We start from the raw sequence: 115,343 nt of genomic DNA, 5'->3' as shown, positions 1-115,343 counted from the left end.
TCGATCCGCGCGGCGTATTGCCGGCTCGCTCGACCAGGCGCGGCAGCATCGTAAACACCGACGGCGTGAAGCCGCCGCGGGCCGGCGGCTCGCCGGCGGAAAGGCCGATTTCCCGTTGCGCGCGCGCGAAACGGGTCAGCGAGTCGACCAGCAGAAGAACTTTTTTGCCGCGCGCGCGCAGTCCTTCGGCAATGGCGGTCGCGGTGAACGGGGCACGGGCCCGTTCCATCGATGTCCGGTCGGAGGTCGCGACCACGATGATGGTCCTGGACACGAGCGCCGCATCGAGCTCGTGCTGCAGGAACTCGTTCAGCTCCCGGCCCCGCTCGCCGACCAGGCCGAACACGATGGCGTCGACCTTGCACCCGCGTGCGACCGCTGCCATCAGGGTCGTCTTGCCGCACCCGGGGCCCGCGAAGAAGCCGATACGCTGCCCCTCGCCGATGGTCAGCAGGCCGTCTATCGCCCTTACCCCGGTCGGCATCGGACGCACGATGCGGGGGCGTTCGGTCGGATTCGGCGCGTCGCGTATCACCGGCACCATATCGCGCCAGGCCGAGCTTGCCTCCGGCGCCTCGGGCGCCCGGAACATCAGGCGGCCGAAGCCGTCGAGGACGCATCCGAACAAATGCTCGCCGACCTCCACGGAGTGCATCCGGTTCATCGGCTCGACCATGGTCCGGTTGGAGACGCCCTCCAGGGGACTGAGGGCCGACAGGAGCGTGGCCCGGTCGGTGAAACCGACCACTTCCGCCAGCATCGGCTGCGCTGCATCGCTGTCGTTGAAGAGCTGGCAGAGCTCGCCGATCTGCACAGGCGGCATATGCGCCTCGATCAGCGGGCCGATTACCTGGCTCACTCTGCCACGGCAGCGCAAGCCCGGCTTGGGCGGCAGCCTCGCCATCCACGCGGGTGCTTGCTGGCGCACGTCGTCCAGGGCGCGGTCGATCGCGGGCAGGAGGTCGGCAGCCGGCGTCACCATTTCACCTCGATTTTCCGCTTACCCGCAAAACTGATGCGCGTGCCCTTGATCGACACCAGCCGCACGCCCTGATACTCGTCGCCGACGTAGAGGCGGTTGCCATCCGAGGTCACGATGCTGGCGTTGGCGCCGGATATGACCTGGCTGATCCTGAACGGCAGCATGTGCTCCGCGCTGCCGACCTTCGCGCTGATCGGAAACGCGATCCGGTGCTGGGCAACGAACGCCGCCAGCGTGCGTTCGAACCGCGCCGCCTCCTCGTCGTCCAGCGCGGCCTGCATCTTCCATTCGTTGTCCTTCAGGTTGAGATCGAAGCGCTTGAGCAGGTCCACCTCTGCCAGGCGCTTGCGGAAGGCCGCGCGCAGCTCCGCCGGCGCGAGGACCTGTTCGCCCGCGGGCGGAACTGCGCCGGCTGCGCCCCCCGCCGCGCGCGCGACGGCCTGCCTGGCTTCGGGATTCAAGGGCGTGTCGGTGGATTGGCCGGCCAGGAAATAGGCGCTGCTGGCGGCGGCCACAATGACCGTGGCCAGCAATGCCAGCGGACGGGGCGACCCGGCCCGAGAGGTTGCGCCGTGCCGTTCCGCATTGGCCTCGTCCGGTGGACGGGCCTCGGTTTCCCGGCCCGCGGACGGCGCGGCTTCTTCCTCCCGGTTGAACGACGCCGCGTGCTGCCGGGGATCCACGTCGACTTCCTCAAGGTCGGTTTCGCCCTCGACCGCCGTGCCGGTATCATCGATCTCTTCCCGCAGTTCCGGAGGATCCTGCGGCGGATCCTGCCATGGCGAACGCGCATCGGCGATGGTGATCCAGACGCGCCCGATGCGCGCATGCGACCCTTCGAGGAGTTCGATCGACGGCGTCGGCGTGTTTGTTTCGCTCGTCCGGACCTCGCCATCGATCGCCTTCAGCAGCCATCCATCACCGGACGCTTCGATGAATGCGTGGCGCGGCTCTATGCCGTGGTCGAGCAGCACCACGTCGGCGCTCTCGTCACTGCCGATCTCGGTCGCCGCCATGCCGTCAAGCGGCAGCGTCGCGCCGCGGTGCAGGCCGCTCAATATTCTCAGTTCAGGCATGGTCTCCACTCATGGCTCGTGTCCGGGCAGCGCAAGGCAAGCGCCCGAAAGCGGTTGCATCCGCAGGTATGTGGAGAGGCGTGCGCAGCAGTTCCATTTGTGCACCGTCCGACGGAACGGCAACGTGCGGCGCACGCTACGGGGGTGCATGAAGGAGACGCAGGACGGCCCCGGCCCGGCCCGCGGCGCACGCGCGCCGCGGTACGACAGCGGCATCCTGCGCCAGGTTCGGCGACAACGGGCTTGGGCGGCAGCGCAGCCGCGAGTGACAAAACAGGAAGGGGGCGCGGTAGCGGCTGCGTGGGCAGGCGGCGGCGTGATGGGTATGCGTGAACGTGCGCCGCAGCATACGCGGCGCGTCACCTTCATCGGGGCCATCGGCCAGAGGAGCACTGTCCGGCCCGACGCCTGCGGCATATCCGCCGCAGGCGTCGGGCCGAAGCGTTTCGGCAGATGCAGGAGCGCTAGAAGATCAGGTCGCCGGCATCGTCGGGCAAGCCGCCGAACGGCGTGTCGGTGAAATCTCCGGCGCCATCACCCATGCCGCCCCCGACGTCGGGTGTGCCGCCCCCGGTGATCCCTTCCATTACGAGCGGGGCGAAAACCGATGCAACCGCAGCAAACACCGCTCCAACAATCGGAAATGCCATTTTTACCTCCTCGATCAAGTTTCACAGGATGGGACTATGTAGCTGAGTGCATGTTGGCGACCCGCGGGTTCCATTCAATCTCGCGCGCCGGTTGTCGCCCCTCGGTTCGGAATGCGGAACATTTGCACGTTGACGCACCACGTATACTTGGTAACATTTCCGTCGTGCATCAGCGCATCCGGGTTGGCCGTCCAGCCGGGATCGAAGCTTACGCCGGATGTCCGCGTAAAACGGATCGAGGCGACCTGGAGAATATCGATGAAGGCAGTACTGCTACGCCGAGTGGCGTCCCTGATTGTTCCGGCTGCCGCCCTGTTTGCCGCGGCGCTCGCCGCCCCCGCCGGAGCGGCGGACGCCGGCACGCTCGTCCAGGCCCGCGAGTACGACGCCGCGCTGGCATTGCTGGACAAGTCGCTCAAGGCCAGTCCGCGCGATCCGGAACTGCGGTTCCTGAAGGGCGTGGCCCTCAATGGCCTCAACCGCAAGGCCGAGGCAATCGCCGTATTTTCGGCGTTGACCGCCGACCATCCCACCCTTCCCGAGCCGTATAACAACCTCGCTGTCATCCACGCGTCGGAAGGCAGATTCGACCAGGCGCGCGCCGCCCTTGAACGCGCGGTCCAGCTCAATCCGGCGTACCAGATGGGCTACGAGAACCTGGCGGACGTGTACCTGAAGCTGGCGGGGCAGGCTTACGACAAGGCGCTTCTGCTCGACCCGGGCAACGCGGCGATCCGGCAGCGACTGGCCGCTTTGCGCAACATCGGTACCGGTGGCGCAAGTGCGCACCCCGTTACGCGCCCCGTGGCCGCTCCGGGCGCCGCGCCGCCGGGCGACGAGGAGGCGGCGCTCGCGGCCGTACGGGACTGGGCAAAGGCATGGAGCGCAAAGGATGTGTCGGCCTATCTCGCCCATTACGCGCCGAACTTCCGCACGCCCCAGGGCGAACCGCGCACCGCATGGGAAAGCAGGCGTCGGGCGCTGATCGAGGGCAAGGCAGGCATCAGCGTGGAGATCCTGACGCCCCGCGTCACGGTATCGAAGGGATACGCGGTCGTACGCTTCCGCCAGAAGTACGTGTCTGGAAGGCTGGACGCCACCGACCGCAAGACCCTGGTGCTGCAGAAGCTGGACGACGGCTGGAAGATCGTGGAGGAAAGGGTCGCGACCGGAGCGTCGAGCGGCTGACAGCCCGGGCGGCTGCCGCGGGTGCGCAGGCGCCGCCGGCTAGCGCTTCGTCGGGGTCCCCGCGTCCGTATTGAGCAGCCGGAGCACACCGCTGGCATCGGCCGTCCGGCTGGTCGCCGGGTCGAATGGATCCCAGTCCGGATTGTCGGCGTTGACGATTGCGCCGTACACCAGCTCGACGGCAAGTTCCTTGCGCTCCTGCGCCGCCCTTGCCCGCGTGCGCGCCTCTCCGGCAAGCACCGCGATGGCGGCGGCCCCCCGGGACGGCGCCGGACGGGGCTCGAGGGCCGACAGTGCGCGTACCGTTTCCTCGACCATCGCCCGTACGATTTCCTGTCCGTGCTTTCGCGCGCGCGCGAGGACGGCCGCCGCCCCCGGTTCCCGCTCGAGGCGAGCGACCAGGGCAAGAATCTCCGCGTCCTGCGACGCGTCCTGGCCCGACGTGTCCCGCTGCGATCCCTGCATCTGCCCTCCATTGCCCGCGAAGCGGGTAGAAATTTCGCCGCGCGGGCAGCTCACCTCGCCATCTGCTGCAGGAATTTCCCGAAGTCGTGCTGTATCTGGTACTTGATCTTCTGCCAGTCGTAGGCGGCCTGTCCGGCGCCAGTTCTTGCCGCAATGCCGTCGAACTCCTTGAGGGTATGGCCAAGCGCAGGCGCGACGTCGGCCGCGGCGCGCTTGAGGGTGTGGGCGAGATGCCGTATGCCCTGGCGCCGGCTGTTGCCGGTCGTCGCTTCCCGCCATGCGTCCTTCACCCCCGGCAGGACGCTCTGAACCGCGTTCTTGAGCGGCTTCGCGGCAGACCACATCTGGCGCAGGGTCGTTGCGCAATGCCGGTGTTCCTCCGGTCCGTTCGTCCGCATCCGCACCTCGGCGCGGTCCGCCCGGTCACTCCAGCGATGCGCGCTATCGGACAGCGCATCCGGCCTGTACTGCGCGGCGTCGTGGCGTTGCGCGCGCGCGTCCTCGCCGCTCAAGGGGCCCGGCCTGCTGCCGCCCGTGCTGCTTGTTCCGCTGCTCGAACTGCTGCTCGTCGACGCGGTGCCGGTCGCACCGCCATCGCCGCCGTCGTGCAGCGGATTGTACAAAGTTGTCGCGTTGCTGGTGACTGTAGATGATGTTGCGTCATGCATATGCTGTTCCCGATTGCGTCCAGGACGACCGTCCTGCCTGCTTGCCTCATTGGTGGCGCCGTCGCCAGCGCGGTTCCGTCATCCGTCCTTCCTACATCTCGATCATGCCCACCGGCTGCACCTTCAGGTGCTGCGTCAGCTCGGAAAACGCAAACACGGGCACCGAGAAGAACTCCTCCTCGATCAGCTTGCGCACCGCCCTGCGTATGTCGGCGGCAGTGACCAGCACCGGCGGCGAGATGGGTGTCGCAAAGTTGCTGGTCAGCTCGTTGAGGCGGTCGAGGATCGCCTGCTCGGTATCGGAATCGATGTCGAGGTAGCTGCCCTGGCTGGTCTGTCTCAACGATTCCCGCAACCGCTCCTCCAGCTCCGGCGACAGCAGAATGACTTCGATCAACCCGTCCCGCGCGGCCTCGTAGCAGAGCTGGCGCTTGAACGCCAGCCGGACGTAGTCGGCGATGATGTCCGCATCACGCTCCTTGGGCGCCCAATCGAGAACCGTCTCCAGCAGCAGCCGTGCGTTGCGCAGGGATATTCCTTCCCGGGTCAGCCTCTGGATCACCTCGGTCAGGCGGGGCAGCGTCACGGTCTTGTTCACCTCCTTCCCCAGCTCCGGGTAGCGCCGTTCCGCCCAGCGGGTGAACCGGATGACCTCGTTGACCCCGACGAACATCTGGCAGTTGCGCAGCATCTCGACTTCCACATCGGCGCAGAAGACCTTTTCCCACGGCTGGTAGTAGACGCCGGCATTCTTCAGCCGTGCTTCGTCGGCAAGACGCACCCAGACGCGTCGCCGCCTGGTGCCTGCGAGGTCGGCTTCGACGGCCTCGAACCCGAGCTCCTGCAACCGTTCGAGCGTCTCTATGGTGGCGCCCCAGCCGGTCCGGATCTCCTCGTCGACAAGCGGGACCTCCGACATCAGGAATTGCGCACGATTGGCAGGCACTGCCCTGCTGTACTCGATATCGATCGGCTTGAGGTCGGGGATGCCGCGATGCTCCAGCATGGAGTTGCGCATCAGGCGCAACGCATTGTAGATGGCCTGCGCACGCGCCGACCCCCGCATGTTTTCCGGCAGACGCAGGATGAACGGCTTGGTCGCGGCGAAGTTCGTCAGGTCGACGATGGCGGCGTTCTTCTTCTCGGCGTCCTCCGCTTTCTTCTTCAACGCGGCATCCGCCGCGGGCCTCAGGATGCCCACCATGCCTCCCGACGCGAGCAACAGCGCAAGCACGAAGAAGACGCCCCCCGGCATTCCCGGGATGACGGCGAACAGCAGCATGATCGCGGAAGAAGTCAGCAACGCCCTCGGTTCGCCGAACATCTGTTCCGCGATGTCCTGGCCGACGTTCCGGTCCGGCTCGCCGTCGCCCTTGATGTCGCCGGCAACCCGGGTGGTGATGATGCCGGCGGCCAGCGAGATCAGCAGGGCCGGGATCTGGGCGATCAATGCATCGCCGATGGACAGTATCGAGTACACGCGCACGGACTCGCCCAGTTCCATGCCGCGCTGCAGGACGCCGATCGACGCGCCGCCGATCAGGTTGATCACGACGATGCAGATGCCCGCGATGGCGTCGCCCTTGACGAACTTCATTGCGCCGTCCATCGCCCCGTGCAACTGGCTCTCCCGGGACAGTGCCGCGCGCTTTGCTTTGGCTTCTTCCGCCGTCAGGTTGCCGGCCCGGAGATCGCTGTCGATCGACATCTGCTTGCCCGGCATGGCGTCCAGCGAGAAGCGGGCCGCAACTTCCGAAACCCGCTCGGATCCCTTGGTGATCACGATGAACTGCACCACGGTCAGGATGAGAAACACGACCAGGCCGACGACCAGATTGCCGCCGACGACGAAGTTGCCGAACACCTCGACGATCTCTCCCGCATGGGCCTCGAGCAGGATGAGGCGCGTGCTGGCGACGGATATCGCCAGCCTGAAGAGCGTCGTGAGCAGCAGCACCGCGGGAAACGTCGAGAATGCGAGCGGCCCGGTCATGTACATCGAGACCACCACCACGAGACCGGATACGCCAAGGCTGAGTGCGATGAGGAAATCGAGCAGCAGCGCAGGCAGCGGCAGCACGAGCATGAACACGATGCCGATGACGAAGGACGCCGCGATCAGCTCGGCCCTTTTCGCCGCCTTGGCGGCGAAGGCATTGAGACGCAGTACGACGGTGTGTGTATTCATGACCATCCTGCGCTGGCATGTCCTGCGCGCGCACGCCCAGGGAGGATCTCGGTCGGCACGGCCTATCCCTCCGCCGTGCCCGGACCGGCGCAGCGGACCAGGACGAGCCGGGCCCACTCGCCAAGCCCCGCATCCGCCTGCGCGGCCCGGTCCAGTGCGCCCGCGTCCACCGGCTCGAGCACTTCCGCGGCCGCATAGGACTGCAGAAGCATCAGTGCCGGATCGTCCGGCCAGATGCCCCTGCACACGCCCGCAAGGACGTGGGCATCCTCGAAGCGCCTCGTGTTGACATGTCCCCACACCAGCCCGATGGCAGTGACCAGGTCCGGGTCGGCCTCATTGCGCTTTTGCTTCTTCCTCATGCGGTGTCTTCCTTGCAGGTGCTGCGGGCGTCGCTGCCTCCTCGGCACTGCGCTGCATCTGCAGCCAGCGCAAGCGGAGACGCACGGCTTCCTCAACCAGGACGATGGCCTTCATGCAGTCACTACGCGCCTGCCTGTCGAGCGCGAATTCCACCAGGCGTTTCTGGAGCGCGCGCAGGCGTGCCACCGCGCTCTCCCTCCAGACCGGATTGTCGAAGGTAAGCCGCGGGCCGAGCACCTGATCGAGTACCGAGGTCGTACGTGACGGCAGCACGAGCGGCAGCAGGGAGGCCGCTGCCTCTTCATCCTCGAGCGCGGTGCGCAGCTTGGTCCGGACGGGCGCGTCGGGCAGGCTCTGGATCTCGCCCAGCTCGACGAAGTCGGACGGGCTACCCCTGCCCCCGCCGGAAACGGGTCCCGCAGCTTTCATGACATCAATTCCTCGGCGGCGGACAGCAGGTGCATCTCCACCGGTCCCGTCTCCAGCTCCACGCGCGGAAAGCGGGCGACCAGGAAGAACTTGCCATCATTGAAAATGCAGGGAATCCAGCGGCCGTAACGCTGCAGGTCCTGCCGCCTTCTCTGCAGCAGGGCGCGGTAGGGCAATCGGCACGCGGCTTCCGCGTCCATGCCGACGCCCAGCACAATAAAACCATCATGCGGATAGGCGAGGACGTGCATGCCGTCTTCACGCAGCAGCACGCCGGCCTGGTTCTCCCTGACCGCAGCGGCGACCAGGCCGCCAAGTACGTCCGCCATCCCGCTCCTCCCCATGTTGCCTGTCCAAGTTCATGCCTGGCGTCCTTCGGCGCGGCGCCGTCCCTCGACCGCGGCCAGCCACTCGGCCTCGGCCTTCCTTGCCTCGCTTTGCTTTGGCATCATCGTCTCGTGCGCCTGCCGCGCCCGTGCGCGCAGTGCGTCGAGCAGGTCGGCCCTGTTGCCATGGCGTTCCGGCGCCCATTGCGACAGCGGCACCTGGGCAAGCGCCTCGCCGATGATCATGCACGCCTTGCCCGTCCGCTCGCTGTCGAGCTCCCTCAGGTCCACGATCTGGCTGACGATGCTTTCCGCCTTTGCCTTCCCCCAGCCGCTCTCCGCCGCCGTAAGAAAGAGCAAGGCGATGTCGGCGGCGGGCAGTCGCGCCACGATCCTGACCTGATCCGCCAGCCTGGTGCGCAACGCGACGGCGACCGCGAGCACCGACTGCACCATGGCAAATGCTGCCGCATCACTCGCCGCAAGCCAGTAGGCGGGAAAGTCGCGCCCCGGCAAACGACGCGGCTTCATGCCCGGCATATGCAGTCTTCCGTGCGCTGCGCCATGCTGCCGGCCTCCATCACAGGCCTACGGCTCGACCGTGGTGGACAGCGGCGTGCCGTCCAGCACTGCGCTGCGCAGGGCGGGCAGTGCACGCAGGCAGCCGGCCGAGCCGACCAGGCGCAACATTGCCTGCAGCAGGGAACGTGCGCGCAACGGGACATCGACGTTGTCCGAGCGCTTGCGTACACGTCCGCTGCGGGCGATCTCCGCTGCCAGCGCCTCCTGCGAGACGGCCGCCGCGCCGGCGACGGCGGCGATGGCGGCCTCCAGCTCCTCCTTGTCGTGCAGGAGCCTGCGCAGCTGCGCCTTGTCGATCACCTTCTTCATCAGCTGTCTCAGGCTGGCCTTCATCCGGCGCCGCTCCTGGCGCTCAAGCTCGGCAAGCTCCTGCGCCTGGGCCGCCGCAAGATAGATGTTGAATCGCTGCAGCGGGTCGTAGTCCTCCTCCTGCAGCTGCTGGTCGAGCGCTCGCAGATCGCCCTCGCTGTCGCCCTGCGCCAGCCAACCGAGCGCGAGCTGCACAGGGTTCCGGCGTAGCTTCTCCTCGTCCGCGGCGCCGCGGCCCGCCGCACTGCCGTCGTACGATGCCTCGCCCACGGATTCGCCGCTCGTCCGTTCGCTCCTCGATGCGTTCCGCCGCGTCGCCAAGCTGGTCGTCCGGGTCGGCGGTATAGCGATGACGTTGGCGGTGAAATTGAATTTCGGCAGTGGAGTAAGCGTCAGGTCCTGGGTGCGGAATACCTGTTCGCCTCCGGCGCCAGCGAGAAGCGCCTCGCGGGTATCGAGCGGCGCGATCGGTGGTATCGGTGAAATCGGTGGTACCCGGGTATCGCGGGTAATCGACGGCGCCGGTTGTACAGAGCGGATTTCCATGACGAGCGCATCTAGTGCTGATGTCCGATCAGTGGCCGGCGCGAACCGCCAGTTCCATTTTTATCCTGCCCCCGTGCCGGATGCGCGTTCGACCTGTTCCGCCTGTTCGGGTCTCTCGCATCTCGCCAGCCACCACGCTTTCTCAAAAATTCTCAAAGTCTCATCAATCTTCATGAATGCGTTTTAGTGCCCAACTCTCATTGCTATTGTGCAGACACGGTAGCCGACGTCATCAAGTGACAGACAGGTAGCCGGCGTTCCGACCGAATCGCAATCTATCGAGGGGTCCAACATGGATTTCATCAACGAGGTATCGACATCCGAGGATGTCCAGGAAGAGCAGGCTTGTGTCGGTGTTCCCCATCCCCTGATCGATGTCGAGCAGTTGTATCGTGACTTCCGCGTGCACCTCACGCGCTTCGTTCAGCGGTACATACGCACTCCCGAGGATGCGGAAGACATTGTGCAGAACACCTTCATCGAAGCCATCCGCTGTGCCCATCGCTTCTCCGGCCTTTCAAAGCCGTCGACCTGGCTGTTCGGCATTGCGCTCAATCTCGTGCACAACCATATCCGCCGCAACTGCAACAATATCTGCGACTCGCTCGACGAGGAACTCATCCCCGACGCCATCGACATGCGCGCCGATCCGGCCCTGCTCATCGAGCGCCGGCAGATGGCCCAGAAGGTGGACGAGCTGCTGAGCCGCCAGCATCCGAAGATCCGCACGACCTTCGAAGCCGTGCTCGACGGCGCCTCCACCTACGAAGAAGCCGCCGAGATGCTGAACGTCCCGATCGGTACCGTCAGGTCTCGCGTGTCGCGCGTGCGTTCGATTGTACGGGCCGAGTTCGGCTACGCCTGATGTCGCTTGCCGCACCCTTATTGGCGGCCATTCGTACGTGGCCTCCACCGTGACATTGGCCGAATTGGGCGAGCGCTGGCCGCTTCGCCATTTCCGTGCATGCCGGCGCGAGCCTGGGCCTCCTTGCCATCGCACGGCCGCCGCGTGCGGGCGCCGCGCCGCGTGCGGGCGCCGCAGTGATGGGTGGCTCGTGCGTTGGATGCCGAATGCCCGTTCACTATCAGGTATCCGGGTAAACGTACATCGCGCTTTGCCGGAAGAACACTGCCTGCGGGGTGAGCACCACATCCACGGCGTTGTCCTCTCCGGTTTCCATGTTCTGTTCTCCGACCGAGGTATGCAGGCGGACGCCTTGTATGTTGAATTGATCGGAAAGTGCGAGAAAGCGTTCCTCGATCGCCCAAGTGCCTGCTGTCGACTCCTGTGGCATGATCATGCCGCCAACAAGGTAGAAGCTTGTATTGGTGGCGCCCTCGTCACGCATCTGCTCATCCATGCCGGACATGGCTTCGACTTCCGTCTCGATCCCCGAGTAATGGTTGAGGCCCAGGATTATTTCCCCATCCCTGGTCGTCCCGCGTGCACAGATGGCAATACAAGGCCCCAGACCGGACGTGCCCAGCACAACCTGCTCCCGCGTTGCATTGACCAACTCCATCTCCTCCATCCCGACATGCCGGACAGGGCCGAAAGCTACAGGTGCATCTTCGGCCAGGGAGACGATCGCAGGGGAACGGAACAGTCGCCCGTATCGCTGCTCGAGTGCCCGGTAGGGCGCCATGTCGGTTTCGACAATGGCACGATGTCGACGCTGGTGAGGGGATGCCGGAATGATTGAAATAGCCCGACCGGGACTGGCGCCACCGCGTGCAAGCCAGCGCTCGGTGCCGAACGCGTTGACGGCACGATAGCCATGCAAATCGGCGTGCCGCACCGCCTCCGGGCGTGCAGCGGGCGGATCGCCGCGAGCTGGATCGAAGTCGTTGGCGGGCTGGGCAATCGCCATATTGGCGTGACTTCCGGTTGGGATCGTCGGCATGGCTCTCCTCGATGATATCGACGCGGCTACTTCGACGGCACGCCTCTCCGCGCCATTGGAGGCCTGCTGCGAGACGCATGCATCGTCTCGTTCCGATCAGAACACCACCAGCACATCCTTGCTGCAGCATGCGACCAGGCGGTCGTAGACTTCAGGCATGACGTTGATGCAACCCAGCGTCACGTTGCGCCGAGCCCCCGGCCGGCTTGAGCGGAGCCGGCCTACCCGGTCCTCGTTGGGATTGAGCGTGTACACCCGGTGTATCGCCCATAAGTGTATGGCGCTTTCCTGAAACACGAGGACGTCGCCACCGTAGCCAGGATCCGCAACGGACTGGCGGCTGACCGTAAACATTCCCGCCGGGGTATTGCTGCCTACGAGTGCGGGATAGCAGGCGCCGGCGAAGCAGATCGACGCCGCGGCGAGACTCACCGAAATCATGTCATCCCAGCGGCTTCTTGCGGGTGACCGGCGGCTCCGGCGGCGGCGCCGCCTCTACCGGTTTCGGCGGGGGCGCCTGTCTGACGTACGGCCGCACGAACAGGTACTCGCCGCGGCCGATCGTCGGATGTATCCGATAGCCCTCGCAGCTCAGGCTGCCCGGCCCGTCTCCGCCACCGCATGCGACCGGCACCTCGCGCGGCCATAGCGTGGCGGCCGTGGGATATCCCGGAAGGTGATTGGGCACATGATAGAGGCCGTCGCGCACGATACGCGCCGTCTCCGTGCCGCTGGTGTATCCCTCCGACGGCGTGCCGGATCCAAACGGAACGCGCTCGATCTCGAAGACGGGTTCGGCGTCGCTCAGCGCGTACTCCTTCTGCCGCCCCCAGTCGGCGGCACCGGCGGCCGAGTGCAGGCCGGCGAGACATACCACGAGATATCTGATGTTCATGTCATCCGCCCGCGCTCAGTATCGATAGATGTCGTCGTTGACGCCGCTGGCCTGGGTGACTGGCGCGCCGGCCGCCTCCTGCTGCCGAGGCGGGCACTGGATGCCGGTTGCTTCCAGCGCTTCCCGGTTCAAGCCGTCCATGCATAGCCGCGCCAGCGCAGCGCCCTTGAAGCCCATGTTCCACATCTCGCGTGAGTTCTTGAGCATGACGCAATTGGCGTCGGTCCAGGTGGTGCCGGCGCTGAAACCAAATGAGACGGCCGAGGCACCGATCGAGGTCGATCCCATGCAGGTGTCGTTACTGCTGACGATCATCGGCGCAACCGCGGTCGACACCGGGTTGCGCGGCTGCGCCTGGTAGACCGCATGGCTGTCCACGGTGAGCGACTGTCCCTGGCTGCCCACGCCCACACCACGCCCTCCCCTGCTGGTCGACGTCGCGCTTGAGGTGGAACCGGACGTGGCATGGGCGGACACCGGGACGTGCGCCGGACGGGAGAGCGATGTGCTGGAGCGCAGCGGCCCGTCAGTGGCATGCGCAGCGCAGGCGCACGCGAGCATTGCCAGGACAGGAATGGCTTTCTTTTGCATGGTTGACCTCACTGTTCTCTTTTTCGGATCAGGGCGCGTGTCCCGCATGGGCCGTGCCCTTCGATTGGGTACTGGAGAAGAACCGGACACTGCTGCCAAGCTCGGCAATCCCCGCTGCGTTCATGTGCGGCAGCGCGCCGCTTGCATTGGTCCCGGCGGCGTAGCCGCCGCTAGTGCCAGACAGGTGGATTCCCCCGGCATTCCTGTACAGCACGGCCGCGTCGAAGCCGGCCGCGGCTTTGCCGTCGACGTAGCTCCCCTGGTTTCTCCCTGCCTCAACCACATTGTCCGTATGGATCGATGCATGTCCGCCGTTGAAGCCGGTGCTCACGCCTTCGATGCCAATGACGCCTCTTCCCTTTGCCTCTGCCGCGCCGGCGGTCATCGCCGTACCGGCGGCGCTGCCGCTGCTCATGTTGAACGCATGCCCGCGGCTGCCCGTATGCAGGTCGGCGCGGACGCCGGCCCCCACCGCGCTGTAGTCGGGGGCATGCGAGCGATGCGCGTGCAGGACGGCGCTTGCGGCTTCGGTGTTACGGGCGCCGGACACGGCGCTGCCGTTCGCGCCGATGCCGACATTACCGCGAGCCTGCGTCGCGGCTGTCACCGTCGCCTTTGCGCCGGTATGCGGATCGGTGCCGAACGCAGCCGGCGAAGCCATTGCCGCCGCGAGTGCAGCCATGCCTAACATCGAACATCGAGTACGTTGTTCGTTCATGCAACACCTCCGGAAAGATCGCTTGCTTGTAGAGTTGGCCTACTTTGTATAGTAAGTGGCACCTTCAACTGGCTGGTTCCACTTGGACATAGGCGAACACCAACCGGCTGCTTGTTGCATCGCAGATGCCCCGCGTGCGCTCCGCTGCGGTTGAATCGGTGCGTGAAGGCGACCTTGCTCGGGTGGCGGAGGATTCTGCCGGCGGCACGCGCGCAGCGCGTCGCTGGTGGTACAGCAGCAATGGCGGCGGGCGCGACCCGGCGGAACCTTGCGATGAAATGAAAGCGGCCCGGTCGTCGTCGACCGGGCCGCATCTTCCTGGCTCAGGCACTGCTATTGAATGGCGCCCGTCGGCTCTTCCGCGGTGTTCTGCTCGCCGCCCTGCGACCCATTTCCGCCCTGCGACATCAGCGACTTGATCTGTTCGTCGGACATGCCCATCGCCTTCAGGAGCTCCTCCAGCTTCTTCTTCTCCTCCTCGGTCAGCGGCTCGCCGCTCAACAGCTTTGCCAGCAGATCGTCGAGTTCCGCCTGCGCGTCGCCGGCCTTCTCGCCCTTGCCGGCTTTCTCGCCCTTGCCGCCTTCCTCGCCGCCCTTCTCGCCCTGACCCTCTTCCGTTTCGGTCTTGCGGTTCTCGATCCGGGTCATCAGCTCATCCTTGACCATGTCCTTCTGCTCGGCGGACAGTTTCGGATCGGACAGCATCTCGACCAGTTGCTTGTCGGTCTTGTTACCGAGTTCCTGCTTGAACTTTGCCGGGTCGGTGGCGCCGGTCCCGTTATTGCCCGATGGTCCCGAGGGGCCCGACGGGCCCTGCGGAACGTTGCCTGTTCCAGTTGATGGTGTCACGCTTGCCATTGCAACCTCCAATGTACGGTTGAGGGGAATGCTGCTTCAGCTTCAGCATTTTTTGCAGCGTCTATGCGTGGTCGAGGCTCCCCAAAACGTTCCATTTGAATTGCAGTTTCCCGAGCTACTTACGGCGAGAGAGATGCGGGCGGTTCAGCGTCGGACATACGCGCCGCTCCGCTACGCGGCCATCAGCTGGCTATTGCACCGCTCCGCCTGCCCATCACCAGCAGCACGCCCCCGATGGTGAGGACGACCGCGACGAGCTCGCGCGCGCCAAACGGCTCGCCGAGGGAAACCGCACCGGCGTAGGCGCCGATGAGCGGCGTGAGCATGGTGCCGGCCGACGCGGTCGTCGCGGGCAGCCTGCGCAACGCCCCGAACCAGGCGAGATAGCAGACGCCCATCGGGAAAACCGCCATGTAGGCAAGCAGCGACCAGCCCAACGGCGAGATGGCGGCGAGCGAGGGCCGCGCGATCCAGAGGTCGATCAGCAGCATCGGCAGGCTGCCCGCCGCAAGCTGCCAGGCAAGGAGGGTAAAAGGCGGTATGTCGCGGGGCGGTTTCAGGATCACCGAGCTCAGGCCGAACAGGACGGCGGCGGCGAGGGCGGCGACAACCCCGACGAGCGGTGGGCCTCCCGTGTCGCCGCCGCCGAACAGCACCGCGAGCCCGAGAATACTCAGTCCCAGTCCCGCCAGTGCCTGCAGCGTCGGACGTGCGCCCCGCAGTGCCCATGCCCAGAGCGCGGTCCAGATCGGCATCGTGTAGACGATCAATGCGCCCTGCCCGGCCGTCAGCCAGCGCAGCGACAGCGTTGCGAAGCCCATCCAGGCGAAGACATTGAAGAAGGCACCGAGCATGACCGTCCGCGCCGGCGTGTCATGCGCGGTGCGCCGCTCGTGCGTCAGTCTGGCAAGCACATAGAAGCCGAGGGCGGCGGCCAGCCCCGCGGCGCCCCGGGCGAACAGCGGAGGACATTCCTGGATCAGGTATTTCATTGCGGGCCAGTTCAGTCCCCATCCGAGGGACGTGACGGCGACGCACAGCATGCCCGTGTAGTAAGGGCGGTTCGAGGCGGGCGGATTCATGCGTATTGGAGGACGTGGGGCCGAGGCGGGGGCCCGGCATCAGGCCAGTATGCCCGATCCCTACTTTGCCTGTACGGCGGCGAACGCGAGCAGGTCGCTGTCTGTCGGTTCGTGCCACTGCTCCGCGGCGAGCCACATGCTGAACGCCGTCCTCGCGGTATTGGTCGCCAGTCCCTTTGCCAGGCTGATGCCTTTGGCCGCGTCGCTGGCCTTGAACCTGCCCAGCCAGTCGCTCTGCTCCTCTTCCGTCATTTCGTTGAACAGGGCGTAGGCGTCCTTGGCGCGCTCGACGAAGTAGCGTTCCCGGATGGCGGAAATCGACGCCTGCACATCGGGTTTCTTTTCGAGGCGCGACAAGGTCTTCTTCGCGATCTCCGCCGGCGCCGCATAGCCGTCCCTCAGCGCCGTCTTGAAGTAGCCCGCCGGCGATTCGATCCTTGCCGCCTTGGGATTGCGCAGGCGAGTCTCGACCAGGTCGAGGGTGGCGCGCAGCTTCGCCTCTTCGTTGGTGGCGAGCAGGTCGCATGCATCTTCCTGCGTCAGGCCGAGCGTCATCATGCGTTGCACCATGTCGCCGTCGATCAGCGGCGGTGCCGGGAACATCAGCGCCGACTGCGGCGCCTGCGTGACGGCGAACTGCAGCTGGGCCACCCTCCTTCCGACCTTGTGCTCGATGAGCTCGATGTTGATATCGGTGACGAGGTTGATCTCGGCGATCGCGGTCTTGATGACGTCGCGCTTGAAGTACTTGTACTCGGGAAGCTCTTCGCGCACCGGGTTGCCGGTGATGGCGCCGTACCACCATTCCCAGTCGGCCCGGTTGGTGACCTTCGACGGATTGGTCGCGTAGCGCCGGCAGATTTCATACAGGGCCAGGCTGGCGCCGCTGCGCAGCAATGCCTGATAGTAGACGGAGAGCTTGGTATAGGAGCCGGGGCTCATCACCATGCTTTCGACCTCCGGGGGGAACGCGAAGCCGAACCAGAGCATGCCGCCCTTCTTGTTCAGTCCTTTTGGGTTGACCAGCTTGACCGAGGAAACCAGGCGCTCGCTGGTCCACTGGATCGCGTCCTCCGAAAAGATCCGGATGTTCTGCAATTCCTGCACGTGTTCCTTGAGGAGTTCGGTGTCCTTCGAGTCGTACGCGGCGTCGCGCGCCACATCCGCGAGCGGAATCCAGAAATACTTCTTGGCCGCTTCGGTGTCGATCGGTGCGTTCTCGCCCTTCACCCGCACCCGCTGCGCGTGATACACCATCACGTTGAAGATCTTGCGCGACAAAAGGGACAACCGCCCTTCGGAGACACGCAGACCAATTGCCTCGTTGGTCTTGCGGAATTCCTTCAGGTCGCCCTTTGCGGGAGGATCGGTGTTTCCCTTTGTTGTTCTGGTCGCCATGGCCGTAATGGTGAGCGCGAGCGCTCCGTTCGTACTCACCTTTGCAATGGTGCCCGAAAAGTGAGTCCGGGGCAATCACCGGTGAGCCGTCGCCGGCGTTCCCTGTCGAGGCTCACCTTTGTTCCTGTGCCCTTCCCTGTTTCCACTCACCCGGCTCCCCGTAGTGTTTCACCTGGTTTTCTGAAGTAACCCGTATCCACTCACCGATATCCCTGTTCAGGCTCACCTTTCTCCCCGTCCGTGCTCACCGTAAACCGATATCCGCCGCTCCAGGCCTGGGTTTGCGGGAATTCAAGGTTTACAAGGGTTTAAGGTGTTTACTTTTTAACCTCTCAAGCGGCGGCAGTCTGCAAGATACCTCGCCGACCACAACCGAAGCGCAATGGCCAGCGCCGAAACCCTGCCCAACAGGCCGCCAGATACTCAGCCACCGTCGACTGTCATCCAAAAATGCAGCGTCCCTGGCGCCGGAGGGTTTGCACCTCGCCGATGCTGATACAAGGTCCCTGTTTTTTCTCACCTTATAAAGGCTTCCGCGCGGCCGTTGATGCGTGACGAGGGGTGGAACGTCTTCCACCATGGGTTTTCAACGCTTGCGGCCCCATTCCTGGCCTTGCCAGCGCGCCTCTCGCTGCTGCTGGTCGACGCACTCCCTGAACTTCCTCACCTTTAAGCCACGGGCGAGCGACATCCAGACCCGCTCCCTGTCGGGTCTCACCTTTTGTCCGGGTTACGGCCTCGCCAGGACCGCTGGACAATGTCAGCAGCCGCAATGCCTCTTCCATGATCGGGTCGACGTGCTGTAGCGACATCCAGAGCGGCGTGTAGGGTGGATTCGAACGCGGGACGGTTTTCCGCTCCCCGTACATTCTCACCTTTCACGCAAGGCATGACGACTCCCTGCCCGTCCTCACCTTTTGGACGGGCAGCAGCCGGGTGACGCATTGGTCCTGGCGTCATCCTTCGGATGGACGCGTTGCCGACGCGCATCTCTATTTTTTCGATTTGCCTGCGTGGTTAACTTGCCATCCCCCGGATAAGTCTTTAACCTGTCGAAATTCGACACTTACCGTCTAGTTTAGCAAAAAGTGTAGGATTTGTCGGTAGGTGTAAAAACAGGGAACAACCAAGGTCAGGAAGATGACGGTGACTATCAAAACCAAGCAAGCGCAACCGCAACCGCTGGTCTCCATCGGGGCGGAACAATTCCACGAAGTCAATCGCATGCCGCTGGCGAGAATCAGTGAAATCGCCGAACGGGCGAGTGGCATGCTGGTGGACGTGCGAGAGAGCATGCTCGCACCGCACCCGCGCAAGAATGCGCCGGTCTATACCACGGCACAGGTGGCCGCATTGTGCCGCATCGATCGCCAAAAAGCGAACTACTACCTCTCTTCGAGGAATGACCTCGACCTGCCGGAAGGCACGCTGCGCGGCAAGGGAAGCAGCCGCGAATTCACGCTTGCCGAAGCACGGACCTGGATTGACCGGGTTGCGCCCTTCATGAAGCGCCCGGACGGCGTGAAGGGGAAAAAGATCGCGATCGGCAATTTCAAGGGCGGTGTCAGCAAGACGACGACGGCCATGACCCTGGCACAAGGGTTGTCCTTGTTTGGCCGCCGCGTGCTGATCATGGACCTCGACCCGCAGGCGTCGCTGACCGCGCTCACCGGCATTCTCGCCGACAGCGAAGTAGAGGACGAACACACCGCCCTGCCCCTGATCTACGGCGAACAGCAAAGCCTGGAATACGCGGTGCAGTCGACCTACTGGGACGGCATCGACCTGATTCCGGCAAGCGCCGCGCTTTTCGGCGCCGAGTTCTACCTGCCGTTCAAGCAGTCGAAGGACAGCAAGTTCCAGTTCTGGAACGTCCTGAACAAGGGTATCGAGCCGCTGCTCGATACCTATGACGTCGTCATTATCGACACGCCGCCTGCATTGTCCTACATGACAATCAATGCTTTCATGGCGGCCGACGGGCTGATCGTTCCCACCCCGCCGAGCGCGCTCGACTACGCTTCCTCGACGCAATTCTGGAATCTGTTTTCCGACCTGTCGAACAGCATGCAGGAGGCGGCTCCCGGCCTGGACAAGACCTTCGATTTCATCCACGTGCTGCTTGCCAAGGTTGATCAAAGCCAGGCAGCCACGCATGTGGTGCGCGAGTGGATCAAGAAGACCTACGAGAGCCTGGTTCTGCCGATCGAGGTACCTACCACCACCGTGACACAGAGCGCCGCTGCCGAGTTCGGCACGGTCTACGACATTTCCAAGTATGAGGGTAGCCTGAAGACCTACCAGCGGGCGCGGGAGGCCTACGATCGCCTGGCCGAAATCGTGGACCAGCAGCTGGTGGCCCTCTGGACCGCAAAGAAGGAGTAAGCAATGAGCATCAAGGATCGATTGGCCGCCAAGGCCGCCAGCATCGGCAACAACCCGCGCGCCCCAGGCGAAGCCACGGCCCCGCGCGCTCCCAAGACAGCTCCCGGTCAGTTGATGTCGTCCCTGCCTTTTCTCGCCGAGAAGGAACGCGAGATCGAGGAGTTGCAGGCGAAGCTGCGGGCGTCGGAAGGCGCCGGCATGCAAGAACTGCCGTTGAACGAACTGGTGGAGGTCGAAGGCCGGCGACGGACGCTCAACGGCCAGCAGTACGAAGAGCTCAAGGCCAACCTTCGCAGCAATGAGCTGGTCCACCCGATCGTGGTGCGGAAGAACGGCGAGGGCCGCTATGAAATCATCTCCGGCCATAACCGCGTCGCCATCTTCCGCGAACTCGGGCGCGACAGGATCAAGGCCACGGTGCTGGATGCAGACGAGTATCTGGCTGAGGCCAGCGCCGTCTACGCGAACCTGTTCCATTCCGAACTGCCCGACTTCGGAAAATACCTGGGCTTTACGCGTTTGCTGACACTGACTGGCAAGACACAGAAAGAAGTCGCCGCCGCGTCCGGTGCCGATGAAAAATCCGTCTCGCGCTGGCTGTCGTTCGGCGACTTGCCGCAAGCCGCGATTGCCCTTGTAGCGGCGGCGCCTGAAAAGCTGGGCGGGACATCCGCGATGGCGCTTGCGGCGCTGGCGCGGGAAGGCAAGGAGGCCGCGGTCGTCGAAGCGGTGCGCGGCATCGTCGAGGGGAAGTACACCCAGGAAGCGGGCGTGAGGTTCGCGCGCAGTGGCGGGCAGGCCCCTGCAAGACCGCGCCGTGGCGAGCCCATGACGATACGATCGGGTAAGACGGTCTTCTGCAAGCTGGTGGGCGCCGGTCAGACGCTGCGAGTGGACTTCAAGAGCGAGGAAGACCGGCTGGCTGCTGAAACCGCAATCCGGGATGTGCTTGAGCGTCTCGCCAGACAATCGTAATAATCTCAAGTTGAGATTCCTTAGTTTTCAATGACTTAGCGAGAAATGAAGTTTTCCGGGCAGGGTGCCGGATTTATGATGGGTGCGCGCCGCTGAATTCTTCAGCGGCGTTTTTTTTGCCCGCGCGCGACTCAGGGCGCCTGTGCACAATGCCAGTTGCCGGCGTGAGGATACTTTCGTCGCTACCGTCTGATCCGGCCGTCGTCCATCGAATCTCCGCGCGTTGCAATCAAACACGTGAAGCGTCCCATGCCTGGCGGCGGCGATCTCAAGTTGAGATTCCTTTGCGGGCAATAACTTAGGAACCGGGAATAAGGACTGGCAGGACTGGTGCAGCTAGCGACAGGAAATCCTGTCCTCGAATGCAGGAGAAAACGGGACAATGGTTTGTCTCCTCTGGGCGCCACGCTATACCCGCGCTCGCCAGCCATGGGTTCCGCGGCGGCCTCAGACTGGGCGCGACCCGGCTCGACCTCCGTTGAATCCGTCGCCTGGTCCATCCCGGACTGCGAGTGCGATCCGGATGCACGATGCGGCCCGGCGACGAAAGGTGAGTCAGAGCAGGGAGGCGTGAAGGTGAGCTTGCGCAGGTAGCAAGTCCTGCAATGGTAAGAGTCGCCCAAAGGTGAGGCTCTACGGGGAAGGATGGTCAAGCCGCCTTCCTGTGGTTAAAGGTGAGGATGTACAGGGATGCCTGGGGGAGGGGAGGAAGCCGTCTGAGCCTGGCATTCCGGGTGTCCAACGCACACCGAGTGTGTTACAGGCAAAGCGAGATGCATGGCCCCGACAAGTCATTGAATAAAAACACGATTTCTTCAATCTGAAGTAACATTAATTCCTGGAAAAGATAAACTCCACTTGATCTTTTTATGCCACACCCGGACAGTCGGCAACGACTTACACCTACCCAGTTCAAGGCGCTTGCCAAGTACAAGGGCTGGAAATTCAAGATGCTCGCCGAACGCTGGGGGGTGACGCCCGAATGGGTAAGTCAGGTGAGCCGCGACCCGATGCGCGACCTGCGTTATGACGACGCGCTGCTCGGCCTCCCGAACCTGCACCGGCTGGCACGCGACATGAAAGCAAGGGAGCGCCAGCTCGACGCTGCCGTGGCACGTACTGCCCCGTCCAGGGACAGGGAGGCCAGGCGGCGCCCGACGCCAGGCTACCGCTATCGCGGCTACCTGACGACCGGTGTCGTCGTCACCGCTAGCACCGAAGTCGGAAGCATGGCGGAAGAGGGAATGCGCGGTGTCGTTTTCCAGATTCTCGATGACCGCAAGCAGGAGACCTACGGCGTGATCTTCGAAACCGGAATGTGGGACTGGTTCCCGCCCGATTACGTCGACCTCTACCTCACCAGCACAGGCCTGGTCTGTCGCCGCACCGAACGATATCGCTATGTGGACGAGCGCACCTTGCAGGAAGATTTCCATGCGGGCCGATTTACGTTCTGGCCTGAGGCGGAGCAGGAGTCCGGCACCGGTTCCCGCCTTGCCTGAGCCGGCCCTCTACCACAAAGGTGAGAAGCTACGGGGAGCACGACCGGCATCGGACGCCAATCACCTTCTTGCGCTACCGTGCCTTGACGCGGTTTGCCGCCTTGCCTGACCCGTCGTTCGCGCCTTGCTGGCGCGCCGACCGATCCTCCGGCTCCGCGCGTTCCTTCACCTGACATGCCACCCGCCAAACTCGCGCACACCATGGAACGACGACACGCGCCAATTTTTGTGCATCAGGGAACCCCATGATCGCACCGCACCACTGATGGGATGCCTAGATGCCTGAGTGTGAATCGGCGTCGGCATCCATCGTTGCAGGACAACGCAAGGGAACGGCGGCCTGGAAGGCCTGTAATTGGTCCCGCGTCCGGCCCTTTGCTCCGCCACGTGCGATGCATATACGAGAGAGTAGCCAAAAGCAATGAGTGCGATCAGCCTAAACATCGAGCAGCCGCCCGGGGACGAGTACACGGCGGCCCGCGAAATCCTGTGCAGGGTTGGCGACAAGTGGAGCTTGTACGTTGTCCGCTGCCTGCGCAACAGCTCGATGCGTTTCAATGAACTGCGGCGGGAGATCGACGGCATTTCGCAGCGAATGCTGACCCTTACGTTGCGCAGCCTGGAGCGCGACGGGTTGATCACCCGGACGGTGTACGCGACCAAGCCGCCGCGGGTCGATTACGAACTCACCGAGATCGGGCACACGCTGGTCGAGCCGGCGCTGGGCCTGCTGGCCTGGGCGGAACGCAATCGCATGTACGTGCATTTTTCACGGCGGCGTTTTGACGAGCATAGTGCGGCCGGGCCGGTGTTCGAGGTCCGGCGGTAGCGCAACGCCGGCTTCAGACTACTGCAGCTTTACCGTCGCGGGAAGCACGGAATCATGAACTGCATGTGCGGCCGCAGATTGGAGAGATGATGTACATACAGCCCACCAACGATCCCATGTACCTACCGCCGTCTCCAGGTTTCGACGACCCACGGGGCGCCGCGCCGGGCGCCACCCTTGACCCGCAGCTCGATCTCGCCGATGGCATGCCGCAGTTCGGCAGTGCCGGCGACTTGCTCGATCCCGGCGCCGGCGGTGACGTGTTCGGCCTCGACGGCAACAACATGGTCTTGCAAAAAAACCCGTACTCCGGGGAGTTGGAGGACCTGGCTGCACTCTATGCGTACCTCATGGAGGCCATTGACAAGTACCTCGGACAGCTGCCTACTTCGGGAGCGCCCCCCGATCTCAATTTCAGCGCCGTCCCCGATACCGGCGGCGGGACACCGGATCCGAGCGGAGAGCCGCCCGTTCCGCAGCCTACCGGGCGGCCACCGGGCGACAATCGATCCGCCGACGAGATCATTGGCGGCAGCAAGGTGGCGCGGGATCTCGGCCACCAGAAGGACATCAACCGGGAGGGGCTCAAGAAATGGACGGGGGACTGGGAAGATCCGGATCCCGAGCGTGCCGCAGATGCCGCATACAACCTGGTCCAGGTACTCGAGTACATCGACACGATGAAGAGCGCGGACGGGCAGCACCGCGGCAAGGAGGCAGGCGACGGCAACATCGCGGGCCTCACCGCGGATGGGGATGCCAGGGCGGGGACCGAGGCCGCGGCCGTCAAAGATTTCTCCGAGCGGGGCTACGCATCGCTCGAGGAACAGGGTCACTACCTCCGTCCGACCAACGACACGCACGTGCGATGGGACGGCAGCAACAAGGACAACTTCCAGTGGTTCCTGGGCGAGGTCGGGGATAAGCTGAGCTTCGTTCCGGTGATAGGCGATACGCTGGTGTCCATGGGAGATGCGCGTGACGCCGGGGGCGTGTTCATGGCGGGACTCGAGGGAGTGATGGGCGTGGTCGGTGGCGGACCCCTCGGCCTGCTCAAGTCATTCACGGGCGGACAACTGGACCCGATCGCGATGCTCCAAGACATCTACAATGGAAGCTACTAGCGGGGCGTGTGAACGCCTGCTCGCGGCGTGACTGCGCGTCCCGCGAGCATCGCCACAGGCGCCGCTGCTGCGCCAGCGCACGATGGCCTGAGTATGCGCCCCGCCTCGATCTGCGCCGGCATGCGGGAAGCGCACCATGCCTATCCCACCTTTCGCACACTTTGAGGTGTCCGTGTTCGCTGCATCACGCAGCATCGACAGCCCGGGCAGGGCGGCGAAGCGCCGGCCACATCCTCGGCATTGCCCAGGCAGAGACGGTTCCGTCTTCAACGTCACTCGTCCGGCGCCACAGCTGCGGCCGGTCGATTGCGCTCAGCGGCAGGACGCAGACGATCCGGCCGGTCATCGCCAAACGCGGTGCCGAATTGGAACTTGCGTACAGGCGTACACCACGTACTCAATATCGTAGTCATCTGCTGCGGAGGGTACCTTGAGTGACAGGAAAGTAGAGAGCGTTGAATCCCTTGCCGCAGAGGCGCCTGTCGACGACGCAGGATCCGCCAGAGGCGGTGCCTTCGCCGGAGGTCCGCAAGCGGCGCAGTTCCGCGCCGCATACGACAGGTACCTCATCGACATTTCGCAGTTGCCGGGCAATGCGAGGCTGGATGACCGTTCCCTGGGAAAGGTCGTCGCCGACAGGGCGCACGGGCTCGCGGAGGAATTCCAGAAAGACCAGAAGTACGTTTCCAAGCTGCTGGAGCAGGCGACGAGGACCGGCGACTCGATGCACCTGATGCGCGCGATGCTCGCCCTGCATGACTACCAGGTAAGGGTGCAGGCCATGTCCAAGACCATCTCGAAAGCAGCGGGAGCAATCGACCAGCTGACGAAGATGCAGTAATACGCCCGACGCCGTTCAAGGCAAGGAATCGATCGTGCAGGATTTGCAGCAACAACGAGGCTCAGGCGTGCCAGGCGTGCCAGGCGGGTGGCTGACCAGGTTGGCAGCCTTGCTGCTTGCCGTCACCCTTGCCGGCGCCTGCTCCCGCGAGGTGCCGCTCCAGGTCAACCTCACCGACGCGGATGCCAACGAAATCGCGCTTGTGCTAAGCCGCAGCGGCATCGAGGTGGAGAAGCGACGCGACAAGGAGACGGTGACGTTGCTGGTGGCCGCGACCGACCTGGCCCGAGCGAGTGCCGCAATGCACGCCGCCGGGCTGCCGCGTCGCGCGCAAGCGACGCTGGGCGAGGTCTTCAAGAAGCAAGGCATGATTTCCTCCCCGCTTGAGGAACGGATCCGGTACATCCATGGGCTGTCCGAAGAACTCGGTTACACCTTGCAGAAATTCGACCACGTCATTTCCGCGCGCGTGCACGTCGTTCTTCCGGAGCGCGTCGCGCCCGGCGAGCCCATCCTGCCGTCGTCGGCCGCGGTCTTCGTCAAGTACCAGCCGCCGATGGACGAAGACGCGGCCGTGCCGCGCATACGCAATCTGGTGGCGTCGAGCATCCCCGGGCTCAGCGGTGAAGAGGGGAGGAACAAGGTGAGCGTCGTCATGTTGCCCGCCGAGATTCTGCCGCCGCAAATCGAATGGTCGAGAGTCGGCCCGTTCATGATTGCTGCCGAATCGGCCGGTTATCTTCGCTTCACACTCTTGCTGCTGTTGCTGTGCCTGCTGGCCGGCGCCGGTCTCGCCGCAGCGGCGGCGTCGAGGCGCAGCCCGAGGTTCGCCGCGCTTCTCGACAAGGCGCGCGCCAGGGTGACCAGCGTGATGCAGGTGGTACGCAAGGCGGGCAAGTAGAAGGCACGGGAGCAACCATGGACATGCATGCGGCCTTGCCCGATTCGTTCCTCGACTGGTGGTTCTCGCCGTGGTCGTACGGCAGCGTCAACTGGGAATACGCCCGTCTGATGCAGAGTATTCCAGGGCAGAGAGACGCGTACCGCTTGTGGTGTGCAGCGGCGGGATTGCCCGCCGCCATCCCTCGCCGCTACGATCCGGCCTGGCGGGTCGCCGCGACGACCGATGGCGCTCGTCTGATGCAGGTCGCAGCCTTGTTTGCCGGCCTGCTGGCCGCGCGCTCGCGCGACGACACCGTGCTCCGTGAACTCGATGTCGGTGCGCGCCGGTGGTGCATGAGCGTCGCTTCGATCCAGCCGTTACGGGCGGTGGCGCCGGATCTGCCCCGGGGTGAGCCCGCCGTCGTGCGCGGGCTGGTCGAGCTTGCCGGCCGGCTCGAACTTTCCTTCCCGGGCCTGTGGCCGCGCCTTGGGCTGCTCGTCCCGGCGGAGACCAGGGACAGGGTCGATTCCCTTGCACTGGCGACGAAGGCGCCGGCGGAACCTGCGGTCGCGGAAACGCGGCGGGCGGCCCGCTGCTGGGAGATTTGCGCCGGGCGTGTGGCGGCGGACGAGAACATGGAAGGGCGATGAACAGTTTCCTCGTTGACGAGATTGCGACCGATGCGCAGCTGCGCCTGGAGAACGGCATCCTGCGCTGCCGCGATCTGCAACTGACAACCGATGCGCGCGTTGTCGCGCAAAGGATACGGCAGCAGGCGCAGGAGGATGCCGAGGCAATACGGCGAACCGCGCAGGACGAGGCGCAACGTTGCGTGCGCGAGGCCGAGCAGGAAGTGATGCGGAAGGCCGCGGACCTGCTGCTGCAACTTGAGCAGACCCATGCCCGATTGATCGGCCGCGCCCAGGAGATTGTCGTGGACCTCGTCAAGCAGACGTTCGACCACGTTGTACTGAAATCGACTCCCCGCGCGCAGATCGAGGCGGCGCTGCGCCGCGTCCTGCGCGAAGCGCCGCCCCGTCTTGTCCATGCCGTGCTGCATGTGCATCCCGATGCGGTCGGATTGCTGCCCGAGCTGGAATGGGAAGTGAAGCCGGATGAATCCCTGCCCCGTGGCGCCTGCCGCCTCGAGGCCGCCAATGGAGAATGGCGGGCTGACTTCGCGGCGGCAGCCGAGGCGGTGAAAGCCGCGTTCGCGACCGAGGCGGAACGGCGCCGTGAAGCGAAGGGCAGGGAGGCGGATGCCGATGGCGGGAACGCAGGGGAGGACATGTCGGAAGAGGGAAGCTGAAGGGTCGTCGGGTTGCCCGTGGCCGACGTCAGTCACCGGGTGTTCATCCGCGCGCGCGGGGAAGCGCGATGTTGACTTCACAGACCTGCAGCACATCGTCCCACTTTCGGCTCTGAGGGGCGGGCACCGCGAGAAAATTGTACTGCGCGCCGGCGCGGATCCCGGTATCGGCCTGCATGTAGGCCGATACCGGCATTTCGATCGGCTTGCGTTCGTCGTGCACATGGAAGTAACGGTCGTCGCAAAGCCAGGTCTTGCCGTCCTCGATCTTCCAGCTCGAGAAAACGGGATAGCCTTCCCGCTGGAGATAGCCGAGCCGCATATGCGAGCAGGACAGGCCGCCGTCGAGTAGGGCGAGCAACGCGGTTCGCCTCTCCTCATCGGCGAGCACGGGGGAGATGTCGGTCCACATGACCTCTTGCCCGATTTCGTCGGCAAGTTGCCTGGCCGCGCACGCCCGGTCCGCGGCCAGGTCATCGTCGTCATGCAGCGACGACTGCCGCACCTCGCGGACGGCCTGCTGGAAGGCCGCCGCCCCTGCGCCGGGCTCGAGCGCCAGCAGGTCGTCCAGATAGTCCAGCATCAAGCCGACCTGTTCTTCGTGCGTGCGTTCGAGCAGGAAGTTCGCCTGCCGCACGGTCTCGCCTTGCGGGGAGCGCCGCAGGACAGAGACGCTTTGCCGGTAGAACGCGGAGAGCAGCGGATCGAGTGCCGGTGGCGCAAAGACTTCCCTGAGGCGCTTCTCCGACTGGCAAACCCGATAGAGGGACGGCGCCGACACTTCCTTGCCATCGACGACGATGCGCCGGACCGCCGCTTCGCCGCCCGCGGGGCCGGCGCCGCCGTGCCCCGCGCACAGCGTGTCCGCGAGGTGGGACGCAAGGGTAAGCCGGTGCCCGCCCGCGCCTTCTGTTGCCGCATCGTCGTCGCCGGATCCGGTTCCCATGCAGGCAACATTGTAGGCACTGAATACCGGGCAACCGGCCGGCGAAAACTGTGTCCGCGCATTGACCGCCGCAACCCGGGCCGCCACGCCCTTGTCGCGCAAGGCATCGGCGAGCTGCAAGGTGATCTCTTCGCCCCTTCCCTCGGAATCGACAACCACGATATCGACCGCTGGCGGTGCATCGGCCGCGCGATGTATCCGAAAGAAGGCAGCGACCTGGTGAAAGAAGCCGCCCATCCGGGCGATGGCAAGGCCGGCACACTCGACCCATTCCGGGTCATGCGCCTGCCTCGCCACCTCCGCGGCCAACTGGTCAAGACGAGGCATGCGGTAGAGCGGATAGGAGAGGCCGCCTTTGGCGCGCAGGGCGGCAATCTGGATATCGTAGACCCCGCGCCTGACCGGACTGATCTCCCATCCATACTGCCTCGGCAGGCCTTGCTCTGGGTGGTAGCGCTCTGTCACATCGGCGCGATAGACCAGGCAGTCAATGGCCTTGTTGGCGAGCGTGGACAGCCGGTCTCCATGGCGTGTCCGCAAGTGCATCGCTGCCTGGCGCTGTACCTCCGGCGTGTTCCTGATGAGATCCCGCAGCAGAGCGTGAACCTCGACGGCGAATGCCGCGGCATCGTCGGGCAGGGAGTCCGCGCGCGCCAGGAAAGGCGCGGCCGTTCCGTTGCTGCCATGTCCGTCCGGGGACGGTACGTCGATGTCGCCGCGGTGTCTCAACCCGTTGAGGAAATCGTTTGATGTCCTGTGATGACTTGGCGACGACGGTGCAAGCTGGGAGGGGGCGGCGGGAACCGCGTCCGTGCTGCTGCCGCTCTCCGGACTTCCGTGCGGGCGCGGCCGACAGCAGAGAAACTGGGCGACAGTGGCGATGACAGCTGAACCTGAAATATCGGGCATGGCGTGATTCCTTGAACTGATGGGGGATGCCCGGCAATGCAGGGCGAGCGGCGTATTACCTCGCCTGAGTGACCGCGGGCTATGGCGGGTTCCATCGCCCCTTGGAGAGGCGGGAGATCGCCAGGCGACGACACGCCGTGGCGGGAAGCAGCGAGGGTGCGCTTTTTCCTAGGCGCTTTCGATCGCCGCGTGTGTGCGGTCGACGGCGCGGGCGAGCCGGCGGATCAGCTCGTCGACCTGCGCATGCGTCACAATCAGTGGAGGCGCGACCGCCAGCCGCGCAAGCGAGCAGCGGAAAATCAAGCCTTCCTCCATTCCCATCTGCATGCAGAACTTTCCGATGACTGTCTCGTCGCCAAAGCCCAGCTTGCGCTTGCCCGGTGGCGCGAGCTGCAAGGCCGCCCCCAGGCCGACACCCTGGATCTCGCCGACCAGCGGATGGGCGCCGAAGGTCTCGCGCAGACGGCGCTGGAAGTAGGGGCCGATATCGCTGCCGGCGCGTTCAACCAGGCCGCCGTCCCCCAGCAGCCTAAGGTTGGCGCAGGCGACTGCCGCGGCCAGCGGATTACCCTGAAACGTCAGGCCGTGCGCGAACATGCCGGCGCCGGCAACGGCGTCGGCCATCTTGCGCGAGACGGCCAGCCCGCCCATGGGAACGTAGCCTGACGTCAGTCCCTTGGCAAACGTGATCGCGTCGGGCTCCAGTCCGAAATGCGCGCAGGAGAACCATTTGCCGAAGCGGCCAAAGCCTCCTGTCACTTCGTCCAGGCACAGCAGTACATCGTACTTGCGGCAGATGCGCTGGATCTCCGGCCAGTAGGTGGCGGGAGGAATGATGATGCCGGCCGCGCCCTGTATCGGTTCCGCGACGAAGGCGGCGACGCGCTCCGGCCCGTGGGTCAAGATCTTTTCCTCCAGCTCCCGGGCAAGCTGCAAGCCAAACGCGTCTTCGTCCAGCGTGCCGCGGTAGCCATACCAGTACGGCTGGTCGATATGACAGACGCCGGGAATCGGAAGATCGCCCATCGCATGCATCGTTGCCATGCCGCTGAGCGAAGCGCTGCCCACGGTCGAGCCGTGATAGCCATTGCTGCGCGCGACGAGGATCTTCTTGGACGACTTTCCCATGGCATCCCAGTACCGACGGACCACGCGGATCAGGACGTCGTTCGCCTCGGAGCCGGAGTTGGTGTAGGTGACCCGTCCAAAGCTGTCCGGAAGCAGCGCAAAAAGCTGCTCGGTCAGTTCGGCCAGGGCCGGGTGCACGGTATTGAAGAAGGGCGTGCAGTACGACAGCTGCGTCAGTTGGTGCGCCGCCGCCTCGACGAGCTCCGGTCTTCCATAACCGACGGCGGTACAGAACGCACCCGAGGAGGCATCCATGTACTGCATGCCGCTGCTGTCCCAGAGGTAGATGCCCTGGCCGCGCACCATGACCCTGGTCTCCGTCGGGTCGAGCGTCATGTGGTCCGCAAAGGGCTGCAGGTGCAGGTTGAAATGGATGTTGCGGCAGGTGGCCGCGTTGCGGTGGATTGTCGTATCCATTCTTGTTCTGCTCCTCTGCATGCGACCGGGGTCCCGATGGACGGCGCGCCCGGGTCAGGTTCCCGGTTGCAACCAGGGGTCATGCAGGTGAGTGTGAAACGCGGTCATCTGGTTCCGTCGCCGGGGCGGCGGTGGACGCGCAAGCCCACGCGATTCTTCCTGAAATGCTGACGCCTGAACAATTTTTAGAATTAGCATTCAAATGTTAGTTGACCTGTGGCAATATACCGCTTCACTCCAAAAGAGTGGTTCTTCAGGGTACGGAGCAAGCGCAACCTAACGTGGGGAGGCTGTCCAGATGTTGAAGGAATATGGTGAGTGGAAGCGTTGCAGCGTCGCGACGCTTTTACCAGCGGCGGCAGCGTTGCTGTTGTTCTGCACCTCAGCGGCAGGGAAAGAGCCCGGTGCGGGGCAGGATCAGGGCATTGCCGCGCCCCTTCGTCTGGCGCTCTCGCTTCAGACGCTACCGTCCCGCTCCTCGACGGCAGCCGCCGGCAGCACCGCAGCTGCCGAACCGGCAGGCAGGCCTGCGCCAGGAGAGCTTGCTGCAGCCGGCGTGCTTTCCCGGTCCGAACACAGCGTGGCAAACGCTCCGCATTCCGCCCCCTCCCCGCAAGCGATGCTAAACGGCGCGGCGTCGCCGCCCGCACGATGGGAAATCGCCCCGAGCGACGGGACCATTCATGCCACGCTGGCCCGCTGGGCCGCATCCGCCGGGTGGCAGCTCGTATGGGAACTGCAGGTTGACTATCCGATCGAGAGCCGCGCGACGCTGCAGGGCTCGTTCGAAGACGCCGTGGCGACCGTCGCACGCAGCCTGCAGGAGACGAGCGCGCCCGCACGCGCCATCTTCTATTCGGGCAACCAGGTCCTGCGCATCGTCGCAAAAGGGGAGAAATGATGACGCGCACAAGCATGGCAGTCGTTGCGCTCGGACTTCTTGCGGCGGGATGCACCGGCCTGTCCGGCAAGGTCGCCTCGAGCGTGGACCAGTCCGCGACGAAGGCGTCCGCGCTGGCGGGCGACGCAGGCAGGGTCGTGCCTGACGCGCGCGGACAGGCGGCCCCCGCGATAACGCATGAGGACGGCATCTGGATCGGACGCAGCGTGGTGCCGCTCGCCGCCAAACCCCTGCCACCCATCTTCCATGAACCCGCCACCTTCGATCGCACCGTCAGCTCGCTCGCCGAACTTGCCGAGCGCATCACGCTTCGCTCCGGCATACCGGTGAAGGTCGCTCCCGAAGTGCTCGGGTATGGACCGGCGACTGCGCGCGGAACGGAGAACGGGGCAATGCCATTGCCACAACCGGCACAGCCATCGCCGCGGATGACAATGCCGCGCCTCCCCCCGCCGTCCGGCGCGGCGGCGCCGTCTCCCTTCCCGGCGGCAAGCGGACAGGCGGCCGGCGCGCCGGTGCGCATCGCCTACTCGGGAGGCAGTTTCAAGGGCTTGCTGGATACCGCGGTCGCCCGCTTCGGGGTGTCGTGGAAGTACGAAGACGGCGTGATCCGCCTGTTCCACACCGAGCCGCGCACCTTCCAGATCGCGGCGATTCCCGGCGACTCCGCCTTCACCGCGAACGTGGTGAGCGGCGCGGTCTCCACCGGCGGCGTAAGCAGTTCGGCGACCGGCGGCGTCGGCGGCGGGGGCGGCGGCGGCGCGACCGGAGGCGTCAATGCCAACAACAGCCAGAATACGACCGTCGCCTCCCGGCTGTCAGTGTTCTCGAGCGTCGAAAGCACGGTCCGCACGATGCTCTCCCCCTACGGCAGGGTTTCCGCATCGCCCGCCACGGGCGCGATCACGGTTGTCGACACGCCAGAATCGCTCGACCAGATTGCCGCCTTCATCGACCACGAGAACAAGGTGCTTTCGCGCCAGGTCGTCATCAACGTGACCGTTCTCTCCGTCAGCCTCGCCGAGAACGATGAATACGGCATCAACTGGGATCTCGTCTATCGCACGCTGCATCGCGAGTACGACATCGTCAACCGCTTCGCGACCTCGCTGCCCGGAGCAACCTCCTTCACCGCCGGCGTGGTCGGATCCTCGCGCTTCTCCGGCTCGGCGCTCGTAATCGACGCATTGTCCAGGCAGGGCAAGGTGCGGCGGCAGACGACCGCCTCCGTGGTCACGCTGAACAACCAGCCGGTGCCCGTCCAGGTCGCCCGGCAGACCAGCTATCTCCAGTCGACGCAAACCAGCGTCGTGGCACAGGTCGGCACCGTGACCTCGCTCACGCCGGGAACGGTCACGTCCGGATTCAACATGAGCGTCCTGCCAAACGTGCTGTCCAACGGCACGGTCCTGCTGCAGTTCTCCGGGGACCTGTCCACGCTGCGGCAGATCAGGCCGGTGGGCGACACGAGCAACCGCATCGAGACCCCCGAGCTGGACACGCGCAGCTTCCTCCAGAGGGTGGCGATGCGATCGAATGAAACCCTCGTGATCAGCGGCTTCGAACAGATCGACGAGAACCTCGACCGGCAGGGCGTAGGCGAGCCGCGGAACATGCTGCTGGGAGGCGGATTCAAGGCGGGCGCCAACAAGGATGTGATCGTCATCCTGATCACGCCCACCACGGTGACCGGTACCTGACGGAGCGCGCCATGGCCCTCCACGTCACGCAGATCGACAAGCACAAGTTCGTCTGCGGCCTGTTCTGGCAGGCGCTTTCCCGCCCGCGCGAGCTGGCGAAGGAAGCAAAGGACCTTGCCCGCAAGATCGACTTCGACATGATGGTGCTGCGCATCGACCACACGGCCGCGCAGGCCGGCTTCGCGCACAGCCGCGACGGGGCGCGCAAGGGACTCTCGTCGCTTGCGGCGGTCGTGTCCAAGGCACTGGCGGTCGAGGGGGCGTACTACGACGGCGACAAGCAGCCGGTGCACAACTGGCTGGGCGCGTTCAAGCTGCCCGACGGGCACTGGGTGTACTTCGCGGTGCGTGACGCGAGCTTCCTGCCCAACGGCGACTTTGCGGGCACCAAGGAAGAAGTGCTGGACAGGCTGCACAGCGACTACGGCCTCGGCGGCTGGAACGCCGTCATCGGTGACGAAGAACTTGCGGACTACGGCTTCCATAATTTCAACGTGCGCAGCATCGAGACGCTGATACCGCGCAAGAAGGACGGCAGCGTCAAGTCGCACAAGTGGTGGGGCCTGCGCCAGGTGGACAACAAGCAGTCCTACCGCGCCGCGGCCGTCGCCGCCGCGGTCGCGCTGCTTGTCGGCGCCGGGGTGATGGGGTGGCAGCACTACCAGCGCCAGCGGGAGGAGAAGGAAAGGGAGGCGGCGATGGAGGAGATGCGGCGCACGCTCCTCGCAAAAGGCGCGCAGGCGGATTTTCTGCAGCCCTGGGCAGCCAAGCCGGCGCCGGCGGAACTGATCCGCGCATGCACGACCGGCCTGCGGCACCTGACCCCCGGCGGCTGGCAGCTCGAGGGCTACGAATGCACGGCGTCCCAGGCCATTCATGTATGGAGCAGGGCGGGATCCACCCCGGCCTTTCTCCTCGAGCAGGTGCCCGGCGCGCAGATCGAACTCGGCGGCGAGCGCGCATCGCTTGCACAGCCGGTCGCTACCACCCCTGGAAAGGCGGAGGCACTGCTGGAAGAAAGACGATTGATTCCCGCCGTACAGTCTGCGCTGCAGCTGATGCAGGTCGGTTTCAGGCTCGCGCCGCAAGCGGTGGTGACCGAGGCCCAGGGCGCCACCGCGTCGCGGCCGCCCTGGCGGACCATCGCCCTTTCTGTCAAGGCGCGCGGCGTCGCTCCCGGCACCGTCGCCGAGGTACTGAGCCGCCCGGGCGTGCGCATAGACAAGCTGTCCTACCGGGACGGCGAGTGGTCATACGAAGGAGTGATGTATGCGAAGTAATCGACGCTGGATCGGTATTGCGGCAATCGCCGCGCTCCCGGGCATGCCGCTGGCCGAAACCACCGCGGACGCGCTGACGCGTATCGAGGCCGAGACCCTGCTGCTGAAGGCGCGCGAAAGGCAGCTCGAGGTGCAGTCGAACATCCTGAGCAAGCAGAACGAGATTGCGCTGAAGCAGGGGACGGGCGCGACGGTCGCGCATTTCCCGCCCGGCAGCGACACCGTGGTGCGGGCGATCGAGGGACTGGGCGGTCGCATGTATGCAACCCTGCAGACACGCGATGGCAGCACGGTCGACGTCGAGCCCGGCACCGTCCTCAGTGATGGCACCCGCGTGGTGTCGATACGCTCGAACGAGGTTCTCGTCCGCGACCCCTCGGGCAAGACGGGAAGGCTGGCGATGGCGGACCGCGCCGCGCCCGGCAACGCGGCTGGCGGTTCCGGCACGGCCGGCTATCCGCCGATTCCGCCATTGCCGCCCGCGCCGCCGAGAGGACCAGCAAGATGAACACTGTTGAAACATCCGGATTGGGCGGCGCCGGCGGGCGGTTCTCCAAGAGCATGCTTGGTGATGCGACGGTGCAAAGCCATATCGGGGACCTCGAAGCGAGCGACGAGGAGAAGAAGCTGCTTTGCCTCCTGTCCGACGGCCGCCTGCTGGTCGCCGAGGGACATCGCCTGAATGCGCATGTGCTCTCCTATACCGGGAGACTGGAAAGGATGAAGCGGCCGTTCCGGCTGGAGTACGTGGACATCGACATCATCCGCCGCGCTTACGCCAGCCACGCGGGCGAGTCGGGCGAGCGCAGCCACTCGATGATGCAGGTGACGGCCAAGGAACTGCTGAACAAGGCCTGCAACGCGCGTGCCTCCGACGTCCACATCCGGGTCAGGAAAACGCGCACCGAGATCTTCTTCCGGATCCATAACGACCTGGTGCTCGCGGGGGAGCAGACGCGGGAGCACGGCGAAAGGCTGCTGGCCACGCTCTACGGGGCGATGACGTCGGTATCCGACAACGCCTACAAGCCGACGGAACGGCAGGACGCCAGCATCGCCGACCGCGACAAACTGCCGGCCAGGTTGTACGGCGTCCGCATCGCGACCGCCCCGACCAGCGAGGGCGTGCTGATGGTGCTGCGCCTGCTGTACAACGACGCGGGCGACAACATCGACCTGCGTCCGCTCGGCTTCTCCGACGCCCACGCGGCGATGCTGCAGCAGTTGAAGGAGCAGCCGCTTGGCATGAACATCCTGAGCGGGCCGACCGGCTCGGGAAAGTCCACCACGCTGCAGCGCGCGCTGGCCGGCCAGATCCTGCAGGCCGAGGGCAAGCTGCACGTGCTCACGGTCGAGGATCCCGTCGAATATCCGATCGACGGCGCGGTGCAGACGGCCGTCACCAATGCGCCGACGGAAGAGGAGCGCGCGCGCCTGTTTTCCGCGGCGATTTCCAACGCGATGCGGCTCGACCCGGACACCATCATGATCGGCGAGATCCGCGACCGCGCGTCCGCCCAGAGCGCCTTACGGGCGGCGATGACCGGGCACCAGGTGTGGACGACCGTGCATGCGAACAGCGCGATCGCAATTATCGACCGCCTGGTCGACCTCGGTCTTCCGCTGAGCCTGGTCGCCGACCATACCGTGGTCACCGGCCTGGTCAGCCAGCGTCTCGTGAAACTGCTGTGCCCGGATTGCAAGGAACCCATCGTCAACCAGATGGACCGTCTGTCGCCCGCGCTCCTGGGAAGGATACGCAACGCCGTCAACGGCGACATGAGCAGGATCTCGGTGGCCGGGAAGGGATGCGCCACCTGCGGTCATGCGGGGACGACAGGCAGGACGGTGCTCGCGGAAGTCATCATCCCGGACGACGAATTGTTCAGATGCGTGCGCATGGGGGAAAAAACCAAGGCGGTCGAACACTGGGTCAAGAATCTCAACGGGCGAACCATCCTCGATCACGCCATAGAGAAGGTTGCCGCCGGCCTGATCGACCCCCGCATGGCCGAGCAGGTGGTGGGCCACCTGGCGACCAGTGCCGCACCGACGGCGGTGCAGCTGAGCCTGGTGGAGAAGGCCAGTGGACTTTGACGCGAACCGGTTGTGGGCAAGGGCGCATTTCGGCGACGGCGTGCGTCTCCGCCTGTACCGCAAGATCGCCAAGATGCTTGCCAACGGACTGCCGTTGCTCAAGATACTGGATGAACTGGGAAAGCGTGCTTCCCGCAACGGCGAAAAACCCGGGGAGCCGCTGGCCATCATCCTCGACGATTGCCGGCGTTCGGTGCAGAACGGCCGCCTCCTGTCCGAGGGGCTGGAAGGGTGGGTGCCCAGGAGTGAGCAGATGATCATCATGGCCGGGGAACAGTCGGGCCGGCTGGAAGCGACGCTGCTGGCAGTCACCGAAGTTGTCGCGGCCAGCAAGAAGATACGCGCGGTGGTGGTCGCCGGCATCACCTATCCGACCCTGATCCTGGTCATGGTGTTCGTCTATGTCTATCTCTTCGGAACGCGTGTCATCCCGCAGTTCACGCGCATCGTCGACCCCGCACAGTGGCGAGGGGCGGCAAGGTCGCTGTACCTGATGTCCGAACTCGTGCAGGACTGGATGCTGATTCTCGTGGCGGCGCTGACGTTCATGGTGCTGGCGATCATCGCCTCCATGCCGCGCTGGCGCGGCGGCGCCCGGGTGGTCGCGGACCGCTACGCGCCGTATTCCATCTACCGGCTCATCTCCGGCACCAGTTTCCTCATGGCGTTCTCCGCGCTCCAGTCCGCCGGCATCACGGTGGAACGCTCGCTGGTGCGTCTTTCCATGCTGGCTTCTCCGTGGATGCGCGAAAGGCTCGACGGCGCGCTGCTCGGCGTCCGCTCCGGCCTGAACTGCGGCGAAGCGCTGCGCAATGCCGGTTACGGCTTTCCGTCACCGGAGGTGGTCGACGATTTGTGCGTGTACGCGGAGTACCGGGGGTTCGCCGAGGCGCTCAAGCTGCTCGCGGACGAATGGATGGAGGAGGGAATAGAGCAGGTTTCTGCGCAAATGAAGGTGCTGAATGCCTTCGCGATCATCCTGCTTGCGGTCGTGATCGGCTGGCTGGTGATCGGCTTTTTCGGGATCCAGCAGGAACTTGCGTCGGTTGCCCGGGGCGGGCGATAACTTTTGAAGGGGAGGATTGTCATGAACGTCATCAACGCAACAACCGGAGTGCCCTGCAGAGCGAAATTTTCGCGCCAGCGGGGCGCATCCTTACTGGAAGGGATCGCCTACCTCGGTATCGCGGCCATCGTGGTGCTGGGTGCCGTGTCCCTGCTCACCGGCGCGATGTCCAGTGCAAAGGCCAATCAGACCACCGAGGAACTGATCGCATTGCGCACCGCGGTCAAGAAGTTGTATGCGGGGCAGACCTATCCGGAAACCGGCGTGGCCGCCACGGTCATCGCCGCGAAGGCGGTACCGTCGACCCTGGTGGTCAACAGCACGGCATCGACGATTACGAATGCCTGGGGCGGCGCCGTGACCCTGGCGGGTCCGTCCGGCGGCGGGCCGACGTTCTCGGTGGTGTACAACAACATGCCACAGGACGTCTGCGTCAACGCACTGAGCGGTGCGAGCGGCTGGACCAGCATCGCCCAGGGTTCGGTGAGCAAGAACGTCTTTCCGCTGCCGCCCGCCGATGCGTCGGCGGTGTGCAACGCCGCGACCAACAGCGTGACGTTTACGTCCAACTGAACGCCGGCGGCGGCCTGCGACAACGTGAGCGACGCGAGTCCGATGAACGGCATCGCCCGGGCTTCCAGGTTGCGCGACCTGGAATTCTCGGATCTCTACCTCGGGCATCCACGCCTGGAAAGCTGGTTCTCGGGCGTGTCCGGCCTCGCCATCTCCGCGCTTCCGCTCGATCATGCATTGCATGACGAGCTGGCACTGCTGGCGGCGGCATGCGAGGACGCGGCGGCAAGAGGGGGAGCGCCGCACGCGGCGTTTCGCGTCCTGCACGACGAGGTGAGCTATCGCGGCATGCCCCTGCTGACGGCGGCGGGGAGAATCTTCCTGTTGCGGCGGCTGCCCGGGCAACCGGAAACACTGTCCTCGGCCGGCATTCCGCCGGCCTACGTGCGCCGCATCACCGCACGCTTTCTTTCCGGGCTGTTCATCGTCTGCGGCGGCCCGCGCTCCGGCAGGACGACAACTGCCGGCGCCCTGTTGAAGGAGCGCCTGCTGCTGCATGGGGGACTCGCGGTCACCGTGGAGGATCCCGTCGAGCTTTCCCTTGCCGGTCCCCATGGTGAAGGGCTTTGCCTGCAGACGAGCTTCCCGTCCACCGGCGAGGAACACTTCCCGGCTGCATTGCGCGGATTGCTGCGCAATGGCGCCGGCATGGTCCTCGTCGATGAAGTTAGCACGCCCGCGGTGGCGGCGGCAGTCCTGCAAGCCGCCATCGGCGGCCCGCTGGTGGTCGCCACCCTGCAGTCCGAGGACATCCTGCAATGCCTGGTCAAGCTGCATGCGCTGGCCAGTGAACGACTTGGCGCCGACAATGCGCGGGTGTTGCTCTCGGAGGGGCTGGCCGGCATCCTGCACCTGCAGATTGCGCGGCCGCCGCGGCACAAGGCAAAGCTGGAGTCGGAATTCCTGTTCCTTGACGATGCGCCGGCGCCCCGGGCACTGTTGCGGCGCGGCGAGTATGAACAGCTGGCCTCGGTGATGCGGCAGCAGATGGCGACGATGATCAGCGAAAGCGCGCTGGAGCGCTTCGGGAACGGGTGACGGGAGGCCACATGTGGAGTTTGTTGATCGTCAGCGTGATGGCGGCCCTCGCCGCCTTCTACATGCGAGGCGTGGAACAGCCGCTCGAGGGACTTGCCGACCGCAAGGCCGCGGACCTGGCCGAGAGCATGGCGGTGTATCGGGAGGCGGTCATCCGGTACTACACCCTCAACGACTTGACCAATGCGAGCGTCAGCCTGGACGACCTGAAAGCAGCGAACCTGCTGCCCGCATGGTCGGCACTGAAAACCCAGCCGGGCGTGATCTGGCGGAATTACCGCGACGCTGCCGGCACCATCTACGTCTACGCGAATACGCTCCCTCCCGTGAACATCCAGTCCGAACTCGCCGCGCTGTCGAAGAACTCCCATCTGGTGGGTGCCTACAAGCAGGCAGGCGGCAAGCTGCACTCGCCCGTCTATGGCGAGACCACGATTTCGCTCGCCGCGCTGAGCACGCGCGGCGTGCCGGACAATGCGCCGGTCTGGATCGGGGCGCGCCAATGAGGAGAGACGCGATGCGCCGGAAACAGGACGGGTTGACCCTGCTTGAAATGCTGGCCGCGATCGCGGTCGGTACCTTGTTGATCATCGGACTGGTCGAGATGATCGACACATCGCTGGAAGACGCCAGGGGACAGCAGGCGGCACAGCAGCAGAGCCAGCTCGCCGCGGCCGCCCGCAGGTATATTGCGGCGAACTATGCCGATCTTGTTACCGACTCCGCTTCCGCCGTCGTTCCCGTCACCGTCGCGCAGCTGAAGACGGCGAATTTCCTGTCCTCCGGCTTTGCCTTGACCAACAGCTACGGGCAGGACGCGTGCGTCCTGGTGCGCCAGCCGGCTGCCGGAAAGCTCGATGCTTTGGTGGTAACCCGCGGAGGACGGCCGATCCCCGAAAAGAACCTACGTGCGGTCGCGCTTTCCGCCGGTCAGGGCGGAGGGTATATCAGCGCGCTGGAAAGCGGTACCGCGCGCGGTGCGTCATGGGCACTGGACACGACGCCGTATCGCGCCGTCTCCTGCGGCGGCGGCGCGCATGTGCTGACCGGGGCTGCGGCGGACGGCGGTCGCCTTGCTTCCAGCCTGTTCTACGACGGACCCGGCCAGCTCGCGAGCGACTTCCTGTATCGCGACGTGGTGAACGGGCGGCCGGAACTGAATCAGATGCGTACGCCACTCGGCATGACTGCCGCCGCGCTCGTGGCGGCCGGCTCGCCTTGCGGCGCTTCCGCAGCCATCGCCGTGGACGCGGCAAGCAGGCGGCTCCTGGTCTGCGGCACCGCCGGGGTCTGGACCAGCTCCTCGTCCTGGAAGGATTCGGTTGCGACCTTTGCCGACCTGCCACCCGCACAGCACGGCGACGTCGTCCTGGTGCGGGACATCGGCCGGGCATTCGCCTACAGCGCGCCTCCCGTCAGCGTGCCGGCGCGCTGGCGCGCGCTCGCCGTGGACGAGAACGGCCGGCTGGATCTCGACGAGCTGAACGTGGCCGAGCGCGCCAACATCGAGGAGCTGCACGTCCTTGACAGCATGACCGCTTGGGGTGGACCGAACATATTCGCCAGCGCCCAGATTGGCGGGCCGCCGGTGGGATCGACCGGATCGCTTCACGTCCATGGCCCTGTCACTGCGGATGCCACGCTGACCGTCGGCGACGACATTACCGCCAAGAAGAATGTCGCCGTCGCCGGGGACGCCAACGTGGCGGGGGGCGTCACGAGCCTGTGGGAGGAGTCCGGCGAGTACCAGATCCGCACCAAATTCGCGCCGGGAACCGCCTGCAACTATGTTCGCTCGGGAGACGGCCGCACCTGGATCGAGTACCCCACCGGTACCGTCGTGAACGACCCCGCGGGCCGGATCATGAGCTGCTATGCCGACAATACCTTCAGATACCCCAATGGCACCTACATGCCTTAGCAGACCATACAGGGCCGGCCGGGCAAGGGCTGGAAGCATGGCGAGGCTGTCGTCGGTTCTGGCGCGGACGGCGCGCCACATGCTGGTACTGGGCGGCGGACTGCTGTGCGCCCCGGCCCTGGCATGCTGGGAAGAGGCAGGGGCGCGCTACGGCGTCAACCCCTCGCTGCTCTATGCAATCGCCAGGACAGAGTCGAATCTGAATCCGATGGCGAGGAACGTCAACAGGAACGGCACCTACGACATCGGCCTGATGCAGATCAACAGCAGCTGGCTCCCCGTGCTGCGCCGCTTCGGGATGCAGGAGGAGCAGCTTTGGGATCCATGCACCAGCATTCATGTGGGAGCATGGGTGCTGGCGCAGAACATGGACAGGTTCGGCAATACCTGGAAAGCCGTGGGCGCATACAATGCCCGCAATCCCGAACTGCAACTCCTGTACGCGCGGAAGGTGTACCGCAACCTTCCTCCCGCCCCCTGACCGCGATCGTTCAGCCGGCGAGGCCTTCGTCGTCCTGGGGCTTGTCCAGCACCTCGAGCCGATAGCCCTGGTTGTACGCAGTGCGCAGTACGACACCGCGGTCTGGACCCAGGCACAGCTTCTTGCGCAGCTTGTAGATATGCTGCTCGATCGTGCGCCCCGCCACCTCGCTGTCGGTGCTCCAGATCGTCACGCTGATGGTTTCCCGCGAAATGAAGACGCCGGGAGAGGAGAACAGCAGCCAGGCGATGCTGAACTCGCGCGGCGTCAGTTCGATCGGTTCCCCGCGATACTGGAACCGTGCCGCTTCACGATCGAGATGAAAACCGGCCAGTTCGATCCGTGTGCGCGCGCTGCGCCTGCGCACGCGGCGCAGCAGCGCGTGCGTGCGGGCAATGAACTCTATCGGCTCGAACGGACGATACAGGAAGTCGTCCGCCCCGCTGTTGAGGTAGAGCGCCGCGACAAAGGCATTCTTGAGGGGCGAGGTCACCAGTACGGGGGTATTGTCGACAGGACGGCAATTCAACCAGGAGAGGATTGCATCATCGTCGCTGGGCTCGACCGGAACGTCAATCAGGATGAGCTCGAACTCGCTGCGACGAAGGCCGCGCATGAACGCAATCTCGGTCGCAAAATGCTCGCACTTGAAGCCGGCGCGCAGCAATACCCGTCGAACGTGATCGAGAAACGACTCGTTGCGGATATACACTGCAATACTCATACGTGTCTTGAACGTGTGCGAGGCACGGAAGGCGTTTCAAGCGGGCTGCGGAGGCAGTCGGAGTGGGCGCGCATCCGATGCGCGCCGGCGGTTTATTTTCCGTGGATATAGTAATGGGAATTTCATCGTTTGAATACCGCCGGTAACCGATATATACGTTTGTTCAATCCGTGAGTTTGTTCGGATGGAACTAAATGTGACCCTGCCTCACTGAATCAATAAGGACGCAGTTCCGGCGATGATTCGTGAGTTAAAAGCAGGGAGGACAAATGGTTGACAATCATCTCGCGGTGCAGGATCGCGGGACTCCGGAATGCATTGTTCAGGCGCCGGTCGGCGCAGTGGCGGCAGCGCGGCCGGACCGATTGATCTACCTGCTCCGGCATGACCTGCTCTATGCCATGGACGCGGCAATGCAGCTGCAATCCATGGGATATGAGATCGGGATCGCCGACAGCCTGGATGAACTGCTGCTGATGATGGCAGAGCGTCTGCCGGTGTGCGTCATCGTCGATTCGCCCGACCGCGGCGTCACGCTCACGCCAGGGGACGCGGCCTGTGTACGCGCCGCCAGCGGCGGCACGGTTCCGTTGCTGCTGCTCTCCGCAAGCCACAATTTCGAGGCCCGGCTCGCGGCGGCCCGTGCAAGGGTAGACGGCTATCTCAACAAACCGCTGGACATGGGCAGGCTGGCCGAGCGCCTGGATGCGCTTGCGACGATGTCCCGTTCGGTGCAGAAATTCCGGGTGCTGGTGGTCTGCAGCAGTGCCGGGCAGGCAGCGTACTATGACGGCGTGGTTGCAGTCGCGGGCATGGACACGATACGGTCGCGGCGCCCGGGCGACATACTGCGGCTGCTTGATCAGTTCAGGCCGGACGCCGTGCTCATCGACGTCGACAACGGCGAATGCAGTGCCGGCGACCTGACCGCGCTGGTCAGGCAGGACAGCGCCTTCGTCGACATCCCCGTCATCATGCTGTCAAGTGAAGATAGCCCGGAGGCGCGCCAGAACGCGATCCGCAGCGGGGCCGACGAATATGTCACGAAACCGGTGCCGGCGGCCGAACTCATCGTGCTGCTTTCCAGCCGCATGGAACGTTACCGGACGTTGCGCGGGCTGATCATGCGCGACCGGCTGACCGGCCTGTATAACCACGTTGCATTCAAGGAGCAGCTGGAGCGTGAGATTGCGCGCGCGCGGCGGGAAGACCGCCCGCTTGCCTTCGCCATGGTCGACCTCGATCATTTCAAGAAGATCAACGATCTGTACGGCCACCCGGCCGGCGACCAGGTGATCCGCAGTATCGCGCGCCTGATGCGCAGCCGGCTGCGTCATGGGGATGTGGTCGGCCGCTACGGCGGCGAGGAATTTGCCGTGATTCTGCCGGCGACGACAGCTGGCGCCGCGGCGGAGGTGCTGAACGAGATACGCGCGGAATTCCAGGGGATAAGCCACCGTGCCGGAGATGCCTCATTCACTGCAAGCTTCTCGGGCGGCGTCGTCGAATCGGGGCCGGCATCTTCGGTATCGGACGTCATGTCGATGATTGCGGCGGCGGACAATGCGCTCTACCGCAGCAAGCGCATGGGACGGAACCGGATCGAAATTGCAGCGGGCTGAATGGGCGGTCGAGCCCGCTGCGTCCGTCAGCGCTTCGCGTTCAACATCTCATGCAGTTCCAGGCGGTTGTACGCGGCGCGCATCGCATCTTTCTGGTTGATTGCCTTCTTGACCACGAGCTGCGCCAGGACGTCGTTCAGGCTGCGCGACATGTTGTCGGTCTTCCTGCGGAGGAAATCCGAAATCATGTGCAGTTTCTCGGGGTCGGCGATGTAAGGGCTGACTTGCTGGGTGGTGTTGAAGATGAGTTCGCTGGCGAGCACGAAATCGTCGCCGTTCTCGTCGGGCAGCAAGCTCTGGAAGATGACGCCGACAAGCGCGTTGGCAAGGATGGCGGCGCGCTGCTGTCGCTGCTCCGGCGCGAAGAAGCCGAGCAGTTTCGTGATCGCGCCGATGGCGCTGTTGGTGTGCATGGTGGCGAGGACCAGGTGGCCCGATTCTCCCGCATGCAGCAAGGTATCGGCGGTGTCGAAGTCGCGGATCTCGCCGACCATCAGGACGTCGGGCTTCTGGCGCAACGCCTCCCGCAGGCCGGAGGAGAAGCTGGCCGTGTCGACCGGGACCTCCTTCTGGGAGATGATCGACTGCTTGCGGCGCAATTCATATTCGATCGGTTCTTCAATCGTGATGATGTGCGCGTTGCGCGTGGCGTTGATGTGCTCCAGCATGGACGCCATCGTCGTCGTCTTGCCGGAACCGGTGGGGCCGGTGACCAGGATGATGCCTTTCGTCGGCTCCAGCATGGTCTTCACGTATCCGGGAAGTCCTGTCTTCTCGAGCGGAATCGGGTGGAGCGGCAGGCGCCGTATCGAGATCGCCACCTTCGATCCCGAGGACGTCCGGTAGACATTGCAGCGCAGGCGAAACTGGGTGAGGACAAACGGCCGGTCTATCGCATGGTCGATGATCTTGTCTTCCCAGTCCTCGTCGATGCCCCTGAGCAGCGGGACCATATCCTCCAGCGCGACCGGCTCATCGCTCGCCTGACGCCATCCGCGCGGCGTCTTCAGCATAATGGGCATGTCCGGCTCTATATGAATATCCGAGAACGTCTGCCCTGAATTGACCAGGGCGATCAGGTCTTGCAGCAGATCGCGCGAGATGGAGAAATCGTCGGACATGGATCACCTGAACATGTTGGGAGAGCGGTTCCATTGGCGGAGGAGCCGGCGCACTGTACGGCGGCCTTGCCTCGCTATCGTATCGGATTATCCAGCTTTAATGCAAAGACTTTCTGGTGCGCAACGACGGCTTAAAAGTCCCGCGTCATTGAAAAAGGAACTGACAGCCGCGTCCGACCACAGATGTGCAAGGAGTGTCGAAGGCGGACGACCAACGGTCGTCGACCTGCAATCGATCGGTTCTGGCGGGCGCGGAAAATGTTTTCATTACTGAGCGTGCCCTCGCGCATGCCGCCGAGATTGACGCCACGACGGGTACTGCACTTTTTTTCGGAGGTCAGCATGGCTAACGCGATCGTCGGCGCGGCGGGCGGGAATGGTATCGCAACGGCAGGGGAATATATCCTCAAGGCCGGGGAAACATACATCGTCAGGAAGGCGCATGACGCATATGCCCTGCAACGGATTTTTTACGCGATCTCGCAGACCTTCAATTCCTTTCTTGAGCAGCAGGCCGGCAAGTAAGCATAGACGACTTCGTACGAGGCGCCCGTTCCCGGGTTCAGACGCAACCCGGGATACGTGCATATATGACCAGGAGCCATCATGAAACATATGCCCCACACCGACATCGAACGTACCGTAGCCAGGGACGGCGAGATGCCGGGACAGCCGTCGAGCGATACGCCGCACGGATTGCAGAGCCTCGAAAGCTGGGCCGCCGCGCAGGAGCGATACAAGAAACTCGTGACGGGACTGGACCCCGCCATGTCCGAAACAGCGAGGCGGGTCATCGAGGAATACCTGCAGCGGGCGGAAGAGACAAAGCGCGTCCGCGCGGCGCATGACGTCTTCTCCCTGGAGCAGATGATCACCAATATCCACGTGAACAACGACAGCTTCATCCGTGACAGCGTGACCGGCAAGTAGTAGCGGCAAGCCGTATCCTTGCCATCCTTGGAAAGAAAGGCAGGACCATGTCGATCGAGAAGAGCGACTTCCTGGACAACGACAGGCGCTACCAGCAGACGAGCCCCGCGGTGAAGGAGCTGCGTGAAGCGGGGGATGAGGCGATGGACTTTCAACTATGGTCGATCGCACAGGCGCACTCGCTCGCCAAGATCAAGACCTTCGCGACGATGGCAAAGACGATCAACGACCAGCAGTAGCAGCGCTGAACCAGGCCGCCCCTATTGGCCGCGAGGACAGGAGGACCAGATGCAAACACGTATGCCAGTGGATCAGCACAGGAAGGAAGTCCTTGTCGATACCTGGGAGGCGGCGCAGGAAGAAGTCCGGCAAGCGGCCGCGGTCAAGACCGACATCAGTTTTCTCAGCATCTTTTCCAACCTGATCAAGAAGATGGACGACGGCGCACAATCCGCGCAGTCGAACTGAGGCGCAATGTGGTCCAGGACGACCGGTCATGCAGCGCGGATCACATCCAAACGTGGGGCGTCACGATGGTGATGTGGTGAAGCAATGAGGGTTCCTCTCTATACAACCGTTCGAAACCTTGCATGGTCGCGGGTCCAGGCGGCGTGGGATGCGCACGAACAGGACCGGGACCAAGGAGTCGCCACGCGGACGCCGAATCCGGTCACGCTTCCTTCGGCACCGCCACCCTATAACCCTGCCCGCGATCGCGCGAACACGCTACGGTGGATTCAGGCACCCGACGCCTGGACTCGGGCACGGGTGACTGGGAACATGGACAAAGCGGCAGGCGGGTCGCGTGCAGCGGTGACCGCCAGTGCGCACGGCGGCGGCGTTCATGCGAACGGGGTCGGTGCGGCGCGCTCGATCGCAAGACGTGGCCGGGATAATTGGATGCGACGGCTGCGGGTGCCGCGTGGCACAAGGACGACGGAAGCGTCAGGGGCGAGGATGCCGGTCGGCCGCGCAGACGAATCTCGTCCACCCGCCGATATCGGTCCCACGCCATTGCCGGAATAAGCGGCGCCGCGCACCGGAGAGCTTCCGGCGATGAAGAAGCTGCGGCTGATTCGCCACCGCCATGTCAGGCATACGTCTTTCAGCGTTCTCCGCCTGGGAAAGTTGTACACCGGGTGAGAGAGCCGGCCTGAGGGCATTGATGCAGGATGATCGGATGACCGAAGCGGCGTTGCGGACGCAAGGTGGCGCGGCGCGCCATCTGCCGCGGAGCAGGTATCGAATTGCTGTATGCGGGCTGCAAGGTCCGTGGAAATAAAAGGTGAACGGCGGTCTGGACGGGAGTTCGATTCTCCCCACCTCCACCAGATGGCGATGGCAGCGTCGCCATCCCCTGGGGGTGACCTGGTTTCGACAGGCGGTACAAGTAACCGGATACACAGCACGTCAGGCGCCTGACGTAAATAGCGCAAAACCATAAACGTCAACCACGTTTATGCCGAAGCGACCGGCCTCGCCAGGCAGTACGGCGAGTCCGCGAACGACGGCGACCGCTATACGATGGCGGCTTAACAGCCGTTACCGATAGCCGAGTATCCGGCCCCTCCTTAGGGAGGCTTGGGAACAGAAAGGCCGGCCCCTTACAATCTCCTCGTGTCGGCACAGCCGGCAGCGGCCGTCTCTGCTCTCTCCCTGTGAGCGTCCCCTGCAATAACGAGGATTCTCGTTCCCTGGCACGTCGACAGCAAAACGGACAACGGTGGCCAGTGCGCTGGCGCTCTTTCACTTCCTTTCGCATCGTATGCGTGAAGTAGACGGAACCCTTGCACCGGCGGGACCACTCAAGTGCATGAACGGATGATGGAATCATCTACCGTGCCGAAGCGCGCCGTGCGATTTCGGAACAACGATAGCAGGCATTTCATTCATGCCGCGGTGCTATCTACCCTCATGCCAGCTACAGGAGATCGCAGATCATGGAAGTCAACGCTACTGTCATGCAGATCAACTCGACATGGTTGGATCTCTACAAGAACTCGACGGATCCCGCCGTCAGGAAGCTGGCGCTGGACAATCTGAAGGCGCTGGACATTTGGGACGACGGGAAACTGAACGAATCGCTCGGTGAGATCGATGGAGACTATCCGAACCTGGGAGGAGACGTGGATGCCAACCCTCCGCCACCGATTACCCCGGACGAGCCGTCGCCTCCGTCACTGGATACGCCTGACGACCCGCCACCTGCGCCTCCGCCGGCGAACGACGCACCCCCTGAGACACCGCCACCCGGAAACACGCCAAGAAAGTCGCTGGGGGATATCCGGCTGGCCGACATGAGCGACGAGGAGCTGGTTGCCGCGTTCAAGGACGGGCACTGGGACGCGAACGCATTGAACTACTTCGATGACGAGTTCAAGAAGCGTGCGGCCAGGGATGGCAAGCTGACGGACGACGAGAAGAAGACCATCGAGGACGCCATTGCCAGCGCCCGGAGCGGCCCGGTGCCCGCCGGGAAAGCGGACGCGGTGGCGGGCACCTTAGGCAAGACGGACACCGAGGCGCCGGATGATGTGTCGGGCGATGAGCCGGACGACGACGGCGATGCCCCGGAGAGGAAGGATCTCAACGGAAAGAACTTGTCTGAACTTTCCAATGATGAATTGATCAAGCTGCTCAAGAGCGAATACTGGAACGCCGAGTCCCTGAACTACTTCCACGACGAATTCACCAAGCGCGCCGGACGCGACGGCTTGACGGACGATGAGCGCAATAAGATTGACAGGACGATCGACGAGGGGCGCGCGGGCAAGATCTCGGACGAGAAAGCAGGTGCCCTGTCGTCGGTGCTTGATACCCCCGAGGAGAAGGGTGAGGGGGGAGGGGGCCGACGCCCGATTGACGGCGTCAACCTGCGCAGCATGACGAACAATGAACTTACCGAACTGCTTCGGGACAACCACTGGGATGACAACGCGCTGGAATATTTCCGGGACGAGTTGCTGAAGCGGATGAAGGAAGGCGACGGTATCCTCGACGCGGAAGAACGGGATGCAGTGGACGAGAAGATCGATAAGGCCAGGAGCGGAAAACTGACCCAGTCGGAGAGCGACGATCTCGAGAATCGCTTGAATACAGCAATGATAGGGGACGACGACGACTATAACGTCGGGTCGATGGCATTGCACGAGGCGAATCGGCTTGAAATGGTCAATCGTGCCTTCGTGAAGGATGATGGTTCTGTCGATCATGATGCGCGTAACCGATACATTACCGACCTGATCGGCGACGATGGATTGTCAGAGGAAGATTGGCGATATATCGATGAACGCTTTTATCACGAGTACAGGCACATTCCTGTCGTGAAGAACGCCGACGACTTCCGTAACCGGCTTGGAGACGGTTATCACCGGTACGAGGCTGTGGAGGCGTTCCTTGAGAAATTCGGGGATCGGTCCGATGTGCTGGATACCATGTACGTACGCTTCGCCGGGTCAGACGGCAAGATGAGCGAGGAAGAGCTGAAGGCGATGGACAAGTACATCGATGAAAAGGCCACCAATTCGAGCGCCGCAAGCTGGGATACCCGCATGAACAGATTCGATGAAGACGAAGATGGACTTCCTTCAAAAGACGATGTGAGCCCCTATCTATAGGATTGGCGTTGAACTTGCAGACGCAGCGGAGTGCAATGGACGACAGACATTCAGTAGCTGTGGTCCTGGCGCTTCGCTGCCATTGGCGCACCTGGCGGCGCGCCATTGTCGAACCGTGCCGGTCGTACGCGACGATCGCCTAATGCGGCAGTGGCGCATGCACGTCGGGCTGGGGGATGCAGAAGGAGTGTCTTGGGTATCGGATGGACCGGTAGAAATTCTGCAAGCGCGATCCTGGGGAGATGTTGTGGTCCGTCACATGCAAGACTAGCAACGCGGCTTTGAGCCACGCCGCACTGCCTATGTCATGTGCCTGTTCGCCGGCCAGCCGTTGCCGGCCAGCCGAGACAGCACTCCGTCAAATAAAATCGTCCATGCGCACCACCAGATGCGTGTCATGCGTACCGGCTGTACTCAAATCGTCGGTAGGATAGGTGTAACCCATCCCGTCCGGAATGCGTTCGTTGAGAAACCCGACCACTGCCGGATCCTGTATGTCGTTGACCGTGCTCTTCCGTATGCCGTATGGGATGCCCGCCGCGTTGTAGGCCAGTACGTCCTCGGGCGCGCCCTCGAGCAGATTGTCCAGCGTGCCTGTCAGGCGCCCGCCGCCGGCAGGCACGATCGTGAGGCCCGCATTGCTCCCCTCGATCCGGCTGTCGTCGTAGAACGTCATCCCTTGCCAGCCCTGGAAGGCGACCTCGCCCAGGGTGAAGGCATCCCCGCCCCCGGCCAGGCTGCGCCAGTTGCCGGACCATCCCTGCGGGAAATGGACTGTCCGGCTTTCCCCCGGCGGCACCACCAGGTCCGGTATGCTTTCCAGTCCCGCATTCTGGGTAAACCGCAGGTGCAGCGGCTTGTCGCCGTCATTGTGGAAGGTGATCGCATTGCCGCCGGCCGGTGGCCCGCCGATGCCGGTCTCGGTGGCAGCCGGCGCGTCCCGGATGTCGCCGTCCTGGACGCCGGGTTGCCGGTACTGCTCGGGCGTGTGGTCGAAGCCGCCGCCGGTACGATCCACACCTGGGGAAACGGGCGGCGTGCTGCCGCACCGCGGGGTTTCGTTGACGCTCGCCATGTGATTCTCCCTCTCTGAGGTATGCGATCTTCGCGCTGCAATATGGTGGTATCCCTGCTCGCCATGGGTGACGGGCGCACGACGCCGGGTTCCAATCTTTAACGCTACAGCGTCCCCTTGCCGCGAGCGGAACCCGCCCGCCCGTCGTACGACACATGCATCAAGTCCGAACATGTCAGCGATTTGACGTCGGTTAGTCCGGCATGCGAATTGCCCCTCCTGAAAATCACCTCTCTACACAGGCGAATGCCATGCCACTCAATCAACTTCCTGCCTACTCGCCTGCAAACGTGAACAACTCGGATCCGGAGCGCGAGAGCGGGTCTCGTATTGCATCTGCATCACCGCGCCAGCCGGATCGTTCACAGTCTCCACCGACTTCAAGTGGACAGCATGATGCTCACCGCGCGCGCCTTGCCCGACGGCTCGGTGCAACCGGCCGTCACTTGCAGTCCATCGATGCATGGGTATTAGCGGCGCCGCCGGCGTCAGCGCACGCATACAGGGCGGTGGCGGCGAAGATCAGGAGCGCCTGGGCGGACACCGAGGCCACCTTGAGGATTACATGCAGTGTCATTACAAGCCTTCCGCCGATGCCGCCGCATCTGGCGCATCTGACGCTGTCCGGGTGTAGCGGTCTTGATCGCCTGCCGGAATTGTCCGGGCTCGCGCATCTCACGGAGCTGCATGTCATGCAGTGCGCCGGCCTGACCAAGGGTCCCGACCTGACAGACTGCGCTCGACTGGAGCGGTTCTCGATGCAGGATTGCCGAAATGTCGTGACGCCTCCGGTGCTGGCCGGCTGCGCGCGGCTCAGGACGCTCGTGATGGACGGCTGTGAATCCCTCGCCCACCCGCCCATCCTGGTGGACTGCGTCAAGCTCATGTACCTGACGTTCGAACGTTGCCGAAGCCTCGCGACGCCGCCGGATGTGTCGCAATGCGTGGATCTCGAGGTGCTGGAACTCAGTCAATGCGAGGCTTTGACTGAACCGCCGGAGGTAACCAGCTCCGTACATCTGCGCGTGCTGAACATGCGTGAGTGCGGCGCCCTGCGACAGGCGCCATGCGTGCGGAACTGCACTGCATTGGAAGAGCTCTGCATGGCCGACTGTACGCTGCTGCGTTCGCCGCCGACGCTATTCCATCATCCTGGACTGACGAGCCTGGACATGAGCGGGGTGCTGTTGACGAGCCTGCCCGAGAACCTGATGGAACTGCCAGCTGGCGCCAGCGTCGAGCTCACCCTGAGCGGGCTGTCCCATCGCGTGCGCAATCTGTTCATCGCCGTTGTGGAGTCGTACGCCGGAAACGGTCCGACCATCCATTATGACTACGCCGCCCCCGCTGCCGCCGAACCGGTTCCCCTGGCGGAGGCGGTTGCCGTCTGGAAGGGCCGTGCCATAGACGGTGCGCCTGCCTGCGCCGCTCTGTGGAAGCGGATCGAGGCGGAAGAGAATGCCGCCGTGTTCTCGCAGTTCCTTGGTCGTCTGGTGGAAACCGGCGACTACAACAACCCGCGGCTGCAGGGAGATTTCACGCAGCGGGTTCAGGGACTGATCGGACAGCTGGAGCAGGACCCGAAGCTGCGAGGCACCTGCTTCACGATTGCACGCGGCGCTGTCGATACCTGCGGCGACCGGGTCGCGCTGGCATTGCTGCACATGGAAATCGCCTGCATGAACCGGCACGCCGAACAGGATGTCGACAGCGGCCGCCACGATGACGACAGCGCCGGCTTGATCAAGCTTGCGAAAGGCATGTTCCGGCTTGCCACACTTGAATCGCTGGCACGACAGAAAGTGAATTCGCTGCAATTTGTGGACGAGATCGAGGTGTATCTCGGGTATATCGTCAGGCTGAGCAAGGAATTCGCGCTACCCGTGCAGATGGAGACGATGCTGTACCCGAACTGCGCGTCGATCAGCGACGGCGACCTGGAACACGCCAGGCTGGCGCTCGCCGGCAGAGGCGAAGGCGGCGAGGAGGGGTGGCGGCGATTCCTCGAGAACTGGCATCCGATGACCGTGCTTCTCCAGCGAAAGGACCCGGAGGCGAATGGGATCGAACAGCAGAGGAACGCCGAGCTCGCCAGGCAGAAGCTGGTGTTGCAGACCGCGGTCGCCGAGCTCGATCCGGCGGTTGCGGATCGGGCTGCATTCGATGCTTTGCAGCGGAGATTCGCGGAGCTGGAAGCGGGTATCCGAAGCGTGGCACAGCGGGACAAGTGGGCGCGCATCGAAATGCTCGTCGGGGAACATGCCATCTCCTTGCGCGATTGAGCCGACTTCCGGCCCGCCGGGAAGCAGATGCATGTCCCAGGCAGACATTCCCGGCAGGGTGCAATGCGATCGTTCCGCCGGAGGTATTCCCAACACGACTAGGCCAATGCCAAGCTGTCATGGAACGTTGCTATGCGCGTCGACACAGAATCCGCATGGCCATATAAGAAAAATGCAATAAGCGTCGCAGCCATGGATTCCGGAAGACGCTTCCTCGGCCGGCCGTACAGCGTGACGGCCCAAGGGGAAACGTGCAGTGCCGAAGACGCGCACCCTTCAACTGCTTCATCTGCAATGAAAAGGAATCAGGCATCATGGTAACGAACGTACTTCCGCCTTCGTCCGTGCAAGGCGCGTCCGCAGCATCGACCGACCATGCAATCGACGCCGGCACGCAAAATTCCCCTGAGCCTGAAGCGCCGTCAGCCCCCGCTGTGCAAGGTCCGGCACGTACCGAAGGCCCGGGACGGGCGCTGCCCGGCTGGGTCGGCAATGCGAAGGCTCTTTTAAGAAAAATGGCTGCATGCGGAACGCGGGCGGCGCATCAGGGCAAACATGCTGCCACGTCGATCCTTGTTTGTGGAAGCAGGCACGCGGGCAATGATGCCGCGTCCGAGGTCATTGCGGCCCGCCGCGCCGTCCCTTCGTCTGCACCAGCGTTGGACTTCGGATCCGCATCGACGGGCGCCGGGATTCCGCGCACGCATATGGCAGGCGCTGCGACCGCGGAGCACGCGGCGGACGCGGAGCACGCGACCGCCGCACCGCAAGCGCCAGTACGTTCATCAACGCCCGTTGTCCTGAATATGGAAGTCGAGCGACGGGAATCCGCGCCGCCGCTGTCGCTTGCCGCAAGCGCTGCGGCTGCTGGGGTCGAAGACACGCTCCCGCGAGCGACGCCGGAACAGATTGATTTCTTGAAGTCGTTCCATCTGCCAATTGATCCCGCGGACATGGTAAAGGCCCTCCATCCCCTATCCCTTGAACTCCTTCGCATGCCGCTGATAAGCATCGATGATCTCGCGCCAGGAGATATCCTGTTCGCCTATGAGGTATATCCGAAAACCGCCGCGCACGCGAAGACGCAGTCATTCCAGTATCCGGAATCGGAACCCGATCTTGGTCGGCCGGGGCTGGATGACAAAGACAAGCGGCCGCGCCTGAACGGCCGCGTAAACGACAAGACGATGATCGGCGACTATCGTAACGTGCACGCGCTGATAGCGGTCCCGGGGATGGGTGCCGACGGGACCGTGCAGGTCGTCGATGCGCGCGGGGGTATCGGCACCAAAACACCCATCTTCCGGGTGCAGGCGACTGCCATACAGTCCGGTACGTACAAGGTTTTCCGCCATGCCGACCGTGAGGTGGCGAGCATCGCGGCATGGATCGCGTTGTTGTGGGCGTCGGAGCATAACGTGGCTTACAGCGTGCGGCAGCTCAGCGAGATGGGGAAGCCACGGCCGTTTTACGAGTTCTGCGAAGATGACTTGCCGCAGGAGGTACGGGACATGCCGGACGGCGAACGCAAGAGGTCCAGGATCGAGGAGGCCCGGCAGCGATGGGAGGCAGGCAGGAAGGAGGAGGCCGTCCGCGCTGCGATGAATGCCTTCGATCCCGATCCTGAAATGTACAGGAACCCGGTGGAGCCGGTGTTGAAGCCAAACCAGACCTTGGACGACGCCTGGAGAGATCTCAACGGCGTGATGTGCACAAACCTCGTTGCCGTGGCCTTCCAGGCAGCGGCCGTCCAGGAACCCGTTCAGCGGAAGATGCTGGAATCCCTCGAGACGGCGGCTCGCATTTCAGAGCCGGAGAAGAGAGCGCTTTTCCTCCAGGAGGTGGAAGGGTTCGAAGGCCTGCTGCAACTCAGGGCGCGTGGACTCTCGCCCAAGTTCCTCGAGGGATACATGCTGACCGCTGCATTCACAGACAGCGATGGCAACCCGAAGAAACAGTTCGAGCCGGTCGGAAGGCTGGCCGTCGGTACCCCGGCGAAACTGGAAGAAACGCCGCCCCACGCACCCAATCTCGCGCTTGCCGCCGTTACCGGCAAACCGCTCCGGAAGGATCTGGCTGAGGCGCTGGAGAAGAAAAAAGGGTCGGCAGCCGCGGCGGAGGTTGCACCGCTGGAAGGCGAGCGCGTTGACGCACGCAAGATTGAAGACAACATCGGCATCAGTCCTCCGGCAAGTCCGCAAGCCGGCCCTCCCCGCTGACCCTACCCGTCGCCCGGCTTCGCGTCGGGCGCGTCCATCGGCCCGCAAAGTCGTCAGGGTGCGGCAAGCCTGCGCGGAGATTCCCCGCCTGCCGGCCGTATGAACAAACAGGTGCTTCCGCGCGACCCATACTTTCGACCAACCGAAGAATCGTATGCCTCTCTCACCTTTCATCCCCACTCTCTCCCGTCCGGCCAATGGAACCTGGGATGTCGAAAAAGGCACGCCGTACCTGCCGTATCACCTTCCGGCGAGCGCCGGCAAGCCCGAGGGCACGGAAGAAGCGGCCCGGCCGGCCGCGACCGGTCCGCTCCGCCAGTCCAGGACGGATGCGGCCAGAAGGACGGCACTCGGCAGGCTCGCGGACCGACAGCGCGCTGAACATCCGTCGCCCGAGGACCTGGTGCGCAGCCCGGAGTACAACGAGGCGAGAATGGCGTGGCAGCGTGGCGACATGGCCGGCGCACTGAGCCACTACCTGCTCGCGTTCGGACACAGCCTGGAGGACCTCGACCAGGGTTCCCGCACGTACGGCGGGCGTTACGCCCTGCGCGTGGTGCTGCCGACCCTATGCTATCTGGCGCCGTCCGCGACGTTCGCCGCCACGCACTCGCACGTCGCACAGGTGACAATGGCCTGGACCATGCCGTTCGTGGCGGCTTTGGTCGGCGCGATCAGCCTCCAGGCCGTCGTTCCCTGGGCCGACATGGGTTACCGTCCCAAGCCGAACGTTGCCGGGAAGCTGTCGACGCCGACGCTGGACGTCCTCGATCGCATGCTGCACAAGAAAGTGGCGGAAATAGACGATCTGCTGACAACGGTCGCCCATACGAGCGACGCCGGCCGGTACACGGCAATCCTGAAGGAGATCGACACTAAGCAGGGCGAGGCAGAGGCCGCAATCAAGGCATACACGACCCGCCTTTCCCTTAATCTCGCCTATCAACAAGGCCTGGCCTTCCAGGGTATCGTGAGGCTCGGTACTTTCATCCTGTCGATTGCGTCGACTGTCGCCGCGCTGTTTCACAAGAACCCGAGCTACGCGGCGGCTTCGTATGCATTTGCCTTCCTGTGCTACCTTGTCGGCGTCCGGGCGGTCACCCCGCACGACGAGGTGAACAAGACCCGCCTGCTGCTTGCGTTGGCCCTGGAGGGGGAGGACTGGACGGGCAAGCAGCGCAATGTCCTGTCACCCACGGACGTGCGGCAGGCGCAGGCCGTCCAGACCCTCACTGCCGAGCGCGATGCCACGCTGCAGGCTTGGGCGCTCTCCGTCGGTCTTGCGGCAAAGGACGGGCTCAGGTATATGGCGGCGCAAAAGCGCCACGAGGCACGTCTTGCCGATGTGGAGAGCGCACCGGCGACAGACGATATGGAGCTGATCAGCCTTGACGCGAGGATACACGAGGCGAGCAGCAAGGCAGGCCCCAAGGCGTTGAAGCGCAGCGCCGAACTGAAGGAGAAATGGCAGCGGCTCGACAAGGATATCGGGCATGTCGGTCGCATGGAATACCGGGACGTATCCGCGGCGTCGCTGGACCTGGTGTTTCGCACGATGACGGCTGGCGGCATCGGTAACGCCGCCGGTACGGCCGGCGCAGCCGAGGCAAACGCCGCCGGTGAAGCCGACGAGGAGGTGGACGAAGAGGTGGACATCCGGGGGACGGCGGCGCCGGTGCCAAGGTTCGGCGAACTGTATGCCGGCCTGTATCGCGGCGGGAAAGCGAGAATCAGCATCACGGCCGAATTCCTGTCCGCGGCTGCGCAGATGACGTGGGCGCAGTATCACCTCATCTTTGGCGGCCCGCTTGGACCGCAGATGGCAAGTTCCACCGCCAATCTCTTCTTAAGCTCGCCCGACACCTCGGCATCGACGGCGCTATACGTGAAGACCGGGTGTGTCGCACTTCCCCTGTTGGTCATCCTGTACGGCGCGTGGTGCGGGCACCCCATTCCACGGACGGAATTCGGCCATCGCCGCGGAAAGCAGATGCCACGGTGGCCCCTGCATGTCAACACAGTCGCGGGTTCGTTGGGCTCATTCGCGGTCGCGTCGATGATCGGCAGGCGGTTGCTCCTGCGCGACGACCACCGTGCGAAGGCGAAGGAGGGAGGTGTCGCCCAGCTGACCGGAACGAAAGCACTCGGTTGGGCCTATCTGGGCGAGCTCCTGAAGGGCGGATTCGACCTGTCCTCCCTGTTCGCCATACGCAGCGAAGGTATCGGCGCCGCCGGCGCCGAGCAGGCGTACCGGACACTCGTGCTGAGGCAAGGCGAGCTGCGGGTCATGCACGATACGCTTGCAGGGGAGCTGAAGCGGCTGGAAGCCGGCCCGGATAGCGCCGAGGTTGTACGCCGTGATGAGCCGGACGGGGATCCCGGGTTCACGTCGGACAGTTCGGACGATGTCGACGACGAGCAACCTGGTACGCCGCCGGCCGCCATCGGCGCCGAAGCAGAGCGAGCGTACATCGAAGCCGCGCATGGCATCTTCTCGGCCTCCTCTTCCGACCTCGACCTCCAGCACTTCTACACGAACACTGGAGCCACTATGCGTCTCATGCAAGACCTTTACAAGGAGATCAATAAGCGCGAAATTCCACACCCTGAGACAGAGGTCGACCAGAGTGCCGGGAGGGTTTTCCGGGAGAGCAGGATAGACGAGGACAACGAGGCGACCGCTGCCGAAAGGAATGGGTACGCCCTGCAGCCGCCGGCCCGCAGTGCAGGGCCGGAGAGGCGTACGCCTGCCTTGCGCAGGTCCACATTGTCGGTTGCAGGGACCCCGCGCAACGCCTTTTCCAGGGGACCATACATGTCGGGCGGCGCGGCTGGCGCGGACCGGCGTTCCCTGGAGAGGAGGACCCAGACGCCGTCAACCAGTGCCGCTGCCGTCAGTTCCACGTCGACCAGCTTTGGCGACGCGGAAGCCGGTGTGCTCGGAACGGCTGCAGTGCGTGCATCCAGCGTCCGGTCCAGCGATACCCGGAACCCGCACTTTGTCGACACTTCCCGGGCATCGTCGGTTTCCGATCATGCGATCGGTCACGCACGGACGATGAGCCCCGCATCGAACGGCAGCGGTCGCGTTGATGTGTCACACCCCTCGCCACCGCGCGCGGGTGCCGACCGCAATACGACAAGTCCCCCGCCGATCCCTCCACGTTCGCCCGCTCGTCCGTCAGGCCGGAGTTCGACGTCGACCAGCTTTGGCGACGCGGAAGACGGTGTGCTCGGAACGGCTGCAGTGCGTGCATCCGGCGTCCGGTCCAGCGATACGCGGAACCCGCACTATGTCGACACTTCCCGGGCATCGTCGGTTTCCGATCATGCGAGCGGTCACGCACGGACGATGAGCCCCGCATCGAACGGCAGCGGTCGCGTCGATGTGTCACACCCCTCGCCACCGCGCGCGGGTGCCCACCGCAATACGACAAGTCCTCCGTCGATCCCTTCACGTTCGCCCGCTCGTCCGTCGGGTCGGAGCGCGATGCCTGTGTCGACGGATAGTGCGGGAACTGTCCAGCCGGCGACGACGGCGCCAACGGGCTTCCGGTCGCTGCGGCGGCATGACATGCTGGATCTGGCCAGACGAATGCTGCACCTGAAGCCCAAGGCACGTTCGGAATTGCCCGGATCGGCAACGCCGGCCGTCGTGCAGGAAGCGCCGGCACCGAGGTCGCCGAACAAGCTTAAGAAACGTCGCAAGGATCCTGTCCCGAACTCTGCGCCGGCCGTGACAGATGCGTCGACCGCCCGTTCCGCGCCAACGCGGGCAGGGGCGGCGGCAGGATCGACGAGAGGTTTCCTGGCGAGGATCGGATTCTCCCGGCGTGGCCCGGCAGTCCGATAGCAGTGTCGGCTCGCATCTGTTCGGCCAGTCGGGTCATGCGGGCAGACGAGGTGCACGGGTATATCCGTGTCGACCGTATCGGATGAACACGCGTCGCGCGGCATCCGGCAAAGGAGATTCAAGAGATGAAAGAGCAATACATATCGTTGGTGCGGGATCTTTGCCGCCTGTGCGAACTGAAGAATCCCGAGGTGGTGATCGATAGCGGTGCCATGATGGTGAATGACGTGGTGATCTCACTGGCGCACAATGCGACGGTGGATCCCGGGGTGCTTTTCATCTACTGCGACTTCGGCAAGGTGCCGGAGGGCCGGGAAGTGGAAGCGTACAGCGCAATGCTGAAAACCAACCTGCTTCTCTACAACGGCAGAGGGCCCGCGTTCGCCATGTCATTCGAGACCGGACGCGTGGTATTCGCCGACCATTGCAGGATGGCGGACATCGATCCGAAGGCGTTGCGCGACAAGCTGGCTGGTCTCGCCGAAAAAGCGCACGAATGGCGTGCCCTGTATGCGCTGGAAACGGGCGAGTCGGGGGAGCGGGTTGAGGGCGAAGCTTAGGTGGCGGGCAGGCGCAGCGGACCGGGCGGTCGGGCAGCGCCATGGTCCGACGTCGCGGACGTCGCCGGCCGGGCAATGCACATGGTGGAACCGCGCAGCCGGTAGTGCGGAATTGCTGCCTCACTCCGCAATCTCATTGCCTGGCCGTCCTCCCTCTCCGCCGTGACGCTGCACGCGTATGCGTCGGTTCGCGTGAAGCGAAACAGAAGCGCTCCTTCACGATTCCCCGGAAAGGTGAGGATCTACAGGTAACAAGCGCCATGCAAGCACTGCAAAAATCCTCGAAGGGAAGGCAAGGCAAGTTGGATGCAGTGAGACGCAACTGCACCCGCCCAGGGCGGCTTCCGGCGCGCCAGCTTCAAGGGACGCATCGTGCGTTGCAGCGAGGCGGTCATCCGAGCCCGCGGCGCGGCATCGCCCGGGTGGTGGCAAGCGTCGTCAGAACTGCAGCGCATCCCCCGGCTTCATCATGAGCACGCCGATGGTGGAATTGCCGATCGACCGCAGGAATTCCTCGGGCGTGCCCTTGAGCTGCGGAATGGTGCCGTAGTGGATGGGAATCGCATAGCGCGGCCGGATCAGGTCGCGTGTCGCAATCGCGGCATCCTTCGGGTCCATCACAAAGTGACCGCCGATCGGGATCAGTACCAGGTCGGGCTTGTAGTAGTCGCCGATCAGCTTCATGTCGCCGAACAGGCCGGTGTCGCCCATGTGGTAGATCTTGAAGCCGTTTTCCAGCTCGATAATGAACCCTACCGGCTCGCCGCCGACATGGGTCTCGTCCTTGCCCGTTGCGGGATTGCGCCAGGTGAGTTCGGAGCTGTGTTCCGCATGCACGGCGGTGATCTTGATGCCGGCGCCCAGCGGCGTGATCGTGCCGCCCTTGTTGAAGCGGGGCGAGAGTTCGGCCGGCAGCACGCCGAGGTGGACCATCGACTGGTTGAGCCCGGCCGGGCCGTACACCGGCGCCTTGTACAGCTTCGCCAGTTCGGGCGCGTCTCCATAGTGGTCGGCGTGGGCGTGGGTGACGAGGATGAGGTCGACCTTGCCGAGCGAGTGCACATTCCTGTAGCCCTCCGGCGTCTTCGGATTGCTGGTCAGCCATGGGTCGATCACGATCACCTTGCCGCCGGGGGTGATGATCCTGGTCGCACTCTGGCCGAGCCACTGCACCAGCGTCTTGCCGGTGGTTGCGCCGGGCGTGGCCACGAACATCCCCGGCGTCGCAGGGGCGATGGTGGCGGGGGTCGGTGCCGCGGCAGCCGGTGCGGGAGCCCGGGTTGTGGCCGGTGGCTGCGGCGTGCCGCAGGCCGCCAGCGCCAGTACGGCGGCGCCAGCCGTGAAGATTGATGCAGTCCGTTTGCCGTTCACCATTTTTCTTCTCCTTGTTCATTGTTTCCGGCGTGCCGTCCGGCGCCATCGGGTTCGGAGGCAGTTTAGCCAGCGGATGACGGCCGCGCACCGCCAGCGGACCCGTCTTTTAACTGCGTCAATCCTGCCGGCAGGCATGCAGCGGGGCAGGGGATGCGGCGGCGGCGGCGGCCAGCCAGGCGAAACGGCACGTGGTGGACGGTGCTGCGAGACTGCGGGCTGACACCCGTACCGGTTCTTCCCGCCTGGCCCGACTAGGCGGGCAAGCGCTGCGCTCCCGCCTTTTCTCTGTATTGAGAAAATTCCTTTGGGAAACATTGGCTTACTTCTGTTTCCACGCATCATCTTCTCCTTTCCAAACCCAGGCGAGTCATGCAAAATGGAAACTCCGTTTAACCGCCTGTTAATCCATGATCGCGCCCGGCAAATGTCCTTCCGCCGTGTCCATTTGCTTCGACAACGTCGCAAAACGTTACGGGCAGAAGGTCGTCCTGCATGAGATCGACCTGCAGGTGGCAAAGGGCGAGTTTTTCGGGCTGGTGGGCGTCAACGGCGCCGGCAAGACGACGCTCATCAAGAGCCTGCTGGACTTCGTGCAGATCGACGGCGGGCGCATTGCCATCGATGGCTGCGACCACCGCAAGCCGCAATCCCGCGGTGCGCTGGCTTTCCTTCCCGAGCGCTTCATTCCCCCGTACTACCTGACCGGTAGCGACTTTCTCCGCTACGCGCTGTCGCTCCACGGCGTGCCTTATCGCCGGCAGGATGCCGAGGCGATGCTGAAGGCGCTCGACCTCGATGCATCGGTGCTGGCCAGGCCGGTGCGGCTCGTTTCCAAGGGCATGACGCAGAAGCTCGGCCTGGCCGCCTGCCTGCTTGCGCAACGCGACCTGTACATCCTCGACGAACCGATGAGCGGACTCGACCCGCGCGGGCGGGCGCTGCTGAAGGCGCAGCTACGGGCATTGCGCGGGCGCGGCGCGACCGTGTTCTTCAGCTCGCATGCGCTGGCCGACGTCGAGGAAATGTGCGACCGCATGGCGATCCTGCATGGCGGCCGCATCCGCTTCAGGGGTACGCCGGCGGAATGCCGCGCGACCTACGGCGGCACGCTGGAGCAGGCCTTCCTCACTTGCATCGGGCAGGGCGAAGCGGAGGTTGCCGGGGCGGCTTGAACGCAGGACCAGGGGCGTCGCCGGCAGGGGCCGCGACGGCAAAGAACTAGAAGGATCACGGAGACAAGAGCTAGGCATGTACCTTTCGCATTTCGGCCTGAATGAACCACCGTTCGGCATCACGCCCAACCCGGCCTTCTTCTATGCCGGCGGCAAGCGCGGGGACATACTCGACGCGCTCCTCTATGCAGTGAGCAACGGCGCCGGCATCGTCAAGGTGACCGGCGAGGTCGGCAGCGGCAAGACCATGCTGTGCCGGATGCTAGAAAGCATGCTGCCGGAATCGGTCGAAGTGATCTATCTCGTCAATCCCACGCTGGCGCGCGACCAGGTTGTCTATGCGATCGCGGCGGAGCTTGGCCTGGATACGTCGGGCAAGCGGCCGGACGAGATGATCCGCATCCTGCAGGCCGACCTGATCGCCAAGCACGCGCGCGGCAGGCAGGTGGTGCTGCTGATCGAGGAAGCGCAGGCGATGCCGCTGGAGACGCTGGAGGAGATCCGCCTGTTTTCCAACCTGGAGACGGCGCGCGACAAGCTGCTGCAGATCGTCCTGTTCGGGCAGCCGGAGCTGGATGACAACCTCGGCCTGGCGCGCATGCGCCAGCTGAAGGAACGCATAACCCAGGGATTCACGATGCCGCCGCTGCGGCGCGAGTCCGTGCCGGAATTCCTGATGTTCCGGATGCGGGCGGCTGGGTATCGGGGCCCGAACATATTCAGCAGCGGCGCGGCCCGCCTGATCGCCGATGTGTCGGAAGGCGTGGTGCGGCGCATCAGCATCCTCGCCGACAAGGCCCTGCTCGCGGCCTTCGCCGACGACAAGTATTCGGTGTCCGAGCGCCACGTGCGCGCCGCGATTGCCGACTCCGAGTTTGCCGGCAGGGCCGGCAGTGTCCTGCGGCGGCGGGCGCTGACCGGCGCAGCCGCCGCGGCCCTGCTGGCAGCGGGCGTGGCGCTGCCGGCGGCGGCATGGCAATGGTGGCCGCGCGCCGCAGCGCCGGCGCCGTCCGCGGCCCCGGCCCAACCGGCAACGGTGGCAGCGGTGGCAGCACCGGCGACAGCGCCGGCGGCAACCGAGCCGGCGCAGGCGACGGTCGCGGCGGACGTCAAGCCGGTGTCGGCCAAACCGCCAGCGGCGCCGGCTGCCGCGTCCCTGCTCGAGCGCCGCCTGCAGGCCACCGAAGCCTGGCTCGACAGCGAAGACAACGGACGCTACAGCCTGCAGCTGAACCTGATGCAGGCGGATGATGCGCAGGTGGAGCGTTTCCTGCGCAAGCTGGAAGGGCAGACCGGACTGGACCAGGTGTATGTCTACCGCACGCGGCTCGGCGCGACCGACCGCGTCGGCATTACCTACGGCAGCTTTGCCGCGCGCGAGCAGGCGCGGGCCGAGATCGAGAAAGTACGCGAGGCATGGGGCTACCGGGCGCAGTTGCGCACCGTGGGCGGACTCAAGAGCGAAATCGCGCGGGCAGGGAGCGCAGCATGAGCGGCGCGCGCCGTCCGGGCAGGAACAAGGAAGACATGAATTTCTTACGGTTGCGGGGATCGATGAACAGGCTGGCCATGGCGTGCGGTTCCGTGGCGCTTGCGGCATGCGCGACGCCGATGGCGCCTTCCACCGCGCACCTCAAGCCGGCGCCGCAACCGGCCGGGAACATTCCGCAGGCCGTGCAGCAGAGCCCGTCGCTGGCGCCGCCGAAACCGCGCGCGCAGGCCGAGACCTACAGCGTCACCGTGCACAAGGTACCGGTGCAGTCGCTGCTGTTCGCCCTCGCGCGCGACGCCAGGCTCAACGTCGACATCCATCCGGGCATCGAGGGCCAGGTCACGCTCAACGCCCTCAACCAGACGCTGCCGCAGCTGCTCACCCGCATCTCGCGGCAGGTGGACATGCGCTACGAACTGGAAGGCAGCAACCTGGTGGTGCTGCCCGACATGCCATACCTGCGCAACTACCGGGTCGACTATGTCAACATTGCGCGCAACAGCACCAGCAACATGAGCATCGCGACCCAGGTGGCTTCGGGCACCGGGCCGACCGGCGGCGGCGGCGACAACAATTCCACCACCTCGGTCACCAACACCTCGAACAACCGGTTCTGGGAAACCCTGGTGCAGAACATCAAGGACACCCTGCACGAGACCGACAAGGTGATACCGGAGGATGGGCAGCAGCCGGAGCCCGTTCCGCAGGCACAGTCGCCCTCGCCGCTTGCCGCGCTTGCCGGCCCGGCCAGTACGGCAAAGGTAGTTGGGTCCGGGCAGAAACCGGCGGCCGCGCAGCCCGCGGCGGCGCCCGCATCCGCGCCGGCATCTGCTCCCGCGCCCGCGCGCCGCAGCACCTATCGCGAAGCCGCCTCGGTCATCGCCAATCCCGAAACCGGCGTGCTCGCCGTGCGCGCCACCAGCCGCCAGCACGAGAAGGTCCAGGAATTCCTCGACATGGTCATGATGAGCGCCAAGCGCCAGGTCCTGATCGAGGCGACGGTGGTGGAGGTCGAGCTCAGCCGCAACTACCAGCAGGGCATCCTCTGGTCGCGCCTGGCGCGGGAAGTCGGCCACGGCATCCAGTTCGCGCAGGCGCCGGTCACCGGCACCCTGCCGTCGAACGTGATCCCCGGGACCACGCCCGGCCTGTTCCTGATGAACTACACCAACCCGGCGACCTCGGTAGGCAGCATCACCGCGACCATCCAGCTGCTGGAATCCTTCGGCAAGGTGAAGGTGCTGTCGAGCCCGAAGATCAGCGCGCTCAACAACCAGACCGCGATGCTGAAGGTGGTCGACAACCGGGTGTATTTCACGATCACCGCCGATACGCAGGTCACCGAAAATTTCGTTCGCACCACCTACACCTCCACCTTGCACACGGTGCCGGTCGGTTTCGTGATGAGCGTGACGCCGCAGATCGCCGACAGCGACGAGGTGACGCTCAACGTGCGGCCGACCATCTCGCGCATCGTGGGTTACGAGCAGGATCCGAACCCGGCGCTGGCGCAGGCCAATCCCCCGGTCATTAGCCGGGTGCCGGTGATCCAGACCCGCGAGATGGAATCGGTGCTGAAGGTTGGCACCGGCCAGATCGCCGTCATGGGCGGCCTGATGCAGGACTCGGTCAACAACACCCGCGACGGGCTGCCCGGCATCGGCGACATTCCGCTGATCGGCGATGTCCTCAACTATCGCAACGAGACCAACAGCAAGACGGAACTGGTGATCTTCATGCGGCCGGTGGTCGTCAGGAACGCCAGCCTGCAGGGTGACTTCCGCGGTTTCCGCGACTACCTGGAGGACGTGCAGCGGCCGGAGCCGCCGCGCTTCCCCCCGCTCTCCGCCGAACCGCAGGCAGCCGAGGGAGCGCCGCGATGAGCCTGTTGATGCAGGCCCTGAAAAAGGCCGAGGACGCCAAGCAGCGACAGAAGCAGGGGCCCGCGCCGGCGGTCGGGCAACCCGGCCCGGAGACCGCGGCGCAAGATCCGATCGGATTCGGGGGTTTCACGCTGCTCGATCCGGATCCGCCCGCTGCCGCGGCATCCCAGCCGGCACCGTGGGCGCCGGACCTGCCGCCGGTGCAGGAGCCGGCGGACGCAGTGCCCGTGCCGTTGTCCCTCCTCGCCGATGCACCTGTGCCGGCCATGCACCAGTCCGATCCGGTTGCGCTCGTCGAGGAGATCGCCACGAACGCGGTCGCGCCGGAAGCCGCGTCCGCGTCGTCCGCAACCGGGTATACGGCGGCGCCGGATCTGCCGTTCGACGTCATGCCCGTGCCCGAAGCGGTCGCCACGCCTGAGGCGCCGACGCCGCCCCCGGGTGCGCCATCGCAACAAGCGGTTCCTGCGTCCGCTGCTGAAGTGCGCCGCGCCGCCGAGCCGGCACGGCAGACCGAGGCGCAGCAGGCCGCGCGCCGGGTGTTCGCCGCAAACGCGCCGGAACCGCGCAGGCGACGCCTTGTCCTTGCGGCAGCGGCCCTTGGTCTCGCGCTGACGGCGATCGGCGGATGGTTCGCCTATGAGTTGACGGGAACGACCAGCAGCATTGCCACGCCCCAGCTGGCGCCCGCACCGGTACCGCCCGCAATGGCGGCACCCGACGCGGTGCCGGCGACGGCGGACACCGGCACGCAGGTTCCGGCGGCCTCCGCCGACCAGCAAGCGGTACCCGTCGCGCCCCCGCAGGCGGAAGCCGCAACGGCGGCCGCACCGGTTGCAGCCCCGGTTGCAGCAGCGACCGGCGCGCCGGCCCCGGCCTCCGCCGCGCCGGCCACCCCAGTCCTCCCGGCTGCGCCTGCAGCCGCGGCAACCCGGGTGCCGGCAACCGCGCTCGTGCCGGCGGAAGCGCCCTACGTGGTGGACCGCAGCGGCATCGAGATCAAGCGCGGCAGCGAGCCGCCGCAGGCCGGACGCGCCGCGATGCTCGGCTACCAGGCCTTCAATGCGGGCGACTACGCCGGCGCCGAACAGCAGTATCGCCGCGCGCTGCAGCAGGATCCGACCAGCCGCGACGCGATGCTCGGCATGGCGGCGCTGGCGCTGAGGCAGCAGCGCGCGGAGCAGGCTGCGGCGTGGTACGCGCGCCTGCTGGAGGCGGATCCCGCCGACCCCGATGCCGTCGCCGGGCTGACCGGCCTGCAGCGGGGCGACGCCGCGCAGGACGAAAGCCGCCTCAAGAAAATCCTCGCGCTGCATCCGCAGGCGGCGGCGCTGCATTTCGCCCTCGGCAACGTGTATGCGCGGCAGTCGCGCTGGGCCGATGCGCAGCAGGCCTACTTCCGCGCCTACACCGGCGCGCCGGGCAATCCCGACTATGCATTCAATCTCGGGGTCAGCCTCGACAACCTGCAGCAGCCGCGGCTGGCGCTCGACTATTACCAGAAGGCGCTGCGCCTGGCGGCGAGCGCACCGGCGTCGTTCGGCGCCGCCGCCGTGCAGGCGCGCGTGGCCGAGCTGCAGTCCCTGGCGGAGCAGTGAACGCGACGGCCATGGCAGAGAAACCGACCCTCCCGCTGGGCAAGCTGCTGATCCAGAAAGGCGTGATCAGCGAGGACCAGCTGCGCATCGCGCTGACCGAGCAGAAGCAAAGCGGCGCGCCGCTCGGCAAGCAGCTGATCGCGCTCGGCTTCGTGACGGAAGCGACGGTGCGCGAGGCGCTCAGCGAGAACCTGAACCAGCAGAGCACCGACCTCGGCAACCTGGTGGCGGACGCGGCGGCGATCAAGCTCATCCCCAAGGAAACCGCCAAGCGCTACCGCGTGTTCCCGGTCATGTTCGAACGCCAGGAACGCACGCTGATGCTGGCGATGGCCGACACCAACAACATCGTGGCGCTCGACCAGATCAGCGCCATGCTGGGCAGCGACATCCGGCTCACGCCGATGCTGGCGGGCGAGTCCGAGATCCTGCGCGCGATCGACCAGTTCTACGGATTCGAGCTGTCGATCGACGGCATCCTGCACGAGATCGAGACCGGCGAGATCAACTACCAGAGCCTGCAGTCGTTGTCCGACGAGTACAGCCAGCCGCTGGTGCGCCTGATGGACGCGCTGCTGGCGGACGCGGTGCAGCAGGGCGCATCCGACATCCACTTCGAGCCGGAGCAGTTCTTCCTGCGCATCCGCTACCGGATCGACGGCATCCTGCGGCAGATCCGCAGCCTGCACAAGAACTACTGGCCGGCGATGGCGGTGCGGCTGAAGGTGATGAGCAACATGAACATCGCCGAGACCCGCGCGCCGCAGGACGGGCGCATCTCGATCAGCTTCTCGGGCCGGCAGATCGACTTCCGCGCGTCGGCGCAGCCGACCACGCACGGCGAGAACTTCGTGCTGCGTATCCTCGACCGGATGAAGGGCATCGTGCCGCTGGACGACCTCGGCCTGAGCGAGGATGCGCTGCTGTTGCTGAAACTGATGATTGCGCGGCCGGAAGGCATCATCCTGGTCACCGGCCCCACCGGCAGCGGCAAGACCACGACGCTGTATTCGGTCCTCAATCACATGAACACCGAAAGCGTCAACATCATGACGCTGGAGGATCCGGTCGAATACCCGATGATGATGATCCGCCAGACCTCGGTCAACGAGTCGGCCAAGATGGGCTTTGCCACCGGCATCCGCTCCATGATGCGGCAGGATCCGGACGTGATCCTGGTCGGCGAGATCCGCGACACCGCGACCGCCGAAATGGCGTTCTCGGCGGCGATGACCGGCCACCAGGTCTATTCCACCCTGCACACCAACTCCGCCATCGGCGCCGTGCCGCGCCTGCTCGACCTCGGCATCCTGCCCGACATCCTGGCCGGCAACATCATCGGCATCGTGGCCCAGCGCCTGGTGCGCAAGCTGTGCGGGCGCTGCAAGGAGGGCGTGCAGGCCGGGCCGCTGGAACGCCGCCTGCTCGGTGTGGATGACGATGCGCCCCGGACCACCATCTACCGCGCGGTCGGCTGCGACCACTGCGCCCACCAGGGCTACAAGGGGCGGATGTCGATCATGGAGCTGCTCAAGCTCAACGGCGACATGGACGACGTGATCGCCCGTCGCGGCAGCGTGCGGGAACTGCGCGCCGTTGCCATCGCCAGCGGCTTCCGGCCGCTGGTGGAAGACGCGGTGCGCCGCGTGCTCGACGGCAGCACGTCGCTCGACGAGATCTCGCGCGTGGTCGACCTCACGGACAGGTACCGCTGATGCCGCTCTATTCCTACCGCTGCATGGACGCCAACGGCCGCACGACGCGCGGCAGCATGGACGCGTCCAACCTGCTCGACCTGGAGAACCGGCTCAAGCGGATGGAGCTGGACCTGATCGATTGCAGGCAGGTCGCGAAGAAGGTCATCAGTACCGCGCGCGCGCGCATCTCGCGGCGCGACCTGATCAACTTCTGCTTCCACATGGAGCAGCTCACCCATGCCGGCGTGCCCATCCTCGAAGGCCTGCGCGACCTGCGCGACACCGTGGACGACGCGAGCTACCGCGGCATCGTCGCCGACCTGATCGAGAACATCGAGAGCGGCATGCAGCTGTCGGAGGCGATGGAACGGCACCCGCACAGTTTCAACAAGACCTTCACCAGCCTGGTGGCGGCAGGCGAGCACAGCGGCAAGCTGCCGGAAGTGCTGCGCCGGCTCAGCGACAACCTGAAATGGCAGGACGAACTGGTCGCGCAGGCGAAGAAGATCGTGCGCTATCCGCTGTTCGTCGGCACCGTCGTGCTGGGCGTCACCTTCTTCCTGATGATCTACCTGGTGCCGCAGCTGACCGGCTTCATCGTCAGCATGGGACAGGAGCTGCCCTTCCATACCAGGGCGCTGATCTTCGTCTCCGACATCTTCATCCACTTCTGGTACGCGATCCTGGCGGTGCCGCTGGTCACGTTCGCGGCCGTCAAGGTGACGCTGGCGGGCAGCGCCACCGCGCGCTACAGGGCGGACGGCCTGAAACTGCGCCTGCCGGGCGTCGGTCCGGTGCTGCAAAAGATCATCCTGGCGCGCTTTGCCTCGTTCTTTGCGCTGATGTATGCATCGGGCATCACCGTGCTCGACTGCCTGCGGCTGTCCGAGGATATCGTCGGCAACGCGGTGGTCGCCGAGGCCCTGCGCAAGGCCGGCAGGCTGATCGCCGAGGGGCAGGGTGTCACCGCGGCATTCGAGAACGTCGGCATCTTCCCGCCGCTGGTGGTGCGCATGCTGAAGGTCGGCGAGGCGACCGGCTCGGTGGACGAGGCGATGCGCAACGTCAGCTATTTCTATGACCGGGAGATCCAGGAAATGATCGGCAAGGTGCAGTCGATGATCGAGCCGGTCATGACCGTCGTGCTGGGCATGCTGCTGGCGTGGATCATGCTGTCGGTGCTCGGCCCGATCTACGACACCATCAGCAAGATCAAGACCTGAGCGAGGCAACGAGAGGCAAATGTGCGCAAGCTGATGTTCTACCTGACCAACCAGGGCATGGTGTCCTGCACCTGGAGCGCCGGGCGCCCGGGCGAGGTCGCGCGTTTCGGCTGCGACGAGGAGGGCCGGGCGGCCTTCGCCGCCAGCCTTGCCGGGCAGGGCAACGTGCCCGCCACGCTGCTGGTCGACCTGATCGAGGAAGACTTCCAGCGCGATACCGTGCCCTTCGTCTACGGCCGGGCGCGCGCGGCGCTGCTGCAGCGCCGGCTGGCGCAGATGTATCGCGACACCGGGCACCGGCAGGCGATGCTGCAGGGCCGGGAGAAGACCGGCCGCCGCGATGCGCAGGTGCTGTTCAGCGCGCTCACGAACAGCGAGTACCTGGCGCCGTGGCTGAAGCTCCTGGCGCAGGCGCATGTGCCGCTGGCCGGGGTCTGCTCGGCCGCGCTGCTGGCGCCGGCGCTCGCCGCCCGCATCGATGCGCCCAAGGGCGCCTGCCTGCTGCTGTCGCTGCAGTCGGCGGGCCTGCGGCAGAGCTTCCTGCAGGACGGGCAGCTGCGCTTTTCGCGCCTGACGCCGCTGGAGGACGCCAGCCCGGCGAGCATGGCGGAGGCGGTGGTGCGCGAGTCCGCCAAGATGCGCCAGTTCTTTGCCAGCACGCGGCAGCTGGCGCGCGACGAGGTACTGCGCATCGCGGTGGTGGCGGACAACGACCAGCTGGACGCGCTGCGCCGCATCTGCACCGATCGCGCCAACGAAACCTGGCACTGGTACGAGCTGGAAGCGGCGGCGGCCAGCGTGGGCTGCAAGGATCGCGGCGCGCTCGATCATGCGGATGCGATCTACCTCGCACTGGCCGCGCGCGGTCGCGCGGAGGGGCGTTACCCGGCGCCGGAAGCGACCCGTTACTATCAGTTGTGGCAGGCGCGCGTGGCGCTCAATGTACTGGCCGCCGGCGCCGCCGGCTGCGCGCTGCTGTGGACCGGCGCCCGCCTGCTCGATACCTGGGATGCGATACAGGACACGCGGGCACTGGTTGCCGAAACGGCCGCCACCGAGGCCAGGCACCGGCTGCTGATGGCAGGCATGCCCGCCACCGTCGCCAACCCGCACGACATGAAGCTGGCCGTGGACCTGCACGCGCTGCTGGAACGCAACGCCCCGCGCCCCGACGGCATGCTGCGCCACCTCGGCGCCGCGCTGGAGGCAGTGCCGCAGGTCAGCCTGAATGGTCTGCGCTGGACGGTCCCGCCGGCCGCAGGCGCCGATCCGTCTGCCGCGCCGCCACCCGAGGCCGCCGATGCGCCGCCACAGGCTGCGCTGTTCGGCCTGCCGACGCCGCCCGCGCAGGCAATGGAAATCGAAGGCGAGATCCGCCCCTTCCGCAACGACTACCGGAATGCCATCGACAGCGTGCAGCAATTCGCCGCCGCATTGCGTACCGACGCCCGCTATGACGTACAGGTGCAGCGGCTGCCGCTGGAACTCAAGTCGAGCGCGGCGCTGCAGGGGCAGGCGGGGCGCGACGAGCAGGAACCGCGCGCCCTGTTTTCCCTGAAACTCTCCTGGAAGCCCGGCACATGAACCAGCGCACCTTCCTCCAGCAGGACTTCCCGCTGATCCGGCGCGCGGCCATCCGCTTTGCACTGGTGGCGCTGGCCGGGGCCGCCCTCGCCGGCGGCGCATCGACGCTCGCCAGCCGGCATGTGCAGGAGAAGCAGCAGATGCAGGCGCGGCGCGACCAGGCGCTGTCCAGCCTGAACGAGGCGGAGCTCGAGAAGCGGGAGATCCGCGAGTTCCAGCCCAAGTACATGCGGCTGCAGCAACGCGGCTTCATCGGCGAAGAGAACCGGCTGGGCTGGGTGGAGGCCCTGCGTGACATCCAGGAGCGCCGCAAGCTGCTGCCGGTCGCCTACCAAATCGCGGCGCGCCAGGCGCTGCCGGCCGACCCGGCCATCGCGATCGGCAGTATGGAGCTGCGCGCCAGCAGGATGACATTGCAGATGAAGCTCTGGCATGACGACGACCTGTTCCGCCTGCTGCAGGATCTGGGTGATGCGGGCATCCACACGCTCAACAAATGCACGCTGGTCCGCACCGGCCAGGGCCAGGAGAACCCCTCGCCGGAAGGGCTGGATGCCGAATGCACGCTGTACTGGCTGACGCTCGGCCAGCCGGCCGCACCGGACGCGCCGCCACAGGGGGCGCAATGAGCAGGAACCGCATCGCATGTCTCGTTGCCGTTGCCGCGGCCCTGGCAACGGTGGCTGCATCGCCGGCTCTTGCCGCGGAGGAGGCAGTCCTGAAGGCCCGCCTGTTCTCGACGCCGGCGGAGCGCACCGCGATCGACCGCCTGCGCGACCAGCACCGGGCAGGGGCGACGGCATCGTCGCCCGACCAGGCGCCGCCGCCGGTAACGGCGGAGACTACGGTGGATGGGGTTGTCCGCAGCAGCAGCGGACGTTCGACGGTCTGGGTCAACCAGGTGCCGTATCTGGAGACGCCGGGCAAACGCGGGCGCGCACCCGAGGTACCGATGCCGCTGCCCGATGGCGGCAGCGTACGCCTGCGCCCCGGGCAGACCTATGACCCGGAGGAGCGCCGTGTGCGCGACGCCTATCAGTCGCCGTCCGACGGCAACGGGCAGGGGCAATGAAGATGGCGGCGCAAAAGGTCCTGCGCATGCGCCGCCAGCGCGGCATGGCGCTGCTGGTGTTCGTCGCCGTGGTCGGGATCGTGGCGGTGACCGTGATGGTGCGGGGCATCGCCAAGGCCCACAATCCGGCGGCGCGGGACCGCATCACGGCGGCATCGCTGGCGAAGGCGAAGCAGGCCTTGCTCGCGTGGTCGGTGGCGCGCGGCGCGGCGGGGAGCGCCGACCATCCGGGGGAATTGCCCTGCCCGGACAACAGCGCGCCCGGGACGCCTACCTATGGCGACCAGGCGACTGCCTGCGCGGCCGGCGCGATCGGCCGCCTGCCCTGGCGAACCCTGGGCATAGAGGAATTGCGGGATGCCAGCGGCGAGCCGCTCTGGTATGCGCGTGACGCGGCGTTCGCGCTGGTGGTCCATGGCGCGGCCGATACGGTAGCCACCAGCCGCAACGCCAACCTGCGTGTGTACGCCAGCGACGGCACGACCCTGCTCACCGCGCCGTCACGCGAGGCGGCTGCCGTCGTCTTCGCTCCCGGCATCGCCCTTGGCAACCAGGGCAGGGCAAATGCGGCGCAGCAGGTGCAGGCGGCGCAGTACCTCGACAGCATTGCGCCGCCGCTGGCCGGCGCCAGCCGCAACAACGCGATGGCGGCAGGGCCTTTCATCCAGGGAAGTATCGGCACGGCGGACGGCCAGCCGGTCCTGAACGACCGCCTCGCCTATCTCACCGCGCATGAACTGATGCAGGCGGTCCAGTCCCGCCTGGATCGCGAAGCCGCCGCCGGACAGTGAATCAACGAAGATGAGGCCCACCATGAAGCACCCCGTTCGCGGTTTTACCCTGGTCGAGATGGCAATGGTGCTGCTCGTGATCGGGCTGCTGCTCGGCGGTTTGATCGCGCCACTGGGCAACCAGCTGGAGCAGCGACGCGTCACCGATACCCGCAACGGACTGGAAGACATCAAGGAAGCCTTGCTCGGCTACGCGGCCATCCATGGCAGGCTGCCTTGCCCGTCAACCCAGGCCGACCCGGCCAATGCGGCGTACGGGATGCCGGATGCCGCGGCCAGTCCTTGCCCCAACAAGGAGGGCTTTCTTCCGTGGCGTGTGCTTGACGTGCCCGAGATCGACGCCTGGGGGGCGCGCCGCACTACCGCTGCAGCCGCGTGGAACGGTTACTGGCGCTATCGGGTGCATGACAGTTTTGCCGCTGCGGCCGGTATCGCGACCACCACTGCCGCGCCTGCCGGCGACTATCTCAGGGTACGCAACAGCGCCGGCCAGGCACTGACACCTACGACGGGTCCGTCCGACACCCCGGTCGCCATCGTCTTCTCGCGCGGTCCCAACTTCACCTCCGACGGCCAGAACGCGAGCTACGAAGCCACCAACGGCATCTACCAGGCCGACGCCGAAAGCAGCAATTTCGACGACATCACGACCTGGATCTCGCGTCCCGCGCTGATCAATCGCCTGATCGCCGCCAACAAGCTCGCAGCACCGTAATGCCGCCTCGCCATGTTCACACCCATCCGCCTGATCGCCCGCTACACCCTGCTCGAAGCCCTGCGCAACCGCATGGCCTGGCTGTTCGTCGCCATTGCCGTGGTGGCCGTCGGCCTCGGCGGCTTCCTCAACGCGCTTGCGCTGACGGAGAGCCGCCAGATCCAGCTTGCGGTGCTGGCCGCCTTCACCCGCGCCGCGGCCGTGTTCGCGCTGGCCGCCTTCATCGTCACCAGCATGGCGCGCGAGTTCAACGACAAGGGGCTGGAACTGTTCCTCGCGCTGCCCTTGCCGCGCGCTTCCTACTACCTCGGCAAGCTGTCCGGCTTCTGCCTGCTGGCGGCGATACCGGCGGTGCTGTACGGGGCGCTGGCCGCGCTGCTGGCGACGCCGCTGCAGGCCGTGTTGTGGGCAAGCGCGCTGCTGTGCGAGCTGTGGCTGGTCGCCGCCTTCTGCCTGCTGTGCGTACTGAGCTTTACCCATGTCATGGGGGCGCTTGCGGCGGTGATGGGCTTCTACCTGCTGGGGCGTTCCATCGGCGCGCTGCAGCTGATCGCGCAGGCGTCGGGAGAAGAGGGCGGCTGGTCGCAGCAGGTGTTCCGCCTGGTGTTCGACGTGCTGGGCGCAATCCTGCCGCGCCTGGACCGGTTCACCCCGACCGACTGGCTGGTCCAAAGCAGCGGCGACTGGAGCGCGCTGGGCGCGCTGCTGCTGCAGGGCGGCGCGTTCCTCGTGCTGGCCGTCGGCGCCGGCCTGTTCGACCTCTATCGCAGGAACATCTGAGATGCGCGACCGTCCCTTGTCCTCGGTGCCCTGGCCGGTGCTGGCGCTGCTGGCAGCGGGCCTGGCCGCCCAGGTCGGCTGGTCGCTGCTGCATCCGCCGCAACGCCCGGCCGCTGCCGACCTGCCGCCGGCGCCGCCCGAGACCGTACTGCGCCTTGCCGCGCTCGGCGAGCCGGCGGCGCTCGGCAAGATGCTGATGCTGTACGTGCAGACCTTCGACAGCCAGGCCGGCGCGCAGCTGCCGTACATGCAGTTCGACTACGCCCGTCTCGAGGCATGGCTCGATGCCACCCTGCAGCTCGATCCGCGCGGGCAGTATCCCCTGTTTGCGGCAAGCCGGCTGTATGCCGAGGTGGCCGATCCGGTGCGCAAGCGGCGCATGCTCGACTTCGTGCACCGTCGATTTGCCGACGATCCGGCGCGGCGCTGGCCGGCGCTGGCCCATGCGTCCGTCGTCGCCAAGCACCAGCTCAAGGACCTGCCGCTTGCGCGCAGCTACGCGGCGGACCTGCGCATCCGGGGTACGGAAGCCGGCATTCCCGGTTGGGCGACGCAGATGGAAGCCTTCATCCTGGAAGACATGAACGAGATCGAGAGTGCAAAGGTCCTGCTCGGCGGGATGCTGGCATCGGGTCAGGTGAGTGATCCGAACGAGCGGCGCTTCCTGATGGAGCGGCTGGAACGCATGGAAGCGAAAGGCGGCAAGTCGTGAGCACGATCCGACCCGTGATCCTCACCGTCGAAGACGACCCCGGGCTGCGCGCGATGCTGGTCATGATGCTCGAGCTCCATGGTTATGCCGCGGTCGAGGCGGACTGCCGCGAGGCGGCCCTGGCCCGGCTCGACGACACCCCGCAAATCCGCGTCGTCCTGCTCGACCTCGGCCTGCCGCCGCTGCCGAACGAGACCAGCGAAGGCATCGCCACCCTGTGCGCGATACAGCACGCATCCCTGCCCGTGAAGGTGATCGTGCTGACCGGCCAGGACCAGGATGCGGCGGCGCTGGCGGCGGTGCGCGAAGGCGCCTTCGACTTCCTGCCCAAGCCGGTGGCGGCGCCCGCCATCCTGATGGCGGTGCAACGCGCGCTGCTGTTCGTGCAGAAGGAGGGGGAGCTCAGCCAGCAGGGCGTGACCCGCATCGCGCTCACCGCCCAGGTGGGCGACGGGCTCAAGGCGGTGCGCACCGACGCCGAGGAAAAACTGGTGCGCCAGGTACTGAAGGACACTGGCTTCAATGTCTACCAGAGCGCGAAGCGGCTCGGCGTGCGGCGCGAGAACATCTACTACTTCATGAAGAAGTTCGGCATCACGCGCGATGATTGAGGGACTCTATCCCTACCTGATCCTCGCCGGCTGCACCATCGGCGCGGTACTTGCCGTGCTGTCCTACCAGGCCCGCAAGTACAGCCGCATCAACCTGGCGCTGATCCGGCTCAACGAGCAGCTTGCATTCGACACGCCCGATTTCCTGCGGGACGCCTGGCCATTGCTGTCGCGCGCCGGGATGGCGGGCATTGCGTGGGAACTCGACTGGTTCGGCCAGCCGGTCAAGGGCAGCGCGGGCGCCATGCAGGGCGACGCCACGCGGCGCGTGCTGCGGGTGGCCGAGATCCGGCTCGACGTGGTGCTGTACCTCGAGCGACGGCGCGGCGAGCGGCGCTACTTCGCGGAGGGACTGGTGGAGACCTTCATGCTGCTGCTGCGCACCGACATGCTGATCAAGGCGAACGCGGTCGACGCCACCTTCGCGCAGATGGCCCGGCTCAATCTCTTCCTCCAGCACGATATCAAGAACATCGCCCAGTTCATCCAGCTGATGGCCGACCAGCTGGCGCAGGTGCCGCCAGGGAAGGAGGCACAGGTGCTCGATTACCTCGGCAACGCGGCGCCGCTGCTACGGGAGCGCGCCGACCGGGTGGTGCGAACGCTCACCAGCGGCCAGGGCGAGGACGGCAAGGTCCGGTACCTGGACGTCGCCGTCGAACTGGAACGCATGTGCCGGCTGCACCGCCTGGCGCATCGCATCACCGGCGGCGCGCGCGCGTGGATCGACAGTGCGGTGCTCGACACCGCGCTCGACAACATCCTGAAGAATTACGCCGATGCCGGCCTGCGCGAAGGCCGGACGCCCGTCGTTGCCATTCATGTCGGGCAGGGCGGGAAGGCGGTGACCGTGAATGTCAGCGCCGACGACCCGCAGCCGGCCGGCGTCGTGGAGCGGCTGTTCGAGCCGTTCTGGAGCAGCCATCCGTCCGGCCTGGGGGTCGGCCTGTACCAGGCGCGGCAGGCGCTGGAAAGCTGCGGCGGCGCGCTGGCGGCGGAGCGCGGGGAGTCTGGCCGGCTGTGCTTTGCGGTGACGCTGCCGGTCGCGGCTGCACTGTCGCATGCCGCGCACATGTAAATCCCCTGTACATCTTGTGCGAATCTTGCAAGCTGGTAAGGTTGCCATGGGTCACTACCGATACCAAGAATTCATACAGGGGGTTTTATGCAACACGCAAGGAACAAGGCACAGGGTTTCACCCTGGTCGAAATCGCGATCGTCCTGGTCATCATCGGCCTGCTGCTCGGCGGCGTGCTGAAGGGGCAGGAGATGATCGAGAACAGCCGCATCAAGGCTGTAGTGAACGACATGAACGGGGTTTCGGCTGCGTATAACGCCTACTTCGACCGCTATCGTGCGCTGCCGGGCGATGAGGCTGCCGCAACGATGACCGCGCGCGGTTGGGCCGGCACGCTCGGCGGCGACGGTAACGGGGTCCTCGCAATTGCACCGGCGGACGCGTTTCTTAATACCGGTGAGCAGGCGTCGATGTGGCGCGCTTTGCGCGCGTCCGGCCTGGCCACTGGCGATCCGACCTTACCTGCCGCTCCCGCAAGTCTTCCGCGTGCAGGGAATGGCGGGCTTCTCGCCGTAGCGCTGGGTACCTACGGAATGGCTGGCCCTTCGGTTTGCGTGTCCGGCCTGACACACAAGCAGGCTGCCGGCGTGGATGTCGCCGTTGACGGCGCCCTCCCTGCCAACAATATCGGCAACAATGCGGGATCAGTCCGCGGCGCCAACAACGCGGTTGCTCCGCTCGCACCTGCCGCTGCCGTTGCCGGGGGCGCCGCCTACAACGAGAACGCCGCTACCTTGTGGACCCTCTGCCGCCGCATGTAATCCTCTTCGGCAGCAAGACAAAAACCGGGCCCTGCCCGGTTTTTTTTCGTGTGTGGCGACAGGCGTCGCGACTATGCCGGTCCAGCTTGTTCCTGCCGTCCCCGCGGTACGCCTCGTCGAGGCGCTCGCAACAGGGTGCCGGTCAGGTACTCGATGAAAGGTAGCGTCCTGTGTTGATTCTCCTTGGAGAATCCGGGCAGGCACTGGAGCTCGTTCCGGATCGTCGCTCGCTCTTCTTGTGAGAGCGCGCCCACCTCGTCGAAGGTCGCTACCGTCCTGCCCAGCGCAACGCTGAAGACGTGCTTGAGCGCAGCCTCTATCTCCCGGGAAGGGGTAGGCTCATGGACAACCGTTCTCTCCTCCAGCTGCTGCAAGAACAACATGACGTACGCAAAGTTCGGCGACATCTCCCCGGTTGCCGTCCAGGCTCTGCCGGCACTGCTTTCCGCATTGAAAAAGCGCGCGAAGGCAGCCCTGTTGCCCGGCAGCTCAAGGGTATTGAACCTGTCATGCAAACCCAGTGCGGGACCGGTGCGCGGGATGGGATTATCGGCGAACTGAGTCGAGGGCCGGTTCCGGTCATTGTCAAAGCGCAAATCGATCCCGGTCAGATGCCTGACCAGGTCCTTGATGCCGACGCTAATCTTCTCCTGTCCCGTGCCAAAGGCGCCAAATGAGGCAGTCAGTCGTTCGACGCACCGTCTGCTGGTTTTCGCATCCGGCGCCTGACGGGATCCCTCGTGCAGGGCTTGCAGGGACGGGGATAGCACGCGGTGCAGCAGTTCGGACGGCGCACAATTCTTCTCTTGCGCCTTGCTCTTCAGTACGGCATAGAACTGCAGCGCGGCCTGAAGGTGTCTGACGGCGGTGCCGGGATGGAGGAAGCCAGGCTCGATGCCGCAGGCCGCGGATTCCTGCCTGGCGGCGTCGAGCAGGCGTTGCATGACTGTCCGGACGTTTTCGGGAAGCGGGTCGATCTGCCGCTGCAGACTTTCAATGGAAAATCTCGTTCGCCTGGGCTGAGGCATACGCGAACCGGGTATTGGGGGAGGCCCGACGTCGGCCGCCCGCGTCCGGCTGCGAGCATCCTCTCCGGCCTGGCGCGGGGCCGAGCCTGAGCCCGGCGGGCAAGCCCGTCCGCCGCGGGTAGGGAAAGGCGAATAAATTTCGCTTGCTTGACTGGCGTTTTGGCCTGCTTCTTCCGTCGGATCCACGGCACCTTGCGCGTGCGGTATTTTCGCCGCGCGCGGAGAGTCGGCCCTGCTTCTGCCTTGCGGCGGCGACGGCGTACCTTGATACAGCCGCCGTTTCGTGCCCCGTTCCCCCACCTGCAACGCTGTACGATCTTGCGGACCGGTCTCGCTGTGCGACGCGGCGGCGCTGCCAGCGGCAACGCTGGCGATCGCATTTGGTCCCGCCCGAAGGGCTGGTCCGGCTGGCGCCGCGGCACTCACGGGCGGCCATGGGCTGCAGATTTGATGGAGGTCCATTTGTCAGGCATGAGGTTCACACAGTAGCCTTTGGTGGTTCCCCCGGGTGATGCGGTTCCCGCCGACACGCAGGTCGTGCCGATGTCGTTTCCCGCATAAGCAAACACGAAAAAGTCGCTTGCCTTTCCTGCTTGTGCTTATTAATATAACTTTATGCACAACGGGCAAAACATTTTCCAGAACAGCCGGATGCCGCTCTACCTCCAGGTGGCGGCGCTGATGCGCCAGAAGATCCAGAACCAGCTCTGGCGGGTCGGCGAGCAGATCCCGACGCTGGACGAGCTGGAGAAGGAGTACCAGGTCTCGCGCATCACGCTGCGCGCCTCGCTGGACCAGCTGGAGGAGCAGGGCATCGTGCGCCGGACGCGGGGTCTCGGCACCTTCGTGGTGAAGGACCTGTCGGACGAGCGCTGGTTCAAGCTGGCGAACACCTTCGACGAACTGGTCTCCACCGTGGCCGACCTGAAGATCCGGCTGCTGCATCTCGACCAGGAAGAGCATCCGCTGGTGCCGGCCTTCGCGTTCGGCCGCGTCGCCAAGGCGTATCACCGGGTGCGGCGGGTCCACTATCACAACGAGGTGCCGTACTGCCTGATCGAGATCTACCTCGAAAAGAACACCTATAAGCGCGACCCGGAGGCCTTCGACCGCGCGCCGGTGGTGCCGACGCTCGCCGCCATGCCGGATGTGGAGATCACGGCGGGCAAGCAGATCATGCGCATCACGATCTCCGACGAGGAGACGGCGAGCCAGCTCAACATCGGCATCGGCGACCCGGTGGCCGACGTGTGCCGCGCCTTGCTCGACCAGGACGGGCAGGTGGTGTACTACGCGCATATTCAGTATCCCGCGCGGATGATCCAGGTCGAGACCGACCTGTTTCCACCTGCGCGCAAACCAGCACGGAAGCGCGCTCGCTAAGAGGCGCGCCCGGCAAGCCGACCAAGGACGGAGACAACGATGGCAAACGGCAGCAAACGCAAGACGCAACTCGGCGACCTGGGATGGGCCGCGGTTCCCTTCCTGTTCCTGATCGGGGTCTGGTTCGGACTCAGGGCGACCGGATTGATCAATCCCACGCTGCTGCCGTCGCCGGCCGCGGTGTTCGAGGTCTTCCTGCGCTCGGTCACCGAAGGCGACCTGCTGGTCAACATCGGCATGTCGGTCCAGCGGGTCCTGGCCGGCCTGGTGCTCGGCATGCTGGTCGCGGTTCCGGTCGGCTTCCTGGTCGGCTGGTACAAGCCGGTCAGGCGTTTCGTCGATCCGCTGATCAATTTCTTCCGCGCGCTGCCGCCGATCGCGCTGATCCCGCTGGTGATCGTGTATCTCGGGATCGGCGAGGTGGCGAAGATCGCGATCCTGTTCTACGCGTCCTTCTTCGCGGCGGTCATCGTGATGTACGAGGGCATGACCCAGATCAGCCCCGTCTACATCCGGGTCGCCAAGACGCTCGGCGCCACCGACATGGAGATCTTCCTGAAGGTGATGGTGCCGATGACGGTGCCGCACATGCTGACCGCGCTGCGCGTCGCGCTCGGCGTCGCCTGGGCGACGCTAGTGGCCTCGGAGCTGGTGGCCGCGCAGCAGGGGCTGGGCGCGATGATCCAGAACGCATCCTCCTTCTTCGACCTCGGCACGATCTATCTCGGCATCATCTGCATCGGCACGCTGGCGCTGTCGATGGACCTCATCCTGCGCAAGATCTCGAAGCGCATGGTGGCCTGGCAGGACAAGGTGGAAGGCTGAGCGCCTGCCCGCACCGTACAAGGAGACCCGTCACATGCAACAGAACACCGAACGTATACGCTTCGCCAACGTCTCGATGCAGTATCCGACACCGAACGGCACGCTCGACGTGGTGAAGGACATGTCCTTCAGCATCAACCAGGGCGACTTCGTGTCGCTGGTCGGGCCGTCAGGCTGCGGCAAGACGACGCTGCTGAGCATGGCGGCCGGTTTCGTCAAGCCGACCGCCGGCCGCGTCACGCTCGACGGCAAGCCGATCGAGGGGCCCGGGCCGGACCGCGGTGTGATGTTCCAGGAGTACGGCGTATTCCCCTGGCTCACGGTCGAGCAAAACATCGCCTTCGGCCTGAACCTCAGCCGCAACGCCAGGCTGAGCGCGGCCGAGAAGAAGGCGACCGTCGAGCGCTATCTGGCGCTGATGGGACTGGCCGACTTCCGCCATGCCTTCCCCAAGACCCTGTCGGGCGGCATGCGCCAGCGTCTTGCCCTGGCCCGCACTTATGCGGTGCATCCGGAATTCGTCCTGATGGACGAGCCGTTCGGCGCGCTCGACGCACAGACCCGCAGCGCCATGCACGACCTGCTGCTGGAGGTGCTGCATGCCGAGGGCAAGACCGTGCTGCTGATCACGCATTCGGTCGAGGAAGCGGTCTACCTGTCCAACAAGGTGCTGGTGATTTCGGCGCGCCCGTCGCGCATCCGCGAGGTCGTGGATATCCCCTTTGCCTATCCGCGTCACCGGTCGCTGCAGGAGACGCAGGAGTTCAACAGCATTCGTGCGCGCATCCACGAGTCGGTCATGCGTGAATACGAAGCGCAGCAAGCCCAGGCCCGGGCAGCATAAACCTGACCACACAGACTACGAGGAGACAACCATGGAACGACGTACCTTCCTGCAGATCGCATCCGCCGCGACGCTCACCGCCCTGCAGCCGCAACTTGCGCGCGCGCAGACCACCAAGGTCAAGATCGGCTACCTGCATACGCTGGCCGTCGACGGCCAGATCTGGCTCGCCGATTCCATGGGACTGTGGAAGAAGGAGGGACTGGAGCCGGAATTCATCCGCTTCCAGACCGGCCTCGAGCTGTTCCAGGCCATGAGCGGCGGCAGCATCGACGTGCTGTCCACCGGCGCGGTCCTGTCCAATTTCCCGGCGCGCGGGCAGGGCAAGGTGTTCCTGATCAACGACGTGGAATTCGCGACGGCGCAGTTGTGGGTGCACCCGGACATGGGCATCAACAAGATCGCCGACCTCGCCGGCAAGAAGATCTCCACCACCACGGGTACGACGGCGCACGTTTTCCTGGACAACGCGCTGCGCGCCAACGGCGTCGATCCGAAGAGCGTGGAGCTGGTCAACCAGCGCATGCCGGATGCGGTCACCGCCTTCATCTCCAAGGCGGTGCCGGCGGTCGCGCTGTGGGTGCCGTTCAATATCTCGATCCGCAACCGGGTCCCGACCGCGAAGAAACTGGTCGACGCCTCGGCGTTCTATCCAAAGGCGGCGATCGTCAGCGGCTGGGCGGCTCGCAACGACTACTACGACAAGAACAAGGACACGCTGGCCCGCATCATCCGCGTCTGGTCGCAGGCCAATGACGCGATGATCAAGAACCCGGACCAGGCCATCGATACGCTGCAGAAGAACTACTACAAGGACGTGCCGCTGGCCGACCTGAAGGAACAACTCGGCGCCCAGAAGATGTTCACCGCCGCCGAGTGGTCGAAGATGTACGGCGACGGCACGGTGACCGGATGGCTGCAGCAGGTCACCGATTTCTTCACCGACTTCGCCAAGATTCCGAACGCGGTGCCGGCCTCCAAGTACTTCGACCCGAGCATCTACCTCAATACGGTCAAGTCATGAGCGCCCGCGCAGACGGACTGGAGCGCGGCTACGATTACATCATCGTCGGCGCGGGCTCGGCCGGCTGCGTGCTGGCCAACCGGCTGAGTGCGGACCCGGACGTGAAGGTGCTGCTGCTGGAGGCAGGCAAGCCGAACCGGAATTTTTGGCTGCACCTGCCGGTCGGCTACTTCCGGACGATCTACGACGAGCGCTTCTCGCGGCTGTTCGACACCGAGCCCTGCGAGGGCGCCGGCGGGCGCAACATCATCTGGCCGCGCGGCCGGGTGCTGGGCGGGTCCAGCTCGATCAACGGCCTGCTGTACATCCGCGGCCAGCACCAGGACTACGACGACTGGGCGCGGCTGGGGGCGGAAGGCTGGGACTACCAGTCGGTCCTGCCGTTCTTCAGGCGCTCGGAAGGCTATGCGGGCGGCGAGGGACCGTACCACGGCGGCAGCGGGGAGCTGGGCGTGTCCGACCTGCGCAACGACCATCCTTACTGCCGCGCCTGGCTGGCGGCGGCCCAGCAGTATGGCCTGCCGTTCAACCCGGATTTCAACGGCGCGACGGAATACGGGGTGGGCGCCTACCAGCTTACGCTGCGGAATGGCTGGCGTTCGAGCGCGGCCGCAGCCTTCCTGAAGCCGGTGCGGCATCGTCCCAACCTGACGGTGGTCACCGAGGCGCACGTCAGCCGCGTGCTGTTCGAAGGGGCCAACGCGGTTGGGGTCGAATGGACGCACCGGGGCGCGCTGCATCGCACGCCGGCCGATGCCGAGGTGATCCTCAGCGCCGGCGCGATCCAGTCGCCGCAACTGCTGCAGCTCTCCGGCATCGGGCCGGCGTCGCTGCTGCGCCGGCACGGCATCGGCGTCATCATGGACGCGCCCGAAGTCGGCGAGAACCTGAAGGACCACTACCAGGCGCGCACCATCGTGCGCCTGAAGGAGAAGAAGTCGCTCAACAACGACGTGCGCAACCCGCTGCGCCTGGCGTCGATGGGCATGGAATGGCTGTTCCGGAATTCCGGCCCGCTGACGGTCGGCGCCGGACAGGTCGGCGGCTTCGCGAAAACCGAATACGCCGAGGGCGACCGGAGCGACATGCAGTTCAACGTGATGCCGCTGTCGGTCGACAAGCCGGGCACGCCCCTGCACGACTATCCGGGCTTTACCGCATCCGCCTGCCAGTGCCGCCCGCTGTCGAAGGGCAGGCTGCAGATCCGCTCGGCCGATCCGCTGGCCGCGCCGCGCATCGAGACCAATTACCTGAGCGAGGAGCTCGACCGCAAGGTGCTGGCGGCCGGCGTCGAGATGCTGCGCGAGATCTACCGGCAGCCGGCCTTCCGCGACCTGATTGCGGAGGAGATTCTGCCGGGCGCGCATCGGACCGAACGCGCCCACCTGGAGGAGTTCGCGCGGACCGCCGGCGGCACGGTGTTCCATGCGGTGGGCACCTGCAGGATGGGCAGCGACGACCGCGCGGTCGTCGATCCTGCGCTGCGGGTGCGCGGGGTCGGCAGATTGCGTGTCATCGACGCTTCCGTCATGCCGGAGATGGTCTCCGCCAACACCAACGCCGCCGCCATCATGATCGGGGAGAAGGGCGCCGACCTCGTGCGCAACAGCGGCGTGGCTTCGGTCCGCTCCCTAATGGACAAGCTGGCGCCGGCCCAGCACGCCTGAGGAAACGACATGTATGAATACGGGAATCTGATCGGCGGCGCCTGGGTGGAGGGCGCAGGCGCCGCCTTCTCGACCTGCAATCCGGCGCGACCCTCGCAGCAGACCGGCCGCTACGTCAGCGCCAGCACGGCGCAGGTCGGCCAGGCAGTGGCGGCAGCCGCCCGCGCGCAGGCGGACTGGCGGCGGGTACCGGCCGTCGAGCGCGGGCAGCTGGTGGAGAAATTCATTGCGGCGCTGCAGGCGCGCGGGGAGGAGATCGCGCTGGCGATCACGCGCGAGCAGGGCAAGCCGCTGGCCGAGTCGCGCGGCGAGATGGCCAAGGCCTGCGGCGAGGCCCGCTTCATGATCGGGGAAGCATCGCGCTCCCTCGGTACGGTGATGCCGACTTCGCGCGCCGGCTTCAGCAACCAGGTCACACGGCGCCCGCGCGGCGTGATCGCCGCCCTCACGCCCTGGAACTTTCCGATCATGACGCCGATGCGCAAGATTGCGCCAGCGCTGGTGTTCGGCAATGCGGTGATCCTCAAGCCGTCGGAATTCACGCCCGCCGCCGCCTGCATCGCGGCGGACGCGGCGCGCGGCATCCTGCCCGACGGCCTGTTCCAGCTGGTGCTGGGCATGGCCGACGTCGGCCAGGCGCTGGTCTCCGATCCCGGTGTCCAGGGCGTCACCTTTACCGGCTCGGTCCCGGTGGGCCGGAAGATCTACGCCGCCGCCGCCGCAAACCTCACCGAGGTGGCGCTCGAGCTGGGCGGCAAGAACGCCGCCGTCATCCACGACACCGACGACATCGACCACTGTCTCGACCAGATCGTCGCGACCGCCTACCAGTGCGCCGGCCAGCGCTGCACCGGCATCAGCCGGGTCATCGTGCATGCGTCCCTGCATGCGCGCGTCTGCGAGGGGCTGGCGGAGCGGGTCGGGCGGCTGCGGCTGGGAGAGGGCACCGCCGACGGCGTCACCATCGGGCCGATGACGAACGCCGCACAGCTGGCGAAGGTCGAGGCCATGATGCAGGCCGGCGTGGCTGAAGGCGCCGCCGTGCTGACCGGCGGCCGCCGCGCGACGGTGGAGGGCTGCGAAGGCGGCTACTTCTACCAGCCGACTGTTCTCGCCAATGTCGCACCGGGCATGTCCGTGGCGCAGGAGGAGATTTTCGGGCCGGTGGTCTGCATCCTGTCCTATGCCGCGCTGGACGATGCGTTTGCCATCCTCAACGGCGTGGAGTTCGGGCTGACGTCGGCCCTGTTCTCGAACGACCAGCGGGTGGTGCGTCGCTTCATCGAGGAGAGCGCGACCGGCATGCTGCACGTGAACCACGGCACCATCCCGGAGAACCACATGCCCTTCGGCGGCATCAAGAACTCCGGCGTGGGCGCCTACTCGGTCGGTCCGAGCGCCGCCCATTTCTACACCACCGAACATGCGGTCTACGTGAAGGCATGAGCAAGATGCATCCAATCCCGCCGCTACAGTCGCTCGCGCCGCTGCGCCTGGCAAAGGTCGAGGCGCTCGTGTTCCGGGCGCCGGTCGCCGACCCGGTACAGACGTCGTTCGGCATCATGTACGACCGGCCCGCCGTGCTGGTGCGCATCGAGGACAGCGAAGGGGCTGTCGGCTGGGGCGAGATCTGGTGCAACTTCCCCGGCGTCGGCGCCGAGCACCGCGCGCGGGTGCTCGAATCCTGCGTCGCGCCGATCCTGCTCGGGCAGGCATGGGACCACCCGGGGCAGGCGTTCGAAGAGCTCGGCCGCCGCCTGCGGATACTGGCGATCCAGTCCGGCGAGCCCGGCACCATGGCCCAGGCCATCGCCGGCGCCGACGTGGCGTTGTGGGACCTCACGGCGCGCCGGGTGGGCCAGCCGCTGTGGCGGCTGTTCGGCGGCGGCCCGAAAGTGCGTGCGTATGCATCGGGCCTCAGTCCCACCGCGCCGGAAGTGCTGGCGGCGGCAAAGCGTGACGAGGGCTATCGCGCCTTCAAGCTGAAGGTCGGCTTCGGTGCCGAACGCGACCTCCACAACCTGCGCACGTTGCGGGAGCTGCTCGGCCCCGGCGCGCCGCTGATGGTGGACGCCAACCAGGCGTGGTCGCCGGCGGTCGCGGCGGCCATGAGCGAAACGCTGGCGGCGTTTTCTCCGGTCTGGCTGGAAGAGCCGATCGCCGCCGACCATCCGCTCGCGGACTGGCAGCAACTGGCGAAGCAGTCGCCGATCCCGCTCGCCGCCGGCGAGAACATGCGGGAGGAGGAAACGTTTGCAGTCGCCATCGGCTCCGGCGCCTTCAGCGTGATTCAGCCCGACCTTGGCAAATGGGGCGGCTTCAGCGGTTGCCTTCCGGTCGGGCGCATCGCGGCGGATGCAGGCAGGATGTTCTGTCCGCACTGGCTGGGCGGCGGCATCGGGCTTGTCGCCTCCATGCACCTGCGCGCGGCGCTTGGCGAGGAGGGCTATGTCGAAGTCGATTCCAATCCGAACCCGCTGCGGGACATACTTGCTGCGCCTGCACTGGCGTTGCGCGACGGGGTGGTGGAACTCGGTGAACAGCCTGGCCTGGGAGTGACGCCGGATCTGGACGCGGTGCGGGAGTTTCGCAGGCCGCATCGCTACGACTGACTCCCCGTCGTCCGTAGCTGGCTTCAAAGGCCTGGCGCGAGACGCGGGATGGCGGCCAGCGCGACGCGTCGGCGGCGCTGCCTGGGTCGTCACGACCGCGTCGCCTCCTGCTGCCGCAATGCCTGTATCGCGCGCGTCGCCGGCTGCGCACGCGATCGAGTGCAGTGCTATCCCTACATAAACCCGCTCGGCTGCGCCGCGTGCAGCGGTTCGGTGGCGCGCCGCCCCCCTTCATCCTCCAGGCGTTCTACCGCAGGTTATGCGGCCTTCGTTACTTGTCGTCTACGCGGAAGGGGATGCGAAAACGCGCGTGCGTCGTTGCCTCGCGCATGCAGGAAGTGACGGGTAAGCGAAAAAGCTGCCCTACGTATTTTCCCTGTCAACGCTTTCCAACATTTCGTAACATTTTTTTGGCACTGACCGTTTCCATCGGGTAATCTTGCTTACTATCAACTCCCGGTCATCGCCTCAACCCCGCGTCGACCAGGCCTCCTGATTTCCTGCGCCCCCACCTTGCGCAAGCAGCAGAAACACGCAGTTCCTCCACGTACGAATACGAACCCGACATGCTTTTCCGACTGAAACCGTCAGTGATCCTGACCGTGATGGCGCTCGCCCATCAAGCCCATGCCCAGCAATTGCCCGATGCGAGTGTGCTGTATCCCGAGACGCAGCCGCGCCTGGCGCCGCCGCCTGCATCCCCGGCGTTCAAGCTTGACGGGGGCGCCCTGCCGGCCGGCCGGCAGGGCGGCGAGAAGTTCGAACTGAAGGAAGTGCGCTTCCAGGGCAATACCGTGCTGCCGGGCGCGCGGCTGGAAGACGCGGTGCGCCCCTACATCGGCAAGCCGGTCGACCTGGCCGGCCTGCAGGACGTGGCCAACGCGGTGAGCGCCGCCTACCGGGCCGCCGGCTACCCGTTCGCGCGCGCCTACCTGCCACGGCAGGACGTGGCGAACGGCGTCGTCGTGCTGGACGTGGTCGAAGGGCGCTTCGGCGAGGTGGCGGCGACCGTCGGCGACGGAAGCGCGCAGCGCACGAGCGCCGAGGCGCAGGCCTACCTCGGTACGATGAAGACCGGCGAGGTCATGGCGGCCGCGGAAATCGAGCGCGCCGCGCTGATCATGAACGACCTGCCCGGCTATACCGCGATCCCGATCGTGCGCCCCGGCGCAACCCTCGGCAGCGGCGACCTGGAGATGCGGCTGGTGGAAGAGGAGCGCCTGCGCGCCTCCGTCGGCGTCGACAACCACGGCAGCCGCTACACCGGCCTGTACCGGACACGCGTGGACGTGGCGCGCACCCGCAATGTCGTCTTCGGCGACGAGCTGCGCCTGACCGGCCTGCTCACCGACGGCAAGACCGGCATGGTGCATGTCGGCTACGGCCTGCCGCTGATGCCCAACGGCCTGCGCATGGACCTGTCGGCCGTACACAGCCAGTATGAACTGACCGGCGGCTGGATGACCGGCGAGGGATTCAACGGCAAGGCCGATATCGTTTCCAGCCAGGTCAGCTATCCGGTGCTGCGCTCGCAGTCCGCCAATCTGTCGCTTGCCGCCGCCGCGCAGCACAAGCGCTACACCAACGAAATCGGTGCGCGCGAACGCTATAACGTCAATGCCCTGCCGCTGACGATGAACTTCGACGTGCGGGACCAGCTCAACGGCGGCGGCCTGACCTACGGCGCACTGGCGGTGCAGGCAGCGCGCGTCGGCAACGACAACATCGACAACCCGGAGCGTGACCGGGAGTTCAGCAAGCTCAACCTCGACCTGGTGCGCGTGCAGCGCATCACGGACCGGGTGCAGGCAAGCATCAAGGCGTCCGGCCAGCACACCGACGACAACATCGATTCCACGGAATTCATTTCCATCTCCGGCCCGTATGCGGTGCGCGCCTTTCCCATCGGGGAATTCAGCGGTCATCGGGGCTGGTCGGCGCAGGCAGAGGTCTCGTACAACCTCCCGCAATACCATCTCGCACCCTACCTGTTCTATGACGAAGGCCAGGCCGTCAACACGACCACCAGGCTGCGCCGCACGCTGGCCGGCTACGGCATCGGCGCGCGCTACGCGCATGACGGCTGGGGCGTCGATCTGGTCGCTGCATGGGCCAGGACCGGCAAGCCGTCCGAGGTCGAGCCGCATGAAAGCGGCGCCCGCTTCTGGGTATCGGTCAGCAAGCGCTTCTAAGCGCGGCGCCGACAGCACTTCACCTATATCGCATACATCTAAAGGTTCTGAATCATGAATGGTCACGGCTCACTCAACCGCATCTTCCGCGTGGTATGGAACGCCAGTCTCGGCGTATGGCAGGTCGCTTCCGAGATTGCGCGCAGCAAGGGCAAAACCAAGGCATCGCGCAGCGGGCCGCGCGGGCTCGCGAGCCTGACGGCGGGCACCATCCTGGTGCTGTGTCACGCGGGGGCGCTGGCGGACCTGCCCAGCGGCGGGCAGGTGAGTGCGGGCACCGGGACCATCGGCGGCCCGAGCAACGGCAAGCTGGTGATCGAACAGTCGAGCCAGAAGATGGCGATCGACTGGCAGAGCTTCAGCGTCGGCGCCGGCAAGACGGTGCAGTTCGTCCAGCCCTCGGCCGAGGCGATCGCGCTCAACCGCGTGCTCGGCGGCGACCCTTCGGTCATCCGTGGCACGATCAACGCGAACGGCCGCATCGTCCTGCTGAACCCGAACGGCATCCTGTTCGGGCCGACCTCGAAGGTGGAAGTGGCGTCGCTGCTGGCATCCACGCTCAAGATGAGCAACGAGGATTTCATGGCCGGCAATTTCCGGCTTGAAGGCGATTCGACCAGCGCAGTGATCAACCAGGGCAGCATCCGCGCGGCGGACGGCGGTTTCGTCGCGCTCGTCGCGGGCAAGATCGAGAACGTCGGCGACATCAGCGTGCGCGGCGGCGAAGTCCTCATGGGCGCCGGGCGCAAGGTGCGCCTCGACCTCGGCGGTCCGGCCCGGATCGAAGTCGACGAGGCAGTGATCGACGGCTATATCCGCAACGGCGGCCTGATCAGGGCCGAGGGCGGCAAGGTCGTGCTGACGATCAAGGCAGCGGGCGAACTCGCCAGCCTTGCGATCAACAACGAAGGCATCATCGAAGCCACCGGACTCGCACGCGGCGACGGCGGCATCATCCGCCTCCATGCCGAGGGCGGCACGGTGGCCAGCAGCGGCCAGCTGAACACCAGCGCAGCCGAAGGCAAGGGCGGCCGCATCGAAGTGACCGGCGACCGCGTCGGCATGCTTGACGGCAGCGTCACCGACGCGTCCGGCGCGACCGGCGGCGGCACCGTGCTGCTCGGCGGCGACTACCAGGGCGGCAACGCAGCCGTGATGAATGCGGAACGCAGCTTCGTCGGCGCCGGCGCGACCGTGCGCGCCAATGCCGGAGAAACCGGCGACGGCGGCAAGGTCATCGTCTGGGCCGACGACCGCACCCGCTTTGCGGGCACGATCGAAGCCAGGGGCGGCGCGCAGGGCGGCGACGGCGGCTTCGTCGAAGTCTCCGGCAAGAACACCCTGGACTTCCGGGGCGCCGTCGATACGTCGGCCGCGCACGGCAGCAACGGCACGCTGCTGCTGGATCCGACCAACCTGACCATCGGCAAAGTCGCCAGCTCGGCCTGGATCAGCCGCGACGGCGACACCTTCGGCGACTTCACCGCCGACACCGATCCCAACCCGGTCCATGACTTCTCGTTCATGCGGGTCGACGTCCTGGAAGCCGCGCTGGCCAACAACAACATCACGGTGCAGTCGGTCTGCAACGCCGCCAATTGCGCCGGCAACATCACGGTGCTCGATACCATCACCTGGAACAGCGGCAAGGCGCTGACCCTGGATGCGACTGGCAGCATCGACATCAACGCCGACATCGCCGCGACCGGCGCTGCCGGCAAGACCGGCGGCAGCTTCAATGCCGTCGCCGGCGGCGACATCAACGTCAACGCCAACATCATCGCCGACGCCGGCGCAGCCCTGAACGGCGCCGGGCTCGCCGGCGGCAACGTCACGCTGAGCACCACGGCAGGCGCCGTCAGGCTGGCCGACGATGTCGTGATCAGCGCCGCAGGCTCGGCCGCGGCGACCGGCAGCGGCGCCATCGGGGGCGCGGGCGGAAAGATCGCCATCGACAGCACGACCGGGATTGCGCTGAACGGCGGCGACCTGCTGGCCAAGGGTGGCGTCGGCGACGGCATTGGCGCCGCGGGCCAGGGCGGCAGCATCCGTCTTGCCACCACGACCGGCGCCATTTCCCAGGGCAACGGCAGCAGGCTTGCCGCCGGCGCGCTGCTGATGCAGTCCACCTCGGGCGCCATCGACCTTGGCGCAGGCAGCAATGCCATCGCGCGCCTGGCCGCGCAGTCCGATACGGGCAGCATCGCCTTCCGCAACCGCAACGACGCCGGTCTTGAAATTGCCGAGATCGACGGCGTGCGTGGCGTAAGCACCGGCGGCGCCGGCAGCATCACGCTGGCAGCACGCAGCCTCCAGATCGATGCCGATGTCACCAGCGAAGCCGGCGACATCACGCTGCGCGGCGACGCCGGGCAGGCGGACGCCAGCTACACCGGCGTGACCCTGAACGGCACGCGGGTGACGACGCAGGACGGCAGCATCACCATTGCCGGCCGCGGCGGCGACGCCGAAGGCGGCGGCCAGGCAGGCGTGGCGCTGCTGGACGGCGCGGTCGTGAAAGCCGGCGGCACCGGTTCCGTCAGCGTGACCGGGCAGGGCGGCGCGGCCACGGCGGACAACGGCGGCGGCAATCACGGCGTCATCATCGAAGGCGACGGCAGCCCCGATTCCGGCACCATCACCTCGGAAGGCGGCCTGGTCACCGTCAATGCCACGGGCGGCATCGGCGGTGACCACAACAACGCCCTGGTGTTCAAGGACAACGGCCAGGTCGGCACCGCCGCCGGCGACCACGCGGTCGTCATCAGGACGACCGCCGGCGAAGGCCAGAACAGCGTTGCCTACGCAAGCGACGCGGCTGGCGCCGTCATCCACACCGGCACCGGCGCGCTGACGCTGATTGGCGACGCGCTGCAGGTCAGCGGCGGCGAGGAGGGCGTCGTGCCGGCGGTCACGGTGCACAGCGCAGGAGCGCTGAGCATCCAGTCCGCCTCGGCGAGCTTTGCGACCCCGTTCAGCCTCGACGCGTTCGCCAAGGACTTCGTCTTCAATTCCACCGGCAACGGCCTGAATGATCTTGGCGGCCTGACCGTTGGCGCAGCCGGCAATACGGCAGCCATCAACATCGACAAGACGCTTGACCTGGGCAACCGCGCGATATCGCTGACGGGCGGCGACATCACGCTGCAGAAGGGCATCACCGCGGGCAGCCTGACTGCAAGCGCGAGCGGCAACATCAGCCAGAGCGGTGATGAGAGCAGCTTCACGCTGCAGTCCGCCACCCTCGACAGCAAGGGCGACATCGCCCTGCGTGGTACCGACAACCGGACCGGCGCCCTGACCGCGACGGCGGCGGGCACGCTGGCCTTCGACAATGGCGGCAACCACCTCAACCTCGGTGGCATGCTGTCGGCGGCAACGGTCGAGCTGAAAGCCGGTTCGATCAGCCAGACCGGGGGGATGATCAAGGCAGACAGCCTTGGCGTTACCACCAGCAACGGCGGCGCCACGCTGGGGATGGGCAACAACGTCGGCACGCTCGCCGCGGATATCGCAGGCGGCAGCTTCAGCTTCAACAACGGCGGCAGCGCCAAGGCGCTGACCATCGGCGCCGTGGGTCAGCAGACCGGCATCGACAGCACCGGCGGCGTCACCTTCAGCGGCGTGCAGGACCTCGACGTCGCCCAGGGCGTGCAGGCGGCCAGCGTGACGGTGAACGCCGGCGGGCGCAACATCGACCTCGGCACCGAGACGGCAGGCAAGCTCTCGCTGACCGATGCGGAGATCGACCGTATTGCCGCGTCCTCGCTCGTCCTGACCACCTCCGGGTCGGTCGCCAATACCGCCTCGGTGCGCGCGCAGGGGCTGAACGGCATGACCATGATCGCCGGCCAGGGCATCGTGCAGTCGAACGGCGCCGAGCTCGGGTTCAGCGGCACGGACAATGGCTCGCTCACGCTGACCAGCACGGGCACCGCGGAAAATACCGGCATCGGCGGCACCGCCGGCGCCGACCTGGTGACCGTGGGCGCCTCCAGCCTGGTGCTTGCCTCCGCCCGCGAGATCCGCGTGGATGCGCGCACCCGCGCCGGCGGCGTCGGCAGCGCCAACCTGGACAAGCTGCACATCACCTCGACCAGCGCGGGCGACAGCTTCGACTACCGGGTGCGCTCGACCGCCAACCTGAACCTGTCCGGAACCGGGGTGGCGCCGGGGTGGCACAAGGCCGACCCGAAGGGTACGTACCACATCAACCTGACCAACACCGACGCGCTCGACTTCAGGTTCGACGGCAATGCGCCGATCCTGATCACCGGCACCAGCAACATCGGCGCAGCCGATTTCATGCTCAACAGCGCCTACGGCATCAACGTCGCCAATGCCATCAACGGCACCAGCGGCACGATCACGCTCAAGGCCAATGCCGGCGGCAATGCGGGCAATTTCATCGGTGTCGACATCGGCAGCGCGGTCCGTACGGCCAGCGGCAACATTGTCATCGAGGGTCGCGGCGGAAGCGGCCGCAACCCCGGCGACTTCGGGAGCGACTATGGCCAGCAGTACGGGGTCAATGTCGCCGGCGTCCTTTCCGCCAGCGCGGGCGGCAAGATCAGCGTCAACGGCCAGGGCGGCACTTCCTCGAACGGCTCCGACAACGACGGCATCGCCGTCGCCGGCTCCATCACCGGCACCGGCGGCCTGATCGCCCTCAACGGCAGCGGAGGCAGCGGCTACTGGCAGGGCGTCACCAGCAACGGCATCGCCTTCACCGGAACCGGCCACATCACCAATGCCACGGGCAGCGTGAGCCTGGCCGGCAAGGCGGGCAGCGGCAACAGCAGCCGCGCGATTGAACAGCAGGGCAGCGGCATCATCACCGCCGCCGGGCTCGAAGTGGTGGCGACCGCGTCCGGCGCCGCCATCCTGGACAACGACAACAACATTGGCACGCTGGCGGCCAACGTCAGCCAGGGCTTCGTGTTCGATAACGGCGGCCGCAACCTGGTCATCGGGACGGTGAACGGGCGGGCCGGCATCTCGGAGACGAGCAGCGGCGCGATCAGCCTGAACGACATCGAGGCGCTCACCGTCGCCGAATCCCTGCAGATGGGCAGCGGTTCGCTGCGCATCGCGGCGAACACCATCAACGTCAACAATGGCAAGAGCATCGGCAACGTGGCTTCCGGCAGCACGCGCAACGTCGACATCTTCCTGACCGGACGCGCCGACAACGGCGCGGTGTCCGCCAGGGCGATCAATATCGGCAGCAGCGATGCGGGCCGCCTGTCGGTCACTGCCGGTTTGCTCGACAACCTGTATGGCAGCAACCTGGAACTGGCGACCAGCAGCACCATCGACATTACCGGCGACACCGACTTCACCCGCATCGGCAACGGCCTGACCCTCAGCAGTGGCGGCGCCATCGCGAACACCGGCGCGCACCACCTCAACCTGTCGGCGGCGCGGAACGACGGCAGCGTCACCCTTCGCGGCGCCAGCGTCGGCGCCGATGGGGCCGCCATCATCACGCGCGGCGCGGACCGCATCAGCGTGACCTCCGGCGCGCAGATCAACGTCGCTGCCTTGACGGACAACACGCAGGCGGACGATCCGATCGCGCTGCGCTCGGTGGCGCTGCGCTCCACTTCCGGCGGCCAGGACCTGAGCTACCGCGTCAACGGCGCCGGCCTGGACTATTCGGTCACCGGCACCGAGGGCAGCTATGCCGTCGATGCGTCGGCTACCGACGCGGGCCCGGTCAGCTTCAGCTTTTCCGGCAACAGGTCGGTCGATGTCACGCAGCATTCCGATCTCAAGGGCGGCCATTTCGTCGTCGAGGCAACCACCGGCAACGTCACCGTGAATGATGGCGTGACGATCACCGCCGGCAGCGCCACGCTGGTGGCGGCCGACCATGTCAGCTTCGCCGGCAGCGCCGCGCTGACGGCGAGCGGCGGCGTCACCCTGCATTCAGGCAACGCCAACGGCGCGCTGACCACCGGCAGCGGCGCCATCAGCGCCGGCACGAACATCGACATCAAGGCCGATACCATCGCCCTCGGGGCAGGCGGACTCAGCGCCGGCAACAGGATCGCGCTCAATCCCGTTACCCGCACCCGCGCCGTCCAGCTCGGCGGCGCGGTGGACGGCGCCAGCCTGTCGCTGACGGCCGCGGAACTCGCCGCGATCCGCGCGGGCGAACTCAGCATCGGCCGCAACACGCAGAACGATCCGCTGTCCGGGGCCATCTCGATTGCCGGTGCAGTGGACCTCTCCGGCAAGATCGGCGCGCTGTCCCTGAACAGCTACAACAGTGCGGTCAACCAGGCCGTCGGGGCGGCGATCACCGTCGACAAGCTGGGCATCTCGCTCAACAGCGGCAACGTCCGCCTGGTCGAGGCAAACAGGATCGGCAGCTTCTCGGCTTCCACCGATGGCAGTGTCGTCCTCAACAATGCGGCGGCGCTGACCGTCGGCGGCATATCGTCCGCCGGCAACGCGATCGACGTGACCAGCAGCGGTGACCTCACGGTCGCCGGGCCCGTCAGGTCCACCGCCTCGGAAAGCAATGGCGCGCTCATCAAGCTGACGTCGACGAACGGCGTGCTGGCCGTCAAGGGCGACATCAATGCGTCCGGCTCGTCCACCTACAGTGGCGGCGCGCGCAATGGCGCCGACATCATGCTGACCGGTCAGTCCGTCGAGATCGGCACCGCGAGGGTCGAGACCAACGGCTCCTCCCAGTCGGGCGAGGGCGGCACCGGCGGCAGCGCCGGCGCCATCCTCGTCGATGCGACCGCCGGCAACGGCACTGTGACGCTGGACGGCGCCACCCTGAGTTCGGTCGGCGGCTACGGCGAAGGCGCCTATGGCGCGTCGAGAAGCGTGGTGTTCAACGATGCCGTCGTGCTGGGCGCGATGCGCGATACGGCGTTCGGCAACAGGACCGTGTCGATCTCGTCCGGCGCGGCGGGAGTACGCTTCAACAACATCGTCGAGGGCGGCGCGACCGGCGGCAACAACCTGACGCTCGATGCGCGCAGCGGCTTCGGCACCAGCGCGACCTACGGCGACGTCGTGTTCGCCTACCAGGCCGGCGCCGGACGCGATATCGGCAACGTCACGATCAACGCGGCGCGCAACGTGCAGGTCAACGGCATGAACGCGGCCGGCTTCAACCAGCAGATGGGTACGGGGACCACCACGGTCGCGGGTACGCTCAGGGCCACCGGCAGCGCCGGCATTGCGATACGCAGCGAAAATATCACCAACGGCCCGTTCGCCTCCTACACGACCACCGGTGGCGGCAACATCGTGATGGCGTCGAAGGGCAACCTGGTACTGAGCAACACCGGCGCCTACAACGCCACCGGCAACATCGACCTCACCGCCGAAGGCGGCATCAGGATCGACGGCGGTGCGCTGACCACTGCCGGCGCGGGAATCATCTTCCGGTCGGCGACGACGTTGGCATCCGATCTGGTCATCGACACCACCAACGGCGGTGCGGTCGCCACCGGCGGCGCAGTCTCGTTCATCAGCACGCTTGATTCGGACGGTACGGCGCGCGCACTCCGCATCGCCGCAGGGACCGGCAACGACGTCAGCTTCGGCGGTACGGTCGGCGGCACGTCCGCGCTCGGCGCGGTCACCATCGCCTCGGCCAGGAACGTGGATGTGGCGACGATGAAGGCGGCGTCGTACAACCAGCTTTCCGGCACCGGCGCAACCCGGTTCAACGGCGCGGCGACGCTGGCGGGGGACGTCGGGTTCACCGGCAATGCGCTCAGCGTCAACCAGGCGCTTACCGCGAACAAGATCACGGTCAACAATGCCGGCCAGTTCACGACGGCCGCAGCCGGCGACATCAGCGCCGCCAATGGCTTCACTCAGGGCGGTACGGGAGCCAGCGTGCTGGCGGGGGACATCCGGACTACGGCGGCGGATGCCGACATCCGCTTTGCCGGGCCGGTCGCCGTGGCGGGCACGCTGACTCTCGACACTGCTGCGGCAGGCGGCGACATCGCCTTCTCAGGCAAGATCGACGGCAACATCGCCAACGACACCGGGACCCTCACCCTGAACGCCGGCAACGGCGAGATCGGTTTCGGGGACAAGATCGGTGCCGACAAGGCGCTCGGCAACCTGGTCCTGAACTCGACCCGCGACGTGGTCCTGCCGGCAACCGTGAATGCACGCAGCATCGCCACAGACGCCGGCGGAGGCACGACCTTCGTCGAGGGCGCAGCGATCACCACCAGCGCAGGACAGACCTACCGCGACGCGGTGACGCTGACGGGCGACGCGGTTACGGCCAGCACCGGCAACGGCGCGATCGGCTTCCTCGGCGCGGTGGCCGGTCCGCATGCGCTCGCCGTCAATACCGGCGGCGCCACCACCTTCGGCGCAACGGTGACGCTTGCCAGCCTCGCGACCGACGCCGGCGGCAGCGTCGTATTCAACGGCGGCGCAGTCACCACCACCGGCAGCCAGCGCTTCGGCGAGCAGGTGCAACTGGGCGCCGACACGCAGTTCACCAGCACCGGCAACGAGGACATCCGTTTCGGAGGCGCCATCGACAGCGCCGCGGGCGGCAACCGGGCGCTGACGGTGGACACCGGCGGCACCGTCGCCTTCGGCGGTGCGATCGGCGCAGGGCGCGGATTGTCCACCATCCTGGTGGAAAACCGCGAGGGCGCCCTGCTGATGAATGGCGGCACGGTGAATACGCTCGGCAGCCAGCGCTACCACAGCGGGTCGATCGTCCTCGGCGGCGACACCGTGCTGTCGAGTTCAGGCGCAGGCAACATCACGCTCGGCGGCAAGGTCGACGCCGCCATCTGCACCGTCGCCTCGCTCGATGTGCGGACCCAGGGCGAGACTATCCTGGGCGGGGCAATCGGCACCTACCGACCGCTCTGGAGCCTGATCACCGACGGCCCGTCCACGCAGGGCAATGTGGTCAACTTCGCCCAGGGCAAGGTCGTGACCATCGGCGAACAGCGCTACGGTGAAACGGTGGTGTTGAGCGCCGACACCAGCCTGACCAGCCTCGGCCAGGGTGATATCCGCTTCGGCGGCACGGTGCAGGCGGCAGCGGACGGCGTGCAGTCGTTGGGTGTCGACACGTCCGGCGATATCGTCTTCGATGGACAAGTCGGCGGTCCTGGCGCCCGCCTGGCCAGCCTGGACACCGGGGTCAGCATCGACGGCACCGTGCGCATCAACGGCGGCGGCGTCTCCACCACCGGCGACCAGGTATATCGCCAGCCGGTGGCGCTGGGAGCGGACACGCTCCTCGCCGGCGCCAACGGCGGCTTCGGCGGCGGCGTGGACGGCGGCGGCAAGGACCTGACGCTGCAGTTCTCCGGCACCACCGGGATCGACGGCGGCAAGTTCGTCAACGTGCAGGACTTCGCCAGCGTGGGCAGCGGCGTCATCAATGTGACCGGCACCGTCGCTACCAGCGGCACCCAGTCGTACGGGAACAACGTCGTGCTCGGCGCGGATACCGTCCTCCGGAGCACCGGCGCCGGGGCGGACGGCGCCATCACGCTGAACGGCACCGTCAACGGCGCCCACCAGCTTGCCGTCGAGACCGCGGGCAAGACGACGCTCTCGGGCGAGATCGGCGGCACGTCCGCACTCGCCGGCATCAGCACCGACGGGCCGGGGACGACCGCCATCAGCGGCAACCTGCGCACCACCGGTGGCCAGTATTTCGGCGACAAGGTCGAGATCGCCGGCAACACGGTACTCAGCAGCACCCGCGGCGGCGACATCGTGTTTGACGGCGACGTCGATGGGCCGGGCGCCCTGGCGGTCAATACCGCCGGCGCCACCCGCTTCGAGGGCGAAGTCGGTGGCACCGCTGCGCTGGCCAGCCTGAGCACCGATGCGGCAGGCAGCGTCGCCGTCAATGGCGGCGGCGTCACCACCATCGGCGCGCAGGTCTACGGCGATGCGCTAACGCTGGGCGCGGATGCGAAGTTCGCCAGCACCGGCAACGGACAGGTCCGCTTCAACGGCAGCGTCGACGGCGCCCACCGGCTGGCCGTCGAGACCGGCGGTGAAACGACCTTCGGCGGGGCGGTCGGCGGCAAGACCGCGCTGGCCGGCGTGAGTACCGACGGCGACGGCACCACCACCATCAGTGGCGGCCTCGTGCGCACCAGCGGCGCCCAGGAATACGGCGACGGCGTCACCCTCGGTGCCGGCACCACGCTCACCAGCACCGGCGCCGGCGATATAGCCTTCCGCGGCACGCTGGACGGTACGCACGCCTTGTCGGTGAATACCGGGGGCAACACCGTGTTCGACGGCGCTGTCGGCGGCAAGACGGCCCTGGCCGGTCTTGCGACGGACGGTGCCGGCGGCGTCGCAATCAATGGCGGCGGCGTGACCACCACCGGCGCGCAGCACTACGGCGACGCGGTGAAGCTGGGCGCGGATGCGCAGCTGTCCAGCGCGCAGGGCGGCAATATCGTGTTCGCCGCGGCGATCGACGGCGCGCACCGGCTTGGCGTCAGCACTGGCGGCACGACACGCTTCAATGCGCCGGTCGGCGGCAAGACCGCGCTGGCGGGCCTGCACACCACCGGCAGCGGCGGCGTCGTTCTCGGCGGCGGCGGCGTGAACACGACCGGCGACCAGCGCTACGACAATGCGGTGACGCTCCAGGCGAACACCGTACTGGCAAGCAGCAAGGGCGGCGATATCCGTTTCGATGGCACGCTGGACGGCGCGCACGACCTGCAGGTCAACACGGCGGGCAGCACCACGTTCAACGGCGCCGTCGGCGGCAAGACGGCGCTGGCGAGCATCGCGACAGATGCCGAAGGCCAGGCCGTGATCAACGGCGGCCAGATCCGGACCACGGGGGCGCAGTCCTTCAAGGACGGCGTGACGGTAGGTGCGCATACGGTGTTTGCGGGCGGCGGAGCGATCTCGTTCGACACGCTTGACGGCCCGTGGGACATCACTGTGAACACGGGCGGCGTGACCACCTTCGGCGGCGCTGTCGGCAGCGTGAGCCCGGTCGCGAACCTCACGACCGACCGCACCGGCACGGTCGAGATCCATGGCCCGTCGATCACCGCGACCGGTACCCTGCTGTTCGACGATCCTGTCCACGTCATGAAGCCGACGGTGGTCAAGGCGGGCAAGGACGCGCTGTTCTATGGCGACGCCAAGAGCGGCAAGGAGTTGCTGAGCGTGACCGCGGGCGGCCGTATCCAGTTCGGCCGTCCGGTGGACAACTTCAAGAACTACCTGCCGACGCTGTTCAGTGCTGCCACCCAGGCCGCAACTGCCCCGGCGCCGGCCGTCCAGCCGCCGGCGCCGGTATCGACGGACCTCGCGGGAGGAGCCGGCAACCGCCAGCAGGGCGTCGGCCGCCTCCAGGTCGTGAATGTGTCGCCGGCCGCGCCGGACGTCGGCAGCAGCAGCACGCAGGACGTCAGCGAGTCGGCAGTGAACCAGGCGGTCGGCCAGATTGCCGCCGACGACAGCGCGCGGTCGATCACGTATGTGGTCACCGTCAGGGGTGGCGTGCGGACGGCAGACGACCAGAAGGAGGAAGCAAGGTAACAGCACGCTTCATACGTCCCTCCGGGCGTTTTCCCGGGCGCGGTGGGCGGATGCCGCCCGCCGCGCCGGGGGACGCCCTGTCGTGGGAGGAACGCTCGCGGGTGCGAGCATGCCGGGCGCCGCACAAGGGGCTCGACAGAAAAGGCCAATGTATTCATTGGCCTTTTCTTTTGCAGTGCAGGTCCTGGCCGACGATGACGCTGGTGCATGGAACCGGCTTGGCCAAGTCCCCACCTATTGGTGACGGAACGTTTCGCGCCGGCCGCCCGGCTCGCCATGCCCCGGCAGTGCCGATAAGACGTCCTGCTGCTTATTCCAGGGGCCACTCGGCGCCACGCCGGGGAGCCGCGCGTGATCCCGAAGGCGGAAGAAAAGCGTGTTGCGCCGTCCCGCACGCGAGCCGGCGGCACGAATTTGCTGCAGCGGAGGCGAACCGGTCGGCCGTCCGCACCACTGATTAGCTGTCTCCTGCCATCACAACTTCTCACTCCTTGCCAATGTTCAGAAACCTCACCGGAAGCCCGGTCCCAAACTACGACCTGAGAACGGCCTCGCCAACTGCTGAACCGGGCAGCCCGCTGGCCATGGCAACGAGCAGCAACAGTCACAAGCGCAAGGCCGAAGATCAGGGCGCGGCCAAGCCTCCACCTGCCCGGCGACCACGATTCATGCTCGCCGGTCGACAGGTACGGTCGGCGGCTCCAGGACCGGTCCTGCTTGAGGCCGCCACCGTTCCGGATGCCATCGAGAAGATGAGAGCGGATCTGCTCGCATATGAGGCGCAATCCAAGGTCTCCCGCTGCATGGCCCCCGAGCAGAAGGCGCAATGCGAAGAAAGGATCTTTCAGACGCGCGAGACGCTCGACGAGCTTGCAGAAGCGTATGCGGATCGCGGGGAGCACCGCGACAGACAGATTTTCAAGACCGCAGAAGGGGGAACGATCAAAGGTCTGTTGAGCGTAGAAATTGCGCCTGCTCATGAAGGCGGGCCCGATGCGTTCTGGCTGAACTACATCGTGGCGGCCCCCGGCTCCCGTGGTCACGGCCGGGCACTGGTACTGGCTGCCGTCAACTGCTCGGAGCGGGCAAACTTTGACGGAAAGCTGCACGTAATCTCGTCATACGAAGCGTCCCACGCCTTCTACTGGCATCTCGGGTTCGAGGGCTCGCCGGACCCGATTTCGCTGGATCCAGGCAAACATCCGGAGATATACAGGAAAGTAGAAGGACAATGGGTTTACGCCCGAACGGACGGCCATGCCTGCGATGGATAGAAGCGGGCTAGGGTGTACATGGGTAGCGTCGCGCGCAGGCCCGGATCTCCGCTGAGGAGCGCACGCGTACGCGTGGTACGCCGAGCACCGCCGGCGCGAAGACGGGCCGCGCATGTCAAACACGGCCCGGTGCGGTACGCGAGCAGCTGTCCCTTTGCCTTCCTTCACAGGTCACTAAAATGAACATCAGTCTATACGCCAGCCAACCGCAAGTATCGTCACCCGTGCATGAGACACCGCAGGAGGTAGTGACAGGTTCATCGAATGCCGCGCACGCGAATGCGGCGGTGGAACCCGGGCGCCCGGCCCCGCCGCCGCGGCCGCCCTCGCGCCTGCTCACGCAGATGGCGGCGCACATACAACGGCGGCACACCGACCCGTCGTCGCCCCTGTTGCCGAGTCAAAGCGAGCTGGCAAGGTGGATCCTTTCCCCGCCGGCCTATGCGAAAGCGCTCAGGACCGAGATGTCCGGCCACAAACACGAGGCACTTGTCGCCCTCGCCAGGGCCGCCGTGCCGGAAGTGCGTGCTGCCGCGGAGGCCGAGCAGACGCGGCGTGAACATGAAGAGAACGCCGTCATCGAATTCAGGGACAATCTGTTGCGATTGGACGGGGAGCTGGAAGCGAGAACGGAAGCCGCGTATGCGAGGATCGAAAGCTGATTCGCGCATGTGCACGCGGGAGCAAAGCGCTTGATCCGGTCGCGCGGCTTGCCGACCGCGGGAGCGCGCTGCCGGAAACGCGTCAGCCCGCGGTCGTGCCCGCGGCGCTGCCGGCCGCCGCGCGCAACTGGGCCTCGAGCTCGGCCAGCGCAACCGGACGGCCGAAGTAGTAACCCTGCATGGCATCGCACTTGAGCAGGCGCAGGAACCTGGCCTGCTCTTCCAGTTCGACGCCCTCGGCGACGACGTCCAGGTTGAGCGCGTGCGCGAGGGAGATGACTGCCGAGACGATCGCCATGCCGTCGGAACTGCTGGTCATCGGCGCGATGAACGAACGATCGATCTTCAGCGTGTGCACCGGCAGCTTGGCCAGGTAGCTGAGCGAGGAGTAGCCGGTACCGAAATCGTCGATCGCAATCCGCACGCCCTGTGCCTTGATGGCCTCGAGCTTGCGGACATTGGTTTCGATGTCACGCATGAACAGGCTCTCGGTGATCTCGATCTCGAGGCAGCCGGGCGGCAGGCCCGAAGCAGCGACGGCCTCGCTTACCAGCAGCGGGAAACGGTCATCGCAAAGCTGGTGGATGGACGCGTTGACCGATACCCCGGGCACCGCGATGCCCCGGGCGCGCAAGGCGGCGAGATCCTTGAGCGCCTGCGCGATCACCCACTGGCCCACCGAGGCGATGAGGCCGGTTTCCTCCAGTATCGATATGAAGCGCACCGGCGGCACCAGGCCTGTCTCCGGATCATTCCAGCGCAGCAGCGCCTCCAAGCCCACTGTCCGTCCGCTGGTCGAGGCGACCTTCGGCTGGTAGTACAGGACAAATTCTTCCTTCTCGATCGCGCGACGCAGCTTGTGTTCCAGCTTGAGATCCTCTGCGACCCTGGTGTGGATGGAAGACTCGTAGAACCGGTAGGGCTGGGCGTCCAGTTTTGCCTGCATCATGGCGGCTTCCGCGTTCTTGAACAAGGCCTCTGCGGTCTCCCCGTCCTCGGGGTATCGCGCCACGCCGGCGGCGAGCGTGAGGCTGAGTTCTTCTCCGTTCAGGACGAAGGGCGCGCGCACCGCGCCCTCCACGACGCGCTCGACCCTGTGCGCCATGGCGGTCAGGTCATCGTCGTCGAGGATGGACGCGAAGGAGGCCGCGCCGACGCGGGCCAGCCGCTCCGGGTTGCGCGCGAGGGCGGTAAGGCGCCGCGCTGCTTCGCGCAGGAGCTCATCCCCGGCGTTGCGACCGATGGTTTCGTTGACCACCCGGAACCGGGTGATATCGCCGACCACCACCGCCAGCGGACGCGAGGTCTGCCGGGCGCTGCTGATCATCCGCGACAGCTGTTCGGTGAAGAACGCGCGATTGGGCAATCCTGTCAGCGGATCGTAGTACGCCAGGTATTGCAGGCGTTCTTCCTTCTCGATGTACTGCAGTCCGAAGGAAATATCGCCTGCAAGTTCATTGAGCAGCTTGAGCTCCTGCTCGTCGAAGAAGCCCACTTCGTCGGCGAACAGCGACATGACGCCCACCACCTGCCCGTCCACGAGCAGTGGAAAGGCCGCGACCGACCGGTGTCCGTGCGACTCCAGGTCGGCCAGCACCTCGCGCAGGGCCCCCGCGCGGGAAATGTCCTGGCAGATGACCGGCCTCGCCTCGCGTGCCGCCACGCAGGCCGGACGCTCGCTGTAGGGCGTATCCGGGCGCGCCGTCAGCCGTACCTTCGCCAGGTAGTCGTTGCCTCCGCTGGCGGCGACAATCGCGCCGTCCAGCGTGTCCTGGTCGATCAGGCCGATCCACGCGGACCGGAATGCGCCGTGGGCGACGGCGATCCTGCACGCCTCCTCCAGCAGCCGCTGCCGGTCATGGATACGCACGATGGCCGAGTTGATGCCGCTCAGCACCGCATAGATGCGCGTCAGCCGGCTGATCTTCACCTCGTTCTCGCGCAGCGTCCTTGTTCGCTCGGCCACCTGCTGTTCCAGCCGGGTGTTCTGCATGTGCAGGTCATCCTGGTAGGACTTGAGGCGCAGGAGGTTGCGCGCGCGCGCGATGAGCTCCGCGGGATCGACCGGTTTCGCAAGAAAGTCGTCGACGCCGGCCGAAAGGGCAGCGAGGCGGATTTCCTTGTCGGCCGACGCCGTGATCATCAGTATCGGAAGATTCCGCGTCTGCTCGCGCTTGCGCAGTGCCACGACGAGGTCGAGACCCGTCATGCCCGGCATCAGGTAGTCGACCAGGAGCAGGTCGGGCGCTTCCTCAACGCAGATCTGCAGTGCCTCGCGGGCGTTGGTCGCCCGCAGCAGCACGCAGCCCTCGTTCTGGAGACAGGTGTGATAGAGGTCGAGAAGGATGTCGTCGTCGTCGACCGTCAGGATGGATTGACGTTTCGTTGCGCGGTCGTGTCGGTCCATGGGGCGCGTCTTGTCGGAAAAACACCTACGAGAGCACCCTCGCAAAGAGCCGGCGCCGTCGCTCGTCCGCAAGCATAGCGGAAGCAGGAATTTTCCGTGCGGCGTCCCCGCGACATGCACTGGCGGGGTGGGTCGCAAACGCTCTGGATGGGCATTCCGGACATTGCCGGGTGTCGGGTAAGCGTCACCGCCGGCATCGACCTTGCGCGCTTCGAAAGAGGATGACTTCGACCGCGCGTCCCGCTCAGCGTCGCGCGCGAGCTGGTTGTATTCCTCAAGAGACCCGGCGGCCGGCCCCGGCTCGGCGAACTCCTCAACGTACAGGCGCAGGACCAGGGTGCCTTCGGCAACCTTCGCGCGTGGATCGCCAAGAACATCGGCGACCCGGGGCTGAACGTTGCACGGCTTGCCGCGAAGGCGCGGATGCGCCCGCGCTGTTTCGCCCGGGCCTGCCGGGCGGCTGCCGGTCGCGCCTGCCACGGCGATCGGGGCGTCCCGTGACAGGCGGCGCGGCAGATGCGGCAGGCGCCGGATGGAACATCGACCGGATTGCCACGCAATGCGGTCTCCGGGATGCAGGGCGGATGCGTAAGGCGTTCTTGCGCCGCCCCGGCGTGTCGCCGCGCGCACCGCGAGCGTGTTGCAAGCGCGCAGCCTGCGTGCATCCTCTTCCGGCTCAGAGCACGAAGAACAGGACGCCTCCGATACTCACTGCCGCGGACAGGACGATGCACAGCACCGCCGTCTTCCTGTCGACGGTGTGGTGCTGCCTCACGTCAGTCTGTCGCACTTTCTTCAGTGCGTCTTCAGGTGCGCCCATCGGACAATTCCTTCCCGCCATCTGCTAATCGCAGGATAGACAGCGCGGGCAAGGCTGACCAGCCGAAGTTTTAGATTAATCCGGTGCAATGGGTCGCATGGTTCAGCCATGCTCCCTGCCTTGACGCGGCTTCGGGCGGTAGTAGGCCCGCAGGTATGCCGCCAGCCAGGCGTGGATCTCGGGCGGCATCGGCACGCCGTCGGTGCAGTCGCCGGAGTCGAGCATGCGGGTGCCCTCGCCATAGCTGACCGAGGCAAGCACCGGCGTCGCGAGCGCGCCCTGCATGCGCCACATGACGAAGACCTTGGGCTCCGGCGCGACCCAGTTCTCGAAATAGCCGTCGTCCTCATCCCGGTGCAGTTCGAGGCGCAAGCCGGGAATCAGCCAGGACTGCGTGTCCTCGCGCGACGCCAGCAGGCAGGGCGCGTCGCCGCCGGCGGCGCCCGCGACGACAGCGGCGGCCGACCAGGAGCAGTCGGCCCAGCGATGCGCCGGCGGATGACGTTGCATGACCACCGCGATCGGCATGGTGCCCATCAGCATGTGTATTTCCTTTCTCCGATGCGATCTGTCCACGACGCCGGCACGGGTAGGCAAGGTTGCGGCGCCGGTCCGCTACTTGCCTTTCTTCGCCGGGTCCTTGACGTCGGCGCTGGCTGGCGCGGTGCCGGCCTTTTCGCTACGGACCGGCATCTCCGGCGTTGCGTTCTGCTGCGTGCCGCCGGCGGGCACCGGCGGGTGGGTTTCCCATCCGTTCTCCGCAGCGCGCTTGCGCCAGCGGCCGGCCACATTCTCCATCGAGGCGGCAAGGTCCTGCTTCTCCTTCTCGGCCTGTTCCGCGGCCTGCTGCTTCTTTGCCGCGGCGGCCTGCTGCTGCTCGGGGGTCAGGGCCGGCAGTTTTGCCTGCGCGACGCCGCACAGCAGGCCGGCGGCGAGGCAGAGCGGGATTGCATGAGGGAGCATCAGGCGCATGTCACTTTCCTTCCTGTTTCGGCACGGCCGGGCTGGCGCCGCCGGGCGGGGGCGCCACCTGCGTTGCGGCGGCGCCGCTCGTGGTGCCCCCCATCTCCGCGCCGCTCGGGGTGCCGCCCGATCCCTCCGGGATGCCGGGCGTGCCGCTGACGCTGCCCGTCGGCGCCTGCCCCCTTACACCTTCCTGGCCCGCCTGCTTGCCCCCGGTGGCAGTCTGCGCCTTGGCGCCGGCCGCCTGCGCCATGACTTCGCCGCTGGTGCCGCCGCCGGCGGTGACCTGGCCCGGGAACTTCGTTTCGCGTACGCCCCTGGAAGCGTCCGCCGTCCCGCCATCGCCCTGGCCGCATGCGGCAAGCAGCGCTGCGGCTGCGCTTGTCGCGAGGAATGCCGTCAATTGCCTGGTCCGCATCACCATCTCCTCATGCGCGCGGGTGCACCGGCGCGCCGGCGGCGGAGGGCGGCGGCCGGTGGTCGCCTGCCCGTCCTTCCCGCAGGTCGTTGTACCAGAGCTCGTGGTGGGAATGCGCCCACTGTTCATCCACGGTCCCGTAGCGCATCGAGTGGTAGGCGCCGGGCGTTCCCCAGGTGCCGATGTAGATGTGGCCCATCGCGGCGGCGATGTACAGCGTGGCCCCGATGATGTGCAGGTAGTTGGCGGATTGCAGCAGGTAGCGCGTCATCTCGATGCCGGTGCTGAAACTCTTGAAGTAGGGGAAGTTGAGCATCAGTCCGGTGATGGACATCAGCAGGCCGAGCAGGGTCACGCCGAACCAGAACCAGATTTTTTCGCCCGCGTTGAAGAAGCCGGCCGGAACATGTTCGTGCCTGATCAGTCCGCCGCCTTTTCGGATCCACTGCCAGTCGATCCGGCTGAACAGGTTGCGGCGCAGGAAGGTGACGAACATCAGGATCGAGCACAGGATGAACAGCGGCCCGACGAAGTTGTGGATGTACTTGGAGAGCAGCGCGAACCAGAAGAACACCGCATGCCCCATCCACGGCAGCAGCACCTGCTTGCCGAACATGACGATCAGTCCGGACACCGCCAGTGCAATGAACGAGATCGCGGTGGCCCAGTGCACCAGCCGCTCCCAGCCGGTGAAGCGCTCGATCTGGCCGCCACCATGGGTTTCCTGCGCCGGCCCGACCGCGCGGTAGAAGCCGAAGATCAGCAGCGGCACGACCAGCAGAATGGTGCCGGCGATGGCGGCCAGCGGGCCGTTGCGCAGGGTACGCCAGGTATTGCCGCCGCGCTGCAGCACCACATCCTGTTCCGGCATGAAGCCGGGCGGGATGATGTAGTGACGGTCGAAGTGATTGCGGCCCGAGGCCGTGGAGCCGAAGCCGGGTTCGGGCACATCCTTCTCGGTCTGCAGGATGCTCTGTTCCTCAGCATAGGCGGGCACCGCGCTTTCATGCGGCACCGCTGCCCGCGCCGCGCCGGCGTGGACCAGCGCGGCGAGCAGCAGGGAGAGCAGGAGAAGAAGCGAAGGCCACCTGTGCAGCCGGGAGTATCGGGAAAGCATCTCGGGCTCCGATCACGGACTGGTCCGCTCGTATTCGTTTTGCAGCTGGTTGCGGTTGGCGATCGCCGCATTCCATGCCAGCCGGTCGTTGTGGTAGTAGGCCTGTTGCGGCAGATTGTCGGGCTTGCCGTTGTATTCGCCCGCGCGCCAAGGCGGGTGCTGCTCCACCTCCAGGCAGCCGGCCAGCGGCGCGAGTGCGAGTGCCAGGGCGAGGATGCGCACGGTCTTCATGTCGGCAGCTTCCGCGGGTTGTTCTGGTAATCGCCCGGAATCTGGTTGGTGCGCGGCCCGTCCTGCCGGCCCTGCACGCCCGCCTTCGCGTCCGGTTCGTAGGCAATGTCCCACCCCCAGAGCTCCGGGCCGTAGCCGCGCGTGTCCACGCGCTTCTTGTAGATGTTGGCGATGATGTTGGCGTCACCGCCGATGAGTGCCTTGGTGCCGCACTGTTCGGCGCATTGCGGCAGCTTGCCCTCGCTGATACGGTTGCGGCCGTACTTGCGGAACTCCTCCTCCGAGTTGTCCGGTTCCGGTCCGCCGGCGCAGAACGTGCACTTGTCCATCTTGCCCCGGTGGTTGAAGGCCCCGGTCTCGGGGAACTGCGGCGCGCCGAACGGGCAGGCGAGGTAGCAGTAGCCGCAGCCGATGCACTTGTCCTTGTCATGCAGGACGATGCCGTCGGCGGTGTGATAGAAGCAGTCGGTCGGGCATACGGCCATGCACGGTGCGTCCGTGCAGTGCATGCAGGCGATGGACAGGTAGTGTTCGCCTGGCATGCCGTCGTTGATGGTCACGACGCGCCGGCGGTTCACGCCCCACGGCACCTCGTTTTCGTTCTTGCAGGCGGTGACGCAGCCGTTGCAGTCGATGCAACGCTCGGTGTCACAGATGAATTTCATCCTCGATGCCATGGTTCTTCCTCAGGTTCTCACGACACGGCACAGGGAGACCTTGGTCTCCTGCATCATGGTCACGACGTCGTAGCCGTAGGTCCAGCCGGTGTTGGCCGCCTCGCCCAGCACGATCGGCGCCGCACCTTCCGGGTAATGCTCGCGCAGGTCCTCGCCCATCCACCAGCCGCCGAAGTGGTAGGGCATCCAGACCGTTCCCTGCGGCACGCGCGGCGTGACCATCGCATGCACCTTCAGGCGCGCGCCCGTCGGCGTCTCGACCCAGACGAATTCCTTGGTGCGCACGCCGATCTGCATCGCGTCCTGCGGACTGATCTCGACGAACATCGCCTGCTGCAGTTCGGCCAGCCAGGGGTTGGAACGGGTCTCGTCGCCGCCACCCTCGTATTCGACGAGCCGTCCGGAGGTCATGATCAGCGGGTAATCCTTCGAGAAATCGACCGCCTGCACCGACTTGTAGAGCGTCGGCAGGCGCCAGAACGCGGCCTTGTCGTCATAGGTCGGATAGAGCGCGACCAGGTCGCGCCGGGGCGACATCAGCGGCTCGCGGTGGACCGGTACCGGGTCGGGAAAATTCCAGACGTTGCAGCGCGCCCGCGCATTGCCGAAGGGAGCGCAGCCATGCTTGATCGCGACCCGGATGATGCCGCCCGACAGGTCGGTCTTCCAGTTCTTGCCGTCGGCCTGCGCCTGCTCCCCGGGCGTGAGCTCGTTCCACCATCCCAGCCGCTTCAGGAAGACATGGTCGAATTCCGGATAGCCGGTATCGATCTCGCTGTGCGCCGTCGCCGAGCCGTCGGCCGCCAGCAGGCTGTCGCCCTTGTACGCCACGCCCCAGTTGGCGCGGAAGGGCAGGCCACCTTCCGCCACCGGCTTGCTCAGGTCGTACAGGATCGGCGTGCCGGGGTGCTTCATTTCCGGCGTGCCCCAGCACGGCCACGGCAGGCCGTAGTAGTCGCCCTTGCAGGGGCCGGACTCGGCGCGCAGCGTGGTCGGGTTGAAGGTGTGCTTGTTGTGCATATGCAGCTTCAGCCGCTCCGGCGAACAGCCGGTGTAGCCGATGGTCCAGCAGGAGCGGTTGATCTCGCGGAGGATGTCCTCGATCACCGGCTCGTTGTTGACCACCTTGATGTTCTTGCACAGCTCGTTCGCGAAACCGAACTTGCGCGCGAACAGATACATGATCTCGTGGTCAGTCTTGCACTCGAACAGCGGCTGGATCACGCGCTCGCGCCACTGGATGCTGCGGTTGGAGGCGGTGCACGACCCCTGGGTCTCGAACTGGGTGGTGGCAGGCAGCAGGTAGACGCCGTCCTTGCGCCCGTGCATCGCCGCGGTCATCGTCGGGTAGGGATCGATCACGACCAGCATGTCCAGCTTCTGCATCGCCGCCTTCATGTCCGGCAGCCTGGTCTGGCTGTTCGGCGCGTGGCCCCAGAAAACCACGGCGCGCAGGTTGGACGGCTGATCGACGAACTCGTTGTTCTCCAGCACGCCGTCGAACCAGCGGCTCACCGTCGTGCCTGGCTTTTCCATCAGCTCCTTGGAGCCGAAGCGCGACAGCAGCCATGCATAGTCGACCCCCCAGACCGCGGCAAAATGCTTCCAGGCCGGTTCCGCCAGGCCGTAGTAGCCGGGCAGCGAGTCGGGATTGGGGCCGACGTCGGTAGCGCCCTGCACGTTGTCGTGGCCGCGGTAGATGTTGGCGCCGCCGCCGGCGATGCCGATGTTGCCGAGGGCCAGCTGAAGGATCGACAGCGCCCGCACGTTGGCGGTGCCGACGTGGTGCTGGGTGACGCCCATGCACCACACCACCGAGGAAGGCCGGTTCTTGGCCAGCATTTCCGCCGCCTGCCGCACCGCGGTTTCCGGCACGCCGGTAACCTCGGACACCTTCACCGGCGTCCACTTCGCCACTTCCCTGCGCACCTCGTCCATGCCGTGGGTGCGCGCGGCGATGTACTCCCTGTCCTCCCAGCCGTTCTCGAAGATGTGCCACAGGATGCCCCAGACCAGGGCAATGTCGGTGCCCGGGCGAATGCGCACGTAGTGATGGGCAAAGCGCGCGGTGCGGGTGAAGCGCGGGTCGACCACGATCATCTTCGCGCCCAGCTCCTTGGCGTGCAGGAAGTGCAGCATCGAGATCGGATGGGCCTCCGCCGGATTTGAGCCGATGAACAGGACGGCCTTTGAGCGATGCAGGTCGTTGAAGGAGTTGGTCATCGCGCCGTAGCCGTAGGTCTGGGCGACGCCGGCGACCGTGGTGGAATGGCAGATGCGCGCCTGGTGGTCGGTATTGTTGCTGCCCCACATGGAGACGAACTTGCGCAGCAGGTAGGACTGTTCGTTGTTGTGCTTGCTCGAACCGATCCAGAACACGGCGTCCTGTCCCGCCTGCTGGCGGATCTGCAGCAGCTTGTCGCCGACCTCGGCGATGGCCTGGTCCCAGCTGATGCGACGGTACTTGCCGTCCACCAGCTTCATCGGGTAGCGCAGCCGGTGCTCGCCATGGCCGTGCTCCCGCACCGAGGCGCCCTTGGCGCAGTGCGCGCCCATGTTGATCGGCGAGTCGAAAGCCGTTTCCTGCCGCACCCAGACGCCGTTGTGGACGATGGCGTCGACCGAGCAGCCGACCGAGCAATGGCTGCACACGGTGTGCTTGAGTTCGGTCGTGCCGCCGGCCGGCGTGTTGACCTGCTCGGCCGCGGCGGCGGGCTGGATCACGTTGAGCGGAAGATGCCGCGCCAGCAGCCCGGCGCCGGCGGTGACGCCCGCCCGCACCAGGAAGCCGCGCCGGTCCAGCGTGGCCGGCCCGAGGCGCTCCAGCGTCCGGCTCAGCAGACGCGGCGAGGCCTTGTTGACGCCATCCGATTTCTTTACCAGGGTCATGGCGCGCTTCCTAGAAATACGCGGCGGACCGGTAGTATTTGCGGATGTGTTCGGTCTCGTGATAGCCGCCGCCGGTGGGCTTGTCTTCGGGCAGCGGCGACGCGGCCGGCAACGGCGCCGCGCGCCGCGCGACAAGTGCCGCGGCCGCGGCGGCGACCGGCAGGCAAAGCGCGGCGGCCAGGAAAGACCGGCGCCGGACAGCTGGGGCTTGGTTCATACGTCGCTTCCTTGTTCTTGGTGCGTATTCCTCATTCGTCTGCGGCAGGCGTGCGCTGCTTCGCCTCGTCGGCATCGTTGCCGATCGAGAAGGCGGCCGCCTCCACGTCCAGGAAGGCACGGGCGAAGCGGGCGACGTGGCGGTAGAAGCACGCGGCCTGCGCCTCCCGGATATCGTCGAGACAACGCGCGTACCACGGCGCCAGGTGCCGGGTGAAGAACGTCCTCTGCGTGCCCAGCGGCTGACGGGAAGCACCATGCGTGCCACCGATCAGGACGCGCATCGCTTCGCATACGGCGCCGAGATGGTCCTCGGCCTCGGCCACCCCGGCCGCGCGCGTCAGCCCGAGCACGCGCAGGTCGTCGCGCAGGGAGGCGAGCGGGCGTTCCATCATGAAGCCGGTCAGGTAGCGCGAACCGTAGGGATTCAGGGCGGGCATGCCGACACTGATGAAGAGCGCGTCGAACTCGTCGCGTACGGCATCCGGTGGCAGCAGGCCGGCGGCGAGGACCATCTCCTCCCAGGCCTGGTCGAGGGCGTGGTCAGCGTCCGCCGCAGGCAGCGCGTCGGCCGCCGCCAGCGCCGTGAGCAGCGCCGCATCGGGCGGCTTCAGCAGCAGCGTGGCGATCAGCGCATAGAGATCGGCGCGGGCCTGGTCTTCAGGCGCCAGCGGCGGCGGTACTCCCATGCGGGAGAGGATTGCCTGTTCCAATCGGGGGCGCCTCCGTGTGAAAAATTGACATGCCTTTGGAAGGGACGACACGTTGCAAGCGTGCATGCCTGCACGCCGGGTCAAGGCGGGCGTACTTCAACCCGCGCGTCTTGCGGCGGCGCATCCCGACCGCGTCCTTCCTCCGGCGCCGCCAGGTCGTCACCCGGTTCGGGGACCGCGGGCACGTCCCCCTGTGCCGCCGGGGCTGCTGCCGCGTCCGCACAGGCTGTCCCTGCAACGTCGGCGGCCCCATCCGCCGGGCCCGCTATCGCCTGGTTCTCCACCCCGTCCGCATCGTCGCGATACAGGGGCTGCGGAAAAAGCGTGGTCCTTGCATGCGCGAGCGCGGCCAGCATCTCCGGCGACACCGGTGAAGGTCGGGTGTAGTCGTCGATGTAGATGTCCAGGCCATCCATTGCATGGAAGTGCGGGTCGGAGAACAGGGTCTTCAACGCTGCGCGCCGCACGCCGGGATCGACGCCCTTCGCCACGAAGCGGGAGAAATCGGAATCGAAGCGCAAGCGTCGCACGTCCTGCATGCCCGGCGCCGGCAGCGCCTCCCCGCAGGTGTCGTGGGAAGCACCGGCCTCCTGCTCCGGACCGGGCGGGGCGCCGCCATGGACTCCGCCCAGGTGCTCAGCCTTGCGCCTGGCCCAGCGCCGAAAGAAGTTGTCCGCCATGCGATGATCCTCGCCCTTGCCGCAATGCGCCGTGCCCAAGCAAGCTCTGCGCCCGGCACGAAGCTTGCGCCATGGTGCGCGTCGACAGCCGTCAGGAGAACAGCATGAGCCGGATGAATATGCGGGTTGCGGGCAGCGGCATGCTGGCCGCGTGCGCGATGCTTGCCCAGGTCGCCCTGGCGCAGGACGGCGTGTCCGACAAGGATGCCCACGACCAGCGCAATCGGGGCGATGCAGCGCGCGGAAGCGCCGCCACCGCGCCGTCGAGCGGCGGTACCGGGATCAGCGGCGGACGCACCAATGCCATGGGCGACTCCAAGGCGAACGATGCTGGCAGTACGGCGAACGAGAAGGGGGCATCGGCTTTGCAACCCGGCCCGACGGGCAAGGCGCGGGTCAGCAATGCCGACGCCCGGCTGATGCGCGAATTCGCGCAGGCGCATCTGGCCGAGATCAAGATGTCCGGGCTTGCCACAGCCGTCTCGGACAACCAGGCCGTGCGCGCGTTTGCCACCAAGATGCTGGAGGAGCACTATCGGGCACTGGACCATCTGAAGCAGCTGGCGACCAATACGGGCGTGATCCTCCCGGGCGGCGTCGCCACCCCGCATGCGGAGGTGTTGAGGAAGCTGACGCTGCTGACCGGAAGGGAATTCAACGATGCCTACATGCAGCAGGCGGGGCTCGGCCTGCATGCGCAGTCGCATGAGCTGTTCCAGTCGGCGGCCAAAGCGCAGTCGCCGGAACTGAAGTCCTACGCGGCATCATGGGTGCCAGTCATCGAGGAGCACCGGCAACTGGCGCAGGCGATGCTCGACGACCCGTCGAACGCCGCTGCCGCGGTGCAGGCCACCGTGCGGGCGGGCCAGTCCATCGCCGGCAACGCCAATCTGTCGATGGACGGCCGTCGCGACGGCAACAGCGGCAGCAGTGGCGACAAGGGAAGTGCGAACATTGCCGGCCATCCGGCCGGCGTCGTCAAGTAGGAAAGCAAGACAGGAACGCCGCCGGGAAGGGCGGCGCCCGGCCGCCGAAACCTCAGGCGGTCTTCGCCGCAGCGGTCTTGGTCGCCGGGGTGCCA

Annotated in this window: 100 protein-coding genes and 1 other RNA gene (2 of these 101 cut by a window edge); 61 read left to right on the top strand and 40 right to left on the bottom strand. The window is 65.9% G+C overall.

Annotation, left to right across the window (positions count from 1 at the left end; genetic code table 11):
• From VIM12_RS13600 to VIM12_RS13590, 3 genes are all read right to left on the bottom strand, one after another.
• Positions 1 to 982 carry the 5' portion of a FliI/YscN family ATPase gene (locus VIM12_RS13600; RefSeq protein WP_331942194.1) on the bottom strand. The gene continues 398 nt to the left of window position 1, outside the view, so only the first 982 of its 1,380 coding nucleotides appear in the window; its start codon is at positions 980 to 982; the stop codon falls past the left edge of the window.
• Positions 976 to 2,058: an FHA domain-containing protein gene (locus tag VIM12_RS13595; protein ID WP_331942193.1), complete on the bottom strand. Its 1,083-nt coding sequence runs from the start codon at positions 2,056 to 2,058 to the stop codon at positions 976 to 978. The genes VIM12_RS13600 and VIM12_RS13595 overlap by 7 nt, the downstream gene beginning before the upstream one ends.
• Before the next feature lie 464 nt (positions 2,059 to 2,522).
• Positions 2,523 to 2,708 carry a hypothetical protein gene (locus VIM12_RS13590; RefSeq protein ID WP_331942192.1) on the bottom strand — a complete coding sequence of 62 codons (186 nt, stop codon included), beginning with the start codon at positions 2,706 to 2,708 and terminating at the stop codon, positions 2,523 to 2,525.
• Between the two features lie 258 nt (positions 2,709 to 2,966).
• Here VIM12_RS13590 and VIM12_RS13585 point away from each other — a divergent pair, with 258 nt between their 5' ends.
• Positions 2,967 to 3,896 (top strand): L,D-transpeptidase Cds6 family protein, encoded by a 930-nt coding sequence (locus VIM12_RS13585; protein WP_331942191.1) that lies wholly within the window; start codon positions 2,967 to 2,969, stop codon positions 3,894 to 3,896.
• Positions 3,897 to 3,935: 39 nt separating this feature from the next.
• Here the strand turns inward: VIM12_RS13585 and VIM12_RS13580 are convergent, their stop codons facing one another.
• The 8 genes from VIM12_RS13580 to VIM12_RS13545 all read right to left on the bottom strand — a co-directional run bounded on the left by VIM12_RS13580 (position 3,936) and on the right by VIM12_RS13545 (position 9,772).
• Positions 3,936 to 4,361 carry a hypothetical protein gene (locus VIM12_RS13580; protein WP_331942190.1) on the bottom strand — a complete coding sequence of 142 codons (426 nt, stop codon included), beginning with the start codon at positions 4,359 to 4,361 and terminating at the stop codon, positions 3,936 to 3,938.
• Between the two features lie 50 nt (positions 4,362 to 4,411).
• Positions 4,412 to 5,029 carry a hypothetical protein gene (locus VIM12_RS13575; RefSeq protein WP_331942189.1) on the bottom strand — a complete coding sequence of 206 codons (618 nt, stop codon included), beginning with the start codon at positions 5,027 to 5,029 and terminating at the stop codon, positions 4,412 to 4,414.
• A gap of 91 nt (positions 5,030 to 5,120) precedes the next feature.
• On the bottom strand, positions 5,121 to 7,217 hold the full coding sequence (gene sctV, locus VIM12_RS13570; RefSeq protein ID WP_331942188.1) for a type III secretion system export apparatus subunit SctV: 2,097 nt from the start codon (positions 7,215 to 7,217) through the stop codon (positions 5,121 to 5,123).
• Between the two features lie 62 nt (positions 7,218 to 7,279).
• Positions 7,280 to 7,579, bottom strand: coding sequence for a hypothetical protein (locus VIM12_RS13565; RefSeq protein WP_331942187.1), 300 nt, complete (start codon positions 7,577 to 7,579; stop codon positions 7,280 to 7,282).
• Positions 7,554 to 8,009 (bottom strand): hypothetical protein, encoded by a 456-nt coding sequence (locus VIM12_RS13560; RefSeq protein WP_331942186.1) that lies wholly within the window; start codon positions 8,007 to 8,009, stop codon positions 7,554 to 7,556. Before VIM12_RS13560 ends, VIM12_RS13565 begins: the two co-directional genes overlap by 26 nt.
• Positions 8,006 to 8,338, bottom strand: coding sequence for a hypothetical protein (locus tag VIM12_RS13555; RefSeq protein ID WP_331942185.1), 333 nt, complete (start codon positions 8,336 to 8,338; stop codon positions 8,006 to 8,008). The genes VIM12_RS13560 and VIM12_RS13555 overlap by 4 nt, the downstream gene beginning before the upstream one ends.
• A gap of 30 nt (positions 8,339 to 8,368) precedes the next feature.
• Positions 8,369 to 8,866 carry a hypothetical protein gene (locus VIM12_RS13550; RefSeq protein WP_331942184.1) on the bottom strand — a complete coding sequence of 166 codons (498 nt, stop codon included), beginning with the start codon at positions 8,864 to 8,866 and terminating at the stop codon, positions 8,369 to 8,371.
• Between the two features lie 57 nt (positions 8,867 to 8,923).
• A complete protein-coding gene (locus VIM12_RS13545; RefSeq protein ID WP_331942183.1) occupies positions 8,924 to 9,772 on the bottom strand; it encodes a hypothetical protein in 849 nt (282 codons plus the stop codon).
• 292 nt (positions 9,773 to 10,064) lie between these two features.
• Between VIM12_RS13545 and VIM12_RS13540 the strand changes: the two genes are divergently transcribed.
• The gene (locus VIM12_RS13540; protein WP_331942182.1) at positions 10,065 to 10,637 is read left to right on the top strand and encodes an RNA polymerase sigma factor; all 573 of its coding nucleotides are present in this window, start codon (positions 10,065 to 10,067) and stop codon (positions 10,635 to 10,637) included.
• Between the two features lie 220 nt (positions 10,638 to 10,857).
• On the opposite strand, the gene xopAK is transcribed toward VIM12_RS13540, so the two are convergent.
• The 9 genes from xopAK to VIM12_RS13495 all read right to left on the bottom strand — a co-directional run bounded on the left by xopAK (position 10,858) and on the right by VIM12_RS13495 (position 17,936).
• Positions 10,858 to 11,676, bottom strand: a complete 819-nt coding sequence (xopAK, locus tag VIM12_RS13535) for a XopAK family type III secretion system effector (protein ID WP_331942181.1) — start codon at positions 11,674 to 11,676, stop codon at positions 10,858 to 10,860.
• Positions 11,677 to 11,772: 96 nt separating this feature from the next.
• Positions 11,773 to 12,117, bottom strand: a complete 345-nt coding sequence (locus VIM12_RS13530; RefSeq protein WP_331942180.1) for a hypothetical protein — start codon at positions 12,115 to 12,117, stop codon at positions 11,773 to 11,775.
• A gap of 1 nt (position 12,118) precedes the next feature.
• Positions 12,119 to 12,571, bottom strand: a complete 453-nt coding sequence (locus tag VIM12_RS13525; protein ID WP_331942179.1) for a hypothetical protein — start codon at positions 12,569 to 12,571, stop codon at positions 12,119 to 12,121.
• A gap of 15 nt (positions 12,572 to 12,586) precedes the next feature.
• Positions 12,587 to 13,162, bottom strand: a complete 576-nt coding sequence (locus VIM12_RS13520; RefSeq protein WP_331942178.1) for a hypothetical protein — start codon at positions 13,160 to 13,162, stop codon at positions 12,587 to 12,589.
• Between the two features lie 28 nt (positions 13,163 to 13,190).
• Positions 13,191 to 13,844, bottom strand: coding sequence for a hypothetical protein (locus VIM12_RS13515; RefSeq protein WP_331942177.1), 654 nt, complete (start codon positions 13,842 to 13,844; stop codon positions 13,191 to 13,193).
• A 369-nt stretch (positions 13,845 to 14,213) separates the two neighbouring features.
• Positions 14,214 to 14,738, bottom strand: a complete 525-nt coding sequence (locus VIM12_RS13510) for a hypothetical protein (protein WP_331942176.1) — start codon at positions 14,736 to 14,738, stop codon at positions 14,214 to 14,216.
• Between the two features lie 182 nt (positions 14,739 to 14,920).
• On the bottom strand, positions 14,921 to 15,820 hold the full coding sequence (locus VIM12_RS13505; protein ID WP_331942175.1) for a DMT family transporter: 900 nt from the start codon (positions 15,818 to 15,820) through the stop codon (positions 14,921 to 14,923).
• Positions 15,821 to 15,880: 60 nt separating this feature from the next.
• Positions 15,881 to 17,218 carry a RepB family plasmid replication initiator protein gene (locus tag VIM12_RS13500; protein WP_331942174.1) on the bottom strand — a complete coding sequence of 446 codons (1,338 nt, stop codon included), beginning with the start codon at positions 17,216 to 17,218 and terminating at the stop codon, positions 15,881 to 15,883.
• A 586-nt stretch (positions 17,219 to 17,804) separates the two neighbouring features.
• Positions 17,805 to 17,936 (bottom strand): hypothetical protein, encoded by a 132-nt coding sequence (locus tag VIM12_RS13495; RefSeq protein WP_331942173.1) that lies wholly within the window; start codon positions 17,934 to 17,936, stop codon positions 17,805 to 17,807.
• 428 nt (positions 17,937 to 18,364) lie between these two features.
• Here VIM12_RS13495 and VIM12_RS13490 point away from each other — a divergent pair, with 428 nt between their 5' ends.
• The 9 genes from VIM12_RS13490 (at position 18,365) to VIM12_RS13450 (ending at position 27,066) form a co-directional block, all read left to right on the top strand.
• Positions 18,365 to 19,603: a ParA family protein gene (locus tag VIM12_RS13490; RefSeq protein WP_414691789.1), complete on the top strand. Its 1,239-nt coding sequence runs from the start codon at positions 18,365 to 18,367 to the stop codon at positions 19,601 to 19,603.
• Between the two features lie 3 nt (positions 19,604 to 19,606).
• The gene (locus VIM12_RS13485) at positions 19,607 to 20,578 is read left to right on the top strand and encodes a ParB/RepB/Spo0J family partition protein (RefSeq protein WP_331942171.1); all 972 of its coding nucleotides are present in this window, start codon (positions 19,607 to 19,609) and stop codon (positions 20,576 to 20,578) included.
• 869 nt (positions 20,579 to 21,447) lie between these two features.
• Complete coding sequence (locus tag VIM12_RS13480; RefSeq protein ID WP_331942170.1) at positions 21,448 to 22,080, top strand: hypothetical protein; 633 nt, start codon at positions 21,448 to 21,450, stop codon at positions 22,078 to 22,080.
• A 421-nt stretch (positions 22,081 to 22,501) separates the two neighbouring features.
• A complete protein-coding gene (locus tag VIM12_RS13475) occupies positions 22,502 to 22,909 on the top strand; it encodes a helix-turn-helix domain-containing protein (RefSeq protein WP_331942169.1) in 408 nt (135 codons plus the stop codon).
• Between the two features lie 86 nt (positions 22,910 to 22,995).
• Positions 22,996 to 24,033 (top strand): hypothetical protein, encoded by a 1,038-nt coding sequence (locus VIM12_RS13470; protein ID WP_331942168.1) that lies wholly within the window; start codon positions 22,996 to 22,998, stop codon positions 24,031 to 24,033.
• Between the two features lie 430 nt (positions 24,034 to 24,463).
• The gene (locus VIM12_RS13465; protein ID WP_331942167.1) at positions 24,464 to 24,874 is read left to right on the top strand and encodes an EscI/YscI/HrpB family type III secretion system inner rod protein; all 411 of its coding nucleotides are present in this window, start codon (positions 24,464 to 24,466) and stop codon (positions 24,872 to 24,874) included.
• Positions 24,875 to 24,908: 34 nt separating this feature from the next.
• The gene (gene sctJ, locus VIM12_RS13460; protein WP_331942166.1) at positions 24,909 to 25,775 is read left to right on the top strand and encodes a type III secretion system inner membrane ring lipoprotein SctJ; all 867 of its coding nucleotides are present in this window, start codon (positions 24,909 to 24,911) and stop codon (positions 25,773 to 25,775) included.
• A gap of 17 nt (positions 25,776 to 25,792) precedes the next feature.
• The gene (locus VIM12_RS13455) at positions 25,793 to 26,407 is read left to right on the top strand and encodes a hypothetical protein (protein ID WP_331942165.1); all 615 of its coding nucleotides are present in this window, start codon (positions 25,793 to 25,795) and stop codon (positions 26,405 to 26,407) included.
• Positions 26,404 to 27,066: an HrpE/YscL family type III secretion apparatus protein gene (locus VIM12_RS13450; RefSeq protein WP_331942164.1), complete on the top strand. Its 663-nt coding sequence runs from the start codon at positions 26,404 to 26,406 to the stop codon at positions 27,064 to 27,066. Before VIM12_RS13455 ends, VIM12_RS13450 begins: the two co-directional genes overlap by 4 nt.
• Before the next feature lie 43 nt (positions 27,067 to 27,109).
• Here VIM12_RS13450 and VIM12_RS13445 read toward each other — a convergent pair whose 3' ends face one another.
• A complete protein-coding gene (locus VIM12_RS13445) occupies positions 27,110 to 28,741 on the bottom strand; it encodes a hypothetical protein (protein ID WP_331942163.1) in 1,632 nt (543 codons plus the stop codon).
• 348 nt (positions 28,742 to 29,089) lie between these two features.
• On the bottom strand, positions 29,090 to 30,466 hold the full coding sequence (locus VIM12_RS13440) for an aminotransferase (RefSeq protein ID WP_331942162.1): 1,377 nt from the start codon (positions 30,464 to 30,466) through the stop codon (positions 29,090 to 29,092).
• A gap of 298 nt (positions 30,467 to 30,764) precedes the next feature.
• Between VIM12_RS13440 and VIM12_RS13435 the strand changes: the two genes are divergently transcribed.
• The 11 genes from VIM12_RS13435 to VIM12_RS13385 are packed head-to-tail and all read left to right on the top strand — an operon-like array spanning position 30,765 to position 41,523.
• Entirely contained in the window at positions 30,765 to 31,367 is a 603-nt protein-coding gene (locus VIM12_RS13435) for a toxin co-regulated pilus biosynthesis Q family protein (protein ID WP_331942161.1), read from the top strand.
• Positions 31,364 to 33,067, top strand: coding sequence for a PilN family type IVB pilus formation outer membrane protein (locus VIM12_RS13430; RefSeq protein WP_331942160.1), 1,704 nt, complete (start codon positions 31,364 to 31,366; stop codon positions 33,065 to 33,067). Before VIM12_RS13435 ends, VIM12_RS13430 begins: the two co-directional genes overlap by 4 nt.
• An 11-nt stretch (positions 33,068 to 33,078) precedes the next feature.
• Positions 33,079 to 34,347: a type 4b pilus protein PilO2 gene (gene pilO2 / locus VIM12_RS13425; RefSeq protein ID WP_331942159.1), complete on the top strand. Its 1,269-nt coding sequence runs from the start codon at positions 33,079 to 33,081 to the stop codon at positions 34,345 to 34,347.
• On the top strand, positions 34,337 to 34,855 hold the full coding sequence (gene pilP, locus VIM12_RS13420; protein WP_331942158.1) for a type IV pilus biogenesis protein PilP: 519 nt from the start codon (positions 34,337 to 34,339) through the stop codon (positions 34,853 to 34,855). The genes pilO2 and pilP overlap by 11 nt, the downstream gene beginning before the upstream one ends.
• Positions 34,856 to 34,908: 53 nt before the next feature.
• Positions 34,909 to 36,444: a GspE/PulE family protein gene (locus tag VIM12_RS13415; RefSeq protein ID WP_331942514.1), complete on the top strand. Its 1,536-nt coding sequence runs from the start codon at positions 34,909 to 34,911 to the stop codon at positions 36,442 to 36,444.
• Positions 36,434 to 37,510 carry a type II secretion system F family protein gene (locus VIM12_RS13410; protein ID WP_331942157.1) on the top strand — a complete coding sequence of 359 codons (1,077 nt, stop codon included), beginning with the start codon at positions 36,434 to 36,436 and terminating at the stop codon, positions 37,508 to 37,510. Before VIM12_RS13415 ends, VIM12_RS13410 begins: the two co-directional genes overlap by 11 nt.
• 21 nt (positions 37,511 to 37,531) lie before the next feature.
• Positions 37,532 to 38,083 (top strand): type 4 pilus major pilin, encoded by a 552-nt coding sequence (locus VIM12_RS13405; protein WP_331942156.1) that lies wholly within the window; start codon positions 37,532 to 37,534, stop codon positions 38,081 to 38,083.
• A gap of 24 nt (positions 38,084 to 38,107) precedes the next feature.
• Entirely contained in the window at positions 38,108 to 39,121 is a 1,014-nt protein-coding gene (locus VIM12_RS13400; protein WP_331942155.1) for an ATPase, T2SS/T4P/T4SS family, read from the top strand.
• Between the two features lie 11 nt (positions 39,122 to 39,132).
• On the top strand, positions 39,133 to 39,627 hold the full coding sequence (pilM, locus tag VIM12_RS13395; RefSeq protein WP_331942154.1) for a type IV pilus biogenesis protein PilM: 495 nt from the start codon (positions 39,133 to 39,135) through the stop codon (positions 39,625 to 39,627).
• 11 nt (positions 39,628 to 39,638) lie between these two features.
• Positions 39,639 to 41,042, top strand: a complete 1,404-nt coding sequence (gene pilV / locus VIM12_RS13390; protein WP_331942153.1) for a shufflon system plasmid conjugative transfer pilus tip adhesin PilV — start codon at positions 39,639 to 39,641, stop codon at positions 41,040 to 41,042.
• A gap of 37 nt (positions 41,043 to 41,079) precedes the next feature.
• Positions 41,080 to 41,523: a lytic transglycosylase domain-containing protein gene (locus VIM12_RS13385; RefSeq protein WP_331942152.1), complete on the top strand. Its 444-nt coding sequence runs from the start codon at positions 41,080 to 41,082 to the stop codon at positions 41,521 to 41,523.
• A 10-nt stretch (positions 41,524 to 41,533) separates the two neighbouring features.
• Here the strand turns inward: VIM12_RS13385 and VIM12_RS13380 are convergent, their stop codons facing one another.
• Complete coding sequence (locus tag VIM12_RS13380; protein ID WP_331942151.1) at positions 41,534 to 42,247, bottom strand: response regulator transcription factor; 714 nt, start codon at positions 42,245 to 42,247, stop codon at positions 41,534 to 41,536.
• Positions 42,248 to 42,516: 269 nt separating this feature from the next.
• Here VIM12_RS13380 and VIM12_RS13375 point away from each other — a divergent pair, with 269 nt between their 5' ends.
• Positions 42,517 to 43,869 (top strand): diguanylate cyclase, encoded by a 1,353-nt coding sequence (locus VIM12_RS13375; RefSeq protein ID WP_331942150.1) that lies wholly within the window; start codon positions 42,517 to 42,519, stop codon positions 43,867 to 43,869.
• Between the two features lie 26 nt (positions 43,870 to 43,895).
• On the opposite strand, the gene VIM12_RS13370 is transcribed toward VIM12_RS13375, so the two are convergent.
• Positions 43,896 to 44,990 carry a type IV pilus twitching motility protein PilT gene (locus VIM12_RS13370; protein ID WP_331942149.1) on the bottom strand — a complete coding sequence of 365 codons (1,095 nt, stop codon included), beginning with the start codon at positions 44,988 to 44,990 and terminating at the stop codon, positions 43,896 to 43,898.
• A gap of 342 nt (positions 44,991 to 45,332) precedes the next feature.
• Between VIM12_RS13370 and VIM12_RS13365 the strand changes: the two genes are divergently transcribed.
• From VIM12_RS13365 to VIM12_RS13340, 6 genes are all read left to right on the top strand, one after another.
• Positions 45,333 to 45,515 (top strand): hypothetical protein, encoded by a 183-nt coding sequence (locus VIM12_RS13365; RefSeq protein WP_331942148.1) that lies wholly within the window; start codon positions 45,333 to 45,335, stop codon positions 45,513 to 45,515.
• Positions 45,516 to 45,596: 81 nt separating this feature from the next.
• Complete coding sequence (locus VIM12_RS13360) at positions 45,597 to 45,920, top strand: hypothetical protein (RefSeq protein WP_331942147.1); 324 nt, start codon at positions 45,597 to 45,599, stop codon at positions 45,918 to 45,920.
• A 47-nt stretch (positions 45,921 to 45,967) separates the two neighbouring features.
• Positions 45,968 to 46,159, top strand: a complete 192-nt coding sequence (locus VIM12_RS13355; RefSeq protein WP_331942146.1) for a hypothetical protein — start codon at positions 45,968 to 45,970, stop codon at positions 46,157 to 46,159.
• A 49-nt stretch (positions 46,160 to 46,208) separates the two neighbouring features.
• Positions 46,209 to 46,388 carry a hypothetical protein gene (locus VIM12_RS13350; RefSeq protein ID WP_331942145.1) on the top strand — a complete coding sequence of 60 codons (180 nt, stop codon included), beginning with the start codon at positions 46,209 to 46,211 and terminating at the stop codon, positions 46,386 to 46,388.
• Between the two features lie 769 nt (positions 46,389 to 47,157).
• Positions 47,158 to 47,466: a transfer-messenger RNA gene (gene ssrA, locus VIM12_RS13345) on the top strand.
• Between the two features lie 394 nt (positions 47,467 to 47,860).
• A complete protein-coding gene (locus VIM12_RS13340) occupies positions 47,861 to 49,537 on the top strand; it encodes a hypothetical protein (RefSeq protein ID WP_331942144.1) in 1,677 nt (558 codons plus the stop codon).
• Between the two features lie 358 nt (positions 49,538 to 49,895).
• On the opposite strand, the gene VIM12_RS13335 is transcribed toward VIM12_RS13340, so the two are convergent.
• On the bottom strand, positions 49,896 to 50,612 hold the full coding sequence (locus VIM12_RS13335; protein ID WP_331942143.1) for a hypothetical protein: 717 nt from the start codon (positions 50,610 to 50,612) through the stop codon (positions 49,896 to 49,898).
• A gap of 290 nt (positions 50,613 to 50,902) precedes the next feature.
• On the opposite strand from VIM12_RS13335, the gene VIM12_RS13330 reads away from it, so the two are divergent.
• From VIM12_RS13330 to VIM12_RS13315, 4 genes are all read left to right on the top strand, one after another.
• Positions 50,903 to 52,894, top strand: coding sequence for an NEL-type E3 ubiquitin ligase domain-containing protein (locus VIM12_RS13330; RefSeq protein ID WP_331942142.1), 1,992 nt, complete (start codon positions 50,903 to 50,905; stop codon positions 52,892 to 52,894).
• 314 nt (positions 52,895 to 53,208) lie between these two features.
• Positions 53,209 to 55,113, top strand: a complete 1,905-nt coding sequence (locus tag VIM12_RS13325; RefSeq protein WP_331942141.1) for a hypothetical protein — start codon at positions 53,209 to 53,211, stop codon at positions 55,111 to 55,113.
• A gap of 154 nt (positions 55,114 to 55,267) precedes the next feature.
• Positions 55,268 to 58,966 (top strand): hypothetical protein, encoded by a 3,699-nt coding sequence (locus tag VIM12_RS13320; protein ID WP_331942140.1) that lies wholly within the window; start codon positions 55,268 to 55,270, stop codon positions 58,964 to 58,966.
• A 125-nt stretch (positions 58,967 to 59,091) separates the two neighbouring features.
• Complete coding sequence (locus VIM12_RS13315; protein WP_331942139.1) at positions 59,092 to 59,526, top strand: CesT family type III secretion system chaperone; 435 nt, start codon at positions 59,092 to 59,094, stop codon at positions 59,524 to 59,526.
• 438 nt (positions 59,527 to 59,964) lie between these two features.
• Here the strand turns inward: VIM12_RS13315 and VIM12_RS13310 are convergent, their stop codons facing one another.
• Complete coding sequence (locus VIM12_RS13310) at positions 59,965 to 60,900, bottom strand: metal-dependent hydrolase (protein ID WP_331942138.1); 936 nt, start codon at positions 60,898 to 60,900, stop codon at positions 59,965 to 59,967.
• A 437-nt stretch (positions 60,901 to 61,337) separates the two neighbouring features.
• On the opposite strand from VIM12_RS13310, the gene VIM12_RS13305 reads away from it, so the two are divergent.
• The 16 genes from VIM12_RS13305 to VIM12_RS13230 all read left to right on the top strand — a co-directional run bounded on the left by VIM12_RS13305 (position 61,338) and on the right by VIM12_RS13230 (position 78,070).
• A complete protein-coding gene (locus VIM12_RS13305; RefSeq protein WP_331942137.1) occupies positions 61,338 to 62,072 on the top strand; it encodes an ABC transporter ATP-binding protein in 735 nt (244 codons plus the stop codon).
• 76 nt (positions 62,073 to 62,148) lie between these two features.
• The gene (locus tag VIM12_RS13300; RefSeq protein WP_331942136.1) at positions 62,149 to 63,564 is read left to right on the top strand and encodes an ExeA family protein; all 1,416 of its coding nucleotides are present in this window, start codon (positions 62,149 to 62,151) and stop codon (positions 63,562 to 63,564) included.
• A gap of 35 nt (positions 63,565 to 63,599) precedes the next feature.
• Entirely contained in the window at positions 63,600 to 65,447 is a 1,848-nt protein-coding gene (gene mshL / locus VIM12_RS13295; RefSeq protein ID WP_331942135.1) for a pilus (MSHA type) biogenesis protein MshL, read from the top strand.
• A complete protein-coding gene (locus tag VIM12_RS13290) occupies positions 65,444 to 67,045 on the top strand; it encodes a tetratricopeptide repeat protein (RefSeq protein WP_331942134.1) in 1,602 nt (533 codons plus the stop codon). Before mshL ends, VIM12_RS13290 begins: the two co-directional genes overlap by 4 nt.
• 11 nt (positions 67,046 to 67,056) lie before the next feature.
• Positions 67,057 to 68,760, top strand: coding sequence for a GspE/PulE family protein (locus VIM12_RS13285; protein WP_331942133.1), 1,704 nt, complete (start codon positions 67,057 to 67,059; stop codon positions 68,758 to 68,760).
• Positions 68,760 to 69,965 (top strand): type II secretion system F family protein, encoded by a 1,206-nt coding sequence (locus VIM12_RS13280; protein ID WP_331942132.1) that lies wholly within the window; start codon positions 68,760 to 68,762, stop codon positions 69,963 to 69,965. The genes VIM12_RS13285 and VIM12_RS13280 overlap by 1 nt, the downstream gene beginning before the upstream one ends.
• Positions 69,966 to 69,986: 21 nt before the next feature.
• Positions 69,987 to 71,549: a hypothetical protein gene (locus VIM12_RS13275; protein ID WP_331942131.1), complete on the top strand. Its 1,563-nt coding sequence runs from the start codon at positions 69,987 to 69,989 to the stop codon at positions 71,547 to 71,549.
• Positions 71,546 to 72,178: a hypothetical protein gene (locus VIM12_RS13270; RefSeq protein WP_331942130.1), complete on the top strand. Its 633-nt coding sequence runs from the start codon at positions 71,546 to 71,548 to the stop codon at positions 72,176 to 72,178. The genes VIM12_RS13275 and VIM12_RS13270 overlap by 4 nt, the downstream gene beginning before the upstream one ends.
• Entirely contained in the window at positions 72,175 to 72,621 is a 447-nt protein-coding gene (locus VIM12_RS13265) for a hypothetical protein (RefSeq protein ID WP_331942129.1), read from the top strand. Before VIM12_RS13270 ends, VIM12_RS13265 begins: the two co-directional genes overlap by 4 nt.
• A 2-nt stretch (positions 72,622 to 72,623) precedes the next feature.
• Entirely contained in the window at positions 72,624 to 73,412 is a 789-nt protein-coding gene (locus VIM12_RS13260) for a hypothetical protein (RefSeq protein WP_331942128.1), read from the top strand.
• Positions 73,413 to 73,434: 22 nt separating this feature from the next.
• A complete protein-coding gene (locus VIM12_RS13255) occupies positions 73,435 to 74,127 on the top strand; it encodes a type II secretion system protein (protein ID WP_331942127.1) in 693 nt (230 codons plus the stop codon).
• Between the two features lie 12 nt (positions 74,128 to 74,139).
• Positions 74,140 to 74,907, top strand: coding sequence for an ABC transporter permease (locus VIM12_RS13250; RefSeq protein ID WP_331942126.1), 768 nt, complete (start codon positions 74,140 to 74,142; stop codon positions 74,905 to 74,907).
• 1 nt (position 74,908) lies between these two features.
• The gene (locus tag VIM12_RS13245) at positions 74,909 to 75,619 is read left to right on the top strand and encodes a hypothetical protein (RefSeq protein ID WP_331942125.1); all 711 of its coding nucleotides are present in this window, start codon (positions 74,909 to 74,911) and stop codon (positions 75,617 to 75,619) included.
• Positions 75,616 to 76,230, top strand: a complete 615-nt coding sequence (locus tag VIM12_RS13240; protein ID WP_331942124.1) for a response regulator — start codon at positions 75,616 to 75,618, stop codon at positions 76,228 to 76,230. The genes VIM12_RS13245 and VIM12_RS13240 overlap by 4 nt, the downstream gene beginning before the upstream one ends.
• On the top strand, positions 76,223 to 77,308 hold the full coding sequence (locus VIM12_RS13235; protein WP_331942123.1) for a HAMP domain-containing sensor histidine kinase: 1,086 nt from the start codon (positions 76,223 to 76,225) through the stop codon (positions 77,306 to 77,308). The genes VIM12_RS13240 and VIM12_RS13235 overlap by 8 nt, the downstream gene beginning before the upstream one ends.
• Before the next feature lie 87 nt (positions 77,309 to 77,395).
• Positions 77,396 to 78,070 (top strand): prepilin-type N-terminal cleavage/methylation domain-containing protein, encoded by a 675-nt coding sequence (locus VIM12_RS13230; protein WP_331942122.1) that lies wholly within the window; start codon positions 77,396 to 77,398, stop codon positions 78,068 to 78,070.
• A gap of 71 nt (positions 78,071 to 78,141) precedes the next feature.
• Here VIM12_RS13230 and VIM12_RS13225 read toward each other — a convergent pair whose 3' ends face one another.
• Positions 78,142 to 79,014 carry a hypothetical protein gene (locus VIM12_RS13225; RefSeq protein WP_331942121.1) on the bottom strand — a complete coding sequence of 291 codons (873 nt, stop codon included), beginning with the start codon at positions 79,012 to 79,014 and terminating at the stop codon, positions 78,142 to 78,144.
• Between the two features lie 735 nt (positions 79,015 to 79,749).
• Here VIM12_RS13225 and VIM12_RS13220 point away from each other — a divergent pair.
• The 11 genes from VIM12_RS13220 to VIM12_RS13170 all read left to right on the top strand — a co-directional run bounded on the left by VIM12_RS13220 (position 79,750) and on the right by VIM12_RS13170 (position 103,131).
• Positions 79,750 to 80,481: a GntR family transcriptional regulator gene (locus VIM12_RS13220; protein WP_331942120.1), complete on the top strand. Its 732-nt coding sequence runs from the start codon at positions 79,750 to 79,752 to the stop codon at positions 80,479 to 80,481.
• 39 nt (positions 80,482 to 80,520) lie between these two features.
• Complete coding sequence (locus tag VIM12_RS13215; protein WP_331942119.1) at positions 80,521 to 81,306, top strand: ABC transporter permease; 786 nt, start codon at positions 80,521 to 80,523, stop codon at positions 81,304 to 81,306.
• 34 nt (positions 81,307 to 81,340) lie between these two features.
• Positions 81,341 to 82,150, top strand: coding sequence for an ABC transporter ATP-binding protein (locus VIM12_RS13210; RefSeq protein ID WP_331942118.1), 810 nt, complete (start codon positions 81,341 to 81,343; stop codon positions 82,148 to 82,150).
• Between the two features lie 31 nt (positions 82,151 to 82,181).
• A complete protein-coding gene (locus VIM12_RS13205; protein WP_331942117.1) occupies positions 82,182 to 83,174 on the top strand; it encodes an ABC transporter substrate-binding protein in 993 nt (330 codons plus the stop codon).
• Positions 83,171 to 84,841, top strand: coding sequence for a GMC family oxidoreductase (locus tag VIM12_RS13200; protein ID WP_331942115.1), 1,671 nt, complete (start codon positions 83,171 to 83,173; stop codon positions 84,839 to 84,841). The genes VIM12_RS13205 and VIM12_RS13200 overlap by 4 nt, the downstream gene beginning before the upstream one ends.
• 9 nt (positions 84,842 to 84,850) lie before the next feature.
• Positions 84,851 to 86,287 carry an aldehyde dehydrogenase family protein gene (locus tag VIM12_RS13195; RefSeq protein WP_331942114.1) on the top strand — a complete coding sequence of 479 codons (1,437 nt, stop codon included), beginning with the start codon at positions 84,851 to 84,853 and terminating at the stop codon, positions 86,285 to 86,287.
• A complete protein-coding gene (locus tag VIM12_RS13190; protein WP_331942113.1) occupies positions 86,284 to 87,453 on the top strand; it encodes a mandelate racemase/muconate lactonizing enzyme family protein in 1,170 nt (389 codons plus the stop codon). Before VIM12_RS13195 ends, VIM12_RS13190 begins: the two co-directional genes overlap by 4 nt.
• 566 nt (positions 87,454 to 88,019) lie before the next feature.
• Positions 88,020 to 89,645 carry a ShlB/FhaC/HecB family hemolysin secretion/activation protein gene (locus tag VIM12_RS13185; RefSeq protein ID WP_331942112.1) on the top strand — a complete coding sequence of 542 codons (1,626 nt, stop codon included), beginning with the start codon at positions 88,020 to 88,022 and terminating at the stop codon, positions 89,643 to 89,645.
• A gap of 54 nt (positions 89,646 to 89,699) precedes the next feature.
• Positions 89,700 to 101,195 carry a filamentous hemagglutinin N-terminal domain-containing protein gene (locus VIM12_RS13180; protein ID WP_331942111.1) on the top strand — a complete coding sequence of 3,832 codons (11,496 nt, stop codon included), beginning with the start codon at positions 89,700 to 89,702 and terminating at the stop codon, positions 101,193 to 101,195.
• Positions 101,196 to 101,692: 497 nt separating this feature from the next.
• Complete coding sequence (locus tag VIM12_RS13175; protein ID WP_331942110.1) at positions 101,693 to 102,469, top strand: hypothetical protein; 777 nt, start codon at positions 101,693 to 101,695, stop codon at positions 102,467 to 102,469.
• Positions 102,470 to 102,648: 179 nt separating this feature from the next.
• Entirely contained in the window at positions 102,649 to 103,131 is a 483-nt protein-coding gene (locus VIM12_RS13170; RefSeq protein ID WP_331942109.1) for a hypothetical protein, read from the top strand.
• 82 nt (positions 103,132 to 103,213) lie between these two features.
• Here the strand turns inward: VIM12_RS13170 and VIM12_RS13165 are convergent, their stop codons facing one another.
• The 12 genes from VIM12_RS13165 to VIM12_RS13110 form a co-directional block, all read right to left on the bottom strand.
• Entirely contained in the window at positions 103,214 to 105,538 is a 2,325-nt protein-coding gene (locus tag VIM12_RS13165; protein WP_331942108.1) for an EAL domain-containing response regulator, read from the bottom strand.
• Between the two features lie 676 nt (positions 105,539 to 106,214).
• Complete coding sequence (locus tag VIM12_RS13160) at positions 106,215 to 106,358, bottom strand: hypothetical protein (RefSeq protein ID WP_331942107.1); 144 nt, start codon at positions 106,356 to 106,358, stop codon at positions 106,215 to 106,217.
• Between the two features lie 102 nt (positions 106,359 to 106,460).
• Positions 106,461 to 106,901, bottom strand: a complete 441-nt coding sequence (locus VIM12_RS13155) for a DUF3305 domain-containing protein (protein ID WP_331942106.1) — start codon at positions 106,899 to 106,901, stop codon at positions 106,461 to 106,463.
• A gap of 72 nt (positions 106,902 to 106,973) precedes the next feature.
• Positions 106,974 to 107,330, bottom strand: a complete 357-nt coding sequence (locus VIM12_RS13150) for a hypothetical protein (protein WP_331942105.1) — start codon at positions 107,328 to 107,330, stop codon at positions 106,974 to 106,976.
• 1 nt (position 107,331) lies between these two features.
• The gene (locus VIM12_RS13145; RefSeq protein WP_331942104.1) at positions 107,332 to 107,739 is read right to left on the bottom strand and encodes a hypothetical protein; all 408 of its coding nucleotides are present in this window, start codon (positions 107,737 to 107,739) and stop codon (positions 107,332 to 107,334) included.
• Positions 107,740 to 107,749: 10 nt separating this feature from the next.
• Positions 107,750 to 108,856 (bottom strand): formate dehydrogenase subunit gamma, encoded by a 1,107-nt coding sequence (locus tag VIM12_RS13140; RefSeq protein WP_331942103.1) that lies wholly within the window; start codon positions 108,854 to 108,856, stop codon positions 107,750 to 107,752.
• A gap of 12 nt (positions 108,857 to 108,868) precedes the next feature.
• On the bottom strand, positions 108,869 to 109,087 hold the full coding sequence (locus VIM12_RS13135) for a hypothetical protein (RefSeq protein ID WP_331942102.1): 219 nt from the start codon (positions 109,085 to 109,087) through the stop codon (positions 108,869 to 108,871).
• A complete protein-coding gene (gene fdh3B / locus VIM12_RS13130) occupies positions 109,084 to 109,752 on the bottom strand; it encodes a formate dehydrogenase FDH3 subunit beta (RefSeq protein WP_331942101.1) in 669 nt (222 codons plus the stop codon). The genes VIM12_RS13135 and fdh3B overlap by 4 nt, the downstream gene beginning before the upstream one ends.
• 21 nt (positions 109,753 to 109,773) lie before the next feature.
• Entirely contained in the window at positions 109,774 to 112,653 is a 2,880-nt protein-coding gene (locus tag VIM12_RS13125) for a formate dehydrogenase subunit alpha (RefSeq protein WP_331942100.1), read from the bottom strand.
• Between the two features lie 10 nt (positions 112,654 to 112,663).
• On the bottom strand, positions 112,664 to 112,870 hold the full coding sequence (locus VIM12_RS13120) for a formate dehydrogenase (protein WP_331942099.1): 207 nt from the start codon (positions 112,868 to 112,870) through the stop codon (positions 112,664 to 112,666).
• Between the two features lie 31 nt (positions 112,871 to 112,901).
• Positions 112,902 to 113,582 carry a TorD/DmsD family molecular chaperone gene (locus tag VIM12_RS13115; RefSeq protein ID WP_331942098.1) on the bottom strand — a complete coding sequence of 227 codons (681 nt, stop codon included), beginning with the start codon at positions 113,580 to 113,582 and terminating at the stop codon, positions 112,902 to 112,904.
• An 80-nt stretch (positions 113,583 to 113,662) separates the two neighbouring features.
• Positions 113,663 to 114,262: a DUF3306 domain-containing protein gene (locus VIM12_RS13110; RefSeq protein ID WP_331942097.1), complete on the bottom strand. Its 600-nt coding sequence runs from the start codon at positions 114,260 to 114,262 to the stop codon at positions 113,663 to 113,665.
• Between the two features lie 104 nt (positions 114,263 to 114,366).
• On the opposite strand from VIM12_RS13110, the gene VIM12_RS13105 reads away from it, so the two are divergent.
• Complete coding sequence (locus VIM12_RS13105) at positions 114,367 to 115,248, top strand: DUF4142 domain-containing protein (protein WP_331942096.1); 882 nt, start codon at positions 114,367 to 114,369, stop codon at positions 115,246 to 115,248.
• Between the two features lie 52 nt (positions 115,249 to 115,300).
• Here the strand turns inward: VIM12_RS13105 and VIM12_RS13100 are convergent, their stop codons facing one another.
• Positions 115,301 to 115,343, bottom strand: partial view of a hypothetical protein gene (locus tag VIM12_RS13100; RefSeq protein WP_331942095.1) — the final stretch only. Its footprint extends 128 nt past the window's final position; only the last 43 of its 171 coding nucleotides appear in the window; its start codon lies beyond the right edge, outside the window; the stop codon is at positions 115,301 to 115,303.

It is taken from the genome of Noviherbaspirillum sp., from assembly GCF_036563305.1.
GTDB lineage: Bacteria > Pseudomonadota > Gammaproteobacteria > Burkholderiales > Burkholderiaceae_D > Noviherbaspirillum.
This window is presented reverse-complemented; position numbering and strand designations above follow the sequence as displayed.

Bases quoted from the DNA above. Each gene is read 5' to 3' on its own strand.
- VIM12_RS13270 (WP_331942130.1), top strand. From the start codon at position 71,546: ATGAACCAGCGCACCTTCCTCCAGCAGGACTTCCCGCTGATCCGGCGC.
- VIM12_RS13210 (WP_331942118.1), top strand. From the start codon at position 81,341: ATGCAACAGAACACCGAACGTATACGCTTCGCCAACGTCTCGATGCAG.
- VIM12_RS13120 (WP_331942099.1), bottom strand. From the start codon at position 112,870: ATGAACCAAGCCCCAGCTGTCCGGCGCCGGTCTTTCCTGGCCGCCGCG.
- VIM12_RS13225 (WP_331942121.1), bottom strand. From the start codon at position 79,014: ATGCAACGCCTGCTCGACGCCGCCAGGCAGGAATCCGCGGCCTGCGGC.
- VIM12_RS13285 (WP_331942133.1), top strand. From the start codon at position 67,057: ATGGCAGAGAAACCGACCCTCCCGCTGGGCAAGCTGCTGATCCAGAAA.
- VIM12_RS13450 (WP_331942164.1), top strand. From the start codon at position 26,404: ATGAACAGTTTCCTCGTTGACGAGATTGCGACCGATGCGCAGCTGCGC.
- VIM12_RS13165 (WP_331942108.1), bottom strand. From the start codon at position 105,538: ATGGACCGACACGACCGCGCAACGAAACGTCAATCCATCCTGACGGTC.
- VIM12_RS13315 (WP_331942139.1), top strand. From the start codon at position 59,092: ATGAAAGAGCAATACATATCGTTGGTGCGGGATCTTTGCCGCCTGTGC.
- VIM12_RS13155 (WP_331942106.1), bottom strand. From the start codon at position 106,901: ATGCTGATGGGCACCATGCCGATCGCGGTGGTCATGCAACGTCATCCG.
- VIM12_RS13505 (WP_331942175.1), bottom strand. From the start codon at position 15,820: ATGAATCCGCCCGCCTCGAACCGCCCTTACTACACGGGCATGCTGTGC.
- VIM12_RS13235 (WP_331942123.1), top strand. From the start codon at position 76,223: ATGATTGAGGGACTCTATCCCTACCTGATCCTCGCCGGCTGCACCATC.
- VIM12_RS13440 (WP_331942162.1), bottom strand. From the start codon at position 30,466: ATGGATACGACAATCCACCGCAACGCGGCCACCTGCCGCAACATCCAT.
- VIM12_RS13110 (WP_331942097.1), bottom strand. From the start codon at position 114,262: ATGGCGGACAACTTCTTTCGGCGCTGGGCCAGGCGCAAGGCTGAGCAC.
- VIM12_RS13575 (WP_331942189.1), bottom strand. From the start codon at position 5,029: ATGCATGACGCAACATCATCTACAGTCACCAGCAACGCGACAACTTTG.
- VIM12_RS13565 (WP_331942187.1), bottom strand. From the start codon at position 7,579: ATGAGGAAGAAGCAAAAGCGCAATGAGGCCGACCCGGACCTGGTCACT.
- VIM12_RS13320 (WP_331942140.1), top strand. From the start codon at position 55,268: ATGCCTCTCTCACCTTTCATCCCCACTCTCTCCCGTCCGGCCAATGGA.
- sctV (WP_331942188.1), bottom strand. From the start codon at position 7,217: ATGAATACACACACCGTCGTACTGCGTCTCAATGCCTTCGCCGCCAAG.
- VIM12_RS13340 (WP_331942144.1), top strand. From the start codon at position 47,861: ATGGAAGTCAACGCTACTGTCATGCAGATCAACTCGACATGGTTGGAT.
- VIM12_RS13540 (WP_331942182.1), top strand. From the start codon at position 10,065: ATGGATTTCATCAACGAGGTATCGACATCCGAGGATGTCCAGGAAGAG.
- VIM12_RS13300 (WP_331942136.1), top strand. From the start codon at position 62,149: ATGTACCTTTCGCATTTCGGCCTGAATGAACCACCGTTCGGCATCACG.
- VIM12_RS13365 (WP_331942148.1), top strand. From the start codon at position 45,333: ATGGCTAACGCGATCGTCGGCGCGGCGGGCGGGAATGGTATCGCAACG.
- pilP (WP_331942158.1), top strand. From the start codon at position 34,337: ATGCGAAGTAATCGACGCTGGATCGGTATTGCGGCAATCGCCGCGCTC.
- VIM12_RS13215 (WP_331942119.1), top strand. From the start codon at position 80,521: ATGGCAAACGGCAGCAAACGCAAGACGCAACTCGGCGACCTGGGATGG.
- xopAK (WP_331942181.1), bottom strand. From the start codon at position 11,676: ATGCCGACGATCCCAACCGGAAGTCACGCCAATATGGCGATTGCCCAG.
- VIM12_RS13470 (WP_331942168.1), top strand. From the start codon at position 22,996: ATGATGTACATACAGCCCACCAACGATCCCATGTACCTACCGCCGTCT.
- VIM12_RS13280 (WP_331942132.1), top strand. From the start codon at position 68,760: ATGCCGCTCTATTCCTACCGCTGCATGGACGCCAACGGCCGCACGACG.
- VIM12_RS13360 (WP_331942147.1), top strand. From the start codon at position 45,597: ATGAAACATATGCCCCACACCGACATCGAACGTACCGTAGCCAGGGAC.
- VIM12_RS13590 (WP_331942192.1), bottom strand. From the start codon at position 2,708: ATGGCATTTCCGATTGTTGGAGCGGTGTTTGCTGCGGTTGCATCGGTT.
- VIM12_RS13150 (WP_331942105.1), bottom strand. From the start codon at position 107,330: ATGCGCCTGATGCTCCCTCATGCAATCCCGCTCTGCCTCGCCGCCGGC.
- VIM12_RS13180 (WP_331942111.1), top strand. From the start codon at position 89,700: ATGAATGGTCACGGCTCACTCAACCGCATCTTCCGCGTGGTATGGAAC.
- VIM12_RS13415 (WP_331942514.1), top strand. From the start codon at position 34,909: ATGCTTGGTGATGCGACGGTGCAAAGCCATATCGGGGACCTCGAAGCG.
- VIM12_RS13370 (WP_331942149.1), bottom strand. From the start codon at position 44,990: ATGTCCGACGATTTCTCCATCTCGCGCGATCTGCTGCAAGACCTGATC.
- VIM12_RS13545 (WP_331942183.1), bottom strand. From the start codon at position 9,772: ATGGAAATCCGCTCTGTACAACCGGCGCCGTCGATTACCCGCGATACC.
- VIM12_RS13375 (WP_331942150.1), top strand. From the start codon at position 42,517: ATGGTTGACAATCATCTCGCGGTGCAGGATCGCGGGACTCCGGAATGC.
- VIM12_RS13245 (WP_331942125.1), top strand. From the start codon at position 74,909: ATGCGCGACCGTCCCTTGTCCTCGGTGCCCTGGCCGGTGCTGGCGCTG.
- pilV (WP_331942153.1), top strand. From the start codon at position 39,639: ATGCGCCGGAAACAGGACGGGTTGACCCTGCTTGAAATGCTGGCCGCG.
- VIM12_RS13185 (WP_331942112.1), top strand. From the start codon at position 88,020: ATGCTTTTCCGACTGAAACCGTCAGTGATCCTGACCGTGATGGCGCTC.
- pilO2 (WP_331942159.1), top strand. From the start codon at position 33,079: ATGGCCCTCCACGTCACGCAGATCGACAAGCACAAGTTCGTCTGCGGC.
- VIM12_RS13265 (WP_331942129.1), top strand. From the start codon at position 72,175: ATGAGCAGGAACCGCATCGCATGTCTCGTTGCCGTTGCCGCGGCCCTG.
- VIM12_RS13230 (WP_331942122.1), top strand. From the start codon at position 77,396: ATGCAACACGCAAGGAACAAGGCACAGGGTTTCACCCTGGTCGAAATC.
- VIM12_RS13175 (WP_331942110.1), top strand. From the start codon at position 101,693: ATGTTCAGAAACCTCACCGGAAGCCCGGTCCCAAACTACGACCTGAGA.
- pilM (WP_331942154.1), top strand. From the start codon at position 39,133: ATGTGGAGTTTGTTGATCGTCAGCGTGATGGCGGCCCTCGCCGCCTTC.
- VIM12_RS13190 (WP_331942113.1), top strand. From the start codon at position 86,284: ATGAGCAAGATGCATCCAATCCCGCCGCTACAGTCGCTCGCGCCGCTG.
- VIM12_RS13260 (WP_331942128.1), top strand. From the start codon at position 72,624: ATGGCGGCGCAAAAGGTCCTGCGCATGCGCCGCCAGCGCGGCATGGCG.
- VIM12_RS13515 (WP_331942177.1), bottom strand. From the start codon at position 13,844: ATGGCTGCACTCGCGGCGGCAATGGCTTCGCCGGCTGCGTTCGGCACC.
- VIM12_RS13555 (WP_331942185.1), bottom strand. From the start codon at position 8,338: ATGGCGGACGTACTTGGCGGCCTGGTCGCCGCTGCGGTCAGGGAGAAC.
- VIM12_RS13200 (WP_331942115.1), top strand. From the start codon at position 83,171: ATGAGCGCCCGCGCAGACGGACTGGAGCGCGGCTACGATTACATCATC.
- VIM12_RS13455 (WP_331942165.1), top strand. From the start codon at position 25,793: ATGGACATGCATGCGGCCTTGCCCGATTCGTTCCTCGACTGGTGGTTC.
- VIM12_RS13355 (WP_331942146.1), top strand. From the start codon at position 45,968: ATGTCGATCGAGAAGAGCGACTTCCTGGACAACGACAGGCGCTACCAG.
- VIM12_RS13475 (WP_331942169.1), top strand. From the start codon at position 22,502: ATGAGTGCGATCAGCCTAAACATCGAGCAGCCGCCCGGGGACGAGTAC.
- VIM12_RS13250 (WP_331942126.1), top strand. From the start codon at position 74,140: ATGTTCACACCCATCCGCCTGATCGCCCGCTACACCCTGCTCGAAGCC.
- VIM12_RS13290 (WP_331942134.1), top strand. From the start codon at position 65,444: ATGAGCCTGTTGATGCAGGCCCTGAAAAAGGCCGAGGACGCCAAGCAG.
- VIM12_RS13135 (WP_331942102.1), bottom strand. From the start codon at position 109,087: ATGAAGACCGTGCGCATCCTCGCCCTGGCACTCGCACTCGCGCCGCTG.
- VIM12_RS13145 (WP_331942104.1), bottom strand. From the start codon at position 107,739: ATGCGGACCAGGCAATTGACGGCATTCCTCGCGACAAGCGCAGCCGCA.
- VIM12_RS13550 (WP_331942184.1), bottom strand. From the start codon at position 8,866: ATGAAGCCGCGTCGTTTGCCGGGGCGCGACTTTCCCGCCTACTGGCTT.
- VIM12_RS13430 (WP_331942160.1), top strand. From the start codon at position 31,364: ATGATGACGCGCACAAGCATGGCAGTCGTTGCGCTCGGACTTCTTGCG.
- VIM12_RS13560 (WP_331942186.1), bottom strand. From the start codon at position 8,009: ATGAAAGCTGCGGGACCCGTTTCCGGCGGGGGCAGGGGTAGCCCGTCC.
- VIM12_RS13500 (WP_331942174.1), bottom strand. From the start codon at position 17,218: ATGGCGACCAGAACAACAAAGGGAAACACCGATCCTCCCGCAAAGGGC.
- VIM12_RS13170 (WP_331942109.1), top strand. From the start codon at position 102,649: ATGAACATCAGTCTATACGCCAGCCAACCGCAAGTATCGTCACCCGTG.
- VIM12_RS13325 (WP_331942141.1), top strand. From the start codon at position 53,209: ATGGTAACGAACGTACTTCCGCCTTCGTCCGTGCAAGGCGCGTCCGCA.
- VIM12_RS13405 (WP_331942156.1), top strand. From the start codon at position 37,532: ATGAACGTCATCAACGCAACAACCGGAGTGCCCTGCAGAGCGAAATTT.
- VIM12_RS13595 (WP_331942193.1), bottom strand. From the start codon at position 2,058: ATGCCTGAACTGAGAATATTGAGCGGCCTGCACCGCGGCGCGACGCTG.
- fdh3B (WP_331942101.1), bottom strand. From the start codon at position 109,752: ATGAAATTCATCTGTGACACCGAGCGTTGCATCGACTGCAACGGCTGC.
- VIM12_RS13480 (WP_331942170.1), top strand. From the start codon at position 21,448: ATGCCACACCCGGACAGTCGGCAACGACTTACACCTACCCAGTTCAAG.
- VIM12_RS13385 (WP_331942152.1), top strand. From the start codon at position 41,080: ATGGCGAGGCTGTCGTCGGTTCTGGCGCGGACGGCGCGCCACATGCTG.
- VIM12_RS13205 (WP_331942117.1), top strand. From the start codon at position 82,182: ATGGAACGACGTACCTTCCTGCAGATCGCATCCGCCGCGACGCTCACC.
- VIM12_RS13105 (WP_331942096.1), top strand. From the start codon at position 114,367: ATGAGCCGGATGAATATGCGGGTTGCGGGCAGCGGCATGCTGGCCGCG.
- VIM12_RS13435 (WP_331942161.1), top strand. From the start codon at position 30,765: ATGTTGAAGGAATATGGTGAGTGGAAGCGTTGCAGCGTCGCGACGCTT.
- VIM12_RS13530 (WP_331942180.1), bottom strand. From the start codon at position 12,117: ATGATTTCGGTGAGTCTCGCCGCGGCGTCGATCTGCTTCGCCGGCGCC.
- VIM12_RS13125 (WP_331942100.1), bottom strand. From the start codon at position 112,653: ATGACCCTGGTAAAGAAATCGGATGGCGTCAACAAGGCCTCGCCGCGT.
- VIM12_RS13520 (WP_331942178.1), bottom strand. From the start codon at position 13,162: ATGCAAAAGAAAGCCATTCCTGTCCTGGCAATGCTCGCGTGCGCCTGC.
- VIM12_RS13335 (WP_331942143.1), bottom strand. From the start codon at position 50,612: ATGGCGAGCGTCAACGAAACCCCGCGGTGCGGCAGCACGCCGCCCGTT.
- VIM12_RS13380 (WP_331942151.1), bottom strand. From the start codon at position 42,247: ATGAGTATTGCAGTGTATATCCGCAACGAGTCGTTTCTCGATCACGTT.
- VIM12_RS13525 (WP_331942179.1), bottom strand. From the start codon at position 12,571: ATGAACATCAGATATCTCGTGGTATGTCTCGCCGGCCTGCACTCGGCC.
- VIM12_RS13195 (WP_331942114.1), top strand. From the start codon at position 84,851: ATGTATGAATACGGGAATCTGATCGGCGGCGCCTGGGTGGAGGGCGCA.
- VIM12_RS13485 (WP_331942171.1), top strand. From the start codon at position 19,607: ATGAGCATCAAGGATCGATTGGCCGCCAAGGCCGCCAGCATCGGCAAC.
- VIM12_RS13140 (WP_331942103.1), bottom strand. From the start codon at position 108,856: ATGCTTTCCCGATACTCCCGGCTGCACAGGTGGCCTTCGCTTCTTCTC.
- VIM12_RS13510 (WP_331942176.1), bottom strand. From the start codon at position 14,738: ATGGCAAGCGTGACACCATCAACTGGAACAGGCAACGTTCCGCAGGGC.
- VIM12_RS13255 (WP_331942127.1), top strand. From the start codon at position 73,435: ATGAAGCACCCCGTTCGCGGTTTTACCCTGGTCGAGATGGCAATGGTG.
- mshL (WP_331942135.1), top strand. From the start codon at position 63,600: ATGAATTTCTTACGGTTGCGGGGATCGATGAACAGGCTGGCCATGGCG.
- VIM12_RS13350 (WP_331942145.1), top strand. From the start codon at position 46,209: ATGCAAACACGTATGCCAGTGGATCAGCACAGGAAGGAAGTCCTTGTC.
- VIM12_RS13585 (WP_331942191.1), top strand. From the start codon at position 2,967: ATGAAGGCAGTACTGCTACGCCGAGTGGCGTCCCTGATTGTTCCGGCT.
- VIM12_RS13310 (WP_331942138.1), bottom strand. From the start codon at position 60,900: ATGGTGAACGGCAAACGGACTGCATCAATCTTCACGGCTGGCGCCGCC.
- VIM12_RS13580 (WP_331942190.1), bottom strand. From the start codon at position 4,361: ATGCAGGGATCGCAGCGGGACACGTCGGGCCAGGACGCGTCGCAGGAC.
- VIM12_RS13160 (WP_331942107.1), bottom strand. From the start codon at position 106,358: ATGGGCGCACCTGAAGACGCACTGAAGAAAGTGCGACAGACTGACGTG.
- VIM12_RS13220 (WP_331942120.1), top strand. From the start codon at position 79,750: ATGCCGCTCTACCTCCAGGTGGCGGCGCTGATGCGCCAGAAGATCCAG.